This window comes from Paenibacillus rhizolycopersici (genome assembly GCF_014947195.2).
GTDB lineage: Bacteria > Bacillota > Bacilli > Paenibacillales > Paenibacillaceae > Fontibacillus > Fontibacillus rhizolycopersici.
The window spans coordinates 171366-286708 of record NZ_JADCNN020000004.1 but is presented as its reverse complement, the minus strand read 5'-3'; the positions used below and the strand labels follow the sequence as shown (position 1 = coordinate 286708).

The 115343-nt window shown below is 53.0% G+C and carries 100 protein-coding genes and 3 tRNA genes (2 of these 103 cut by a window edge); 79 read left to right on the top strand and 24 right to left on the bottom strand.

All coding sequences use genetic code 11. The features are described from left to right. Positions 1–529 carry the 3' portion of a pseudouridine synthase gene (locus IM700_RS06730; RefSeq protein ID WP_193415009.1) on the top strand. Its footprint begins 245 nt before the window's first position, so only the last 529 of its 774 coding nucleotides appear in the window; the start codon falls outside the window, past its left edge; the stop codon is at positions 527–529. A gap of 512 nt (positions 530–1041) precedes the next feature. Further along, the gene (locus tag IM700_RS06725; protein WP_155605062.1) at positions 1042–1857 is read left to right on the top strand and encodes a Cof-type HAD-IIB family hydrolase; all 816 of its coding nucleotides are present in this window, start codon (positions 1042–1044) and stop codon (positions 1855–1857) included. Here the strand turns inward: IM700_RS06725 and IM700_RS06720 are convergent. The 4 genes from IM700_RS06720 to IM700_RS06705 form a co-directional block, all read right to left on the bottom strand. Then, on the bottom strand, positions 1849–3132 hold the full coding sequence (locus tag IM700_RS06720) for an MFS transporter (RefSeq protein WP_193415010.1): 1284 nt from the start codon (positions 3130–3132) through the stop codon (positions 1849–1851). The two genes, IM700_RS06725 and IM700_RS06720, sit on opposite strands and share 9 nt — an antisense overlap. 142 nt (positions 3133–3274) lie before the next feature. Then, positions 3275–3859, bottom strand: a complete 585-nt coding sequence (locus IM700_RS06715; protein ID WP_155605064.1) for a DUF2087 domain-containing protein — start codon at positions 3857–3859, stop codon at positions 3275–3277. Positions 3860–4000: 141 nt separating this feature from the next. Continuing rightward, positions 4001–4096 (bottom strand): sporulation protein YjcZ, encoded by a 96-nt coding sequence (locus IM700_RS06710; protein ID WP_193415011.1) that lies wholly within the window; start codon positions 4094–4096, stop codon positions 4001–4003. 119 nt (positions 4097–4215) lie between these two features. Then, positions 4216–5649, bottom strand: a complete 1434-nt coding sequence (locus IM700_RS06705) for an RsmB/NOP family class I SAM-dependent RNA methyltransferase (RefSeq protein ID WP_193415012.1) — start codon at positions 5647–5649, stop codon at positions 4216–4218. A 166-nt stretch (positions 5650–5815) separates the two neighbouring features. On the opposite strand from IM700_RS06705, the gene IM700_RS06700 reads away from it, so the two are divergent. Genes IM700_RS06700 through IM700_RS06690 form a run of 3 tightly spaced genes read left to right on the top strand, consistent with a single transcriptional unit; the run spans position 5816 to position 11500 of the window. Continuing rightward, on the top strand, positions 5816–6937 hold the full coding sequence (locus tag IM700_RS06700; protein WP_155605066.1) for a glycosyltransferase family 4 protein: 1122 nt from the start codon (positions 5816–5818) through the stop codon (positions 6935–6937). A gap of 19 nt (positions 6938–6956) precedes the next feature. Then, positions 6957–8306: a metallophosphoesterase family protein gene (locus IM700_RS06695; protein WP_193415013.1), complete on the top strand. Its 1350-nt coding sequence runs from the start codon at positions 6957–6959 to the stop codon at positions 8304–8306. Then, complete coding sequence (locus IM700_RS06690; protein ID WP_193415014.1) at positions 8303–11500, top strand: AAA family ATPase; 3198 nt, start codon at positions 8303–8305, stop codon at positions 11498–11500. Before IM700_RS06695 ends, IM700_RS06690 begins: the two co-directional genes overlap by 4 nt. Positions 11501–11544: 44 nt before the next feature. Here IM700_RS06690 and IM700_RS06685 read toward each other — a convergent pair whose 3' ends face one another. Continuing rightward, on the bottom strand, positions 11545–12591 hold the full coding sequence (locus IM700_RS06685) for a YkvI family membrane protein (RefSeq protein ID WP_193415015.1): 1047 nt from the start codon (positions 12589–12591) through the stop codon (positions 11545–11547). Positions 12592–13924: 1333 nt separating this feature from the next. On the opposite strand from IM700_RS06685, the gene xpt reads away from it, so the two are divergent. The 4 genes from xpt to IM700_RS06665 all read left to right on the top strand — a co-directional run bounded on the left by xpt (position 13925) and on the right by IM700_RS06665 (position 15747). After that, on the top strand, positions 13925–14497 hold the full coding sequence (gene xpt, locus IM700_RS06680; RefSeq protein WP_155605070.1) for a xanthine phosphoribosyltransferase: 573 nt from the start codon (positions 13925–13927) through the stop codon (positions 14495–14497). A gap of 101 nt (positions 14498–14598) precedes the next feature. Beyond that, a complete protein-coding gene (locus IM700_RS06675) occupies positions 14599–14931 on the top strand; it encodes a hypothetical protein (RefSeq protein WP_009222820.1) in 333 nt (110 codons plus the stop codon). A 189-nt stretch (positions 14932–15120) separates the two neighbouring features. Beyond that, entirely contained in the window at positions 15121–15336 is a 216-nt protein-coding gene (locus IM700_RS06670) for a hypothetical protein (protein ID WP_193415016.1), read from the top strand. Positions 15337–15402: 66 nt separating this feature from the next. After that, positions 15403–15747: a carboxymuconolactone decarboxylase family protein gene (locus tag IM700_RS06665; protein WP_155605073.1), complete on the top strand. Its 345-nt coding sequence runs from the start codon at positions 15403–15405 to the stop codon at positions 15745–15747. 21 nt (positions 15748–15768) lie between these two features. Here the strand turns inward: IM700_RS06665 and IM700_RS06660 are convergent, their stop codons facing one another. Beyond that, on the bottom strand, positions 15769–16197 hold the full coding sequence (locus IM700_RS06660) for a YhjD family protein (protein ID WP_155605074.1): 429 nt from the start codon (positions 16195–16197) through the stop codon (positions 15769–15771). A 162-nt stretch (positions 16198–16359) separates the two neighbouring features. Between IM700_RS06660 and IM700_RS06655 the strand changes: the two genes are divergently transcribed. The 4 genes from IM700_RS06655 to IM700_RS06640 all read left to right on the top strand — a co-directional run bounded on the left by IM700_RS06655 (position 16360) and on the right by IM700_RS06640 (position 20050). After that, positions 16360–16444 (top strand) — tRNA-Leu (locus tag IM700_RS06655). Between the two features lie 161 nt (positions 16445–16605). Then, positions 16606–17943, top strand: a complete 1338-nt coding sequence (locus tag IM700_RS06650) for an alpha/beta hydrolase (RefSeq protein WP_193415017.1) — start codon at positions 16606–16608, stop codon at positions 17941–17943. Then, a complete protein-coding gene (locus IM700_RS06645) occupies positions 17940–18899 on the top strand; it encodes a LacI family DNA-binding transcriptional regulator (RefSeq protein ID WP_193415018.1) in 960 nt (319 codons plus the stop codon). The genes IM700_RS06650 and IM700_RS06645 overlap by 4 nt, the downstream gene beginning before the upstream one ends. 116 nt (positions 18900–19015) lie before the next feature. Beyond that, positions 19016–20050, top strand: coding sequence for a zinc-binding alcohol dehydrogenase family protein (locus IM700_RS06640; RefSeq protein ID WP_193415019.1), 1035 nt, complete (start codon positions 19016–19018; stop codon positions 20048–20050). 124 nt (positions 20051–20174) lie between these two features. Here IM700_RS06640 and IM700_RS06635 read toward each other — a convergent pair whose 3' ends face one another. Further along, the gene (locus tag IM700_RS06635) at positions 20175–22517 is read right to left on the bottom strand and encodes a helix-turn-helix domain-containing protein (RefSeq protein WP_193415020.1); all 2343 of its coding nucleotides are present in this window, start codon (positions 22515–22517) and stop codon (positions 20175–20177) included. A 134-nt stretch (positions 22518–22651) separates the two neighbouring features. On the opposite strand from IM700_RS06635, the gene IM700_RS06630 reads away from it, so the two are divergent. From IM700_RS06630 to IM700_RS06570, 13 genes are all read left to right on the top strand, one after another. Continuing rightward, entirely contained in the window at positions 22652–24160 is a 1509-nt protein-coding gene (locus IM700_RS06630; RefSeq protein WP_193415021.1) for an extracellular solute-binding protein, read from the top strand. A 118-nt stretch (positions 24161–24278) separates the two neighbouring features. Further along, positions 24279–25835 (top strand): extracellular solute-binding protein, encoded by a 1557-nt coding sequence (locus IM700_RS06625; RefSeq protein WP_193415022.1) that lies wholly within the window; start codon positions 24279–24281, stop codon positions 25833–25835. Positions 25836–26031: 196 nt separating this feature from the next. Further along, positions 26032–27000 (top strand): ABC transporter permease, encoded by a 969-nt coding sequence (locus IM700_RS06620; RefSeq protein ID WP_193415023.1) that lies wholly within the window; start codon positions 26032–26034, stop codon positions 26998–27000. Next, positions 27000–27875 (top strand): carbohydrate ABC transporter permease, encoded by an 876-nt coding sequence (locus tag IM700_RS06615; RefSeq protein ID WP_155605081.1) that lies wholly within the window; start codon positions 27000–27002, stop codon positions 27873–27875. The genes IM700_RS06620 and IM700_RS06615 overlap by 1 nt, the downstream gene beginning before the upstream one ends. Before the next feature lie 59 nt (positions 27876–27934). Next, positions 27935–29062 (top strand): glycoside hydrolase family 88/105 protein, encoded by a 1128-nt coding sequence (locus IM700_RS06610; protein WP_193415024.1) that lies wholly within the window; start codon positions 27935–27937, stop codon positions 29060–29062. Further along, positions 29049–30422, top strand: a complete 1374-nt coding sequence (locus IM700_RS06605) for a glycoside hydrolase family 28 protein (protein ID WP_193415025.1) — start codon at positions 29049–29051, stop codon at positions 30420–30422. The genes IM700_RS06610 and IM700_RS06605 overlap by 14 nt, the downstream gene beginning before the upstream one ends. A gap of 143 nt (positions 30423–30565) precedes the next feature. Beyond that, positions 30566–32182 carry a glycoside hydrolase family 5 protein gene (locus tag IM700_RS06600; RefSeq protein WP_193415026.1) on the top strand — a complete coding sequence of 539 codons (1617 nt, stop codon included), beginning with the start codon at positions 30566–30568 and terminating at the stop codon, positions 32180–32182. An 89-nt stretch (positions 32183–32271) separates the two neighbouring features. Next, positions 32272–32359 (top strand) — tRNA-Leu (locus IM700_RS06595). A gap of 353 nt (positions 32360–32712) precedes the next feature. Beyond that, positions 32713–34164 (top strand): MDR family MFS transporter, encoded by a 1452-nt coding sequence (locus IM700_RS06590; RefSeq protein ID WP_193415027.1) that lies wholly within the window; start codon positions 32713–32715, stop codon positions 34162–34164. A gap of 267 nt (positions 34165–34431) precedes the next feature. Continuing rightward, positions 34432–34695, top strand: coding sequence for a hypothetical protein (locus tag IM700_RS23485; protein ID WP_418888768.1), 264 nt, complete (start codon positions 34432–34434; stop codon positions 34693–34695). Between the two features lie 322 nt (positions 34696–35017). Beyond that, positions 35018–35761: a LytR/AlgR family response regulator transcription factor gene (locus IM700_RS06580; protein ID WP_193415028.1), complete on the top strand. Its 744-nt coding sequence runs from the start codon at positions 35018–35020 to the stop codon at positions 35759–35761. Then, positions 35758–37038, top strand: coding sequence for an ATP-binding protein (locus tag IM700_RS06575; protein WP_193415029.1), 1281 nt, complete (start codon positions 35758–35760; stop codon positions 37036–37038). The genes IM700_RS06580 and IM700_RS06575 overlap by 4 nt, the downstream gene beginning before the upstream one ends. 96 nt (positions 37039–37134) lie before the next feature. After that, complete coding sequence (locus tag IM700_RS06570; RefSeq protein WP_193415030.1) at positions 37135–39189, top strand: serine hydrolase domain-containing protein; 2055 nt, start codon at positions 37135–37137, stop codon at positions 39187–39189. Positions 39190–39253: 64 nt separating this feature from the next. Here IM700_RS06570 and IM700_RS06565 read toward each other — a convergent pair whose 3' ends face one another. After that, positions 39254–40039, bottom strand: a complete 786-nt coding sequence (locus IM700_RS06565; RefSeq protein WP_193415031.1) for a lipase family protein — start codon at positions 40037–40039, stop codon at positions 39254–39256. Between the two features lie 123 nt (positions 40040–40162). Between IM700_RS06565 and IM700_RS06560 the strand changes: the two genes are divergently transcribed. Beyond that, complete coding sequence (locus IM700_RS06560; RefSeq protein ID WP_155605089.1) at positions 40163–40360, top strand: hypothetical protein; 198 nt, start codon at positions 40163–40165, stop codon at positions 40358–40360. On the opposite strand, the gene IM700_RS06555 is transcribed toward IM700_RS06560, so the two are convergent. Next, positions 40343–40960 (bottom strand): amidohydrolase family protein, encoded by a 618-nt coding sequence (locus IM700_RS06555; protein WP_204801124.1) that lies wholly within the window; start codon positions 40958–40960, stop codon positions 40343–40345. The two genes, IM700_RS06560 and IM700_RS06555, sit on opposite strands and share 18 nt — an antisense overlap. A gap of 46 nt (positions 40961–41006) precedes the next feature. Then, a complete protein-coding gene (locus tag IM700_RS06550; protein ID WP_204801122.1) occupies positions 41007–41183 on the bottom strand; it encodes a hypothetical protein in 177 nt (58 codons plus the stop codon). Positions 41184–41263: 80 nt separating this feature from the next. Between IM700_RS06550 and IM700_RS23095 the strand changes: the two genes are divergently transcribed. The 7 genes from IM700_RS23095 to IM700_RS06520 all read left to right on the top strand — a co-directional run bounded on the left by IM700_RS23095 (position 41264) and on the right by IM700_RS06520 (position 48778). Beyond that, a complete protein-coding gene (locus IM700_RS23095) occupies positions 41264–42166 on the top strand; it encodes a GNAT family N-acetyltransferase (protein WP_193415033.1) in 903 nt (300 codons plus the stop codon). 90 nt (positions 42167–42256) lie between these two features. Then, complete coding sequence (locus IM700_RS06540) at positions 42257–43825, top strand: response regulator transcription factor (RefSeq protein WP_193415034.1); 1569 nt, start codon at positions 42257–42259, stop codon at positions 43823–43825. A 3-nt stretch (positions 43826–43828) separates the two neighbouring features. After that, the gene (locus tag IM700_RS23480) at positions 43829–44557 is read left to right on the top strand and encodes a hypothetical protein (protein ID WP_418888767.1); all 729 of its coding nucleotides are present in this window, start codon (positions 43829–43831) and stop codon (positions 44555–44557) included. Continuing rightward, positions 44493–45527, top strand: a complete 1035-nt coding sequence (locus tag IM700_RS23475) for a sensor histidine kinase (protein WP_418888766.1) — start codon at positions 44493–44495, stop codon at positions 45525–45527. Before IM700_RS23480 ends, IM700_RS23475 begins: the two co-directional genes overlap by 65 nt. 191 nt (positions 45528–45718) lie before the next feature. Then, positions 45719–47071 (top strand): ABC transporter substrate-binding protein, encoded by a 1353-nt coding sequence (locus tag IM700_RS06530; protein ID WP_155605094.1) that lies wholly within the window; start codon positions 45719–45721, stop codon positions 47069–47071. Then, on the top strand, positions 47071–47961 hold the full coding sequence (locus IM700_RS06525) for a carbohydrate ABC transporter permease (protein ID WP_193415370.1): 891 nt from the start codon (positions 47071–47073) through the stop codon (positions 47959–47961). Before IM700_RS06530 ends, IM700_RS06525 begins: the two co-directional genes overlap by 1 nt. After that, positions 47954–48778, top strand: coding sequence for a carbohydrate ABC transporter permease (locus IM700_RS06520; protein ID WP_193415371.1), 825 nt, complete (start codon positions 47954–47956; stop codon positions 48776–48778). Before IM700_RS06525 ends, IM700_RS06520 begins: the two co-directional genes overlap by 8 nt. A gap of 14 nt (positions 48779–48792) precedes the next feature. Here the strand turns inward: IM700_RS06520 and melA are convergent, their stop codons facing one another. Beyond that, positions 48793–50091, bottom strand: coding sequence for an alpha-glucosidase/alpha-galactosidase (gene melA, locus IM700_RS06515; RefSeq protein ID WP_193415035.1), 1299 nt, complete (start codon positions 50089–50091; stop codon positions 48793–48795). 154 nt (positions 50092–50245) lie between these two features. Here melA and IM700_RS06510 point away from each other — a divergent pair, with 154 nt between their 5' ends. Next, positions 50246–51106, top strand: a complete 861-nt coding sequence (locus IM700_RS06510; protein WP_193415036.1) for a helix-turn-helix transcriptional regulator — start codon at positions 50246–50248, stop codon at positions 51104–51106. 444 nt (positions 51107–51550) lie between these two features. Here the strand turns inward: IM700_RS06510 and IM700_RS06505 are convergent, their stop codons facing one another. Further along, positions 51551–52741: an ROK family protein gene (locus IM700_RS06505; RefSeq protein WP_193415037.1), complete on the bottom strand. Its 1191-nt coding sequence runs from the start codon at positions 52739–52741 to the stop codon at positions 51551–51553. Positions 52742–52896: 155 nt separating this feature from the next. On the opposite strand from IM700_RS06505, the gene IM700_RS06500 reads away from it, so the two are divergent. Continuing rightward, positions 52897–52981: transfer RNA gene (locus IM700_RS06500), tRNA-Leu, on the top strand. Positions 52982–53039: 58 nt separating this feature from the next. Here the strand turns inward: IM700_RS06500 and IM700_RS06495 are convergent. Then, positions 53040–53942: a D-isomer specific 2-hydroxyacid dehydrogenase family protein gene (locus IM700_RS06495; RefSeq protein WP_193415038.1), complete on the bottom strand. Its 903-nt coding sequence runs from the start codon at positions 53940–53942 to the stop codon at positions 53040–53042. A 299-nt stretch (positions 53943–54241) separates the two neighbouring features. On the opposite strand from IM700_RS06495, the gene IM700_RS06490 reads away from it, so the two are divergent. Next, a complete protein-coding gene (locus tag IM700_RS06490) occupies positions 54242–54772 on the top strand; it encodes a substrate-binding domain-containing protein (RefSeq protein ID WP_193415039.1) in 531 nt (176 codons plus the stop codon). Here IM700_RS06490 and IM700_RS06485 read toward each other — a convergent pair. Continuing rightward, the gene (locus IM700_RS06485; protein WP_193415040.1) at positions 54684–55322 is read right to left on the bottom strand and encodes an HD domain-containing protein; all 639 of its coding nucleotides are present in this window, start codon (positions 55320–55322) and stop codon (positions 54684–54686) included. The two genes, IM700_RS06490 and IM700_RS06485, sit on opposite strands and share 89 nt — an antisense overlap. Positions 55323–55466: 144 nt before the next feature. Here IM700_RS06485 and IM700_RS06480 point away from each other — a divergent pair, with 144 nt between their 5' ends. The 4 genes from IM700_RS06480 to IM700_RS06465 all read left to right on the top strand — a co-directional run bounded on the left by IM700_RS06480 (position 55467) and on the right by IM700_RS06465 (position 59297). Further along, positions 55467–56360 carry a LysR family transcriptional regulator gene (locus tag IM700_RS06480; protein ID WP_193415041.1) on the top strand — a complete coding sequence of 298 codons (894 nt, stop codon included), beginning with the start codon at positions 55467–55469 and terminating at the stop codon, positions 56358–56360. Between the two features lie 74 nt (positions 56361–56434). Further along, the gene (locus IM700_RS06475; RefSeq protein ID WP_193415042.1) at positions 56435–57412 is read left to right on the top strand and encodes an aldo/keto reductase; all 978 of its coding nucleotides are present in this window, start codon (positions 56435–56437) and stop codon (positions 57410–57412) included. Positions 57413–57852: 440 nt separating this feature from the next. Next, a complete protein-coding gene (locus tag IM700_RS06470) occupies positions 57853–58398 on the top strand; it encodes a putative ABC transporter permease (protein ID WP_193415043.1) in 546 nt (181 codons plus the stop codon). A 20-nt stretch (positions 58399–58418) separates the two neighbouring features. After that, positions 58419–59297, top strand: a complete 879-nt coding sequence (locus tag IM700_RS06465) for a divergent polysaccharide deacetylase family protein (protein ID WP_418888769.1) — start codon at positions 58419–58421, stop codon at positions 59295–59297. On the opposite strand, the gene IM700_RS06460 is transcribed toward IM700_RS06465, so the two are convergent. Continuing rightward, positions 59284–59985 carry an N-acetylmuramoyl-L-alanine amidase family protein gene (locus IM700_RS06460; RefSeq protein ID WP_193415044.1) on the bottom strand — a complete coding sequence of 234 codons (702 nt, stop codon included), beginning with the start codon at positions 59983–59985 and terminating at the stop codon, positions 59284–59286. The genes IM700_RS06465 and IM700_RS06460 overlap by 14 nt on opposite strands. A 169-nt stretch (positions 59986–60154) precedes the next feature. On the opposite strand from IM700_RS06460, the gene IM700_RS06455 reads away from it, so the two are divergent. Beyond that, the gene (locus IM700_RS06455) at positions 60155–60382 is read left to right on the top strand and encodes a YqzE family protein (RefSeq protein ID WP_155605102.1); all 228 of its coding nucleotides are present in this window, start codon (positions 60155–60157) and stop codon (positions 60380–60382) included. 112 nt (positions 60383–60494) lie between these two features. On the opposite strand, the gene IM700_RS06450 is transcribed toward IM700_RS06455, so the two are convergent. Beyond that, positions 60495–61937 carry an aminotransferase-like domain-containing protein gene (locus IM700_RS06450; RefSeq protein ID WP_193415045.1) on the bottom strand — a complete coding sequence of 481 codons (1443 nt, stop codon included), beginning with the start codon at positions 61935–61937 and terminating at the stop codon, positions 60495–60497. Between the two features lie 136 nt (positions 61938–62073). On the opposite strand from IM700_RS06450, the gene IM700_RS06445 reads away from it, so the two are divergent. Beyond that, entirely contained in the window at positions 62074–63030 is a 957-nt protein-coding gene (locus tag IM700_RS06445) for a DMT family transporter (protein ID WP_193415046.1), read from the top strand. A 66-nt stretch (positions 63031–63096) separates the two neighbouring features. Here IM700_RS06445 and IM700_RS06440 read toward each other — a convergent pair whose 3' ends face one another. The 3 genes from IM700_RS06440 to IM700_RS06430 form a co-directional block, all read right to left on the bottom strand. Then, positions 63097–64152: a hypothetical protein gene (locus IM700_RS06440; protein ID WP_193415047.1), complete on the bottom strand. Its 1056-nt coding sequence runs from the start codon at positions 64150–64152 to the stop codon at positions 63097–63099. Positions 64153–64317: 165 nt separating this feature from the next. Further along, entirely contained in the window at positions 64318–65280 is a 963-nt protein-coding gene (locus IM700_RS06435) for a YqhG family protein (protein ID WP_155605106.1), read from the bottom strand. Between the two features lie 9 nt (positions 65281–65289). Then, a complete protein-coding gene (locus IM700_RS06430; RefSeq protein ID WP_155605107.1) occupies positions 65290–67068 on the bottom strand; it encodes a DEAD/DEAH box helicase in 1779 nt (592 codons plus the stop codon). A gap of 677 nt (positions 67069–67745) precedes the next feature. Between IM700_RS06430 and IM700_RS06425 the strand changes: the two genes are divergently transcribed. From IM700_RS06425 to IM700_RS06380, 10 genes are all read left to right on the top strand, one after another. Next, entirely contained in the window at positions 67746–70337 is a 2592-nt protein-coding gene (locus IM700_RS06425; protein WP_193415048.1) for an adenosylcobalamin-dependent ribonucleoside-diphosphate reductase, read from the top strand. Between the two features lie 306 nt (positions 70338–70643). After that, a complete protein-coding gene (locus IM700_RS06420; protein ID WP_193415049.1) occupies positions 70644–71489 on the top strand; it encodes an alpha/beta fold hydrolase in 846 nt (281 codons plus the stop codon). A 14-nt stretch (positions 71490–71503) separates the two neighbouring features. Continuing rightward, positions 71504–72088 carry a TetR/AcrR family transcriptional regulator gene (locus IM700_RS06415; protein WP_193415050.1) on the top strand — a complete coding sequence of 195 codons (585 nt, stop codon included), beginning with the start codon at positions 71504–71506 and terminating at the stop codon, positions 72086–72088. Between the two features lie 359 nt (positions 72089–72447). Then, on the top strand, positions 72448–73356 hold the full coding sequence (locus IM700_RS06410) for an ABC transporter permease (protein WP_155605112.1): 909 nt from the start codon (positions 72448–72450) through the stop codon (positions 73354–73356). A gap of 31 nt (positions 73357–73387) precedes the next feature. Continuing rightward, positions 73388–74308, top strand: coding sequence for a carbohydrate ABC transporter permease (locus IM700_RS06405; RefSeq protein WP_193415051.1), 921 nt, complete (start codon positions 73388–73390; stop codon positions 74306–74308). 57 nt (positions 74309–74365) lie between these two features. Next, positions 74366–76075 carry an extracellular solute-binding protein gene (locus IM700_RS06400; protein ID WP_239483663.1) on the top strand — a complete coding sequence of 570 codons (1710 nt, stop codon included), beginning with the start codon at positions 74366–74368 and terminating at the stop codon, positions 76073–76075. A gap of 34 nt (positions 76076–76109) precedes the next feature. Beyond that, positions 76110–77093: a Gfo/Idh/MocA family protein gene (locus IM700_RS06395; protein WP_193415052.1), complete on the top strand. Its 984-nt coding sequence runs from the start codon at positions 76110–76112 to the stop codon at positions 77091–77093. 28 nt (positions 77094–77121) lie between these two features. Then, positions 77122–78204 (top strand): Gfo/Idh/MocA family protein, encoded by a 1083-nt coding sequence (locus IM700_RS06390; RefSeq protein ID WP_193415053.1) that lies wholly within the window; start codon positions 77122–77124, stop codon positions 78202–78204. 172 nt (positions 78205–78376) lie between these two features. Further along, positions 78377–79024, top strand: coding sequence for a GntR family transcriptional regulator (locus IM700_RS06385; RefSeq protein WP_155605117.1), 648 nt, complete (start codon positions 78377–78379; stop codon positions 79022–79024). A gap of 47 nt (positions 79025–79071) precedes the next feature. Next, positions 79072–80241, top strand: coding sequence for a helix-turn-helix domain-containing protein (locus tag IM700_RS06380; protein ID WP_193415054.1), 1170 nt, complete (start codon positions 79072–79074; stop codon positions 80239–80241). A 46-nt stretch (positions 80242–80287) separates the two neighbouring features. On the opposite strand, the gene IM700_RS06375 is transcribed toward IM700_RS06380, so the two are convergent. Then, a complete protein-coding gene (locus IM700_RS06375) occupies positions 80288–81193 on the bottom strand; it encodes an RraA family protein (protein WP_193415055.1) in 906 nt (301 codons plus the stop codon). 265 nt (positions 81194–81458) lie between these two features. On the opposite strand from IM700_RS06375, the gene IM700_RS06370 reads away from it, so the two are divergent. From IM700_RS06370 to IM700_RS06355, 4 genes are all read left to right on the top strand, one after another. Then, positions 81459–82415: a carbohydrate ABC transporter permease gene (locus IM700_RS06370; protein ID WP_155605120.1), complete on the top strand. Its 957-nt coding sequence runs from the start codon at positions 81459–81461 to the stop codon at positions 82413–82415. Beyond that, positions 82412–83239: a carbohydrate ABC transporter permease gene (locus IM700_RS06365; protein WP_155605121.1), complete on the top strand. Its 828-nt coding sequence runs from the start codon at positions 82412–82414 to the stop codon at positions 83237–83239. Before IM700_RS06370 ends, IM700_RS06365 begins: the two co-directional genes overlap by 4 nt. A gap of 66 nt (positions 83240–83305) precedes the next feature. Continuing rightward, positions 83306–84661 (top strand): ABC transporter substrate-binding protein, encoded by a 1356-nt coding sequence (locus tag IM700_RS06360; RefSeq protein WP_239483661.1) that lies wholly within the window; start codon positions 83306–83308, stop codon positions 84659–84661. Between the two features lie 25 nt (positions 84662–84686). Beyond that, positions 84687–85670, top strand: a complete 984-nt coding sequence (locus IM700_RS06355) for a mannonate dehydratase (protein ID WP_193415056.1) — start codon at positions 84687–84689, stop codon at positions 85668–85670. A 79-nt stretch (positions 85671–85749) separates the two neighbouring features. Here the strand turns inward: IM700_RS06355 and IM700_RS06350 are convergent, their stop codons facing one another. Genes IM700_RS06350 through IM700_RS06340 form a run of 3 tightly spaced genes read right to left on the bottom strand, consistent with a single transcriptional unit; the run spans position 85750 to position 88746 of the window. Next, positions 85750–87138 (bottom strand): mandelate racemase/muconate lactonizing enzyme family protein, encoded by a 1389-nt coding sequence (locus IM700_RS06350; protein ID WP_193415057.1) that lies wholly within the window; start codon positions 87136–87138, stop codon positions 85750–85752. A gap of 37 nt (positions 87139–87175) precedes the next feature. Then, positions 87176–87952: an SDR family NAD(P)-dependent oxidoreductase gene (locus tag IM700_RS06345; protein WP_193415058.1), complete on the bottom strand. Its 777-nt coding sequence runs from the start codon at positions 87950–87952 to the stop codon at positions 87176–87178. Then, entirely contained in the window at positions 87949–88746 is a 798-nt protein-coding gene (locus tag IM700_RS06340) for an SDR family NAD(P)-dependent oxidoreductase (RefSeq protein ID WP_193415059.1), read from the bottom strand. The genes IM700_RS06345 and IM700_RS06340 overlap by 4 nt, the downstream gene beginning before the upstream one ends. Before the next feature lie 172 nt (positions 88747–88918). Here IM700_RS06340 and IM700_RS06335 point away from each other — a divergent pair, with 172 nt between their 5' ends. The 17 genes from IM700_RS06335 to IM700_RS06255 all read left to right on the top strand — a co-directional run bounded on the left by IM700_RS06335 (position 88919) and on the right by IM700_RS06255 (position 111711). After that, complete coding sequence (locus tag IM700_RS06335) at positions 88919–89779, top strand: RCC1 domain-containing protein (RefSeq protein ID WP_193415060.1); 861 nt, start codon at positions 88919–88921, stop codon at positions 89777–89779. 88 nt (positions 89780–89867) lie between these two features. Beyond that, on the top strand, positions 89868–91133 hold the full coding sequence (locus IM700_RS06330; RefSeq protein WP_193415061.1) for an alkaline phosphatase: 1266 nt from the start codon (positions 89868–89870) through the stop codon (positions 91131–91133). A 167-nt stretch (positions 91134–91300) separates the two neighbouring features. Continuing rightward, positions 91301–92083: an alpha/beta hydrolase gene (locus IM700_RS06325; protein WP_239483660.1), complete on the top strand. Its 783-nt coding sequence runs from the start codon at positions 91301–91303 to the stop codon at positions 92081–92083. Beyond that, entirely contained in the window at positions 92080–93501 is a 1422-nt protein-coding gene (locus IM700_RS06320; protein WP_155605132.1) for a family 43 glycosylhydrolase, read from the top strand. The genes IM700_RS06325 and IM700_RS06320 overlap by 4 nt, the downstream gene beginning before the upstream one ends. A 140-nt stretch (positions 93502–93641) precedes the next feature. After that, positions 93642–95627, top strand: a complete 1986-nt coding sequence (locus tag IM700_RS06315) for a glycoside hydrolase 5 family protein (RefSeq protein WP_193415063.1) — start codon at positions 93642–93644, stop codon at positions 95625–95627. Between the two features lie 186 nt (positions 95628–95813). Continuing rightward, a complete protein-coding gene (locus IM700_RS06310) occupies positions 95814–96782 on the top strand; it encodes an ABC transporter permease (protein WP_155605135.1) in 969 nt (322 codons plus the stop codon). An 18-nt stretch (positions 96783–96800) separates the two neighbouring features. After that, positions 96801–97691 (top strand): carbohydrate ABC transporter permease, encoded by an 891-nt coding sequence (locus IM700_RS06305; RefSeq protein WP_193415064.1) that lies wholly within the window; start codon positions 96801–96803, stop codon positions 97689–97691. A 114-nt stretch (positions 97692–97805) separates the two neighbouring features. Further along, positions 97806–99491, top strand: coding sequence for an extracellular solute-binding protein (locus IM700_RS06300; protein WP_155605137.1), 1686 nt, complete (start codon positions 97806–97808; stop codon positions 99489–99491). Positions 99492–99563: 72 nt separating this feature from the next. Beyond that, a complete protein-coding gene (locus tag IM700_RS06295; protein WP_193415065.1) occupies positions 99564–101477 on the top strand; it encodes a cache domain-containing sensor histidine kinase in 1914 nt (637 codons plus the stop codon). Then, positions 101452–103068, top strand: a complete 1617-nt coding sequence (locus IM700_RS06290) for a response regulator (protein ID WP_193415066.1) — start codon at positions 101452–101454, stop codon at positions 103066–103068. The genes IM700_RS06295 and IM700_RS06290 overlap by 26 nt, the downstream gene beginning before the upstream one ends. Before the next feature lie 205 nt (positions 103069–103273). Beyond that, positions 103274–105547: a helix-turn-helix domain-containing protein gene (locus tag IM700_RS06285; protein WP_193415067.1), complete on the top strand. Its 2274-nt coding sequence runs from the start codon at positions 103274–103276 to the stop codon at positions 105545–105547. A 252-nt stretch (positions 105548–105799) separates the two neighbouring features. Beyond that, positions 105800–106762: an ABC transporter permease subunit gene (locus IM700_RS06280; protein ID WP_193415068.1), complete on the top strand. Its 963-nt coding sequence runs from the start codon at positions 105800–105802 to the stop codon at positions 106760–106762. A gap of 15 nt (positions 106763–106777) precedes the next feature. Then, on the top strand, positions 106778–107677 hold the full coding sequence (locus tag IM700_RS06275; protein ID WP_193415069.1) for a carbohydrate ABC transporter permease: 900 nt from the start codon (positions 106778–106780) through the stop codon (positions 107675–107677). 27 nt (positions 107678–107704) lie between these two features. Continuing rightward, a complete protein-coding gene (locus IM700_RS06270) occupies positions 107705–109345 on the top strand; it encodes an extracellular solute-binding protein (RefSeq protein ID WP_193415070.1) in 1641 nt (546 codons plus the stop codon). Positions 109346–109370: 25 nt separating this feature from the next. Continuing rightward, complete coding sequence (locus tag IM700_RS06265; protein WP_193415071.1) at positions 109371–110405, top strand: glycoside hydrolase family 88/105 protein; 1035 nt, start codon at positions 109371–109373, stop codon at positions 110403–110405. Positions 110406–110540: 135 nt separating this feature from the next. Continuing rightward, positions 110541–111053: a hypothetical protein gene (locus IM700_RS06260; RefSeq protein WP_193415072.1), complete on the top strand. Its 513-nt coding sequence runs from the start codon at positions 110541–110543 to the stop codon at positions 111051–111053. Position 111054: 1 nt separating this feature from the next. After that, positions 111055–111711, top strand: coding sequence for a PspA/IM30 family protein (locus tag IM700_RS06255; RefSeq protein WP_167521173.1), 657 nt, complete (start codon positions 111055–111057; stop codon positions 111709–111711). 76 nt (positions 111712–111787) lie between these two features. On the opposite strand, the gene IM700_RS06250 is transcribed toward IM700_RS06255, so the two are convergent. Continuing rightward, positions 111788–112396, bottom strand: a complete 609-nt coding sequence (locus tag IM700_RS06250; protein WP_193415073.1) for a TetR/AcrR family transcriptional regulator — start codon at positions 112394–112396, stop codon at positions 111788–111790. 174 nt (positions 112397–112570) lie between these two features. On the opposite strand from IM700_RS06250, the gene IM700_RS06245 reads away from it, so the two are divergent. From IM700_RS06245 to IM700_RS06225, 5 genes are all read left to right on the top strand, one after another. Beyond that, positions 112571–113329 (top strand): SDR family oxidoreductase, encoded by a 759-nt coding sequence (locus IM700_RS06245; protein ID WP_193415074.1) that lies wholly within the window; start codon positions 112571–112573, stop codon positions 113327–113329. 101 nt (positions 113330–113430) lie between these two features. After that, positions 113431–113601, top strand: coding sequence for a hypothetical protein (locus tag IM700_RS06240; protein ID WP_155605148.1), 171 nt, complete (start codon positions 113431–113433; stop codon positions 113599–113601). 194 nt (positions 113602–113795) lie between these two features. Next, positions 113796–114281 (top strand): nitroreductase family protein, encoded by a 486-nt coding sequence (locus IM700_RS06235; RefSeq protein ID WP_193415375.1) that lies wholly within the window; start codon positions 113796–113798, stop codon positions 114279–114281. Between the two features lie 114 nt (positions 114282–114395). Next, on the top strand, positions 114396–114980 hold the full coding sequence (locus tag IM700_RS06230; RefSeq protein ID WP_193415075.1) for a TetR/AcrR family transcriptional regulator: 585 nt from the start codon (positions 114396–114398) through the stop codon (positions 114978–114980). A 131-nt stretch (positions 114981–115111) separates the two neighbouring features. Next, a protein-coding gene (locus IM700_RS06225; RefSeq protein ID WP_193415076.1) for an NmrA family NAD(P)-binding protein crosses the window boundary here: on the top strand, positions 115112–115343 show its start. Its footprint extends 647 nt past the window's final position; only the first 232 of its 879 coding nucleotides appear in the window; the start codon lies at positions 115112–115114; its stop codon lies beyond the right edge, outside the window.

Here is a 115343-nt window from a genome sequence, read left to right as displayed (position 1 = left end):
TGAGGATCGGCGGGAGAAAACCGTACTCGATTTGCTCCCGATGGATTTTCAAGTATTCTCGCCTTTCCCCGTCGGGCGACTGGACAAAGATACAGAGGGCCTACTGCTGCTGACTAACGATGGTCAACTGGCCCATGACCTGTTATCCCCCCGCAAGCATGTACCCAAAACGTACGAGGCTGTCGTCCTCGGCCATGTGGGCGATGCGGAAGCCGCGAGCTTCCGGGAGGGCGTGGAGCTCGACGATGGCTACGTCACCTTACCCGCCGAGCTAGAGGTGCTGGAACACGGAGCCGAAGCGGACGGAACCCGCATCTCCCGCATCCAACTGACCATCTCGGAGGGGAAATTCCACCAGGTCAAGCGGATGTTCGAGTCCGTCGGTTCCCGGGTCACATACCTGAAGCGCCTGTCGATGGGGCCTCTCCTTCTCGATGAGTCTCTGCCGCTCGGCGCCTTCCGCGAGCTGACCGACTCCGAGCTGGAGTCGCTGCGCACGTACAAAGGCACCGGAGCTTCAAAAGGGTAACTAGCGATTCGCTCTACAGTGAGCGATTCCCGAAGGGAGAGCGCCGGGTTTGCTGGCATGAAGCCAAGCAGCACGCCGTAGCTCCAACTAACCAGCGGTTTGTGCAACAGTGAGCGATTCCCGAAGGGAGAGCGCCTTAACAGCACGAAGTTGAAGGATATAGGCTGAACGTTGCAGTCACCGCCATGCAGGCGCGCCCGAAGTAGAGCGTGCCCGTAGGGCGACAAGCGGCTTGTAGCACGTTTGCCTGCACAGGTGAGCCGACAGAAGTAGGGATGAGCAGCACGGTTTACCAGGTTGCGGGAACGCCTAAAGTAAGACGTACCCGAAGGGGGAAAAGCGTTCCACGAGCCAACTTAAGCGAATCCCCGCAGGGGAGAGCGTGCAGGAGCACCTCATGCACTCCCACGTTCCTCCCCTTTGCGGGAGACCAGAGGGCAGCAGGCCCTCGGGCCCCCTCCCTTACGGTAAGGGAGGGATGGGGAGGGTTGAGTCAAGAAAGGAGACCACACATGAAATACAAACTGATCGCATTAGATGTAGACGGCACGCTGCTCACCGACGACCACGTGTTGACCCCGGGAACGATCGAGACGATTCGAGCCATCGCGGGGCAAGGCACGGAGTTCGTGTTATGCACCGGCCGGGCTCCGCGGAGCTCGATTCCCTATATGCGCGAGCTTGGGTTGGAGGGCTATGTGATTAGCCATAACGGGGCAGCCACGGTGGATGTGCGGACCGAGGAGATCGTCCACGAATTCGCGTTGAATCCGCATGGACTTGAGCCGTATATGGAGTACTGCCGAAAGAATCACGTTCATTTTGACGTCAATACCACCTTTGCGCTGTATGTGGAAAATGCGGCAGGGCTCACGAAGGAAGCGCTGGACATGTACCACAAATTTCTGATGGAACCGGAAGATATGCCGGGTTGGGCCGATTTCAGCGAACCGATCGTGAAATTCACTGTCGCCGGCGAGATGGATCAGCTGGACCGCGTGTACTCGGATTGGAGCCAATGGACACAGGAATTCAATATGCTGCGCAGCGGCGACTTTTTCATCGATTTAATGCATAAAGAAGCTTCCAAAGGGGCAGCCCTGCAGAAGCTGGCAGAAAAGCGCGGAATCCCTGCCGAAAACGTCATGGCGATCGGCAATTATTATAATGACTTAACGATGCTCACCTATGCCGGGTTAGGCGTAGCTATGGACAATTCTCCGCTGGATGTGAAAGCGGCGGCCAATGCCGTGACCGCCTCGAACAACGAGGAAGGCGTGAGGCAAGCGCTGGTAAAGTATGTTCTAGGAGATGTCCCATCAGGGTGAGAGGGTGGTCTTCTTCTCGGTATCGGACAGGGAGTGCTCAAATGTTCTCGGACGGTGCAGCAGCCAGCCGAGGCTTACACTGAGACCGAGCAAAACGAGGAACAATCCTCCGACGAGCCCCAAAGTTCTAGGCGTTACCACTTCAAGCAAGAAACCGGCGGCGAGCATGGCGATACCCATCAAGGTATTTTGCAAGGTGGCCAATCCGCCGAAGAACCGTCCCTGCCATTCGGTTGGAATCAACTGCATCAGAACCGTTTCGTTGCAGGCGTTGCCCACGCTAGTGGTGACTGCCGATAAGGCTAACAGCAAAATGAGCAGGAGAAACGAAGGCGATTGGCTGATCATCACTTGGAAAACCCCTTCAATCAACACGGTCAGGACAGCGGCCGTCCGCATATAGCGGGCCATTCTGCCGGTGAGTCCGGAGCCGACCAGCATCCCGGCACCCAGCGCTCCATAGAGTAATCCGATGCCGATATCTCCCATATGGAAAACTTCGGCGGCATATACGCTAATCAGTACGTTAAATATCCCGTCCCCAATCGGCCAAACGGCGAACGCGATCAACATGATCCGCAAAAAGAAGGATTGAGTGAGCAACCGTCGAAGTACAGCAGTTTGGCGGGGCCCGAGCGTCGGCGCTGGCGTCGGCGTGTATATTAGCTCGCCGGAATTGATCTCTGCGGCTGCCGACCGCTTGGCGGGATCAAGGCGGAGGAGCAGCAAGCCGGAGATCAGGAAGGACAACGCGTTGAGTACGAAAGACACCTGTCCGCCCACTACGGCAGCAAGGATACCCCCCGTGACAGATCCACCGATGAGCACGAAACCGACCATAGCCTGTTCCAGGCTATTCACCGCCAGCAGGTGATCTTGGCGTACAAGCCGGGGGATCAGCGACATGCGGGCTGGGGCGTAAATGGCCTCCCCTGCGGACAAGGCAAACGCGCTGACATAGATGATCCAGATATCCCCAGGATTGCGGACCAGTAGCGGGGTCAGCGCAAAAAACAAACGAATGACATCGGTGAAGATCATGATCGTATTCTTGGAGAAACGGTCGGCGAGCAGTCCGCCGAGCGGTCCGAAGACGAGGTATGGAAACAGGCGGACCGCAAAGGTGATGCCGACGGCTAGGCCTGAGCCGGTCAGCGATAATAGCAAGCCGAGGACGGCCACTTGGCTGAACCGGTCGCCGATGCCGTTGACCAGTCCGGCTGCAAACAGACGGCGGTAAGAGGGTTCCTGGCGTAGGATTCGTAAGGAATTCATGGGATGAGATCACTCCTTTTCAGAGAAAACAACAGTAGTGTTATAACTATCTAATTAAATGATCATCTAATTTAGTGGGCAAAAAAAGGCAACGAGGCGATAAGCGATGCCTCATTGCTTGACCGGCACAATCCGCTTGCGATTAGGATGAGCTCTTACCCCAAAGCTCCGGCGGGTTCAACTCGTAAATGTCATTTTCGCGGTACATGAAATGGTTCATGATAAACTCGCGGCGGATCGTGGCGTAATCCTCGTGGTAATTCAGAATGTATTCGTTGATTTCTTTCTCTTTATACTTGCGGTGCGGTTCCAACCCCTTGACGAGGCGTTCAAGAACGATCAGCTTTTTCTTGCGTTGGGCCGGCAGATGCTTCAAAGTGCCGTTCTTGTTGAAGAAGTTGTCCAGCACCGCGGCTTTACGCGCCGCTTCTTCGTGTTTGTCCTCGGCCGCTGGGAGCGCCTTGCCGATATTCAGGATCGCTTGAGCCTGAAGGGCAAGGCTTTTTTCGTTCAGGTAAAAATAGATCGTATTCTTATCACGGCGCTCGTACACCAAGTCGGCTTCTCGCAGCTTGGTCATGTGATGCGTGATCGTCGGCGGCGTGACCCCAAGTTTCCCCGCTAGGGCCTGACCATGGAGGGGGCCGTTCTGTAGCAGTGCGATAATGCGGATACGAGTGACATCGCCCACCGCTTTGTGGAAATTGACCAACCGGTCCAGCTGCATTCTGATCCCTCACTAATTCGATATTTGTATAATTAGATGATCGTATTATTCCATGCACTGGTTTCCTTTGTCAAGGGAGGCAAAAAAAATAGCGGTGGAATCCATGCAGGATTCCAGCCGCTTTTCAGGCATGTCGTGGCATTAAACCAAAAGGGTACGGGAAACGATAACGAGCAAGATGAACAGCACCAAAATAGCTCCCGTTGAAGTGAAGCCTCCTCCGTAGATTTCACCCATTGTTATTCCTCCCTTACATCAGGATAGGTTTCCCGTTGATCACGAGATAGTGTATTGTATGCTGCCTGGGAGGGCGCGGTCTGGACTAATGTCCACATTGGATAGATTGGGCGGGGTGCCTAATGCCGAAGGCCTTTGGGCAGGTGGTTCTTCAGCTGTCCGCCGCTGGCTTTGCCCCAGCCCAGCGGGTATTGGCCCTCGCCGCAGGCGAGGGTCACGAGGTGCCAGCCGCGTAACGTTGCTGGCACCTCCAGCGTCTCGCCGCGCAGGAAGGCAGCGGCGAGGGGAGAATCCTCGCCGAGCGTCCATACTCGCGGGGCGGCTTCGGCGGCGTTAAGCGCCATAGCTAGCGCATGAGCGGGCTCGAACCGGCCTTTGCGGACATCGCCGAGGTGCAGCCCGGCGCGTGGGACCTTCAGGCCGGTCAGGTGTTCCGCCGTTAGCGCCAAGCCTTCGCTAGCCGGCAGGAGGTATAGCGCCTCGCCGAACAGAAGCGGGGTGCCTCCGACGGGAAGTGAGAAAGCCGGGAGCTCGTCCGCCGCCCAAGCGCGGAAGCCTTCTAAGGCAGCAGCGGCGCTACGTTCCGCTGGGCCGGAGCGACCCCCACGGGCGGCACGTCCACGATCGCGCACATTGCTGCGTCCGGTGTCTGCGCGTCCGGCACTGCCGGGGTCCATCGTGCCGTCCTTTTCCGCATTATCCCGCTCAATCAGGGCGACGTAATGGCCTTCGCCCTGCTCACGGTGCGGCCAGATTCGTTTCTCGGCGATCAGACGCAGGAAAGGATACGCCGCCAGCAGGCGAGCGATGGTATCCTCGTTCTCTCGGCGATTAAACGTACAGGTAGAGTAGGCAAGGCGGCCACCGGGTTTCAGCATCGCCACGGCGTCCTGCAGGATGTCCCACTGCCGTGCGGCGCATAACTCCACCGAATCCGGCGACCATTCGCGAATCACCTCGGGATCCTTGCGGAACATGCCCTCGCCCGAGCAAGGAGCGTCCAGCATAATGCGATCGAAGGCGAGCGGAAAGCGAGCCGACAGTGCCGGCGGCGCTGCCTGTGTCACGACGGCGTTCCGGATGCCGAGGCGCTCGACGTTCTCTGCCAGGATTCGCGCCCGCTGCGGATGGATCTCATTGCTGATCAGCAGGCCTTGTCCGGCCATTTTTGCAGCGATTTGGGTCGTTTTTCCCCCGGGGGCGGCGGCCAGATCCAGCACCGTTTGACCGGGCTGCGGATCCAGCAGCTCCACGGCGGACATCGCGGACGGCTCTTGAATATAATAGAGTCCAGCGGCATGGTAGGGATGTTTGCCCGGCCGGGTCGACTCTTCGTAATAATAGCCCGTCCCGCACCAAGGCACCGGACGCAAATCAAATAGCTCCGCGAGCTTGCTTGCTGCCGTAGAAGACGGGTTCATTTTCAGTGTATTCAGTCTCAGTCCGTAGGCGCGAGGGGCGGCATAGCTTGCGAGAAAGGCCTCCGCTTCGGCCGGGCCGAGCATGGCCGTCACCGCTTCCTGATAAGCGGCCGGCAGGGATGGAATGGTCATGATTGCTGCTCCTTCCGAATAAACGGATTATCCGTCACTTCAGCAGTTTATCATATCGCTTTTTATTCTCAAAAGGGGAATGGATGTTCCTTCTTGCCTATGGCATAATGGAAAAAGAAGCGGGTTTTATCGCACAATCGTAAACGACATGCAAAGGAGAACCTCAATGAAACTGCTGCAGGCTTTATTTTTCCCGCCGGAACAACCCGGGGGCGTATCGTCGATGATTCCGTACCTGCAAGACCGGTTTAATCCTCCCCATTGGGAGATGGAATTATTTTCACTGCCGAAACGGATCCGTTCGAAGGGGAGCGATCCCGTTATTTTTCATACCTTTGATTGGCAGCAGTACGGGGAGAGCCCGATCGTGCAAAAATACGTTCAAACCTATCGCGACTACTTGTGGTGGACGAAGCTTCGGTTGAAGCAGCCTTACGATGTGATCCATGCCCATCATCCGATCGCGGGACTAGCGATGAAGGAAGTGTTTCCGCAAACCCCGGTCATCCAAAGCATTCACTCTAGTTATGAAAAAGAACTCATCTTGAACGGTCGCATCCGGGAGAACGGGCCGGAGCACCGGTTTCTTACTTCGTTGTACCGCGAGCTGGAGCATCGCGCCGACCGGATGTATACCGTCTCGCAATCTTTTGCCGATTACTTGACGCCTTATGTGGACGATGCCGCAGCCATCGGCATTATTCCAAACGGGTTTGACGAGAAACGGTTTAAGCCGATCCCCCATGATAATGAAGTCGCCCAGTTGGTCACGGTCTGCCGCCTCGTGCCGGCCAAAGGGTTGGATACGTTGCTGCAGGCCTGCGCGGAGTTGAAAAGACGCGGACATAACTATGTGCTGCATATCATCGGCGACGGTCCGATCCGCCAAGAGCTGGAGCAACTGGCGCAGCGTCTGGGCATTTATGATGAGACGATATTTTACGGGTACACGCTGCATCCGGAGGAATTCATGCCATTCTTTGATATTTTTGTGCTGCCGTCGCGGGCGGAAGCCTTCGGTTCGGTGTTCGCCGAAGCGGCGCTCTGCAGCCTAGCGCTCGTCGGGACGGAGATCGGCGGGATTGCCGAGCAAATCGAGGACGGCGTGAACGGTCTCCTGGTCCCGCCTGAAGATTCGAAAGCTTTGGCCGTAGCGTTGGAGAAGGTCATCATGGATCCGGATTACCGCTATCAGCTGGCCCGCAGCGGGTCGGAGAAAGCCAAAGCCCAATACTCGTTAAACCGGGTTGTACATGAATTGAAGAAGCTGTACTTGCAATTCAAATAAGGAAAGAGTTGTTGCACGAATGAAAGCCTTTCGTTTTCTTCACGCGGCCGATTTGCATCTGGATACCCCCTTTTCGGGGATGTCCGGCGTGCCGGATCGGCTGCGCGGGTTATTGAGGGAATCCACTTTCGCCGCCTTTGACCGGTTGGTCCGGCTTGCGATTGAGGAAGCCGTCGACTTTGTCGTGATCAGCGGGGATATCTATGATGCTTCGGACTCCTCACTGCGTGCGCAGCTACGCTTGCGCGAAGGCTGGGACAAGCTGGGGGAGCATGGCATCCCGGTCTATATGATTCGGGGGAACCATGATCCCTTATCTGGTAGACGGCTAAGATTGGCGCTGCCTGGGCATGTTTATGAGTTTGGTCCCCGCGCGGAAAGCGTCACCGCAGTAAGGCGGCACGATGGGGAGCCGGTAGCGGTGCTGACCGGGACTTCTTATCCGACTCCGGCAGTACATGATAACCTGGCGTTGCAGTATCGGCGCGAGCCGGGTTCGGTGCTCTATCACATCGGGCTGCTGCATGGAAACGTGGACGGTCAAGAGGGGCATGACGCTTACGCGCCGTGCTCGCTCCGCGATCTAGAGGCCTCGGGTTACGACTATTGGGCGCTGGGTCATATCCATAAGCGGCAGATTCTTTGCGAGTCGCCGTGGGTGGTGTACCCTGGCAACATCCAAGGTCGCAGCCTCAAGGAGACCGGCCCGAAGGGCTGTTATCTTGTAGATGTGGCGGAGAACGGGGAAGCTCGGTTAACGTTTCGGAGACTTGATCAAGTGCTATGGATGGAAAGCCGACTTTCGATTGACGGGTTGACCACCGAAGAAGCTTGGAAGGGAAGCGTAGAAGAATGGCTGGACGAGCTGCGGGAAGCCGAGCCTGGACGAATCACGGTGGCTCGTCTCACGTTCACCGGACGGGGACCGCTGCATACGCTGCTGCAGTCCGGGCCGGAAGCAGCCGAGCTGCTGCAAGAATTGCGGCGCCAGGAAAGCGGACGGCTCGAGGAAGCCGGCTTCGCTGCGGCGGATGCGGGGGGCTTGATGCCAGGGGAAGGGATCGTTTGGCCGGCAGGCTTCAAGCTCGAGACCGGGGTGGAGCTGGATCGCGAGGGCCTAATGGCGGAGGACAGCTTCCTCGGCGAGCTATTTCGACTGGGTGAGCGAACGTCGGCGGAACCCGAATATGTGGATGAACTAGTTCGTGCTGCGCTGGCACCGCTCTCGGACAATCGTCAACTGCGGCGGCTGCTGCAGGAGCAGGATCCGGAGGCCAAGCAGGACCTGCTGCGACGGGCTGAAGAACTGGCGGCTGCCCTGCTGAACGAGGATACGCCGTTTCCGCGAGAAGGGAGAGGGGCTTCATGAAGCTGGAACGCATGCAGGTCAGCGGCTTTGGTCGCCTGAACGGACTGGACGTAGAGCTTCCCGGTCAAGTGACGGTGTTGTACGGTCCCAACGAGGCGGGAAAAAGCACGCTGCTCGGTTTCGTTCGAGCGTTGTTGTTTGGCATTCCTTCTCGGGCATTGGCCGCCGAGCGTTACGAGCCGCTTCGGGGCGGAGCGCACGGCGGAGCGTTGACGGTTCTTGGCGATGACGGGGCCCGTTGGCTGATCGAGCGTTACGCGCAGCCGCCGGAGGGTCGGAATTTACCCGGTACACGCGGGGATCGGCTGCGGATCACGCGCAGCGATGCGAACGGGGAAGTGCGGGAAGCAACGCAGGAGGAGATGCAGCGAGAACTGCTCGGAGGCATGTCGAAAGCGATGTTCAAGCAGCTGTTTGCCGTGTCGTTGACCGAGCTGCAGGAAGTGGGAGCTTTGCAGTCGGAGGAGCTCAGCCGATACCTATTTCACGCGGGTATCGGCGGTGGGGCTGCGGTGCTGCGCGGGGAGAAAAGACTAGTCCAGGACATGGACAAGCTCTATCGGCCGCGCGGACGGACGCAGGAAATCGCCCAGCTCCTTCAAACGGTAGAGCGATTGGAGCGCGAGGCAGAGGCGGCTAAAGCGTTGCTGCCGCGGTACAACGATGTGCTGGAGGAGCTGGAGCGGCTGGCGGCGCAGCTGGCGGAAGCCGAAGCGGCTCGCGCGGCGAGGGGCCGGGAAACCGCCCGCCTGCAGAAGGCGGCGGCCAGCCGGGCCGATTGGTTGCAGCGCGAGGCCATCCGCGCGGAGCTGGCGGCGCTGCCGCCGGTCGCCCGCTTCCCCGCGCAGGGGGCGGCGCGCTGGCAGGCGCTGCAAGCGGAGCGTGAGCGCCTGGCGCTGGAGCGCGGCGAATGGGCCCGGCGGCGGGAGGCGCTGCAGGCGGAGCTGGCGCGGCACCGCCCGGATGCGGCGGTGCTGGCGCAGGAGCCGGCGCTGCGGCAGCTGGCCGGCCGCCTGCCGGGCTACGAGGCACGGCAGGGCGAGTTTGCGGAGCTGGCGGCGGAAGCGCTCCAGCTCGAGCGGCGGCTGGCCGAGTGCCTGCGCAGCATTAATCCGGCATGGGGCGCGGAGGAGCTGCGCGCTTTTGCCGGAACGGTGGGCGAACGGGAGAGCGTTCGCCGGTTTGCGGCGCGGTTTGCCGCGTACGACAAGGAAATGGAGCTGCTGCGAAGCGAGCGTGCCAAGCTGGAACGGGCCGCGGCAACCGCGGAGAAGACCGGCGCGGCGGCGGTCGCCCGGGTTGAGGCCAGCGCCGCGGAGGGGCGGCGGCAGTTCGCCATGCTCGTCCCGCAGCAGCCGGACGAAATCCGCGCGCTCTGGAGCGAGCTGCGCGGCGAGATGGACCGCTGGCGGGAGGGCGCGGGCCGGCAGGCATCCGAGCAGCTGGCGGCGGACGCCAGGGCGCTGGCCGCGGCACAGATGCGGGCGCTGTACCGCAAGCTGCTCGCCGGGAGCGGCGTGCTGACGGTGGCGTTGCCCGTCATTCTGTGGCTCACGGCGGAGGCGCCGTGGGGCGCCGTGGCCGCGGCAGCCGCGCTGCTCGGCCTGGACGCCGCCCTGGCGCTGGCCGCCTTCCGCAGCGCGCCGCCTGCCGGCGAGCGGCGGCTGCGCCGCGGTTCGGCCGCGCTCGGCGCCGGAGACGACGCCGGCCCGGAAGCGCGCCTTAGCGCGCTGCTGTCCCGGCTCGTCCGCCATCCGCAAAGCGCCGCGGCCGCTTCCCGGTCGCGCAGCGGGGCCGCCCCTTCGTCCGGTCCGATGGACTGGGACGAAGAGGAGCGGCAGCTGCGCCGGCTGATGGAGGCGTGGCTGCTGTGGGATCAGCGCCACGCCGCGTTGGAGGGCCAGGCGGACGTCGCCCTCCAACAGGCATCCGCAGTCCAGGACGAGCTTGCGGCTACCCAGCGCGAGTTGTCCCGGCGCGAAGCGGACTTTGACGAGCTGGCGAGAGAGTGGGAGGCCTGGTTGGTCGAGCGGAGATTGTCCGCTGATCTATCCCCGGAGGCAGCGTCGGACGTGTTCCGCTTGGCGGAGCAAGGGCGGGACGGGTTAACCCGGTTCGATGGACTGACGGCCAAGATGGCGGCCTTGCGGCAGGAAAACGAGCAGTTTGAGCAGGAATGCTTGGCTTATGGAAGCGAAGGGAAACCTGATCAGGCAGTTACGGTTCTGCGGGAAGCATTGGCCCGGCTGAACGGCGCCATCGAAGAGAAAAGCCGACTGGACCAGCTATCCGCCAAGCTGCAACCGCTGGAGGAAGAGGGGCAGCGCTTGGACGATCGTTTGTACCAGGTGCTTGAATCGGAGCAAGCTCTGCTCGCCGAAGCCGGCGCTGGAGACGGCGAGGAACTGCTGCGCCTGGACGCGGCTCGGGAACGGCGAGATGCTTTGGAACGCGATCTGCGTCAATTGGAATTGATGTTGTTCGCTGGACTTGACGAAGCCAAGCAAGCCGAGCTGGAGCGGCTTTTGCAAACGATGGAGGAATTAGAGCTCCGGCAGCAGTTGGAGATGTCGGAGCAGGATTTGCAGCAAGCGGAAGTGTTGCTGGGGCAACTGCAGGAGAAGCGAGGACGTCTGCTGCAGGAGCAGGAAAATTTAGCAGCCCGCTGCCGGCGGGACGATCTCGTACAGCAGTTGGAGGAACAGCGGGCAGCCCTTAGCGACCGTCTCGATCAGTATGCGGTCATGGCCGTTTGCCATGAGCTGATCGGCCGTGCGCGCCGGGTATATGAAGAAGAGCGACAGCCAGCGGTGCTTCAGGCGGCTTCGGGGTACTTTGCGGAAATGACCGGCGGCACTTACCGGCGCATCGTCATGAAAATGGGCACCCAGGAGCTGATGGCCGAGCATACGGAACTTGGGCCGCTCGAGAGCACGCTCCTCAGCCGGGGAACGGCGGAACAACTGTACCTGGCGATGCGGCTGGCCTTGTCCGAAGCCGTGTCGGGGCAAGGCTCGCTGCCATTATTGCTGGACGATCTGTTCGTTAACTTTGACGAAGGCCGCCTTGAAGGGGCCTTGTCGGTACTGCGTAAGGTTGCCGATCGCCAGCAGATTATGATGATGACTTGCCACGAGCATGTTGTCCGGCGAGTTCAAACGCTGCTACCGGCTGCGAACATCGTGCGGATGTAGGAGATACACACAGGGAGCCGCGGTTGCCAGAAGACCCTCGGGGCTTAGCCTCTGGGGGTTTCTTTTTGCCGATATAAGCCCAGCATCAGCGCCCATAACAAACTGAACAAGCCAAACACAGGATACAGCACGGACAGTAGGGAACTAAAGCCGAACTGGCTGGTGATATAACAGATAAACAAAATCGTGACCGATATCAGCATGGGGGGCACCTTGATCCGCTGCTGCAGCTGGAGGGTCACGCCATAAACATCGGCGACGAAGGTACTGAAGATTTCCATGAAAATAAGCAGGACATAGATCAGCTGGATGGTTGTCCCGAGCTGCTGAGCGATGCTGCCCATCGGGATTTCATACTGTACGATCCCCGGCATGTAGGCCGACAAAGCAAAATGACCGGCCATTAACATAAAACCAACCCCCAGACCGCCGAGAACGCCGCCCAGAACAATGACGCGACGGCTTTCGGTGTGGCTGCCGATGGGCACGAGCACTGCTTGGGCCATCGACAGGTTGAACGCGGCATACATCAACGGCGCCGCCCAGGCGGCGATCAGCGCGGAGTCGGTCTCCATCGTCAGAAAACGGGTTGCTCCCGGGGTACCGGCGGTATTTGATATGATCGCAAGTGACAGGATTAACATCATCGGCACAACGATGGAGTTCAACTGCAGCACCCCGTTTATCCCTCGTCCCAACAGTAAATAGGTGAAAATCAGGGTGATCCATAGGCCTGTCTGATAATGAAGCCCCAAATGCTCCATAAAGACGGAGCCGGCACCCGCGAGCATCACGCTGTTAACGCCGATCAACACGATCAAAGTGAATAAACTCAACGCCCGGCCAATCCTTTCGCCGAAGAGACGGCGGTTCAGGTCCTCGTAGGAAGCGGCTTTGATGTCGCGGGCGAGCAGCATCATTTTAGTTCCGAGCCATACGAACAGCATTGTCGACAATAGGATCGTCAAGACGCCCCATTTGCCGTACCGGGTGAAAAACTGGAGAATTTCCTGTCCCGTCGCAAAACCGGCGCCAACGACGGTGCCGATATAGGTAAAAGCGATCTGCAGAACTTTTACGGCATTTTTCATGGTTTTCCCCCCGGTTCTTGTGCTATATATAGTACAGGGTATGTTGTCCAACAACGGGACATGACTTAAACCTAATAATGAGGTCGTCCAAAAAGTCGTCTTTCGATCACGAAGTGGAATCATGGAGCTAATTCGACGTCGAATCTTGAATTCAGCCGGGCCTTCCGTTGCTCACGTAGGTCTGCCTACGCTCCGCTACTCAGTCCCTAGCTTCATCCAACCTTCTCGATGCTCGAAAGCCGCCTTTTTGGACCTTTATTGAACCGGTCGTCCCAAAAGTCGTCTTTCGATCACGAAGTGGAATCATGGAGCTAACTCGACGTCGAATCTTGAATTCAGCCGGGCCTTCCGTTGCTCACGTAGGTCTGCCTACGCTCCGCTACTCGGTCCCTAGCTTCATCCAACCTTCTCGATGCTCGAAAACCGCCTTTTTGGACCTTTATTGAACCGGTCGTCCCAAAAGTCGTCTTTCGATCACGAAGTGGAATCATGGAGCTAACTCGGCGTCGAATCTTGAATTCAGCCGGGCCTTCCGTTGCTCACGTAGGTCTGCCTACGCTCTGCTACTCGGTCCCTAGCTTCATCCAACCTTCTCGATGCTCGAAAGCCACCTTTTTGGACCTTTATTGAACCGGTCGTCCCAAAAGTCGTCTTTCGATCACGAAGTGGAATCATGGAGCTAACTCGGCGTCGAATCTTGAATTCAGCCGGGCCTTCCGATGCTCACGTAGGTCTGCCTACGCTCTGCTACTCAGTCCCTAGCTACATCCAACCTTCTCGATGCTCGAAAGCCACCTTTTTGGACCTTTATTGAACCGGTCGTCCCAAAAGTCGTCTTTCGATCACGAAGTGGAATCATGGAGCTAATTCGACGTCGAATCTTGAATTCAGCCGGGCCTTCCGTTGCTCACGTAGGTCTGCCTACGCTCCGCTACTCAGTCCCTGGCTTCATCCAACCTTCTCGATGCTCGAAAGCCGCCTTTTTGGACCTCTATTGAACCGGTCGTCCAAAAAGTCGTCTTTCGATACGAAGTGGAATCATGGAGTTCGTCAACCTAACGGAACCCAGAGACGTTATTGACCGGAGAATAGGCGGATTCACATTCTAACGGAACGAGGAGATCCTATTTGGGGGATTTCTTGCTCGTTGACCGTTAAAATGGCCTAATAAGGTCTCTGTGTTCCGTTACAGCGGGAAATATCCGGGAAATGTGCAAATAAGGGCGTTACGTTCCGTTACGCTCCGCTCCGGCGCATGTTTACCCAAACCTCAGGAACACTTGAAACAGACTTTTGAACGGAAATATTGATCTTGATCTGTGGAGGAAATCACATGGAGTTATTAAAACAAAAGATCGTAGAGCAAGGGGTTATCGTCTCAGACCAAGTGCTGAAGCTTGACGGATTGCTTAACCATCAGGTCGATCCGCAACTGACGATGCAGATGGGCAAGGAATTCGCCAAACGGTTTGGCGATCAAGGGGTTACCCGCGTCATCACCGTCGAGTCGTCGGGGATCGCCGTGGCGTTCGCCACCGCTTATGAGCTGGGTGTGCCGCTCGTGTTCGCGCGGCGGAAGAAGACGCTGCTTGCGGAGCCGGACATGCTTTGCGAGCGGGTGCCTTCGTTTACGAAAGGCATCGTCACGGATATTCTGGTATCGCGTGATTTCCTTGGGGAGAAGGATCGAGTGCTGTTTATCGACGATATTATCGCCAACGGTGACGCCGCTCGGGGATTGATCCGAATCATCGCCCGATCCGGCGCGGAACTGGTGGGAGCGGGAATCGTCATCGAGAAATGCTTTCAACCCGGCGCTCAAGCGATTCGCGAGCAAGGCATTCGGCTTGAAACGCTGGCGCGTATCGCATCTCTGGAAGGCGGCCGGATTACGTTCGTTGACTAGGACAAACGAATGAAGAAAAACCAGCCAAATTTCGGTTAATCCTTTGCAGGCCCCCTTTTTTTCGCTATAATGAGGATTACTAGGGAGAGGAGGCTTAAAGAATGGGGAAAGAACTGGCAGTAGACGCGGAGTTTTTTCTTTCGAAATTGTCCGAAGCGAAGGTTACTTTTGAACGTGCCCTGGATTGCAAACATACCGAGTTTGATGACCTTTATCCCTATATGCTTGAACATCCTCAGTTTTTCTGGTACAAACGCTATGTAGCATGGTCGCAATTGTTGACGATAGCCGGGCTGTGCCAAGAGCTTGATGTGCCCTGGAAGGAACAGTTCAGTCCGCAACAGGTAGGGTATTTGGAACAGAGAGTCATGTCGGCGAAAGTGCTTGATTTCTGGTTCGAAACGAATGACAGCCGAGAACATGCTTCTCGATAAGAGGGAACTGTACGGTTTCCGTATGCGGCCAGATCTAGATCCGGTACCGCACCGGTTGCTTTAGGCATCCATAAGTCATCACGAAGTCCCGCTGGTTCGCCGGCGGGGCTTTTTTTGCACGGAGCAGGCTCATCATGGACCTAACCCCCAACTATTGTATAATGAAATCCAGGAGGTGGACGTATTCGTATGATTTCAGACGAAACATTGGACCAATACCGGCTGTCCGGAGAAAAGGTTCGCGTCGTACGCGACGGTATTCCGGAGAACGACGTGCGGGGGATTGTAGTGGCTTGGGACGACACGCATGTGTTGGTCCGCAAACCGAACCGCAACGTGGTCAAGCTCGATCGTAATTACATTTACCAGCCTGCGAAGGAGCCACGGATTTCGCCGGTGGATTAAGCATATTTTTGACCGGGCGGGACATCGTATAAGTGCGGGTACAATAGCTAGGAAAGGATGTTTCGCATGTCGCAGGTCAGCGAGAAAATACGAGCTTACAAGGACGAAATTAACCGATTCGGGGAAGCCCTGCCGAAGGTAACCGAAGCGTACCATACGTTTACCGGCGAAAGCCTCTCGAGTGGTACACTGGATGCCAAGACGAAGCAGTTGATTGCCCTTGGGGTCGCGCTTTCGACGAACAACGAAATTTGCACGTTCTACCATGCCGAGGAGGCGAAGTCCAAGGGGGCGACCGATGCGGAGATTCTCGAGACGGTCGCCGTCGCTTCGGCTGCCTTGGCCGGGAATGCGTTATCCCAAGGCGTCACTCGGGTGCAGGAAGCGTTGAGCGTCCCGCCAGTTCAATAGATTTATCCGGAGAAGGGAACCTTAAGGAAGCGGATGCGCCTTGAGGTTCCTTTTGTCTGTTCGCTCCCGGGGTGAGCTAGGCGCTGGGGTACTGCCAGTCAAATATGCGCGCATCCGGGAGGACACCTCCCTTTGTAGGCCAGCCCACAATATCCGCATCTTCCCGTGATACCCTCGGCAGCGGTATTCGGCCTGAATCCCGTTCTCATCCTGGTGGATCCGCTCGATTTCGATGTTCCGCTCGCGGAATTTACCGTGTATTTCCGATAGAACAAGCGCAACGCGACGTTCGCCGCCGCGGATGAGGTCGACGTAAGCTTCGGGGCTCTTCAGCAGCCCGCTTTGTTCGAGAATTCGGGCATCGCGTTGAAACACTTTTTGCAAAAAACCAAGCAGTAACGCGCTCTTAATGAGGGATAGTTCCTCTTCCTTAATGCCGGGAACGGCCATAGGTCAACACCTCTTTATGCGAACTTATGTTCTTATCATACCCCAGGCTCGTGTTTTTAATCAAGGGTGTATCTTGAAAGTTTTACATTGACTTCTCTATGCAGCGCATGGTATGATCTATCTTGTCGCTGCAAAATATGATTTTTGCACGATAACCATTTTGCGGTCGTGGCGGAATTGGCAGACGCGCACGGTTCAGGTCCGTGTGGGCTAACCCCCCGTGGAGGTTCGAGTCCTCTCGACCGCATCGATTTATCCATAGAAAGCTCTTGATTCGCCTACGGCGAATGAAGAGCTTTTTTGTTTTTTGTACGTAGCGGATCTCGTTGACAAAAGTTGAAGGCTGAACTAATATCAACTTAACTTAAACGATTAAGTGGTATTGACCCATAGGAGGATGGTTATCGAATGAGCGCCGAAATCATCACACTTTCCAACGTTTACTCCAAGCTGTTGAACAACAAACGGGATATTTACGTCTATTTGCCTCCTTCTTATGAAGAAGCAATGAATCGCCGGTATCCGGTGCTTTATGCACAGGACGGACAGCATATGTTTGCATCGGATGGGATGGGAGGCTCGTGGGAGATGCATCTGACGGCAGATCGGCTAAGCAGGAAAGGCCAAATGAGAGAAGTGATTATCGTAGCCGTCTCCTCGATTTCGGATCAACGGGCATCCGAATATTTTCACAAGCATCCGAGCGTAAGCGAAGCGTTCCACGCATCCTGCAAGGGTGAGCTGTACGAACGGTTTCTCATTGAGGAATTGAAACCGATGATCGACGGCAGATTTCTCACTTTGAAGGATCGGGAGCATACCGCATTAATCGGTTCGTCCGCGGGCGGAATTGTCTCGTATCATATCGCGTTTCGCAGACCGGATGTCTTTGGTCAGGTGGCGATCATGTCGCCATTCCTGGTGCATACAGTAGTGAATGAACAAGGAGGCGATACGAACAAACAGGAACCGCTTCGTGAGCAAAAACTATATCACTCCTTCCCGGTTAAGCCGGCGGAGCTGCGGGTTTGGGTCGATGTCGGCGGAGCGGAAGGGCTAATCATGCCCCGACATGTACGGGCATTCGTCGACGAACTGATTGAGGTCGGCTTTAAGCCAGGGGAAGATCTGATGTTCTTGCTCGATGAGACGGCCGGCCATTCCCAGGCGGATTGGGCGGGGCGGTTGCATTGCCCGTTGTTGTATCTGTTCGGCGAGATTGGACGTCCTCATAACCTGCAATTGGCTGCTAGAGGGACAATCGGGCTGCAGGGCCTCCAAGGGCAGTTGAATCCGAAGGTGACTTACGACACCGGCTTCCAAATGAATTTGCTGGCAGCCGACTATACGGTGGATCGTCCGGAGGTTTTAACGGTTGACTCTAACGGCAGGGTCACTCCGCGAATCGAAGGGAAGGCCAAGGTGGCGGTACGTTATCGTGACCTTACCGGATCGACGAGCTTCGAGATCGTCCCGGAATTGCCAGATGACGTGCGGGTTGAAATCAGCGTGACCGTTCCGCCGACAACTCCGACAGACGCTCGAATCCATGCAGGATTCGAAATTCCGAAAGTTCGGGACGGCTTTTATCAGGGATGTTTTTTGCTGCCAAGAGATTTGGCATTTGATGTGAAAGTATCAAGGGGCTTTGGTTTTCATGAACGAAGAGATACGAATAGACGGTTTAATACCTCGACGCCGGTTCGCCTTCAGTTCATCGTAGAGGAGTGGGAGGACTTACTGTGAAAAAAACGACGATGAAAGACATCGCCCGTGAAGCGAAGGTATCGGTGGCGACGGTCAGCTATATTCTGAATAAGGTGGACAATCAGAAGATCACGGACGAGACGCGTTGCCGGGTGCTCGAAGCCGCTGACAAGCTGAATTATATCCCAAGTCTAACGGCACGTTCGCTTGTCCGCGGTAAGTCCGGTATGGTGGCCTTGCTCTTCAGCCGCAGCGAGCAAGACGGGTTATGGAAGAAGCTATATTACGGCATGCTGGCCGAACGAATGGACGAGCTCTGCAAACAGGCAGGCTATCACCTGCTCGTCCTGGGGATGGACGCTGAGAAGCCAACTCCGGAAATCATCCGTCAACGGGAAGTAGACGGGGTGCTGTTGGCCGGCGTGAAGAAGGAAACGTTCCGGGATATCTCGATCCACTTCAGCATCGGGGTACCGATCGTGCTGCTGGATAGCCATATCGATGATCCTTTGTTTCACAAGGTCGTGATAGATTATCGACAAGCGTTCGAGTTATGGAGAGAGCAAACGGCCGATCGAGGTGGACGGCCCTTTCTTGTGTTGGATACACTTGCTAACAAGGGTACGGTGAAGGCCATTGTTGACGCGGCTCAGCTCAACGAAGAATCGGTTTTCGTACTGACGGCAGACAATGCGGACCGCTTGCCGGATTTTTTGGCGAGGCATCAAGGCGGTTGCGGAGTGGTACTGAATGAATTCGTTGGTGCTTTCGTGGCTCACGTTTCCCGAGGGCTGGATCTGGAGTTGACCGCCTTTTGTACGAGTGGCTGTGCGGAACTGCTGCCTCCGGGTGTACGTATGTTCACTTCGGAAGAGAACCGGGGACAGCTCGAAGCTGCTTTTGAGATCATGCAGTTTTATATCGAATCGAAAGATAAGGACCCCGAACAGGTGAGATCGGAATACAGCGAGTATATTTCTATTCCTTTAAAGTAATCTTTATAAGTATAAAAAAGGATACTATATAACACGAATGTGCGTACTTACGGAAAGGTTTCCATAACGATATACTTACGGACATAAGATCCACGAATTCCAAAGGAGGAAATCGAATGTCTGGAAACAAGATGAAAGCAGTCGGTTTAACCAAGTATTTACCCATCAATGATCCTGATAGCCTACTGGATGTGGAGATCGAGAAGCCTACGCCAACTGGCCAAGACTTGCTAGTCCGGGTTCATGCGATCTCCGTCAATCCGGTAGATGTGAAGGTACGGGGGCCAAAGAACCGGACGGAAAGCAAGCCAAGAGTGCTCGGTTGGGACGTGGCCGGCGTTGTTGAGCAGACGGGACCGGATTGCACGCTTTTTAAACCAGGAGATGAAGTGTATTATGCCGGGAGCATCACGCGGCCGGGCGGAAATAGTGAATTCCATCTCGTTGACGAGCGGATCGTCGGCCTGAAGCCGAGCACGCTGGACTTTGCGCAGGCAGCAGCGTTGCCCTTGACTTCGATCACCGCTTGGGAAGGATTGTTCCACCGTCTGGGCCTTTCTTCCGTCGAAGACGCTAACTCCGGGAAAACGATTCTGATCATCGGGGCCGCTGGCGGCGTTGGCTCGATCGCGACCCAATTGGCCAAATATGCGGGGCTTACGGTGATCGGCACCGCCTCCCGTCCGGAATCGGCAGCATGGGCAAAGGAACTTGGCGCCGATCATATCCTCAACCATTACGAAGAATTCGTTCCTCAGTTGAAGGCACTTGGCTTTGCGAATGTAGATTATATCTTCTGCCTGAACAGTACCGAGAAGCACTGGAAGAACATGGCGGACGCGATTGCGCCGCAGGGGAAAATCTGCTCGATCGTCGAGACGGACGAACGACTTGATCTGACAATGCTGAAAGACAAAAGCGTCACTTTCGTATGGGAGCTGATGTTTACCCGTCCGATGTTCGGAACGGCTGATATGATCGAGCAGCATAAGCTTCTGAACGAGCTGGCAGGCTTGGTGGACCGGGGGATTATCCGCACGACGGTGGCCGAAAAGCTAACTCCGATTGATGCGGCTAATCTGCGAAAAGCCCATGCGATGCTGGAAACGGGACGTTCGGTGGGTAAAGTGGTGCTGCAAGATTTCGAATAAATATACCAAACCAGGGGCAGAGAATCTATCACCTGAGCATACGGGATAATCATGGAAAACGCCGCCTAGCAGGACTAGTCGCGGCGTTTTGTGTTCGAGTAGCGCAAGAAGCGTTGTCAGAGACCTAGATCGTTTCCCGAACCTTACCCGGCAAATGTGTTGCGGCGGTCTCCCTGAACTGCCCCGGCGTCATTCCCTCCACTTTGCGGAAGGAGCGGATGAAATTCTGCGAGTTGTTGTAGCGGAGCTTGGCCGCGATTTCCTTGACGGGCATTTCCGTTTCGCGCAGCCAAAGTTTAGCCATCTTGAACCGGTACATCGTGAGGTATTCGCTGAACGAGTACCCCGTTTCTTTCCGGAAGATACTGCTGATATAATTCGCATTGTAATGAAGGCGGGCAGCACAGGCCTCTAAGGTCAGATCGGCGTCGTATTCGTGTTGGATCAAATCGATGATTTTCTCCGAGATGTTCTGGTACTGGGCATTTTGCCGGTTGTTGAAGATACGGATCATCGGGTGGATGACCGTCGTCCAGTACCAATCTTCGATTTCGGCTTTGGTATGTAACCCCAGCATCTCTTCAAACAATGAACCGCCCGTAGGCTGGATTTGATGCAACGCAATTCCCGCTTCCTGCATCGTCACCAGTAGATTGTTCAGCAGGCGGGTTAAGGGGATTTGATATTCTTGCGGCGACAGCTCTTGACCGAATAAGGAATGGAATAGCCGTCCAGTGAGTTCTTTCGCTTTCTCCACCTCCGCCAGCTTAATCGCGTCCAATAAGTCATTTTCTTTATGGGTCGGGTAATTTACGTTCAGCACATGCTTTCCGGAGTTGATGTTCTCGTATTGAATAATGACCCCGGTGCCTAGCTTAATCCGGTATTTCAGCGCCTCAATCCCTTCGCGGTAAGCGATGGACAGCTTATGGATCGCCTGGAAAGGCAAGCTTAAGCCAATGCTGGCTTGCAGCTTCAGGCACTGATGGATTTCATGTTGCAGCTTCTCGGTCCAGGCATACACGGTTTGGTGAAACGAATCGGGCTCCCCGTCTGGACTTCCGATCAACGTCACAATCGTTTGATCCATGATCACCGGGGCGAACCGGCTTTGGGGATCAAGCAACTCTTCAATGATATTTTGCGCGGCGAACAGGAGCAGGTTGAGGTCCTTTTTTCCGTAAGCCGAATCATCCGTAAAATCAAGGGCCAACGTGAACACCGTCATCATTTGCCAGGCATCGATTTGCTCATTGTAGCCGTATTGTTCAAGTTTCTCGAGCAATTGGCGTTTGGTGTAATGCCCTTGATACGCTTCGATCAAGGAAAAGGTACGCACCTGTCTAATATGTTGGTGTACCTCTGTTTCAAGCTGAGATTTGGACTGAAAGAGACGGTGATATTCTTCGCCGATTAACTCAAATTCATTGGCATGACGCCGTCGGATATCGGTCTTCCGCCGGCCGATCAGATGCAGAAGACGCTCGATCGGCGAGTACATTCGACGCGAACCGAACCAGGCCAAACCAATCGACAACATCAGCATCAACAGGCAAACATAGAAGGTATAAAGCCCGATTTTCCCCGCCTCCCGGGTAAGGCTGCCGATGGAGGTCACCGAGAAATATACCCATCCGTTCAACTGCGAACGCAAATAGGTGGCGGAATATTCCTGCTTGCCGATGAACGTCTGAAATTGTCCGGCAGGCTGCGCTTCGTCTGCGATCAGGGACGTATCTCCCCATCCGGATTCCTTCAACTGCCGGCCGATGAGCGATGGATCCGGGTGCATCAGGACTTGCTGGCGTTCGTTCACGATGATTACGCTGTCTGGACGCTCGCTGTCGGTCGCCACGACATCCTGCAGGCTGCAAGCCGGAATGTTCGCTAGCGCCAATCCGTACTTGTGCAAACCAGCGACCGGCAGCTTCTTGATCAGGCTGATGCTGTAGCTGCACGGCGCGGAATTGGCGTTCTCCTCGCTGTAAAACCAGGAGGACGGGGTTAAAATCCAGGAGGTATCGTCAGGCGTGTTCATCAACCGTTCGAGCCCTTCGCGGTCCTTATACTCACTCATCCGGTACAAGCCCGAATTCTTTACCATCCAGTCCTGCTGCAGGTTGATCAATACGACATCCTCCAGTTTCGTATCGAAGGACTGCATGTTCCGGATTTCGTTTCGCAGATCGTTGTATAGTTTGAAATCGCTTTCACTTAACGGGTTTTGAAGAGCCTTTTTCAGTACGGTCGAGTTGACCACTTGATTTAAGGTTTGGTTGACAGTCGTTAATTTACGCTCTACATTGGAGTTGATTTGAGAGATCAGCTCCATTTTGCTTTGGTTGACATTTTTTTGGATCTCCCGGGTTGAGGTCAAATACGAAAAGGAACCGATGAACAGGACGGGCAGTGTACTCACGGCGATCGTAAAAATCATCAGTTTGCTTAAGAAGCTTAAGGGTTTCACCAAAATCAGCACCTGACCTTATCGATGAGAAGTCGTTATGTTCAAGTGTAAAGCGTCTGTCAAATAATAGCAATAATCATCTCGTGTGGCAATAATCATTTTGTATTATTCTTCGATGTGGGGGGCTATAACGAATGTTCAGTACAAAAAGCGGGAAGCGCGGCTTCTCCGCGCTTATCCTTCTCCTGATTGTCGTTTGCTTGCTTGGCGGTTGCATGAACCGGGAAACGAAGCTCAAGGCGACAAGCGTGGACCGGCCTTTTTTATCCATATTGGCGCCGCTGCATTTTCCGCAGCCGCCATCCAAGGAGATTGTGGCGGAGATCGAGGAGAAGACCGAGGTTCGGCTGGATCTCAGGTGGGTGCCTGAGGGCGTCTATACCGACAAAATGATGACTGGGCTGACGACCAACTCCTTAGCTAAGGTCAGCTTCGTGAAATTTTCCGATTACCATCTGGTCAAGAACGCCATCCGCTCGGATGTTTTCTGGGAAATCGGACCTTACCTGGCAGAGTTTCCGAACTTAAGCAAGCTGGATCCGGAAATTTTGGATCAGGCTGCGGTTGACGGAAAGATCTACGGATTGTACACCGAGCGTCCGTCCTCGCGGCAAGGCCTCATTTTGCGCAAGGATTGGCTGGACCGTCTCGGCTTAGAAGAACCTCAGACGCTTGAAGAGCTCTATGAGGTGTTGAGACAATTTACATACGGTGATCCGGACGGCAACGGGAAGCAGGATACACTAGGTATCGTGGACCGGAACGATCTGGTTTACGGCATCTTCAAGACGTTAAGCTCCTATTTCGGCACGCCAAACAATTGGAAAGTCGAGGACGGCCGGGTCATTCCGGAATTTATGACGGACGAATATATGGATACGATGAATTATGTGAAAAAGCTGTACGACGAGAAGCTGATCAATCTGGATTTCCCGCTCACGAGCAAAGAAGTGCAGCGCGACCGGTTCATTCGCGGTGAGGCGGGCGTATTGATCGGAAGCATGACCGATGTACAACGCCTCTCCATTGAGGCACGGGCGATGAACCCAAACGCTGATTTCACCCTGGTCAACCGGATTAATGGTCCGTACGGTTACAAGGTATGGTCGATTCCTAATTTCAATGGACTTTATTTGTTTTCCAAGAAAATGATCCCAACGGAGCAGGATCTAAAGGTCGCGCTGGGCTTTTTCGACCGGACGATGGATAAGGATGTCGCCAATTTGATGATGTACGGCTTGGAAGGAAGGCACTACAAGATAGAAAACGGGAAGGTCATCTTGCCGGAGGAGACCTCGCAGCTGCGAGTGAATGAGGTAAACCCGCTCTATTCGCTGATGATTGCGGATATCGGCAACCCCAATCTGATGGATGTCGCGCAAAAAGAGCATTTGACTCAAATCGCCGAACAGCTCAGTAAAGACAACGAAGCGTTCCTGGTTGACGATCCAACGGTCCGGCTCAGCTCGCCGACGTACGACGAGAAGAGCGCAGAGCTGTCAACGATCATTAGCGATGCCACGTACCATTACATCCTGGGGCGCATCGATGCCGAAGGTTTTCGGCAAGAGATAGTACGGTGGAAGCAAAGCGGCGGCCAAGCGGTCATCCGCGAGTTCGAGGATGCGCTATCACACCCATAATCATTTGTTCAGGTCCGCCGCTTGGCGTAGCCGTTATGAGGAAATGATTGTTTCCGTTATGCCTTTGGAAGGTTACCGTGGAAGGGTAAGCAATCCAAACCATGGGAGGTCCAAAGGTATGAAGAAACAATCATTCATCCTCATCCTGACCGCACTGTTATCACTTAGCGTTGTGCTGGCTGGTTGTGGAAGCGCTAACAATAGGGGGAGCGGCAGCCCGGCGGCAACAGAACCTGCTGCGTCCACCACGGACAACGGCGGGAACGCGCCTGTAGAGGCGGAGAAACCGACAGAAATCACGATTATGTTACCGCTAAATACGTCGGAAACACCCCCCGATACGATCAAAACCGAGCTGGAGAAGCTGACGAACACGAAGCTGACCTATCAGTTTTTTCCGGCGGACACGTATGAAGAAAAGCTGAACACCTCGTTTGCCACAGGCTCCTTACCCCAAGTGACCTACCTCAAAAACCAGACCACGTTTATTCAAATGAAAGATGCGATCAAGGACGGGCAGTTTTGGGAAATTGGCCCTTACTTGACCGAATTCCCGAACCTTAACAAATTGAAACCGGAAATCCTTAACAATACGAAGGTGGAGGGGAAGCTGTACTCCCTCTATATCGGCAGACCGCTGGCGCGTCAAGGGATTATTTACCGCAAGGATTGGGCGGATAAGCTGGGGCTTTCCGCACCGGCCAATGTCGATGACTTGTTTGAAATGGCCAAGGCCTTCACGGAGAAAGACCCGGACGGCAATGGCCAAAAAGATACGACCGGCCTCGCGGACCGAAACGAACTGGTTTACGGCGCATTCAAGACAGTATCCGCCTGGTTCGGCACGCCTAATAACTGGGGCGAGCAGGACGGTCAGCTTCAGCCGGAATTTATGTTCCCGCAGTACATCGATACGATGGATTTCTTCAAGAAGCTGCGGGATAACGGCTACATGAACCAAGACTTTGCGGCGACAAGCAAAACCGATGCCGTCAATATGTTTACAAGCGGGAAGGCTGGTCTCTACATCGGCGGGTCCATGCAGGATATCGATTCGCTGAATAAGGATTTGATTAAGAACGTGCCAGATGCCGTACTCGATACGCACAGCATGGTTGCCGGACCAGACGGTGGATTCGCTCAATGGATGATTCCGGGGTACAACAATATCATTCTGTTCCCGAAATCGGCGGTCAAGGATGAAGCGGAGCTCAAGAAGATCCTTGCGTTCTTCGACAAGATGATGACGCCGGAAGTGGCTAATTTGATGTACTGGGGCATTGAAGGCACACATTATACCGTAGTGGAAGGCAAAGCCAAGGTTGCGGACGATAAGGAATTGATCGAACGCGAAGTGAAGCCGTTCAAGGACAGCGTCATCGGTGAAGCCGAAACGAATGGCATGTATGAGAGCTATAATACGCTGCCGGGCCGAATTCATGCTGAAGAGCTGATCAAGGAAAACGTGAAGGTAGGCGTTCCGGATCCGACTGCGGCGCTGGATTCGCAAACCTTTACGGATAAAGGCGTAGAACTGCAGCAATTGATTACGGACGCCACCTATCAATATATCTACGGCCAGATCGACAAGGCCGGCTTCGAGAAAGCGGTTGAGCAATGGAAGAGTCGGGGCGGTTCGAAGATTATCGAGGAATATAACGCGGCCATTAATTAAAATTCAAAAAGTCAGGTTTTCAGGATCAAGAAGGTTGGATGAAGCTAGGGCCTGAGTAGCGGAGCGTACTTTAGAGTACGTGAGCAACGGAGGGCCCGGCTGAATTCAAGATTCGACGCCGAATCTACGTCTTGAACTCCTTCGTCATGGAAAGATGAACTTTTTGAAGGACCTCATTGGAGAGAGGAAGATACGTATGAGTGAAGCGACCGCTCCATCCTCCGTCACGCCGAAGACTCCGCCCGGGAGACGCACGAAGACCGGACTTCTCCGAAAGCGACTATGGAGAAATAAATGGCTGTACCTGATGCTACTGCCCGGCGTGCTGTATTTCATCATCATCAAATATTTCCCGATGTACGGGTTGATCATTTCCTTTCAGGATTATAAGCCGTATGACGGCATCCGAGGCAGCGAATGGGTCGGTTTGGAGCATTTCAGACGGCTGTTTACCGAGCCGGATTTCATGATCATTTTGAAAAACACGGTGATCTTGTTTGCGCTGAACCTGTTTATCTACTTTCCGGTACCGATCATTCTGGCATTGATGTTGAATGAGCTCAGGGGCCACTTCTTTAAGAGGTTGTTCCAGACGTTCGTCTACTTGCCGCACTTTATGTCCTGGGTCATCATCGTATCGATTACCTACGTGATGGTGACGATGGACGGCGGGATCATCAACGAGCTGCTGGTGTACTTTGGTCTTGAGAAAATCAATTTCCTGTTGAATCCCGAGTGGTTTCGGCCTATGTACATCCTCCAGGTCATTTGGAGGGAGGCCGGCTGGGGAACGATCATTTATCTGGCAGGCATGGCGGCTATCGATCCGGGATTGTATGAAGCGGCGCGGATGGATGGAGCCGGCCGGATGCGCCAGGTGTGGCATATTACGTTACCGTCGATCCGGGGCGTTATTATTACGCTGTTTATTTTGAAAATCGGGCATGTGCTGGATCTGGGCTTTGAGCATGTCTATCTGCTGCTCAACTCCATGAACCGACAAGTCGCCGAGATCATCGATACGTATGTGTATACCGCGGGGCTAAGGCAGGGCCAATATAGCTACAGCACGGCAATCGGTTTCTTCAAATCCGTTATCGGGCTGATTCTAGTGATGCTGGTGAATAAACTATCCAAGAAAATCGGGGAGGAGGGCGTTTACTGATGGTGGAGGACCGATCTGTCAGCGGCAGGATTTACGCTGCCCTCAATTTTACGCTGCTGGCCATCATTGCGTTGATTACGGTGTTGCCTTTCGTTCATGTCGTGGCCGGTTCGTTTACGACGAACGCCGAGCTCGCGGCCAATAAATTCGTGCTGATTCCTAAAGTGTGGAGCCTGGAAGCTTATCGATTTATTTTCTCGACCAATACGATCTTTAAGGCGATGGGCGTTTCGATTGGTGTGACGCTGATCGGCACGGTGTTCAGCATGTTGCTGACGGCGCTGATGGCTTACGGACTGGCGCGCAAGGATCTCGATGGCCGGAGAACGATCAACTTCTTGGTCGTCTTCACGATGTTGTTCAACGGCGGGCTGATTCCCACATTTCTGGTCGTCAAGGAACTGGGGATGATCGATACGTTCGCCTCCCTGATTATTCCGTCCTCGATCAGCGCGTTTAACATGATTATCCTCAAGAACTTCTTCCAGAACATTCCGGAGGGCTTGGAGGAGTCCGCCCGCATTGACGGCTGCAATGATTTTGGTATCCTGTTCAAAATCGTCTTGCCGCTCTCGATGCCTGCAATCGCTACGATCTCGCTGTTTTATGCGGTAACGTACTGGAACACGTACATGTCGGCCATTTTGTATCTTAACGACAGCGCGAAATGGCCGATCCAAGTGTTGCTGCGGCAAATCGTCGTGTTGGCGAGCGGACTGGACCACAGTGCCGAGCTGGACGGGACTGTTCCGCCGCCGGACCAGACGATCAAGATGGCGGTAATTGTAGTTGCAACCCTGCCGATCTTGCTCGTGTATCCGTATCTGCAGAAGCATTTTGCCAAAGGGGCATTGTTGGGATCGATGAAGGGGTAAACGGGGCAAAGGGGATTCAATCGATGGGAATCCAATTCTGAGACGGAAGGAGCTTGGGAATGACGATGCATGGTCCGAACACACCGCTCGAATGGGCGAGGAAGGCTTGCGATTCGTTGATGGACACCTACGCCGACGCGGGAAGCTTGCCTCCTGCGCATCGTTGGCATTACCATCAAGGTGTCTTCCTGTGCGGCATGGAGCAGTTGTGGGAGGTCGCTCAGGAAGAGAAGTACATCAGGTACATTCAACAATATGTCGATGATCTGGTGGATGAACGGGGCAACCTGTACTTCGCCCGCGATGAGCTGGATGCCGTGCAGGCCGGATTGCTCCTGTTCACGTTAGACGAACGAACCGGGGCAGCCAAATATCGGATTGCGGCCGACAAGCTGAGAAACCAGCTGCTGACGTTAAATCGCACGTCCGAGGGCGGTTATTGGCATAAGGATAAATATCCGTATCAAATGTGGCTAGACGGGTTGTATATGGCGGGTGTATTTTCCCTGAAATATGCGAATGCATTCGGAGAAACGGGGCTCCGGGCGGAGGTGCTCCGACAGGAGAAGCTGATGCGGAAATACATGCGGGACGAAAAATCCGGCTTGCTGTACCATGCCTGGGACGAGAGCCGGCAGATGCCGTGGGCTGATCCGGAGACCGGCTGTTCTCCGGAATTTTGGAGCCGCTCCCTTGGCTGGTATGGCTTGGCCGTATCTCAATTTCTCGATTTGCTCCCGGCAGAGGAGCCTGGGAGAGAGGAGCTTGCGGGTGCGCTGTCCGGTTTCGTGGACGCGCTAATCCGTTATCAACACAAGGAGAGCGGGCTGTGGTATCAGGTCGTCGATAAAGGCGAACGGCCGGATAACTGGCTGGAAACATCGGGCTCTTGCCTGTTTGTTTATACTCTGGCAAAAGCGGTACAGCTGGGCATTGTAGGCGAGGAAGCAGCGCAAGCCGCAATGCGGGGGTATGAAGGGCTTACCCGGGTCGTGGAATGGGATGAACTAGGCCGTCTGGTGGTGCCGGACATCTGTATTGGCACGTCTGCCGGCGACTATGACCATTACGCCGCCCGCCCTAAGGTGAAAAACGATCTGCACGGCGTCGGCGCGTTCGTGATGGCCTGCACGCAAATGGAAACGTTAATCAGCCGAATGGAGAATCAAGCCGATGTGCATGTATAATATCGCCGATTATGGTGCGGTGAAGGACAGCGGAGCTCCGGCAACCGCGGCCATCGCCGCTGCAATCGCGGCCGCAAGCGAAGCCGGGGGCGGCACGGTGGTCGTGCCGGCCGGGACGTTCTTGACGGGGGCGATCATCCTGAAGAGCCATGTCGAGCTTAGGCTAAGTCCCGGGGCGGTGTTATCCTTCAGCACCAATCCGGACGATTATCCGATGGTGAAATCCAGGTGGGAAGGAGTTCAAAGAGAGGTTCATGCCTCCTGTATTTACGGGGAGGATCTCGAGAATGTATCCGTAACGGGGAGCGGCTGCCTGCAGGGGAACGGACAGCCTTGGTGGGAGAAGCACCGAAACCGCCCGGAGGAGCTTCAGTATCCGCGTCCCAAGCTGATTAGCTTCGACCGCTGCAGGAGGGTGACGATCAAGGACGTATCGATGGTCGATTCCCCCAGTTGGACGGTAAATCCGATTCGTTGCCGCGATGTGACCATCGACAACGTATCGATTCTGAATCCGGCGGATTCGCCCAATACGGATGGGATTAATCCCGAATCCTGCTCGAACGTGCGAATCAGTAATTGCCATATCGATGTCGGAGACGATTGCATCGCCATTAAGGCAGGTACCGAGGAGACGGCGGAGCGGGTTTCCTGCGAGAACATTACGATTACGAATTGCACGATGATCCATGGGCATGGTGGCGTTGTCATTGGGAGCGAGATGAGCGGGAATATCCGCAACGTGACGATTTCGAATTGCGTCTTCCAACAAACGGACCGTGGCATCCGGCTCAAGTCCCGACGCGGTCGCGGCGGTATCGTCGAAGACATCCGGATCAACAACATCGTCATGGAAAACGTGATTTGTCCATTTATTATGAATCTCTATTACTTCTGTGGACCACGCGGCAAGGAAAAATACGTGTGGGACAAAAATCCTTATCCGGTCACGGATGAGACGCCGCATTTTCGACGGATTCATTTCTCCGACATCACCGCTCGTGAGGTTCATGCCTCCGCTGGGTTTCTATACGGCTTAGCAGAGCGGTATATTTCGGAAGTTACCTTCGATCACATCGAAATCTCGATGGCGAAGGACGCGATTCCCGGCCGCCCCGCAATGATGGCCGGGATTGAGGATATGGCGCGGCGAGGATTCTACTTGGGGAATGTGCAGGACGTGAGGTTTAACCAGGTGGCGATCGAAAATCATGAAGGTCCCGCCTTTTATATCGAGAACGGGGAGGACATCGAATTGACGGCTTGCCGCTCGAAGGGGACCGCCAAGCCGGAGAAGCTGGTGGAACGAGTGACAATCCCGTCGAATAAAGCAAGCTTCCCCGGGGAGTTGCCAGAATAACCGAAACAATGGAGAGGTGCACGTTTTTCGGGTCGTGGTCACAAATATCGGGACGGCGATTGCTCGAGGGAATCGGATGCTATAATGGTTCCGATTCATTGATCTAATCGAGATTACCGATAAGCAGCGGGAGGAGACTAACGATGCACGAAAAAACGGATCGCTCGCGGGTGAAAGGCTTTCTCCGCGCAGAGGGAACAAGGATCGTGAACGGCGAGGGAGAGGAGATCCTGCTCACAGGCTGGGGGCTGGGAAATTGGCTGCTATGCGAAGGGTACATGTGGTTGTCCCATAACCCCCGGTTTGACCGCCCACGGCGAATCGAAGCGGTCATTCGGGAAGTTGCCGGCAGTTCCTATGCCGAACAGTTCTGGAAGCGTTTCCGAGAAAACTATGTGACTCGCGAGGATATTCGGCTGATGGCGGAGCAGGGCTACAATTCGGTTCGCATTCCTTTCGGATGGCGGATTCTGATGGAGGACGAGCCGGGGATTCGTTGGAAAGAGGATGGTTTTGCACTGATCGACCGTTGCCTGGATTGGTGCGAGGAATTTGGCCTTTATGCCTTCTTGGACTTACACGGTGCGCCCGGCGGGCAGACCGGAGCCAACATCGACGACTCGGTTGATGATTTCCCTCGCTTATTCACCGATGAAGACAGTTGGAACAAAGGGATCGAGCTGTGGAAGGAGCTCGCCCGACGGTACTGCGATCGCTGGATCGTAGGTGGTTACGACCTGCTGAACGAGCCGGTTCGACCAGGGTTGATGGAGGGAAAACACGAGGATTACCTCGTTCGACGGTTGGCGGCTTTTTATGAGGAAGCGATCGCCGCCATTCGGGAAATCGATAACCGGCATCTGCTATCGGTGGAGGGGCATCATTGGGCGACGAATACGGCCATATTTTATAAACGTTATGACCCCAACATGGTTATTCATTTCCATCGGTATGCCTGCAAGCCCGGCAAAGAGGCGTACGAGGAGTTCCTGGCGCTTTCCGAGGCGCTGGATCTGCCCTTATGGCTGGGCGAGACCGGGGAGAACGACCTGGAGTGGTTTGCTGCGATGTATCCGCTCGCTTTGTCGCTGGGAATCGGCTACAATTTATGGCCATGGAAGAAGATGGAGCGCGCGACCTCGCCTTATACCGTGAACAAGCCCGAGAGATGGGACGAGTTTCTTGCTTATACAGAAGGGGGAGCACGGCCAAGTTATGAACGCGTGCAGCAAATTCTTGATGCCTATCTGGAGAATATCAAGGTAGAGAACTGCACCCTGCGGCCGGAGGTGACGGCGGCGGTGTTCCGTACTCCGGGCTGCCGGGTTCGCGGCACGGATTACGACGAACTGCCGGGGAGAGGTGTCTCCTACAGCGGAACCCGTACGGAAGGGAACATCTATAAGTACCGGGCCCGAACGGGGATGAAAATCGTCCCGATTGTAGACGAGCCCCAAACGAAGAAGTTTGGGTTCGACAGCGGCTGGCAGAACCTCGCTTTGGAGTTAACAGACGGCGAGTTTGCAGCCTACTCCTTCCGCGGCATCGATGCAGGTCATACAGCGACGCTGGAGCTAATTTGCAAGGAGGCTGCGCTCGTAACCGTCATGCAGGATGGGGTGGAGAGAGCATGCATAACGCTCTCCCCGGGCAGTGATCTGCGCCGCGTTAGCGCCGAGTTGACTTCGGCTGCCGCATCCACGCTGGTTGTGAGCGTGCAAGGTGGACGTATCGACTTGCATTCCATCGCGGTGGAGTAAAAAGGGTTGACTCTTTTCGCGGCGCATGATATTTTATATCTTGTCGCCGCGAAAAACGGGTTATGGATTTCGCGGATTTTAGACACCAAGCGGTCGTGGCGGAATTGGCAGACGCGCACGGTTCAGGTCCGTGTGGGCTAACCCCCCGTGGAGGTTCGAGTCCTCTCGACCGCACCACCTTAAGAATGAACAAGCTCTTGAACCTGTCCTTGTGACGGTTCAGGAGCTTTTTGTTTGATTGGGATTTGCAAAGCGAATCGAAATCTGCGCAGTTCACGTCATTAGTAGAGAAGTTCATCTAAAGAAAGTTATTGCAAAAAGGAATGTAATCCTTTATTATGGACACCGTAGATCTATAATTGTAATGTTATTGAGGGAGGGGGAGAAACAGGGATAAGGCGTTCAAGCAATCATTTCATATATTCTAATTGTGGATATTGAAGATCTGTGGAGGATATATTTATTATGGAAAAACAACTTTTTGATGTGTGGCACGGTTACCTTAATATAGAGGCTTGGGGGAAAAAAGGATGATCGACTTAAATAAAATAAAGCGCGGCCCAATCCTGTTTGCTCTGATTATCGGCATGTTCGTCGCCGGTTTGAATGAGACTTTAATGGGCAATGCCCTTCCTGAATTTATGAAATCGTTTGGCGTGTCTGCTGCAACGGGGCAGTGGCTTTCCACCGCCTATATGCTCGTTGTTGGCGTGCTTGTTCCGGTAACGGCAATCGTGCAGCAGTGGTTTACGACCCGGCAAATATTTCTGTCGGCGATGAGTTTGTTCCTTGTCGGCACGGTCACCTCGGCGGTGTCGCCAGATTTCAGTGTGCTGTTGGTCGGGCGGATTATTCAGGCGATGGGAACCGGCATGCTGATGCCGCTTGTAATGAACGTTATCATGACCATTTATCCGCCGGAAAAGCGCGGAGGTGCAATGGGCATTTTTGGGCTCGTCGTCATGTTCGCCCCGGCAATTGGCCCAACTATCTCAGGATTAATCATTGACGGATTATCATGGCGCTGGCTATTTTACCTTGTAATACCGTTTGCGCTGCTCTCCATTATCATAGGAGCCGTTGTGTTGAAGAATGTGTCGAAAGTTACCAAACCGCGAGTGGACCTCCTATCCATTGTGTTGTCAACGATCGGATTTGGCGGAATCGTTTATGGGTTCAGTAATGCCGGCGAACACGGTTGGTCGGAACCGGCAGTCGTCTGGACGATCGCTGCAGGCGTTATTTCCTTATTGCTGTTCGTGTGGAGGCAGTTATTGTTAAAGGAACCTGTTATGGATTTACGTGCTTTCCGGTATCCGACATTTACGCTTATCGTGGCGCTTATGCTTGTGCTAATGATGACATTTTTCTCCTCGGCGATTATGCTTCCAATATTTATGCAAGGTGTACTCATGGTAACGGCATTTAAATCAGGCTTGATTCTGCTTCCTGGAGGGTTTGCGAACGGGCTCATGGCTCCGATTTCAGGCAAGCTGTTTGATAAGTTTGGACCTCGCATAACGATCATCCCAGGCCTGGCCCTTGTTGCCATCTCATTATGGCAATTTACCCGATTCGATGAAACGACGAGCACGGGGTTCCTCGTCGCCGTTCACGTCGCACTGATGATTGGTTCCGCGCTTGTCATGATGCCCGCACAAACAGCGGGGCTCAACCAACTGCCAAACCATCTGCACCCGCACGGGACAGCGATCTTGAATACGCTGCAGCAGGTGTCCGGCGCAATTGGCACTGCTCTGTACATCAGTATTATGTCGGGCGGACAGAAGCATTATTTGAGCGGGGTGAGCGATCCGCAGGCTCCGGCGGAAATTGCCAACGGGCTCGCAGCTGGCATCAACAATGCGTTTGTTTTCGGCGGCATCATCGCCCTTGTTGCGTTTGTACTTGGTCTCTTTCTCCGTAAAGGGAAGTCGCCGGGACTAGAACAGGAAGCAGAAATAGGGGAGTCCCTAAGCTAAAAGGAAAGAGCGAGGGATGATCATGAACGATTTTTACAATGCATCCGTTTGGGAAAAAGCATGGAAAGACGATTCCGATACCATCGTAAACAAGATGAGAAGAGCCGGGATCGATCCTGCCAGATCCTTTGAACGTAAGGCCAAGACTTTCAACGAACAATCATGCCGATAATTCCTGCAGAGCATAGCCTTGTGAACGAAGTTTGGCCTCTCCTCACGGGTCAGCCTTTTCATACGAAACCTACGGAAAGGGGATACTTGCTGCATTTGTTGTATCTTAAAGGTTATGCTTATGAATCGCTAATCACATGGGAAAAGAAAACAAAGGAGGTCACCAGAGAAACGGCAATGCAGGAAACGATGTCTTGGCTTGGCCATCACCGTCTGCCAGTAGATGAGCGGAATCGGAATATCATTGCTGACTATTTGGATCAAGCATATCCGTCCGGCAAAGTAGTCATTCAGGAGGGCGGACGTTTTGGCAAAGTACTGATTCGATTACAGAATCAGAACATGAATAGTTCCCAGTAACTGCTCGCTATATTAGTTAGTATGCTCGGAAATAGCGGTGTAGCGCGCATCCGTTAGCTCAATACGCGTACTTGTTCGCTCTTTGCACGATTATCCCGTTGGATCAGATGCTAGTAAGTGAATCATGGCGCATGATTAACGTCCGTTCTATGATCTCCACCTCGATCTCCACCCAGCTCAAGCCCAACTCTGCCCCAACCCTCAACTCTACTCTGCTCCCTGAGTGAAGGGGATAATCGTGCAAAGAAGCGAGCAAGAGGAGGGAAACCCTGCGTTGCGTTATAATGGAACAATGAGAAGAAAGCAACGGAGGTGAGGCAGGATGTTTCGAGTAGCGGTTTGCGATGATGATGAGCAGCAACGAGACCAACTGCGGCAGATATTGCTGGCTTTATCGTTTAAAGCCAATATCGAATTTGAAATCGAATTGTTCCCCTCCGGCGAACAGTTAGTGTCCCATTATGAACAGGAGAAATCGCCGTTCCATATTCTCATATTGGATGTGGAGATGAGCGGGATAAACGGGATTTCCGTAGCCCGGAGAATCAGGGAGCTTCAGCATCTGGATGAGCAAATCATCTTTTTGACGAGTTATCCTGAATATATGGTGGAGAGATTTGATGTGTTTATTTTTCAATACTTGATCAAGCCTGTCGCGCCGTCGGTACTGGAGGAGAAGGTCATTCGGTTGTGCCGTTATTTTCAAGCGCAGGAGAAGAAGTTCTTGATCGTTCAATCCGGCTATGAAGATGTGGTGCTCAAGCATGATGAAATTATCGCGATTGAATCCGCCAAGAGCCTAACAGTGAAGAACAAGTTGAAGTTCATAACCGTATCTCAAGTTGTTGAAAGTAAAGGACTGATCTCGAAGTATGCGGAGTCTCTAAAAGACAGTCAGTTCTTGCAGATTCATCGCTCAATCATCATTAATATGAACCATGTGAACAAATTTGCTGGGAGTGTCGTACAGATGTCAAACGGATTGGAAATGCCGATCGGACGATCGAAAATCAAAGAAGTGAAAGATTTCTATACGAAATTCAAGGTAATGAAGGACAACTTATGATTCCATTTCATCTTCCGATTCTGATCAGCATCGTATTCGTGCTAGGTTACCAGCTTCTCCTATATTTTGACTCGGTGTTTGGGCGGTCGGCTCGTAAACCGCATCGGATCGTGCATTTTATCGTATTCGTATTGGTGAGCACGGTCTATTTGACTGTCGACATGGGGTGGGGCGCCGCCTCCGGTGTAGCCTTATTGCTGATTTACAGTTTAGCGGACTCCTACCAGGTTGAACTCAAAAACAAGTTGATGTATACGGTCTTGTACGCGGTGTTGATGTCCATCGTCAATTCGCTCTCTTTGTTTGTTTTCTACACCCTCAATTCGGACGAATTTCGGAATTTTGAACCTTCGAGCTTTTCGGCGTCCGCCAAAACTCTGTTGCTCTCCTGCACGTTTATGTTTGTTGTAGTTCAGCTGATCCGACTCATGGCCAAACGTCGAACGTATCCGTTAAAGCCTTCATACTACCTTCTATTTCTGTTCGTCCCCGTGTTCAGCATTTATCAGGTAAATAGGTTGGCTGCGTTTAGCGAAAAAAACCTGCATTTCTTTATTTGGGTCATCGGACTGTTGTTACTCAATGTGTTGGTGATCTATATGTTCGACACGATGATGGAGAAGTTTCAATTCCAACAGGAGAATTTTCAATTGCAGCGACAGATGGACTACCAAGACGCGAACTATGAAAAAACGGTGCATAGCTTCAAATCCATCAAACGCATCATCCACGATACGAACCAACAATTTCTGTATGTTGAGGAGTGCATCAAGCGGGGGGACCCGGCTGCGGCATTAGAACATATAAGAGTCACGCTAAATAAAGTCGAAGACGCTTATCATCGAGTGAATACGGGCCATCTTGTAATCGATGCCCTTGTCACAAACGCACTGAATATCGGCGAGGCGAATGGGATTCGAATCGACACACAGCTGAGTCTCTACTCGCAGGATCTGAACATCGATCGTTACGACCTTTGCGTCGTGCTCGGCAATATGCTGGATAACGCTTTGGAAGCTTCCAAGAAAGTCAAGATCGCAGAAGATCGCTATATCCTGATTCGCATCCGCTCGGACGAGTCTGCTCTGTCCATTCAGATTAAGAACCAAACCGAGCACGAGGTGATTCGTTTACAAAGCCAGAAGCCAAACCGGGAGTTTCACGGGATCGGCCTCACCAATATCTCCAGAATATGCGAGAAATACGGAGGCAACATGACCATCGAGACGGGCAGTAAGTCCTTTAATAATATGGTGCTCCTGCCGTTCGGGGATTGATATTTGCGTTTCAGAACGAGTAGCCTTCATCCGCTTCTTCCTTCATGTACGATAAGACCTGTATCCAATAGATAAAGATACAGGGAGGAATCGGAAATGAACAAATGGATGATTGGTTTCCTTACGTTGTTGCTGGTGCTCATCATGCCGGCGGGTCAAGGAAACGTTCAGGCAAGTGCAAACCCGGTAAAGGATAAAGCGCAAACGCTGGCTCATACCGTCATCTCGGATTATGGCGTAACCAGCCTGCAATACGCCATTAGGGATCATGGAGCGATCACGTTATCTGACGGCGCCGGAGCATCTAATCAGGAAACGGGTGCGCCCGTCACCCGGGAGACGATGTACGGAATAGGCTCGGTCAGCAAAATGGTTGTCGCCGCAGCAACCATGCAATTGGTCGATGCGAAGCTCGTGGACTTGGATCAACCGCTCACGACGTATGTCAAGGACTTTCAAATGGCGGACAAAAGGTATCGCCAAATTACGCCGCGGATGTTGTTAAACCATTCATCGGGTTTGTATGGTTCCCACTACGAGAACAGCATGTTATTTGATGATAACGACACGCAAAACCATGACGAATTGCTGAGCAAGCTGCGGTCCGAGCACCTGAAATCTGACCCCGGCGCGTATTCCGTCTATTGCAATGATGGCTTTACGCTGCTGGAGATTCTGGTGGAACGCGTAAGTGGAGTCAGCTATTCAGATTACCTGGATCAACATTTCAGCAAGCCTTTGGGACTCGGAAGCACCAAAACGCCACTCGATACGTTTGACCGAGAGAAGCTGGCCAAAACTTATTTTCCAGGAATAGATCATGTTTTACCTGTGGAAAATGCCAATGTGCTTGGTGCGGGCGGCATCTATTCTACTGCTGAAGAATTAACGAAATTTGCCGAAGTCCTGATGGGAGACCGGCCGGAGTTGCTTTCCAAGGCTGCGTCGAAATTGATGCAAGCCCACGAATATCGCAACGGAATTTGGGTGGAGGAAGAAACGAATATTTTTAACTACGGATTGGGCTGGGATGCTGTAGAGCTGGCTCCGTTTGGAGAATACGGCATCACCGCTTTATCGAAAGGCGGCGATACGATCGTGTATCACGCCGGAATGATCGTCTTGCCGGAGCAGCATATCTCGATCGCCGTGCTTTCTTCGGGAGGAAGCTCGTTCTATAACAGTGCCTTCGCCGCCGGGGTATTGCTGGAGTATTTGGACGAAAAAGGCCTGATTGACGAGATTCAACCGACTCCGACCTTCGAGGCTCCCGTTAAGATGGAAATGCCTAAGGAGCTGCAAGCTTATTCCGGATTATACGGAATGGTCGGCGAAACAATGAAGGTTGTCATTCAACAAGGGCAAATGGAATTGGCAGCCCAAATGGGCGGTTTAATTCCGGCACAAACGTATGTATATACGGGCAACGGCCGGTTTACGAGCAGCGATGGCACGGCCAACGTTAGCTTTGTGAAGGAGACCAACGGCAAGACCTATTTGAAGCTGGATGCATATTTGAACTTCCCGGGGCTTAGCCAAATGCATATGGTATCCTACGAATATCAGAAGCTGGAAGCTCAACCGCTGAGTCAAGCGATGAAAGAAAAGTGGAAAACCAGAGATGGAAAAATGTATTATGCTTTGGATGAGAAAATCAATTCCCTGTTCTTCCTGGCCACGTCGGTTCTCAATAAAACGATCTCACTTGATCTTGAATACGGTTATGCCAACGGCGCTAAAATCGTGGATGCCAATCAGGCGGTGAACATTATGGAAATTCCGAATATGAACAGCCGGGACGCTTTTGATTTCAAATTCTCGGAGTTGAGTGGCGCGGAGATTTTGGATGTAAATGGTCAAACCTTTATCCGTGAGGATGGAATTCCTAACCTCTACGCCGGAGCGCAATCGAAGATCACCATTCTACCAAGCGGCCAGGCAAGATGGTTTAACATACAGCCGTCCTTGGCAGAGCGGACGATGACCGTGAAAACGGAAGGAAGCGGCGGCTTCATCGTATATGACGAACAAGGGTTGCTGGTTCACTCGTCGATTATTAGTAAGCAGCCTTCCTTTAAACTGCCGGCCGGCGGGAAGATCGTGTTCGGCGGGCAACCCGGAGACGTGTTCCGTATTCATCTGAGCCAATAATTTCTCTTAGAGAAAACCGCTAGCCGTGCATTGACGGCTAGCGGTTCTTCGGTTCTCAACGATGTTAGCCCGGATTCGGGCAAAACGAAGTGCTCAAGGAGGATAAATAATCGGTGTATGCCGAATCAAGCTTAGCCAACTCTGCGAAATAGCTGTCGATGACATGATTGGAGGATAACGAGGTGTCGGCGAAATACAGCGGGTAGGAAACGGAGACATGGCGGTAATAGTAGGTTTTATCTAGTTTTGGCAGCTTGAAAATCGTAGGGGGGATATGCGTCACGGCGTCGAATTCATTGTGAATCCGATAACTGTTTGGGACGTACTGGGTAAATGCGTTAACAAAATTCGGATCCCCGACACGAGGAGATCCGAACGTAAACAGGATGGGCACGCGAGGCGTGTTAGCGGCGATGTCCATGGCACACAACGTTGCCAGGGCGGCTCCGAGGCTATGGCCCGTTAGATATAGCGTCTTATCCTCCGGTAGCCGGCGCAGCGCCGAGTGAATTTGGCGGCGGGCCGATGCATAAATGCCGGTGAATCCCCGGTGCGTGGCGCCGGCATCCTTGGCCCATTTGAACTTCTGCTGCGTGGCGATGGCATCGGCAATCCAGTTGGACGTTGAGCTAGTGCCCCGGAAGGCGATCACGATCTCGTCCGCCGAATGCCATATAAACCCGAAGCGTTCCCACTGGCCGATCAGGGATTTTGCTTCGAGGGTCTCATACAGTGAATAAGGCGGCGGGAGGACAAACGTACCGTCCGAATTCGTGAATTGCGCGTAGGTCTGGCCGCAAACCGCCGCCAAGAACAACGCGCGCTGGACTTGAGCCTGGTTTAATTCCATGATCCATCCCCCTTCGCCTTCCTGATTCCAATATATTAAGAGCGAAGAAAGAAGATGCTATAGTGCGCGATTGGCCCAGGCTGATTATAATAGGGACAACGACTTCTTTAGGAAGGTGATTGTATGGCATGGTTAATCCTAGTCATCATTTTGATTTTGGCGTTTGCTTTGATCGCGACGATAAGAATCGGGCAATCGCAAAGCAACCGGGAAGAAAATCCGCGTTACACCCAACAAACTGGCCGGAATTGGCTACGTCTAGGCGTGATGTATGCCGTTGGTGTTCTTGCGGTTGTGTTGATCTTAATGATGTTTATGTAGTGAGCCGACATAACTTAACCCGGTCACCCTGATGAAATCGAGTTCCTCCGCGGTCATGAGCCCAGATTGATACAAGTTCAGGTATTCTTGTGAGACGCTTTGGTTGAAGATCAACAGATCATCCGTGTTTATGGTAACGGGAACCCCGTAATCGTAAAGTTTGCGCAGGGGATGTCTCGCGTAGCTGTCCGCTACCCGTAGCAGGATGTTGCTCGTTGGACAGACATTTAACCGGATGTGATGATCAGCCAGCCAATTCATTACGGAGACGGATCGTGCCGCCGCAATGCCGTGGTGAACCTCATCCAGTTCCAACTCCTCCACAGCTTCTCGAACATCGTCCGGTGAGCCGAACTCCCCGACATGCGCTCTAAGCCTTAGCCCCGCTACCTTGGCAATCCGGTAGACCGGCTTGAAATGGCGGATCGGCTGGGCGAATTCATCATTGCAAATGTCGATGGAAGCAAACCAACGATATGCCAATACCTCATCAATCTCTTTTAAAATATCTTCGATCCGGCTTTCCCTGCCTAATGACAGCTCAGGGAAAAACGACGTGCCGGGAGTCAAACATCTGTGCAATTCTTCTATGATCCCCATAAACGTCTTCATCCCGCCCAAGGTGGAGATTTCATCGAGGCCGAAACTAAGTGCCAATACCTCGATTCGGTCGGCCGGGGGGCTCGATTTTAGTACCGGACCAGGCTTCAATGTAGGAGATGTTGCCGCCGCGCCCGGCATGACTATGCAAATCGCTTTTCGGTATGCGTTTCAATTCATCCAGCGCGTTAAGGTGTAAAGCCTCTGTAAAGGAAAGGCTCATCCACACCACCTCCATCCTAATTAACGATATCCTAGCATAGCGCATCATTAATTTCTATTGATCTAAAAGGGGGAGCAAACATGGACATTCGAATTTTGCCCTTAAGTCCGGAGCGGATGGAGGACTTTAAGACATACTGTCGCAAGCATCGCCAAGAGGTGGACGACTCCTTCTTGTATGAAGAGGATTTGGCTGAGTTCCAAATTCATGAGGAGCATCCCACTTACATAGCCGTCAATGAGAAGGGGGAACTGATCGGCGCGGCTTCGATCATCGCCGATGCTTACCAGCGAAAGGGACAGCAGGCGCGTTTTCGCATTTTGCACAGCGAAACCGGGGATGAGGCCGTTTACCATCGCTTACTTGCTGAAATCGTGAAGCATGGCGAGGGCTTGGCGAAGATGTTCATCTTTGTGCCGTCGGTTAATCCCGGACTGATGGAGATCGTTTCACAGCTTGGTTTCCAGGTGGAAAGATATTCTTTCCTGCTGGTGAACGAACCGCTGAACCCCGCGCCGTATGACCTTCCGGAAGGCTATAACTTCCGTGCGTTCCGCCCTGGGGAGGACGAGGAAGCTTGGTGCGTCGTGCGGAATGCTGGATTTTCTCAACTGAAGGGCAGCCAAACGCCAATTACGCCGGACATGGTGGCGAAGTATCCCGGAGAATCGGATTATCTGAACGGCGGTATGCTGTTCTTGGTCCATGAGGATCGGCCGATTGGCATTGTACGTTGCGCGGACGACGAATACGTGGATGCGCCGATCATGAACATCGGGCCTCTCGCGCTGCTCCCTGAATACCAAGGGAAGGGACTCGGCCGCTTGCTGCTTCGTCGGGCGATGGAGTTTGGCTGGGAAACCGGATATAGCCGGGTCATCCTGTGCGTTAATGCGGAAAATGAACGGGCCAAAGCGTTATATCTTCAGGAAGGGTTTAAAGAAGCGGAGTATGCGGTGAATTACCGATTGGATCTGCAGTGATGCGAAGCGGCGGGAGACCGCCGTTTTGCTCTTTTGTGTAAACGCTAACATTTCGAACGGAACTTGATTGGATCCTGGGGGGATAAAGACATGAGCGAGCTCTGCCGGATAATGATTGTTGATGATGAACTGTTGGTGCGTCAGGGGATCAAGCACCATCTGGATTGGGAGACGCATGGGTTCCGCATTGTCGGCGAGGCCGCAAACGGCAAGGAAGCGCTGGAGATGATGGAACCGTTGTCGCCTCATATCGTCATTACGGATATCGTCATGCCGGTGATGGACGGGGAGGAATTGACTCGCGTGCTGAAAGCCCGCTACCCGCAGGTGGAGGTGATCGTGCTGAGCAGCTTTGGGGAATTCGAGTATGTGCGTTCCACGTTCCAAAGCGGTGTCGCGGACTATATCCTCAAGCCAAAGCTGGAGACGGAGGAGCTCTTGCAGGTATTGCAAAGAACCGCTCGCAAAATTCCTGGGTTTTCACTCGGAGAAATCGAACGCGGGGACTTGCCACTGGAACGCCTGCTCGAGCGTCTAATCGACGGATACGAATCGGAGGAGGGGGATCAACGGGATCAACGGCTGTCCGAAGCTTTTCCGTATGATCGGTTTCTGCTGACCGGTACGGATGCCAGCCAAATAGCGGGGGAACCGGATGGGTATCTATCCGGTCTTGCGGCAGGATTGGAGAGCCGATTGTACGAGCTGACCGTTTCGATGCGGATTCAGCGCATCTATTCCGAAGGCAGGCAACTGTTAATGTTGCTGAATTTTCCCGGTCAGCACAGAGTTGAAGTGACTGACGCTGTGTACGGATACCCGCTGGCCAAAGCAGCGCTGATGCCGGATTTGACGTGGGTGATCGGCAGCGAATTTGCGGAGCTTCGCGATTTGGGGAACGCGTACCGGGAAGAGTGGCAGAAGCTGTTGCAATTTCGGTTTTATTTTCCTGGAAAGACCGTCCTGCAAACAGAAGAGCTACCCCCGGCTACCGCGCTTCCTACATTCGACATGAAGGAATTGATGTCTGGAATTAAGAAGGGGCAGGCGGAGGAAGCGTTCGGGAGATTGCGAGGACTCGCTGCCGAAGCGGCCGGGAGTTATCGGCAAACGCCCTTTGAGTTCAAATCGTTCTTGGGGAACGCCGTATTCCACGTGACGATTGCAGCCTTGGAGCTCCACCGCGAAGCGAAAGAGCTGGAAGCATCGAAGTTCACCTATTTTAAAGCCATTGATGAAGCGCAGGACGTAGCCGGTGCTTTACAGGCGTTCCACGCTTTCTTGAGTGAAGCGGAAGCGCTGATATCGGCCCGTGTCCCGCTGCCCGGCGACGGCAACATGAAGCTGCTGCTTGAGTATATCGGTGAACACTATGGAGAGCCGCTTTCTTTAAGCTCACTCAGCCGGCATTTTCACTTTAATCCGTCGTATTTGTCGAGCTACTTCTCTACTCACAACGATGAGGGGTTTAGCGAATATTTAAATCGGATCCGTATCGCCAAGGCGATGGAGCTACTCCGTACCGACGTGTTGCCCATTTCGGAGATCGGCAGCCAAGTGGGTTATTCGGATCCCAGTTATTTCACCAAAGTGTTCAAAAAGCAAACGGGGTTGTCGCCGCGGGAATATCGCCGGCAGCAGCTCGCCAAGAGGGGATAACGGATGAATTTAATCGAAAAGTTTCGCAGCAGCCATCTCATCTCCAAGCTCTTTGTCGTCATGACGGTAAGCATCGTCGCGGTGTGCCTTCTCACCTCGCTAATCACCATCCGCATGGCGGAGCGGTTGTTTGCCGAAACGTTCAGCATCACCAACGGGAAAGTTCTGAACCAGATCAATACCGGGATGGAGTCGTTTAACGATTCCGTCGTTAACGCGGTCACCTTTGCCTCGCAAAGCGGCTCGGTGAAGACGTATTTGACCGGCGGGGACACGGATTCGGTGGCGATGTCGAAGGTGTATTACCGCATGGCGGAGCAGATGGAGCAAATCGCGTCCAATCTGGGGGCTTACGATGTGGCGGTCACCATCATCGGTGTGAACGGGCGCAGTTACTCGACCGACTCGAACTACTGGCCGGTGTCTTCTCAGGAACTTGCTGACGATCCGTTAACCCGTTATACTGCTGCGGAGCCGCGACGGGTGTTGTATCAATATGACGAGCGGGACGGTAAAGCAGGCAAGGAGCGATTTATCGTCGCCTCCAAAGCGTTGGTGGATCGTACGGGCGGGCTCAGTTATGGGATGCTGTATATCGCGATTCGAGAAACGGAATTTCGCCGGTTCTTCGCCAACTTTACGAGTAGCGGAAACGATGTGCTCGTGCTTGACCCGGCCGGATTACTTGAAGGGGACGGCATTTGGCAAAGAAGCGATCATTCTGGCGAATGACCTGCCGCCCTATCGATTGTATCTCGTGAACCTGATCGATCGGCAGTACACCGCCGGGCAGATCATCAACATTCGCCAAGTCGCGTTGATCTGCCTGGTCATTATTGGAGCTGCGCTGCTCCTTGTGTTCGTGATTTCCCGCCGGTTAACGCTGTCGCTGACACGTCTGGTCCGGCTGATGTCGACCATCACGAAGAAGGATTTCCGCAACTACATCTCGGTCAGCGGCAGCTATGAAGTCAAAGAGCTGAGCAAAGCGTTTAACTACATGCTGGACGAGCTAAACGATTACGTTCACAAGCTGCTAGAAACGCAGAAGGAACAGCGGAACGCTGAGCTCGCCGCACTGCAGCGGCAGATCAATCCGCATTTCCTGTACAACACCTTAGCCTCGATCAAGCTGTTGGTCCAGAAGGGCAGCAAGGAAACCGCGGCCGAGACGATTAACGCGTTGATTTCCCTGCTGCAAAATACGATCAGCAATGCCAACGAAACAATCACGGTTGAGCAGGAGCTCGAGAACCTGAGAAACTACGTATTTATCAATCAAGTCCGTTACGGCGACCGGATCAAGGTGAGCTATTTCGTATCTCCAGACTGTATCCGGTGCGAGCTGCCCAAGCTGATTCTGCAGCCCTTTATCGAAAACGCCTTTTTTCATGCTTTTAACGTTAAAACCGAAGGAACGATTTACATCCTGATTTCGAAAACGGATCATTCCCTTGTTTGCGAAGTGGCGGATAACGGGGACGGTATGGAATTTGACCCGAACGACTGGGTTCCCGATCATCCGAAGAACCGCAGCCAGCTATTAACGGGGATTGGCATTCAAAATGTGAATCACCGGATTAAGCTGCTGCACGGGGAGTCCTACGGCGTCCGGATCACCAGCGTGAAGGGAGAAGGGACGCAAATTCGCATCGTACTTCCGCTGATTGAGGATTTGGAGGTAACCGGGGATGCGGTCTAAAGATTTTCCCATTTTCCAAAAAAAAGACCAGTGTCGTCTTGCGGTAAACTCGACATGGACAAGAAAATCACCAAACCGCACAAAGATATTCCTAACGGGCCGTTCCGCCGCAATGCTATCCTAAAAGCGATAAAAGGAAGCGCTTTCTTAATGAGGCGCTGCCCATCACGATAACAGGGGGATGAACCGAAATGAGAAAAAGCTTGATGCTATTGATGGTCAGTCTAGTGCTGACGCTGGTGGTGTCCGCTTGTTCCGGGAGTTCCGGAAACGCTGGCAATTCCGGCAACTCGGAGAGTACGGGGGACACTGCGGGGTCGACTGCAGGGAATGGCGGGGACGGCTCGAAAGGCGCCCAGGAGATCACCGTTTGGGCCTGGGATCCGAACTTTAATATCGCCGCATTAAATTTGGCCAAAGAAAGATATGAAGCGAAGCACACGGACATCAAGGTGAACATCGTAGAATACGCGCAGGACGACATCGTCCAGAAGTTGAACACCGGGCTGAACTCAGGAACGACTAAAGGGCTGCCAAACATCGTGCTGATCGAGGATTATCGGGCCCAAAATTTCTTGCAGGCTTATCCCGATTCGTTTCGCGACATGTCCGATCTCATCAAACCGGAGGATTTCGCAGAGTACAAAATCGGACCGACGAGCTATAACGGCAAACAATACGGCGTACCGTTCGATTCCGGGGCTACGGCGCTTTACGTGCGGACGGATTACCTGGAGCAAGCGGGATATACCGTGGAGGATGTAACCAATATCGATTGGAACAAGTACATCGAAATCGGCAAGAAAGTCAAGGAAGTTACGGGCAAAGACATGCTGACTCAGGATCCCAATGACATCGGGCTAATCCGCGTGATGGCGCAGTCGGCAGGAACGTGGTACTTGAAGGAAGACGGTAAAACGCCAAATCTGGCGGACAATCCGGTGATCAAGGAAGCCCTCGAAACCTATAAAGCGATGTTCGACGCCAATATCGTGAAATTAAATTCGGACTGGAGCCAATTCCTGGCGGCGTTTAACAACGGAGATGTTGCGTCTGTCCCAACCGGCAACTGGATTACGCCGTCTGTTAAAGCGGAGGCTTCCCAATCCGGTAAATGGGCGGTCGTGCCGACGCCGAAGCTGGCGAATAGCGCAGCATCGGTGAACGCCTCGAATCTAGGGGGGAGCTCCTGGTATGTGATGAATATGGACGGTCAGGACGCGGCTGCGAATTTCCTGGCGGAAACCTTTGGCTCCGATAGCGAATTATATTCCCTACTGCTGGAGAAAATCGGCGCGATCGGCTCGCTGAAGGCCGCATCCAGCGGAGCGGCTTACGATAAAGCCGACGAGTTCTTCGGCGGTCAGAAGATTTATGCCGATTTCGCCAAATGGACCGAAGAGGTGCCTAAGGTCAATTACGGCTTGCACACTTACGCAATCGATGACATTCTGGCCATTGAAATCCAGAACTACTTGAATGGCAAAGACGTGGACAGCGTCATCCGCGACGCCCAGGCTCAAGCCGAATCTCAATTGCAATGATGAGAGCAACTGGCTCTGTTTTGCGCTGGAAGGCTTCCGCAGTCGGTTGGTTGTTTGTGACAGCAGCCGTGGTGCTGATCGCACTGTTTTACTTCTATCCGATGATCCAGGCATTGCTTCTGTCGCTGCAAACCGGTACGGGCTCGAACTTGACCTTTAACGGGCTGGGCAATTATCAGCGATTGTTTACGGACTCGATGTTTCTGACGGCGGTCAAGAATACGTTCATATACCTGATCGTACAGGTTCCGATCATGGTACTGCTGGCGTTAATCTTGTCCGTGATGTTAAATGACCGGAATTTGAAATGGAAGGGATTTTTCCGCACGGCGATCTTCCTGCCCTGCATCACTTCGCTTGTCGCTTATTCCGTTATTTTTAAATACCTGTTTGCGGGCGACGGTCTGGTCAATATGCTGCTGCTGCAATTGCACCTTGTGTCGGAACCGATTCCGTGGATTACCGATCCGTTTTGGGCCAAAATTACGATCATTATTGCGATTACCTGGAGATGGACGGGGTACAACATGATCTTTTACCTTTCGGCCATCCAGAACATCGATCCTTCGGTTTACGAAGCAGCCAAAATTGACGGAGCGTCGGCGAGCAAACAGTTTTTCCAAATCACGATTCCGCTCTTGAAACCGATTATTTTGTTTACTTCGATCACCTCGACGATTGGCACGTTGCAGCTATTCGACGAAGTTATGAACATCACGCAGGGGGGTCCGGGTAACGCGAGCTCGACGATCTCGCAATACATTTATAATTTGTCCTTCAAGTACGCAGCGAATTTCGGGTATGCGGCGACGGTGTCTTATTCCATCGTGGTGATGATTGTCATCTTGTCCATTGTACAATTTAAAGTGGCAGGTGATCGTGATGCATAGGGTGAAACGACTGTCTATGTACCTGTTCCTCGCCATAGCGGCGTTTGTTTCGATCTTTCCGTTTCTATGGATGATCGTCAGCTCCACGAATCCATCGGTAGACGTGACCCGGGGCAAGCTGCTGCCAGGCTCCCACTTTATGGAGAACCTGCGCAGCTTGCTGGATTCCGTTGATATTTTGAATGCGCTCATAAATTCGCTGACCGTCTCCGTCTCCACGACGTTACTTGCTATGCTGGTCGCTTCGCTGGCCGGTTACGGTTTCGAGATCTACCGGAGCAAGGCGAAGGACATCGTATTTAACGTGCTATTGTTATCGATGATGCTGCCCTTTGCAGCCTTGATGGTGCCGCTTTACCGCATGTTCGGTCGAATCACCAACCTGGTTCCCTTGATTGGCATCGATACGCTGGCCGCGGTTGTGCTCCCAACCATGACGACGGCGTTTCTGATCTTCTTCTTCCGGCAAAGCACGAAGATGTTCCCGAAAGAGCTGCTTGAAGCAGGCCGGATCGACGGCTTATCCGAGCTGGAGATGTTCTTCCGCGTATACGTGCCTACGATGAAAACGACCTATGCCGCGGCGGCGATTATCACGTTCATGAGTAGCTGGAACAATTACATGTGGCCGCTGATCGTGCTGCAAACGCCGCAGAAGCAGACCGTACCGTTGCTGATTTCAACGCTGGGCTCCAGCTATTCTCCGGATTACGGATTGATTATGCTGGCCATCGTCATTTCGACGCTCCCGACGGCCATCGTCTTCTTCGTCATGCAGAAGCATTTCGTAGCCGGGATGATCGGATCGGTCAAATAGCAGAAGATTTCCGTTTAGCGATAGGTCGGCAGCCAATCCCCATGGGCTTCGATGAGGTCATCGCACATGGCGATCATGTCGTCGATAGACAACTCGGCCGAAGTGTGGGGGTCAAGCATGGCTGCATGGTAAATATGCTCTTTCTTACCGGTGATCGCCGCTTCAATCGTCAAGAGCTGGGTATTGATGTTCGTCCGGTTTAAGGCGGCGCATTGCGGCGGCAGATTACCAACATAGGTAGGAGTTACGCCGCTGGCATCCACCAGGCAGGGGACTTCCACGCAGGCTTCCGCCGGGAGGTTGGGAATCAGTCCCGAATTCATCACGTTGCCGCCGATTTTGAACGGAACGTCGGTCTCGATGGCCTCCATGATATACGAAGCATACTCGTGAGAGCGTTCGTGCTTGAGCTCCTGGTTGCCAACGAGCTCCTCCCGCATGCGCTCCCAGTTGGAAATTTGCTCGACGCAGCGGCGCGGGTATTCGTCCAGCGGAATTTGGAAACGGTCGATGAGTTCAGGATAGTTCCGCTTGATGAAATAAGGATGGTATTCGGCATTATGCTCCGACGACTCCGTGATGTAATATCCGAATTTCAGCATCATTTCGAAGCGCACCATATCATGATGTGGTTGCTGCTGCTTCTCGGCCGCGAGGCGTTTAATTTCCGGGTAGAGGTCGACTCCATCTCGGGTCACCTCCAGCAGCCAGGCCATATGGTTAATGCCAGCGATTTTGGCTTGAACTCCGGTTTTGTCCATCCCTAAGCTATCGAACAAGCCGGGAATGCAAGCCTGCACGCTGTGGCAGAGACCCACGGTACGGACTTGGCCATACGTATTCATCACGTTGGTTAATACAGCCATCGGGTTCGTGTAATTTAGGAATAAGGCGTCCGGGCACACTTCACGGATATCGGCTGCAAAATCCAACATCACGGGAATCGTCCGCAGATTGCGGAAAATCCCGCCAATCCCTACCGTATCGGCGATCGTCTGGCGCAGCCCGTATTTCTTCGGAATTTCGAAATCCGTTATGGTGCACGGATCGTACCCGCCGACCTGGATGGCGTTGATGACGTACTTCGCGCCTCTCAGCGCTTCCTTCCGGTCGGTGTAGGCTTTCACGATACAGGTACTGCCGCTGCTGAGCTTCAAGTTGTTCAGCATATTCTCCGAATCTTTTAACCGCTGGAGATCGATATCATATAAAGCGAGCTCGAAACCTTGCAAGGCGGGGGTTTGCATGCAATCGCCTAGTACATTCTTGGCGAACACGGTGCTGCCGGCCCCGATAAATGTAATTTTGGACATGTTAAATCGCCTCCCTTTTTCTTCCTCAATATAGCTCTCCGCCTGAAAAAAAGGTATGGAGAAATGAAAGGGAAGTATGGAGGAATGTTGTATTTTGGTCTGCCATCCCTTACGCTAGGGAGAGCAGACCAATACGCTTTTTTAGGGGGCCGTGATGATTCCTGAACATGACTTGTTTGAAGTCCATATGAACCCCGATGACCGGGAACGGGATGTGACCGTCTTGTTTAGCGGGCAAGGCCGCCCCCATCCGAATCACCGCATCGGGCCGTCCGTGCACGATCATTATTTGCTGCACACGGTATTTGAGGGGAAAGGAACGTATACCTGGGGCGGACGCGTTTATTCCTGCGGGCCGGGGGACACCTTCGTCATTTTTCCGAACGGCTTGTTCACTTATGAAGCGGATTCTCGGCATCCGTGGCATTACGCCTGGGTTGCGTTAAAAGGTCCAAGCGTCCATCGGCAATTCATGGACGTTGGCATTACGCCGGACAAACCCGTGGTAAGCTTCGGGGATCCCGAGCAATTGCGGGAGCTTTACGCTCGTCTCCGCTCCTCGTTCCGGCAGTCTGACCACCCGTACTTGGAGGGCCTTGAGGCGGCGGGCTGGATGACGCTTCTGTTTCATCATTTCGGACTGGCGAATCAGGACATCCTCCCTCATACCGCTGTGAAAGAGCCGGCGATGATTGACCGGCAGGTGGATCAGGCAATTCGCTGGTTTCAACTGCAATACCCGCAGCAGATCGGCATTGAGGAGTTGTCCCGAAATCTCGGTTACCACCGGGCCCATTTGTTTAACGCCTTTAAGGCACGGACCGGACTGTCGCCCAAACAGTATTTGACGAAGGTGAGGATCGATAAAGCAAAGGAGTTGCTTACCGGCTCGTTAACCGTCGATCAAATCGCTTCCTCCGTTGGCTTTAACGATGCGCTGTACTTCTCGCGGCAGTTCAAGAAATCCACCGGGATGTCCCCGAGCGAATACCGCAGCGGGATCGGGAAGGAATGAGAGCATGTCGGGTCTCAACAACTTCCGGCGGTGCATAAGCAAAGGGTTCGTCCGGAAGGTAAGTGGATCCGATCACGGAAATGTTGCATTTCGTGCAGGATTTGGGCGGGGAAACGGGCCTGTGAAGGTGAAATGTTGCATTTCCTGCAACAATTCCACCCCCAAACTGTCCTGCGGGGCCGGAATGTTGCATTTCGTGCAGGATTTTGGGGCGTATACGAAGGAATCGGCAAGAATGTTGCACTATCTGCAACATTCTTGCCGGTGACAGTACAGCGCACGTATGAATCAGAAATCAGGGGGCTTTCCCATGCCCAAAATCTTCTGAAAGTTGGGCAACTCTGCCAACAATGAAAATAATCGGCTAGGTGGGTTCATACCTGGCCGATTATTCTTTCAATCATGGAACTTTTCAAATGGACCACCATTGGGCCAATCTATTTCTTAATCGATTGGCCAATGCTGCAGCACCATCAGCGCCGCCCCCGTGGCTACGGCAGTATCGGTCAGCTGACCTTGGGTGAACAGCGGGTTGTATTCGGGATAATGGTATGCATTTTTCTTCGCGACTTCGACTGCAATATCGAAAACAAGCGGGTGTGCGCTGACAAGCGGACCGCCCAGAACAACATATTCAGGGTGTAAGGCATTGATCAGATTGGCTAGTCCGGTTCCGAGGCAGACGGCCGTTTTCGTGAATTGTTCCATTACCAGTGAATCGTTCTGAGACAAGGCGTCGACCAGGGCGGCGAAGTTCACACGGTCCGGGGCTTCGCCGGACAACACACTGATGCGCCCGGCTATGAGCTCTGCGCGAACCCGCTCTTCAAGTGCGGGAACCGAAACGAAAGCCTCCAACGCTCCGGAGTTGCCTTTATTACGGAGCTTTGGTCCGTCCATCTGAATGATCATTTGCCCGATTGCCCCTTCGGTATCGGCGGCTCCTCGAAGAATACGGCCCTCGGACATGGCGGCCGAGCGGATGTTTACGCCGGCATGCACGTATAAGGCGTGCCGAATGGTTTCGGATCGTAGCGCCCAGTGCTCACCGATGAGCGCGGTGTTGGCCCCGTTATCGAGCATGGCGGGAATCCCTAACCGCTCCTCGAGCATAGTGCAGATTGGAACGTGTCTCCAGGAGGGGGCGGGAAACCACTCGGGTTCGAGGATGATTCCGTTGCGATGATCCAGCGGGCCAACCGCACCGATGCCGATTCCCAGAATGTCGGCGGAAGTGATTCCGTGCTCCGTAAGAAACGCCTTCGCGGTATTGGCAACAGAGTCCGCCAGAACATCGGGTGTCATGCGATCGTCCATTTTCCAGCGGGCCTGTGACAAAGGGTTTAAATGCAGATCATATAGACCAAGTACGGAGTAGATCCGGGAGATTTCGAGCCCAAACACAAATCTGTGCTTCGGATTCGTCTGGAACAGGATCGGCTTTCGGCCGCCGGTCGAGCTCCCCAGCCCGGAGATGACGATTAGCCCCCGGGAGGTCATCTCCTCCAGTAAACGTGTCATGCTGCTGCTAGTAAGCGGAAACTCGCTCATCAGGTCGGCTTTGGAGACGGTGCCGAGGAACGAGATTCGATCATAGATTTGCTTCTTAATCAAAGGATTGGAATGAGTCAACATCGATAAGGCTCTCCATTTCCAAGTTAATTCGTCGGGATATCTTTTAAGTATAACGGGAAGGAGGGGGGATTTCCAGAGATTCATTTATTGACTCTTCGAAAAATAAATGATATTATATATTTCGTTGCTGCAAAACAATGCATCAACCGAGAAACGCGGTCGTGGCGGAATTGGCAGACGCGCACGGTTCAGGTCCGTGTGGGCTAACCCCCCGTGGAGGTTCGAGTCCTCTCGACCGCATCCTTAAGTAGAACAGCCTCGCAACTTGCTCTTCGGAGCGGTTGCGAGGCTGTTTTTTTCATTTACTCGTGCCCATATAACTCGTTAAATTATCCAATACCTTGCGAGATAATCTTCCTCTGGCTTCCCGGGTAAAACCTGACACTTTGGGAGTATGGATGATTTGGGGATAGCGGTGAAGCTCAGTTTTGAACTCCCCTGCACCGTCAGCGTCAAAGATCGCATAATTTCCGCTTGCTTGGATCCACTTCCGAAAGGCAGCGGCATCAAATGGCGCTCCGAGGGAGGTGTTCACCAGAATTTTGCCGTGGCCCAAAGCGGCGAAATCCTCAGGTCCGAGGAGATGGGTGTTTCTGGGCAAGTGCATGGAGATCATCTCCGAGGTATGCAGCAACTCGCGAAGCGGAGCATATTCAAACCCGGCTTGTTCGCAATCCGGTTTGCGGTTCCGGCTGAAATAACGGACTTGCATGCCGAAAGCGGAAGCCCGATGCGCCAAAATCTTGCCCGTCGCCCCCATCCCGATGATGCCCAGCTTGCGCTGCTGCAGCTCGACCGGTTCGCTTAGCCATTGGTGCGGGCCCAGACCTTTGAGCAAGCGGATGAGCTCGCTCATGACGAATTCGGCAACCCCTTCATCGCCATAATCACGAACTCCCCTTACCTCGATGCCATGCGCCCTCGCCGCGGCGATATCGACGTTGGCCGATCGCTCGTCATACAGGCTGCAGCACATGCCGATATATCGGAGCGCGGGGTGGCTTGCTATCACTTCGCTATCAATTTTCGTTCTCCAAGATACAAGTACACAGTCCGCATCTTGGATTCTTTCTATTAACTCGGCTCTACTTTGCGGATCTTGTTCAAACTGGGCGATCGGTTGCATCGAGTACTTCTGTAATTCTTCCAAGGCCCAAGCTTCGAGCCCGACGTTATCTACGCATACGATTTGGTTAAACATGATTTCAAGAAAACCCCCTTGATCAGACATCCCCGTCACGACTAGCATGTCCGGTGTTATTCTTAGACCTTATTCTTGTTCTACTATACCACGGAGAGCCCGGATCAAGAGCTTAGGGATCCTACCTACCCGCGGCCGATAAGAGGATACCGGCTAAACGGCAACCCTTCGAACGGGAGTTGGATGCGTTGATGATGTTGAAGCTGAAGCAGATCGACGGGCTGATCATCGGATACCGTGCATGCGACTGAAAATTGTCGAGGAATATGCGAAGTATGGGCCGATTACGGTGTTGGAGGATGGCGGGGCCAGAACGTGTCGTCCATTTTTTTCGATCGGAAGATCGGTATTGCCTGGCTCGAAAATCCAGTCCGAACAGCCTGAGGCGAACCGCTGCCTATCGGGATTTCCTTGCCGACAAACATCAGGCACATCGCCCGGATTACGCCTTTTATGACTGTGCCCTGCTGGAAGACGGAGAATGGATCATGGAGCGGATCAGGCGGATGGAGGATCCGCCGACCGCGTTGCTGGTGACCAGTGATCAGGTCGCCGCAGGCATTCTGGCTTATTGTACGGAGCGAGGTTTTCGGGGGCCGGACGAGCTGGCCCTCGTCGGATTCGATAACCAATCCATCGCCAAGATGCAAAATCTGACGTCGTTCGAGATTCCGCCGCCCGATCTGGAGGTTCCCCTCATTTCATCGAATGTTCGACGGTATAGGCCGCACGGATCGAGGTTCATTCCTTCCAAGGGGAGTGATGGATGCAGTCGCAAAAGTTCTTCCGTTGGAAGCCGGGGATCATGGCGGCGCACACATCGGCCTTAATATTCCCGAACGTGGTATCCGTTTTGTGCTTAAAGCCTTCAAAAAACGCAGGGATGATGCGGTTCTTGAAATCGTTGCGAGGAAAGGCGGCTACGATCTCTTGGCGGACCTCTTCCGAAATCCGTTCGAAATTCTCGCCCATCACGTCATAACCGACCCCGGAGTAGAGCAAGGCGACTTCGGGTTCTTTGTATTCGGCGACGCCGATGGTGGTATGCAGAGCGATCGCATCCCACACTAACCGGATGGATTCCTGCGGGACGCCGCGGCTTCTCAGAAATTCGCGGGCTGCATTGGCGCCGTCCACTTCAAATCGTTTGTCCGGACTGCTGTAATGCGGGGTGAGGCCCAAATCGTGGAACAGGGCGCTGATGTAAAGCAATTCGGCGTCATAGTTCACGTTCGCTTGGTTCCCCTGTAGGGCGGCGAATAAAAATACGCGGTTCGAGTGGTTCCACAGCAGCTCGTCTCCGTATTCGCGCAGCAATTCGGCGGCTTCAAAAGCAAGCTTGCTGTCGGGGATTTTGATTTCGGCAATCGAATTCGGCATCATGGGTTCCTCCTAAATTTTCAATTCAATTCGTTTTCAGGCTCATTGTATCGTTCAAAATTATCATTGATCAATACGATTGTTTCGATCATAATGATAGATATATTAAATCATTATCCGTAAACCGGGGAGGATGAAGTTCATATGGAACTAAGACAACTGGAATGCTTCAAAGCGGTCTGCCAGGAGCTACATTTTACGAAAGCGGCCGAACGCTTGAACATCTCGCAGCCGACCCTCAGTTATCAAATCAAGCTACTGGAGGACGAGTTAAGCGTCCCGTTGTTCAATCGGATCGGCAAAAAAATTACGATGACGCCGGCGGGTCATATTTTGCATAAATATAGCGCCGCTATTTTTAACTCATTGGCGGGGGTTCGCGAGGAAATTTCCGAGCTGCATCATCTGGAACGCGGCGAGTTGGCGGTGGCCGCGCTGATCGGGGAATTAAACGAACTCGTATCCGGGCTTCTTGGGGAATTCTACCCCCGGCATCCCCGCTTGCAGCTCAAATTGCTTGGGGTCGAAGACGTAATCGAGTACCTGGTGTCGGAGGAGGCCGATTTTGCGGTGACGATCCTGCCGCAGGAGGAGGACGAACGATTCGCTGCCATCCCCCTGTACAAGGAGGATTTCTATTTCGTCGCACCAGCTGCGCATCCTCTGGCCGGGCAAACCTCCATCGATTTCGAACGTATCGTGGAAGAGGCGGTGGTTATGTTTCCTCCGACGCATCGCTGCCGCCAATTGGTCGATGCGACTTGCGCAGTCAAAGGGTTTACGCTGCAACCCCAAATCGAAACGACCACTATCGACTCCTTGCTGCGACTCATCCGCTCCGGCGCAGGCGTAACCATCCTGTCCAAGACGCTGCTGGATATGTACGATTTGCGGGATTTGTGCCAACTCCCGTTGCGAAATCCCTGCCTGACCCGGGAGGTAGGGATCGTTCACCTGAAGGATAAATATCTTGGCGCGGCAGCACGGGAATTCATAGCGCTGATTCAAGAACGCGTTCGTACTTTGAAGGAAATTTAGGCGCAGGCGCCGGTTGCGTTATAATAAGAGAGTAGATAAAGATATTCAAATTGCGAGCGGAAGGGGAATGAAGCATGGAATATGTGAAGCTGGGACGAACCGGCCTTGAGGTATCGCGCATCTGCCTAGGTTGCATGAGCTACGGCGAACCGAACCGCGGGGCGCATCCTTGGTCGCTGAACGAGGAAGAAAGCCGTCCGTTTATCCGCAAGGCACTTGAGCTTGGCATTAATTTCTTCGATACGGCCAACGTGTACTCCGATGGGACCAGCGAAGAAATCGTCGGGCGAGCACTTAAAACGTTCGCCAACCGCGACGAGATCGTGATTGCCACCAAGGTCCATGGGCGAATGCGTCCCGGTCCGAACGGGGGAGGTTTGTCGCGCAAAGCGATCCTGGCGGAAATCGACCATAGCCTGAAACGTTTGGGGACGGACTACGTTGATCTGTATCAGATTCACCGCTGGGATCCCACGACGCCGATCGAAGAAACGATGGAGGCGCTCCATGATGTCGTCAAATCAGGCAAAGCCCGTTATATTGGGGCTTCCTCGATGTATGCCTGGCAATTTCTTAAAGCACTGCATACAGCTGAGCGGCACGGATGGACCCGATTTGTTTCTATGCAAAATTACCTGAACCTGTTGTATCGCGAGGAAGAACGTGAGATGCTGCCGTTGTGCGAAGCGGAAAACATCGGTGTCATTCCGTGGAGCCCGCTGGCTCGAGGCCGGTTGACACGCGATTGGGATGAACAAAGTGAGCGTTCGCAAAGCGACCTGTTCGGCCAACGTCTGTATGCGGCCACGGAGGGAGCTGACCGCAAGGTGGTCGAGCGCGTGGCTGAGGTCGCGGCTCAGCGCGGGGTGCCGCGCGCGCAAGTCGCCTTGGCCTGGGTGCTGCAGAAATCCCCGGTCACCGCGCCGATAGTGGGAGCGACCAAACCGCATCATCTCGAGGACGCGGTTGCCGCGGTGTCGCTTCGGTTAACCCCGGACGAAATTGCTCGACTGGAAGAACCGTATGTCCCCCATCCGGTGCTGGGAATGTAACGAGTTTTGGCCCATGGATGGCGAAGACAGACAACGGCATAACACAAGTAAAACCAGCCCTCACTGCTTGGTAGTGGGGGCTGGTTTTTGGTATGGGGCGGACACGGTAGCCCTGCTACGCCCGATGGGTAAGGCATGGACTTCGCCGGCCTCGGAAGAGATAACGGTAAAAAATCACCTTATTTTCGGTGATATGGCTCTTTTTGAACAAATAGCGGTAAAAAATGGCCTTATTTCGGTTCGATAGGGACAAAACCGCCCCATTTGGGGCTCCTGCGGAAAAATAAGGCCATCAAATACCGTTATTTTGTTCAAAAGGGCTTTTTCGCAGATATAAGGGTATTTTTTACCTTTATTTGTGAGCTCTGGTGCGCAGCGGACCGTTTGCGCATGTTTCCGGACAGGGACAGCATACTAGCAGAAAGGAGGATGGTGTTCATATGACGGCGGGAGAACTCGGTTTTTATTTTCTGCTGTATTCGCTCTTTGGCTGGCTGCTCGAAAATGTATACAGCCTGTTCACGCAGGGAGTGTTCAGGAAGGAGGGCTTCTTGAAGGGCCCGCTTAAGCCGATGTACGGCGTAACCCCGCTGCTTCTATTGATATTTTTGCAGGAGGGAGAAGGAGTACGTCCGCTGCTAGCGGGTCTATTATGTCTCATCATTCCAACCGTCGTTGAAGGGATCAGCGGATATTTGCTGTTCACGATGTTTGGGCGAAGATGGTGGGATTATTCTGGGCTACGGTTTCAGCTTGGCGGCCATGTCTGCCTGCGATTTTCACTGTACTGGGGACTTCTGTCGGCGTTGATGCTCAAGGTGGTGCACCCGCTGGTGGAACAAGCGTATCAAAGCATTTCCTTGGTGTGGTCCGTGGCTGGCCCGCTACTATTGCTGTTGCTTGCGGCCGATCTGGTGTGGACTTGCCTGACGCGGCGACGGGAATTTCGGGGAAGCTTGATTATAAATCCAAGTGGGGATGAGTAAAGGAGGAAGCGAATTTGACGATTTTCCGCAACCCGGTTCGATGGTTCCCGGTACTGACTGTCAGTTGTTTGATCGCGCTGTTGTTGATGACACCCGGAAGCGGACGAGCTGCGCCGGTCGGCGCTGGAGGAGAGAAGACAGATCCGGCACTGGATAGCAAACAACCCGCGTCTCCCCGCAAACTTGCAGTGATTATCGATGATTTTGGCAATCGGATGGACGGGACGGACGAAATGTTGGACTTGCCCGTGAAATTGACCGTTGCAGTCATGCCTTTCTTGGAAACCACTCAAGAGGATGCGCAACGGGCGCACGAGCACGGGCACGATGTGATCGTCCATTTGCCGATGGAGCCGAAGCAAGGAAGACCGGAGTGGCTGGGACCCGGGGCCATCCTCTCCAACATGACGGACGAGGAGATCCGTCGGCGGGTGGAAGCCGCGATTGAACAAGTGCCTTATGCCGTGGGCATGAACAACCATATGGGCTCGAAAGTAACCGGAGATGAGCGCGTGATGTCGGTGATCTTGGAGGTATGCCGAAAACGCGGTTTATTCTTCGTTGATAGCAAAACCAATTATTGGTCGGTCATTCCTCGCTTAAGCGAAGAGAAGGGACTGCCACGGCTTGAAAATGACATTTTCCTGGACGATGTGGGCAGCGTGGAGCACGTCTCGGGTCAACTGCGGCAAGTCCTTGCCTTGTTGAAGAAGGAGAACCGAGGCAGCTGTGTAACCATTGGACATGTGGGTGTGCAAGGCAAGAAAACGGCGGCTGCATTGAGAAAGAATATCCCGATGCTGCAAGCAGAAGGCATCCATTTCATCGGGATCAACGAATTGGCGCGGGAACAAATCAGTCCCGGCGTGAAGCCGGGACCGGGGTTTACATTACCGTAAAATATTCGGAGATGCCTCGATACAACGCTTCGGCAATCCTCTGCTGACCGCGCCCTTTCGTGAGAATGGCGCGGTCTTCGGCATTGCTGAGAAATCCCGTCTCCACAATGACGGCGGGGCAATCGATATGGTTTAGCAAATAAAACGGCTTCCCGTGTTCCGGAACTCGAGCTGCTTCCAACTGATAGAACCTTTCCAGTGACCGTTGGATCGAGTCTGCTAGTACCACGCTTCGTCCTTCGTTCTGATGGAGTACAAGCGGACCGCGTTTCGATTTATTCCGTCCCCAGTTGACATGCAGGCTGACGACGATCGAAGCGGGCAACTGCTCGCTAAGTTCCTTACGCTGGGCCAGGTCCCGCAGGTGCCGTGAGCGGCTGTGAAGCCAGCGATTATCGTCGCTTAGGGCATAATCCTCCGTCCGGTTGAGTATTGCGCGGTAGCCGTGGCTTCTCAGGACGACATAAAGCCGCCGCCCAATTTCGAGATTGATATCCTTCTCGAGAATCTGTTCGTAAGACGTTCCCCCGTCAATCCCTCCGTGACCGGCATCGATCAGAATCACCGGTTCGGGGAAGGCATGTCGAAGATCCTTACCTTCGTCAGCCGCTGCCGGGGCGATCCCCCAACCGAATGCTATGGGGATCGAACTCATTATGGCTAGCAGGCATCGTGTAATCTTTCCCATGTGTCTCACCTTTCGGGCTTTTCTACCTCTATAGAGTGAGCCTGCGGAAGGGAAATCATGCATTGGCGATTTACCGGTGCCATAGGGGTTCTACGGGTTTAAGGCGGTGCGATTCGGCACAAACTAGAGCTAACGAAGAACGACTAAGCTGGAAAGGAGTTAACTCCAAATGGCGAAAGGCGACGAGTTAGTCAAATACATCACGGAGCGGGTGGTGGATTACGTGGAAACACCGCGGGAAGTCCGCCGTGAACGCTCGAAGGTCAAGGAACCGTGGAGCCGGCGGTGGTTCGGGATGATCCCGTTCTCCATCTCCCTGTGGGCCGGGCAGATTCCCAAACCGAAGAAGAAGGAATCCCGGGGGAAAGAGCATCCCTCCCGTTCCCGCGGAGTGTGACTTGGCCGAGCCTCAAGCGAAATCAGCCGTCTTCCGTCCCGCAAGGGAGAAGGCGGCTGTTTTTTTAGGTTTGCCCGGGTATCGAATTCGTTCCCATCATTCATCGCGTGCTTCATTCGCTTTGCACTAGCTCCTCGGCCAAGCGGACCAGCAGGTGAACGCCTTCTTGAATCCGCGCTTCATTCATGAACGAATAGCTGAGCCGGATTTGGTCGTTCATTTCACCCATGGGATCGCAGATCGTTCCGGGGACGAACGTTAACCCACGGCGGATGCTTTCGGTCAGGAGCCGGTTGGCGTTTAGCCCGTCAGGGAGGTGGACCCACAGATTCAAGCCGCCTTGCGGACGGAACCACTGCCAGCCTGTACCTGAAGCGAGCGCTTGCTCCATCACGTCCCGGCGAATTTGTAGCGCCGTACGAAGCTTCTCCAGGTGCAGCTGCAGCCGTACCGATTCGAAGCAGTGCTGGAACAGCTTCTGGTTGACGAGCGGCGTCCCGTTGTCGGCGAGTGATTTGGCGGTCAACAGCGGGGCCATCGCGGCCGTTCGGGCGGCAACGGCGCAAATACGCAGCCCGGGAGCCAAATACTTGCTGAAGCTGCGCAGGTATACGACCCAGCCTTCCGTATCGTAAGCATAGAGCGGAGGGGGCGGCGGCTGGACAAAGTAGACGTCATGAACTGCGTCGTCCTCGACGATCAGGCAGCCGTAGCGCTCCGCCAGTTCAACCAGTTGCTTGCGTTGGACGGCCGGCACCGTGTATCCCGTCGGATTGTGAAAGGTCGGGTTCATATAAAACATCCGGGGTTTATGGCGTTTCAGGTAAGCTTCGACAACGTCCAGGTCATACCCGTCCCTGCGAATCTCCACGGGTAAGAGACGAGCGCCCCGCTGACGGAAGCAGTCAAGCGCCGAGCTGTAGGTTGGGCGTTCCACCAGGACATGGTCCATGGGACGAAGATAAACGCCAGCCAGCAGGTCGATCGCTTGCTGGCCGCCGGTCGTGATCAGCAGTTCGTCGGGGGAGACCTGAAGCTTATTTTTCCGCTGCAAATCTGCACTGAGGAGCTCCCGCAGCTCCTCGTCTCCTTGGACAGAGGAGTAAGTGCCAAGCAGCTTGGGATAGCGGTCGAATACCTGCTTCACGTGGTCTGAAAGGAACAGGTTCGGCAGCAGGTTCGGATCGATGAGCGCCTGGGAGAACGAATAGTCGGCCGGGATGCGGTGGACCTCGCTCAGGGCATTTTGCAGACGTCCGGCCTCGTGTCGGGGTGCGGCAGCAGACGCATATCCGCCTGCTCCAGCGGGTTCTTCATAGGGTGTGCCTTCGGAAACGTAATAACCGGATTTTTCCTTCACGTAAACGATCCCATGCTCCTTCAGCAACCTGTATGCTCGGAATACGGTTAACCGATGGAGCTGCAGTTCCCCGGCCAACGCACGCACGGAAGGCAGCTTGTCGTGCGCCTTCCAGTCCCCCCGGCGAATCCGGTCCAAGATATAATCATAAGCTTGCGTATAGAGGATCTTCCCGGGCTCTGCCCTTTTCGACATCGGGTACATCGCCTTCCCTTCTTGCAACACGAATCCATTTTACACGAGAAGCCAAAGCATCTGTTCTGCATCGGTAAATCTGTTCTGTCTCCTTTCTTGTATGATACAGTTCAATAGGCGAAAGGGGAAGATCTTGATGATTCTGATCAACTATTTGATCGTATGTCTCATATTCGGCACCACTTTTTTAGCGATAAAGATTGGGGTGGACCACGCGGTGCCTCCGTTTTTCTCGGCGGGGATCCGTTTCCTCGCGGCCGGGGCGATCCTCTTTCTGTGGATGGTTTGGAGAAAAAAGGCCGATTTTGCCTTGCTGCTGCGCAAGGAAATGCTGGTGACGGGAGGTTTGCTGACCTTCGGGACGTTTAGTTTTCTGTACTGGGCGGAGCAATACGTGACCTCCGGAATCGCCGCGGTATTATCGGCTACGGGACCGCTGATGATTCTGCTGATGCAGATGATCGTGCTGCGGCAAAAAGCGACGAGACGAGCCGTTCTGGGCATAATCATCGGATTTGCCGGCGTCATGCTGCTCGTTCTTCCCAACCTGACCTCGGTCCAGGACGAATCCCGCTGGGTCATCGGCTGCGCGGCGATTTTGACTGGGGAAGTGCTTTACTCGATTGGCGCGCTGTATACTAAACGGGTCACCCAGAGTTACGCCGAGGTGTCGCCGATTGCGCTGAACGCTGCGCAAATGATCTATGGGGGCTTGTTACTGCTCATCCTGTCGGGCTTCACCGAACGGGTAACGGCCGAGGATCTGCTGCAGCCGTCCGCCTTAGGTTCTCTGTTATATCTCACTGTGGTTGGTTCGATGGTGGGACACAGCCTGTTTTATTGGTTGGTAGCCAAGACCAACCCGGTGTTTCCGTCGACTTGGCTGTACGTATCGCCGCTCATTGCGATGACGATCGGCGTGCTGTTTTACGGGGAAACGGCCGGGTGGTTTGCGGTGTTGGGCGGGATAACGATCATCGCGGGCACGGTGTTGACCAATCTGGACAGCTTGCGCCAACTGTTTCGCAGATCGGCAAGGTTGACTTCAGGCGCTGCAGGCGGGCCGGGGGCGGTTGGCCAAAAGGTCCGGTAGAGTCAACGCAGCAAAGGCGAGTCTGATGGAAGTGTGCTTCCGGAGACTCGCCATTTGGTTAAAAAACTAGAAGGTGACGAATTTCCCACTCTCCATCAGAGCGTCCAGCGCGATTAGCCGAATGGCGGTATCGGTGCCAGTGACGACGTAAACGGCCTCGGCTTCGGCTTCAGCGGATGGCTCTGCCAAAGGGCTGTTGTTCGTCCAGGTTTGATATCCGTAGACCGGAAGAGGAAAGGAATAAGTGCGTTCAGGACCGGAAGCGGCATAGACAAGCTTCCGACTGGTTTTCAGCTTGCCGATGAAGGCATCCGACTTCAGCGCCAGCGGTTTGGCCGTCATCCATAACAGGTTGTCGTAGGGATCGAAGCGGGATGACGTGTAGACGATAGGGGCGGGCGATAATGGCGCGCGGCTGCTCGCAGCCAGCCGCGGCGGCGCGTAGCCGCCCGCCTGCTTGTCCCAGCTGCCCGTCGTTTCGGGCAGCCATTCGCCGTCGGCGGCATTGACGTATTGGGGTTCGCCGCCATCCGGCAGGCGAACCTTCCACGCGGCCAATGCCGGGCCGGCGTAGAGCGGGACGGCGGTCACCCGTCCCGCAGCGGCTGCGCCGAGGCCGCTCTGCCGGAGCGCGGCCTCGAGCAGCGCCGGGTCGAATACGGAATAGGTGCCCATTCCGTATTCGACCAGCTTGTAATCTCCGCTCTCGGTTGCGGAGATAATGAGGTAGCCGCGCGGGGCTGAAGCGCCCGGCGGCACCCCGGCTGCGCCGCCTTGGCCGCTGCCGGCGGCCGCCACCGTGACGAGCCAGCTGTGCGTGCCCGGCCCCAGCGGCTCAATGGCGGTGTCGGCGCCGGCCCAGGCCGTAAACGGCTCGGCCTGAGCCAGCTGGCCGACGGCCTCGGCGGCGAAGCGCCGCAGCGCCTCAGGCGCGGGTGCATCCGCTGCCGTCCTGAGCGTCGCCAACGCGGCCTGCCCGGTTCGCTCGCCGGCGGCCCCCGCCGTGCCCAAGCCGCCCGCCAGCGGTAGACCGGCGCCTGATGCGCTATATAAGATGCTTGCGCATAAGAGAATTTTGCAAGTGGTGGTTAATTTCTTTTGAGGTTTGCGTGCTTCCGGCATGGTATCGCCTCCCTAGCCATTCGTCAGGCCTCATCAGGCCTGGTTTCGATTGCTTGTCCATTGTACCGAAGCCGCCCCAAAAAGGATGTTGCAACCTGTCGCTTTGCATTGCGGCAAACGGCTTCTATTTTTGCGGTCTTTTAGCGAGATCAGTCTGATTTCTCGTCACCGCTGCGAACGCAGATGAAAGATGCCGCAGCCCAAGGCGGATACGACAATTCTCGGCTCATACTGCCAGCGGATTTCATCCCGTCTCGCTTCGTATTGCTCGCTGGCGCCTTGAGCCCGCTCGGGTTCGGGATCTTTCACGAGATCCTTGTAATAAGCGTCGATCAATGTTAATTCGTCGTTCAACCGTTCGCGGGCCTCCTGGGCCCAGCGGTCGTCATAAGCGGCAATCTGATCGGCAAGCCGCTGCTCAAGCACGGTGCGTCCGGCATCCAACGACAGCTTGGTAGGTTCGATATGGACGTTTTCGGGCAGGCGCGGAACCAGTTGTTTCGCCGCAATTCGGGTCTGAAACGACTCATCGACGGCGCCCGTCAGCAGGGAAACTCCGTAATAATGCAGCTCCTCGCGTTTCATATCGCAGCAGAATTCCACCTTGAAGCAGACGCCCAGCCAAGGCTCATAGGCGGCGGGCAGCAAGGCCATCCGTTGACGTTGCCCCGGCTCCTCGAACAAATACACATAACGGCCACCTCTACGCGCTGCTTCAAAAATCTGTTTTAGCCGCGGGCTGCCAAATGTGAGCTCCTCGCGCTGAATCCGTCCCGGACCAAGTACTGGGAGCGGTCGGACCGCACCAAAGTAGCGGCCGAGCAGCGTGTCCTCCTGTGCGGCTTCCATCTGCTGCTGCCCGGGTCCCGTTTGTTCCCGGGAGGCCTTCGCTTCTTCGGCCGCCCGGTGCGCCTCCGGATCAAAAACAAACGAAAACGACATCGTTTCCGGCTCCGCTCCGGTCCGTTCGATAAACCCCCAGTAATAGGGACGGTTCGTTAAGTCCCGGTCCGCGCGAGGAGAGAGTTTCACGGTGACGTGATGCGGCGATTTCTCAAGGAACTGACATTCAGTTGCTTCCAGATAGGTCAGAACATACTCGCGAATCTGTTCAGAGGTCATGGACATAACCGCAGATCAACCTCCCAACAGCTGCTGCAGGCCGCCTTCGCTTTCGGTTCCTTCGGCTTCTGCATCCAGCTCGGATTTTATGGTGTGGAATTCGCGTCCCAGCGAATCGACGCGGCTGGCTATCTCCTCGTCACTGCCGGATTCGAGGATGATTTGGTAAATGCTTTTTTCCAGTGAATGCTGTTTTTCGAACCGCTCCAAAATCACGTCAAGATGGCCTATGACCAACTCGAACATATTGATCTTCTCGTGCAGCAGGTGGAGGATATGCTCCTCGATCGTGCCTTTGGTAGACAGATTGTAAATATTGACGTCGTTGGTTTGACCCAGCCGGTGCACCCGGCCGATCCGCTGCTCCACTCGCATCGGGTTCCAGGGCAGGTCGAAGTTGATCATCTGATGGCAAAATTGCAGGTTGATACCTTCGCCGCCCGCTTCGGTCGCGATCATCACCTGGGCCCGGCCGCGGAACAGGTCCATCATCCAATCTTTTTTGCCTCGGTTCATCCCACCCCGGTACGGAACCGCGGTCATTCCCCGGTCACGGAAGTACTTCAGCAGATACTCCTGCGTAGCCCGATACTCGGTGAACACGATCACCTTGTCATTCATTTCACGGATCAGCTCCATCGCTTTCTCCGCTTTGCTATTCGCTTTGATCTGACGGATCAGGTCGACAAGATCCCAAATCCGATCACGGATCGGGGAATCAGGGGCAAGCTTCTTAGATAAATTAACCAATGTGACGAATACCGCATCCCGGCTGCTGCATACCTCGCGTTGCAGGGTGACCAGGGACAGCATGCTGTTGAGGTCGCCGCCAGCGGCGTTATATTGGTCTTTAATGAAGGAAGTAACCCCGTTGTACAGGTTCTTCTCTTCCTCGGACAGCTCTACGTCAATGTTGCGGACGATTCGCTTCGTGAATTCCAGCTCGCCGTCGCCGCGCCGGTTGCGGATCATCACCTTGGCCAACTCATCCTTGAGCTGATTCTCGTTCTTCGGCTGTCGTTTGTCGACGACGAAATTGGCGGCAAATTCGCTTTGCCCGCCCAGTTGCCCCGGCTTAAGCAGCGTGATCAGGTTGAACAGCTCGCCTAGATCGTTTTGCACCGGAGTGGCAGTCAGGAGAAGGCAATATTTTTTTCGCAGCTGCAGCATGAACTGGTAGTTGGTCGTTTTCTTGTTCTTCAGCTTGTGGGCTTCATCTACGATGACCAGATCGTATTCATTATTGAGCAGAATATTTTTGTGCGGGTCGCGTTTGGCCGTGTCCATGGAGGCGACAACGACGTCGTTGTGCCAGGAATGCTCTTTCTTCTGCGCTACGGCCGGTATGCCGAACTTCTGATTCAGTTCCCGAACCCACTGTAGCACCAGGGATGCAGGCACCAGAATCAATACCTTCTTCACTAATCCGCGCACAATGTATTCCTTTAAAATCAAACCGGCTTCGATCGTCTTCCCAAGACCCACCTCGTCGGCGAGGATCGCGCGCCCGCGCATTTCGAACAGGACCTTTCGAGCCGTTTCGGTTTGGTGCGGCAGAGGGGTGACGCCTTGCAGATGCTTCAAACATTGCATTTCTTCAAAGCTCGTGACAAGCGAAGCAGTTTCGGCCTCAAGGGCAAGGTTAAACAGCTTCCAATCGTCCCAGGGGCCGCCCTTTTGATGTCTCGATTCCAAGTCGCTGAACCAACTTCGGTCGAAGTCTACGGGGATCTGCAGATTCCATTCCGGCGGGACGACCGAATTGGGGGAAGGGCCGGGGGGATGAGGATTCATGATGTAAAACCTCCCATTTGATGCGTATTTGGCTAGCTCTATTGCGGCTACGAAAGGATCCGAATCAGTCCATACCGCGTGCTTCTTGCAGACGTAGGTGTAGTATGGACGAAAAAGAAGGAGTTCATAACTTTGGAGAGGGGAGCGGGAGCGAAACGGAGCATCAGCTAGTGATATTGCTTGGGTTGACCGTTTTACATGATGATCCCGTTTGCTCAGATCAAAGCGATTTAGATGAACCGTTCGACCTCGACCTTGCTCCCTTAACGAAAGGGATAATCGCATGATGAAGCCTCCAGAGGCAGCTCTTCCGTTTTATAGCTTGGGTTGGAAATGGTTACATGGCGGTTTCATAGATTCAAGACCGAAAAATTGAGAGAACCGGAGCAAACGAGTGTTTGGGCCAGCAGCATTCGGAAAAAAGCCTAAAATTTCAAGCTGTCCTGCTGTGACAACGAGATATTGTATAGTATAATGGTATTCGCACACAATATATTGTGATTCATACATATGATAATACGGTTTATAGGGTGTGCGTAGCGGCTTTCAGGCAGACGAATATCGGCTTGGGACAACGCTTTTTTCGTTTTTTTCGCCCGTTTTCGACTTCAAAATCCGGCGCGAATGACCGATATATTTACGAATCTTTGATCCAAACTTATAGGAGGGTGTTTTCTTTGAAAACTGTGCCAAAACAGCGCCTTGAGGGGCTAAGTGAAAAAATCTTCTTGGACCGGTACGCCTGGAAAGATGCGGACCCTAGTCACGCCAAAGTCGGCGACGTCGTCCTCGTTCTGACGAAGGATGATCCCAAATTCCCAACAAAGGAAGTTGGCGAAGTCGTTGCGCGTAAGGGGCGTAAGGTTACGGTGAAGACACGCCGGGGCGAGTTGGTCGAGTCCGACGTGGAGAAGCTGACCCTCAATATCGAGAAAACCCCTGAAGAAATGTGGGACCGCCTTGCTAAAGCGATGGCTTCCGTAGAGGAAACGCCGGAGCTGCAGAAGCAATGGGAAGAGAAGTTCCGCTATATCCTGGACGATTGGAAGCTGGTACCGGGCGGCCGGATTGCCGCAGGTGCCGGCGCCAGTGACGAGTTGACCTTGTTTAACTGTTACGTGATCCCATCGCCAAAAGACAGCCGCGGCGGCATCATGGAGACCTTGTCCGAAATGACCGAGATCATGGCACGCGGCGGCGGCGTGGGGATTAACCTCAGTTCCTTGCGTCCGCGCCGTGCGGTTGTTAAAGGCGTAAACGGCTCTTCGAGCGGCGCCGTATCTTGGGGAGGTTTGTTCAGCTACACCACCGGCTTGATCGAGCAGGGCGGCAGCCGTCGCGGCGCGCTGATGCTGATGATCAACGACTGGCATCCGGATGTCATGGACTTTATCACCGTCAAGCAGACGATGGGCCAGGTTACGAACGCGAACCTGTCGGTTTGCGTGAGCAACAGCTTTATGGAAGCGGTGAAGAAGGATCTCGACTGGGAGCTGGTATTCCCGGATACGACTTACGAGGACTACAACGAAGTGTGGGACGGCGATCTTGATAAGTGGAAAGCGGACGGTCGCAGAGTGATCCACTATCGCACCGTCAAAGCGCGTGAGATCTGGCACACGATCATCGAATCGGCTTGGAAATCTGCGGAGCCGGGTGTGGTGTTCATGGAATACTACAACCAAATGTCCAACAGCTGGTATTTTAACCCGATCATTTGTACGAATCCTTGCGGTGAGCAAGGTTTGCCGGGCTGGGGCGTCTGCAACCTGTCGGCGATGAACCTGTCCAAGTTCTACGACGAAGAGAAACACGATGTCGCTTGGGACGAACTCGCCACAACGACGCGTTATTCGGTTCGTTTCCTGGACAACGTCATCAACAAAACACCTTATCACTTCGAAGAAAACGAGAAAAACCAGAAGAAAGAGCGCCGCGTTGGCCTCGGGACGATGGGTCTGGCCGAGCTGATGATCAAGTTGAACATCCGTTACGGCAGCCCGGAATCGCTGGAATTCCTCGACAAATTATATGGCTTTATCGCCAAGGAGGCTTACCTGGCTTCCGCGGATATCGCGGAGGAGAAAGGTTCCTTCCCGGCTTTCGAAGCGGACAAATATTTACAAAGTGGATTCATGAAAGTGATGACGGAAGTGTATCCGGAAGTTGGCGAAGCGGTTCGCACGAAAGGGGTCCGCAACGTCACGATCATCACTCAGGCGCCAACCGGCAGCACAGGGACGATGGTTGGAACCTCGACCGGGATCGAACCCTATTTCGCCTTCAAATATTACCGTCAAAGTCGTCTTGGATTCGACGAGCAGTTCGTGCCGATCGCGCAAGAGTGGTTGGACGCACATCCAGGGGAAGAGCTGCCGGATTACTTCGTGACCGCGATGAATTTGTCGGCGGAGGATCATATCCGCGTGCAAGCCGCGATCCAGCGTTGGGTCGACAGCTCCATCTCCAAAACGGCAAACTGCCCATCCGACTTTACCGTGGAAGAAACGGAACGTTTGTATGAACTGGCCTTCGACCTTGGCTGCAAAGGCGTAACGATCTACCGCGACGGTAGCCGTGACGTACAAGTCCTGCAAACGGAGAAGAAGGAAGAGAAACAAGAAGAAGCGGCAGCTCCAGCAACGGTAGCCGTAACGGAACAGCCGGCAAGTGCTCCGATTCAAGCCAGCAGCCCGAAAACGGCGGAACAGTACAAGAGACGCCCACAAGTGCTGCATGGCGCAACTTATAAAATCAACACGCCGTTCGGTATGGCGTATATCACGATCAATGACCTGAACGGCATCCCGGGAGAAATCTTCCTGAACGTGGGTAAGGCCGGTTCCGACGTGTTCGCGATGGCGGAAGCCCTTGGCCGCGTTTGCTCGCTGTTCCTGCGTTATGGCGACCACGGCGAGAAGGTTGAGTTGCTGATCAAGCATCTCAAAGGGATCGGCGGCACAGGCGCTATCGGCTTTGGTCCAAACCGTGTGGAATCGATCGCGGACGCGGTTGCTAAAGCGCTAGAGACGCACGTGCAAAACGGCCCGTACGGCGACCACGACCCGGCGCCGGTGGCAGCAACGATCGCGCATCACGAGGAAGCCGCGCAAGATCATGGTACCGCGGACGGCTCGCACGGCGGCCACAGCCATGGCAGCGCGCCGGCCACCTCCCGTGACCTCTGCCCGTCCTGCGGCTCGGCCTCGCTGATCAACATCGAAGGCTGCAAGACTTGCAGCAACTGCGGATATAGTAAGTGCTCGTAAGAAAATTCCCCTAGGGGGGTTAATGTGTTATTTCGTTTAGCAAATGCGAAACAGGTCAGGCTATTTTTATGCCTGATCTGTTTTATTGTTGTACATTGTTATGCATAAACGCCTTTCTGACGGTCTATAGAACAGACTAAACCACATTCCATTCCAGGTATCTGCGAGACAGAAATGGTTCTCATTTATTATGACACCACACACGAATTGACTTTTTAAGAGCGCTTGGAAACTATTGACAGACAATGGTTTTTAGATTATTATTGATTGACTGATCAAGTCAATCAATAAGGGGCGTGAATTAAAATGGATATTTCCAATAAACACGGTTCATTTCAGCAACACGAGGTTTTTTCGAGCGACGGAACAAAGATCGGCTACAGATCGATTGGGGAGGGGCCTGAGATCATACTTGTTCATGGAGCATTAAGGGATTCGGAGGACTACACTCACTTAGCCATAGCGCTTTCTCGCACTTTTACTGTCCACCTCATGGATCGAAGAGGCCGGGGCTTGAGTGGTCCTCAGGGTCCAGAGTATGCTATGAATAAAGAATGCGAAGATGTTCAGGCCATCCGAGAAACGACGGGCGCCGATTATTTGATTGGTCACAGTTTTGGAGGACTTGTTTCGCTGGAAATGGCTAGGAATGACGCTTCAATCTCCAAAGTAGCTTTGTATGAACCTGGCGTACTGCTTTATCCGATGGACGAAGCTTGGATGCGCTCCTACGAGCAATCTATGCAAAGGAACGATGAACGCGGTGCCTTTGCGCATTTCGTGAAGGGGATGGGCCAAACCCCTTTAACGCAGCTTCCCTATTGGTATGCGAAACTTATCTTGAGGATCATGATACGAGGAGATCATTGGACTAAAACATCTCAATTGCTTCCTCAGAATTTACGCGAGCACCGCGAGGTTCAGCGACTTGCCTCATCTTATCGAAATTACAGAAGTACCCCAGCAGATGTGTTATTGATTCAAGGGGATAAAAGTTCAGATTCCACGAAAAAAATGATGGAGCAATTGCACCGGACGATTACGCGATCGACATTGGAAACCATGAACAAGCTAGATCATTTTGGACCAGAGAATAGCGGTGGGCCTGACCAGATCGCGGAACTGCTTACCGAATTTTTTTCACAATCGTAAAGGAGTTTGAATACATGCCCCGGTTAAAAGAAGAACAGCTTCAAATAATCTACGAAGAACGCAAACAACAAATCAAGTTAGCCGCAGTCAAAATTTTTGCCCGGCACGGTCTCCCAGGAACAAAAATCAGCATGATCACCTCAGAGGCGGGCGTTAGTCATGGACTTTTCTACCATTATTTTAAAACGAAAGACGAACTGTTTATCTCTTTAGTCCGCGAAGCAGTCGAAACGTCCATTCAAGAAATCGGAAATTTGAGCCAATTGGCGGCATCCCCGATCGAAAAGATTAGAATCTTAACGCAAAGCATGCTCGACGAGAGCGGAGTACCTTATTTTATGCTGCTCCATCGGGCGCGAAATTTTGAAGAGGTTCCTGATTTAGTCAGCCGGCTGATTCAAAATTACCCGATAGAAATCTACATCGAACGCTTGCTGCCCATTTTTGAGGAAGGACAACAACGAGGGGAAGTAGCGGACGGAAATTTGACTGAGATGATCGCAAATTACCTTACGGTCATTTCCGGCGTGATGGTCTTGGGAAATGGATATCCAACTCCCCGAATAGATTGGCTGATGAGATTCGTAGAAAAGAAATGATTGAACATAGATCATATTTCCATGGCTTTTGCAAAGGGGCCTAAGCGATCATTGCTTAGGCTCCTTTTTTGTGCTTCGTTAGGCTCATAAAGTATATATTAAACATACACATTATGGCTTATGGTTGATGGATTGTCTTTAGCGCCAAATTACCCTAATAAATCACGCGGGAGCTATTCTTTTGCAAAAGATAGTGGAATTTTTCCTATAGCATATTGAATATATTCATTTATATAGAATATCTATAAACATGGAAATGAAACCGCTTGCAAGAGAGGGGTGGGAACACTAGGCTACCGGTTTATGGATTGGCGGTTCTATAGAATCGACCTGATGATGATCTAGGAGGTGATCGGAGCATGGTACCCAATAGATTAAGGAAAGTATGGTATTTCAGGCATATCTATTTGTTTTTGCTTCCCGCTATCATCTGGTTTCTGGTTTTTGCTTACTATCCGATGTACGGCATTTTGATAGCGTTCAAAGATTTCAAATACAACCTGGGCATATTGGGGAGTCCGTGGGCAGGCTTTAAGTATTTCGAACAGTTCTTACACGATTCCAGTTTCTACGAAGTCCTCCGCAATACGTTGTCCATTAGTGCCCTGAAACTTGTATTTGGATTTCCAGCTCCATTGATCTTGGCTTTGATGTTAAATGCCGTTATGCACGAAAAAATCAAAAGAGTGTTTCAAACGATTTCCTATTTGCCGCACTTCGTTTCGTGGGTTGTCGTCGTAACTTTACTCCAAAAAATTCTGTCTCCGAACGTAGGGCTGATCAATGACATTCGCTATCAAATGGGTTTGGATCCGATCTTTTTTATGGGGAAGCCGGAGTTATTCTATCCTTTGGTTCTCATTTCCGACGTTTGGAAAGGGGTAGGATGGGGCTCCATCATCTATTTAGCCGCGTTAACGAATATCGACCCGCACTTGTATGAAGCTGCGGAAATCGACGGGGCGGGAAGATGGAGTAAATTATTCAAAATTACGCTGCCTTGCCTAACGCCGACGATCGCGATCCTGCTGATCTTTTCCCTCAGCGGAATCCTGAACGCGGGCTTTGACCAAATTTGGCTGATGCAAACTCCAGCTACCTTAGGCGTTTCCGAGATATTGGACACGTATGTGTTGAAAACAGGACTCCAACAAGGGCAACTCGCTTATTCCACGGCAATCGGCTTATTTAAATCCGCGATCTCGTTACTGCTTATTGTGGCTGTCAATCATATTTCAAGACGTGTGAGCGAGGTATCGCTATGGTAAGGGGCTTCGAGGAGCATAAGGAGGTGTGTGCATGGGTGCGAAAAGGCTGACGCCGACGGATCGAATATATATGCTGATTAATTATTCGGTGTTGTTAATCTTTTGTGCCACGGCGTTATATCCCTTTATTTATTTCTTAGCCCTTTCATTCAATGACGGCTACGATGCGATGAAGGGCGGAATCTATTTTTTTCCTAGAGTGTTCACCTTAGAGAACTATGCAAAGGCGTTTACCAACCCGCTTATCTTAAATTCATTTTACGTTTCGGTTACTCGAACCCTGGTGGTCACGATCGGATCTGTATTTTTGACGGCTTTGTTAGCCTATGCGCTTTCGCGGAAAGGCTTGCCGGGAAGAAAAGTTATCGTGTTCTTCTTTTTCTTTACTACCTTGTTCAGCGGGGGACTGATCCCGACCTTTATCCTGTTCCGGCAGTTGCACATTCTGAACACGTTTTGGATACTGGTTCTGCCCTCCCTGTATAGCTTCTTTAATGCGATTATCATGAAAACCTTCTTCGATGGGATTCCTGAGGCTCTATCGGAGTCGGCCCGAATCGACGGGGCCAGCGAGTTATCGGTGTTCGCCAGAATCATTTTGCCTCTTTCGATGCCGGTACTTGCTACCATTGCCTTGTTTGTCGGGGTGGGCGTGTGGAATGACTGGTTCACCGGACAATTTTTTATCCAGAACGAGAAATTACAGCCTGCAGCGACGTTCCTGAACAAAATGATCAGTGAAGCGTCTTTCCAATCGATGACGTCATCGTCGGGAAATAGCGGATCTGCGATTCAAAATATGACCGAATCTCAGATGGAGCTGCGCGGCGTCACTCCGGAAGCGTTGAGGATGACTTTCGTCATTATCATTACGACACCGATCATTTGTGTGTATCCGTTTCTGCAGAAGTATTTTGTGAAAGGCGTATTGGTAGGTTCCCTTAAAGAGTAGGTGATATAAGAGGCCAAGCCTTTTATATAAAAATGTTCAATGAGAGGGGAGTGTAGTATGAGAAAGAACGAGTTGAGGGGTGTCCTTGGCATTCCGCTGATCGCTTTGCTTCTATTTGCAACCTTGACGGCTTGTACGGGATCAGGCGGGAAGGAGGAAGCGGGAACGGGGAACACGGGTCCGAGTGAGCCAGGTACTGTGAAGGAATCGGGCACGGAGGAAATAAAGCCGGTCACCTTAACTTTCCTTAGTGCTTGGAACGGGGGCGGAGCCGGTTTCCCGCAGGATCAGGAGAATAACCCCGTAGCTAGTCAAATCCGGGAAAAAACCGGAGTGACCTTAAAACTGGAGTCCATCACGACAAGCGAGGTCGAAAAGCTGAATACCATCTTTGCCTCCGGTACGGTTCCGGATATTGTGAACGCCCCCTTCTGGTCGACCACAGGGGGAGAAGGGCAAGTCATCAAGAAGGCCGCGATGGAAGGGCAACTTCTGGATCTCACTCCTTATCTGGATAAGTACCCGAATGTGAAACGACTTGTGACCACCGGGATAGCGAAGGATTTCAACGAGTTCGATCTCAACAGCCCGGATTTTGAAGGGAAAACCTATCTCATCCCTACGGAAACCCCGGACGGAACCCCAGAGAGCATTCATAACTGGAATTACGGCCTTTTTGCTCGGGGAGATATTCTCAAGGCGTTAAATGTGAAAGCGGAAGATATTGATACGCAAGAGGAACTTTATGATTTATTGATCAAGATCAGAGACGGCGGGTTCAAGGATATTGCCGGAAAGCCGGTGATCCCTGCCGGAACGATGTGGAATGGATGGGATTATGGCCAATTCCTTGCGGGTTGGACGGATTACAACATTTCGGACTACCGTGAGGTTGACGGAAAGCTGATCCACTGGACGCAAACCAAGGATCATGAAGATAGACTGCTATATATGAGGAAGTTATTAACGGAAGGTTTGTTTGATCTCGAAGCTTTCAGCAATACGAGCACAACCGCAAACGAGAAGCTGACTACGGGCAAGCTCGCCGTATTCGGAGCTCAACCGATGTTGCCTGATTTATCCAAAACGCTGTATAAGACGAATCCGGATATGCAATATGAGCTGCTGGGACCCATGAAGAATAAGAGCGGACAAATTCGGACACAAGTGGAAAAACCCGGCCGTTCCGGTTTCCCGGTCCTTTTCTTAAGCGCGAACATCAAAGATCCCGATGCGGCCTTACGGTACATTGATTATGTCAACAGCGAGGAAGGCCGGTTGCTATCGTACTTCGGGATTGAAGGAACGCACTACACACTGGAGAATGGGATTCCTCAATGGATTCCGGATGTGAAGAAACAATTCGATGAGAATCCGGATTTGAAGAGAGATGCCGGGCTCAATTACCTTCCGGGAAGATTCATTGGTGCCTTCTCCGATACCGTCACTTGGCCTACGCCAGAGGATCAAAAAACGCAGTGGCAAAAGCTGGAGGAGAGCTTTTCGGCCAAATTGCCGATCAAAATCATCGACAAGGTCAGTGCCAGTTATCTTGCGAGAGAGTGGCCTAATTATCAGGAATTCATCGATAAAACCAGCAGCTTGAATTTTGATGAGGAATTTAAGAAGGCATTGTTTGCCGCGTCTGATGAAGAAGCTTTAAAAATGCTTCATGAGGTGCAAGACAAGTTTAAAGCTGCCGGTGTGGATGAGATGGCGGAGTTTGTGGCTCAAAAGGCGGCAGAACGAGATGATGTCGGGTTCTAACTCGACTCATCCTCAAGACGAAGGAGGACACGATATGTTGAACGTTGCAATGTTAAGTAAATGGCATGTGCATGCGGAGGATTACGCCAGAAAGCTGCAATCCCATGGGAAGGTGAAGATCACGGCCGTCTGGGATGAAGAACCCGAACGCGGAAGGGAATGGGCAACCCAATTGGGTGCGGATTTTGAGGCGGATTTGGATACTCTTCTCGGGCGCGAAAACATCGATGGCGTCGTGGTGGATGCCCCTACAAGTATGCATGCGGACGTCATGGTCGCTGCGGCTCAGGCCGGTAAACATATTTTTACCGAAAAAGCGATGGCGCTTACCACGGAGGAATGCAATCGGATTTCGGCAGCGGTGCGCCAAGCCGGCGTCAAGTTCGGCATTTCATTTCCTGCTCGCACGAGACCGCACGAATTGTTCGCGAAGCAGCTGATCGATGACCGAATCTTAGGAGACGTTACGCTTCTGCGCATACGTAACGGCCACGACGGGGCTTTGAACAATTGGCTCCCGGAGTACTGGTACGATAAGAAGCAAGCCGGGGGCGGGGCCATGATGGACTTAGGTTGTCATCCGATGTACCTCGCCAGTTGGTATTTGGGGAAGCCCAAACGAATCAACTCCATGTTCCATTATTTCACGAATCGTGCCGTGGAAGATAATGCGCAATGCTCTATCGAGTTCGCCAATAACGCGGTCGCCCTGGTCGAAACCAGCCTGGTTACGTTCCGAACGCCTTCTGCGCTTGAAATTTACGGTACCGAGGGCACTTTGATCATCTCGGATCATACCGTGAAAGTCACTTCGAAGAAGCTCGATCTACCCTTTGGCGGATGGATTTCACCTCAACAACTCCCAGCAGAGCAACCGCTTCCGATCCTCCAGTGGGTGGATGCCGTGCTTGACGATAAGCCAATGCCCTTCGGACTGGAAGAGGGGACGAAATTGACGGAGCTCTTGGAAGCAGCCTACATTGCCCATCAGGAAAACCGAACGGTAGAGTTCAAATGATTCAAATGACACAAGGGAGGGAAATTCGATGCGAACGGTCAAAATAGGAATCATCGGCTGCGGATTGATAGCGAATGACAAACATATGCCGAGTTTAGCGAAGTTGGAGAACGTGCAGATGGTGGCCTTCTGCGATTTGATCCCGGAAAGAGCCGAGCAAGCGACGAAAAAATACGGTACGCCGGAAGCCAAGGTGTTCACGGATTACAAGGATCTGCTAGCGATCGAAGAGATCGAAGTCGTCCATGTGCTAACCCCGAACCGTTCTCACGCCTCGATATCCATCGATGCGCTCGAAAGCGGCAAGCATGTCATGTGCGAGAAGCCGATGGCCGTCACCGGTGCGGAGGCGAAAGCGATGTACGAGACCCACTTGCGAACAGGCAAGAAGCTAACCGTCGGGTACCAGAGCCGGTCCAGCGCCAAAAGCCAACTGTTAAAAAAGATGATCGTAGGCGGGGAACTGGGTGAGATCTATTTCGCCAAAGCTGTCGCTACCCGAAGAAGAGGCGTACCGACCTGGGGTGTGTTTTTGGATAAAGAGAAGCAGGGCGGCGGTCCCATGATCGATATCGGAACCCATTCCCTCGACCTCATCCTGTGGTTGATGGATAACTATGAACCGGAAAGCGTCGTCGGCAGCGTCTTCCATAAACTGAAGGATACCGAAAATGCCGCAAACGAATGGGGATCTTGGGATCCTAATGAATTCGAGGTCGAAGATTCCGCGTTCGGATACGTGAAATTCAAGAATGGAGCTACCGTCATTATTGAAACTAGCTGGGCCCTGAACATTGCGGACGGCGGTGGCAATCTGCTCTGCGGAACGAAGGGGGGCGCGGATTTCAACCACAATAAATTGCGGATTAACGGCGAGCGGGACGGAAGCTTGTTCTTGAATCAGCTTGATGTGGATCCGAATGCAAGGGAACTTTTCCGTGGGGAGAAGATGTCCGATTTCGAGTATGAAGCCAAACAATGGATTCACAGCATCGTGAACGACATCGAACCCTTGGTTAAACCGAGGGAAGCGATGATTGTTTCTCAGATCCTGGAGGCGGTCTATCAATCCGCCGAGACGGGGAAGATTGTCTATTTTGATCAGGAGTAAGAATGTGAAATAAAGAATGTCCCATTCGGTCCGCGAAGCGAAAGCTTCGCGGATCTTTTTGCTAACGAATTATTGATTTCCGGTATCAGATGCGCGGGTGCCCTCATACAATAGAAAAAAATGGATTATCGATAATCGATAATCGATTATCGCGAATGGAGACGAAACAAGGATGCCAAGCAATGATATCGTCCCGCTGGTGAATTCCATTAGCGAGCAAATCTATTTAGCGCTCAAACGAAAAATACTCACGGGCGAGCTTTGCCCGGGAACCCGGCTCATCGTGCTGGATATCGCGGGACATTTCCAGGTTAGCCAGGCGCCTGTACGGGAAGCGCTGGAGCGGATGAAGCAGGAAGGATTGATCAACGGCATTCGAAATAAAGGGTCGGTCGTATCCAACATTACATCCAAGGAGATTCGGGATCTTTTTGTCCTCCGCGAAATCATAGAGGGGTTCGCAGTTCGCGCGTCTATGCCAACGCTGACAGAGGCGGATTACGCCGCGCTTGAGCGGATTATTCAAAGGATGGAGGAGGCGGTCGAGCAGAGCGACACGCTAAGCATTTTGGAAATGGATATGGACTTTCATGGTTTTTTCTACAAGCGCTGCGATAATCAAGCCATCCTGGAGCTATGGAACCATATGCGGACGAAGGTAATGCGCTTCATGGCCATCTCCAATCGGCATTCGACGACGGAAATGCTGGCCGATTGGCACCGGATGCTGATTGACGCCCTCCGGACGGGGGACGGCGACGTTGCGGAGGAAGCATTTATTGAGCACATGCATGCGTACAAGATCATTCATCTCGATTAAGGCCAGGATTTCAGTTGTCATTCTCTATCCAAAGGGGGAAAAGGAGTATGCTGAATGAACGTCTATTGTTGGACCACCAGGCGATCACGTCATGGATGAAAGACCGCCTTCTGCGATATCTTGTATCCGGGCCGGCAGATGCGAAGGCGGATTTAAAGGAGAGCTTGGCTAAGCTTCAATTGAATCCTTACTATACTTTCCCTACGATTGCGCTGCTGGAGCCAACTGCCCCCGCCGATCATGAACACGACAAGCTGTCTTATCTGGAGAGCATGCGAGAAAGCCTTCAGCAACGGATGCCGGCAAACGGTATCGCCTTTCTTGACGGGGACGGACGGATTGGGCTGCTGTTCTCGTGGGTATCCAAGGAGGTGCTTGAACGGCTGCGGGCTGTACTTCGGGAGCAATTCGCTCATCCCGTGAATATCGGCGTTGGGAAGCCTTGCAGCCATTTGGGCGATATCCACTTATCCTATCGGCAGGCTTCATGGGCGTTACAGAACAAGTTCTACAGCGGAACCGGCCAAATAATCCATTTCGGCGAGCTTCGCCATCTGGAGTCGATAGACCGTTACCCGGTAGAAAGGGAAAAACAGTTGGTTGAGAGTTTCCGCTCAGCGGCTTCGGAACAGGAAATCTTAGAGGCGGTAGAGTCGTTTTATTCTGCGGTACTGGAGCAGGGGCTGGTCGACGTTAAAAGCATGTATGAGCTGACGATCCGACTGCTGGTCGGTGTGGAAAGAAGGGTCCTTGCCGATGAAGAAAATGTAGGCGCTTACAAACCGTTTGAAGCGACATCGCTTGTAAGGTTAAGCACGCTGGAAGAGCTGAAGCACTACGTCTGCCTTTTTCTAACCGGGATGTGGAAGGTCGTCTCGCCTGGCCAGAAAGAGAACCATCGCAGCATCATTAAGAGGACGATCCTTTACATGGAGCAGGATTGCCAATGCGCATCGCTGCAGAGCGTTGCTCAGAAAGTGTATATGACACCAACCTATTTGAGCATGCTCTTCAGGACGAATACCGGCAAGACGTTTATTGAGCATCTGACCGATATTCGGATCGACAAGGCGAAGGAACTGCTTCGGACGACCCATTTGAAAAATTATGAAGTCGCTGAGAAAGTCGGTTACCAGGATCCCCGTTACTTCAGCCAAATCTTTAAGAAGAAGGTTGGGGTATCGCCGAGCGAGTATCGGGAGTCGATTTGCAAATAAAACAGGAAGCGGCGCAGCGTCCGCTTCCTGTTTCTTGGTTCTGCCCTTATAAGCGTACGTCGGAACTGTGTCCGTCCTGCTCGTTCCGGCGCGCCTCCTCAAGTTCCTTCTCCCAGGATAAATGGCGGTATTCGGCAGCCGCCTCGTCGTTCTGGAACCACTGAATGAAGTCTTCCCACAGCGCGGTGGGCCAGGATGCGTCGATCTGCGCGGTGGAATAGACACCTTCCTTCAACCGAATGAAGCCAAACACGTCGCGGACCTGTGATTTCTCCGCCTGCTCCGCTGTCAGCTCGGCAAGATGGGGAGGGATGAAAATCACACCCGCCGGGGTTCCGAGAACCACATCGCCAGGAAGGCAAATCGCCTTGCCGATCCGGGTCGGCACGTTCATCCCCACCATCGTGACATCGCCGATGGCCGTCGGGTCGCTACCGCGGTAGTATACGTTAATGTTCTTGATCTCGGATACTTGCTGATTGTCGCGGATGCCGCCCCAGATCACGGCGCCGCCCCGCTTTGTTCGGGTCGAGATGGCCGTAGACAGGTTTCCGCCCACATAGGTGCCGAGATGGATCTTGTCGAACATATCGACGACAACGACGTCATCCTCGACTAGGGAGTCGATGACCCACTGGTTGAAGAAGCCCCTTCGCCCTTCCTGCTCATGCCCGTAATTCAGCAGCGTCTCGTGCAGATCGGGCCGCTTGGGCACCATAACGGCCGTTACGGCCCGTCCCACCATCACCTGATCGGGATGGACGATCTTAAAGTCGCCTTCGAACTGAAACGTATAGCCACGGTGCCATAGTGGCCCCCATGCTTCCTCCAACGTAATTTTTCGTATTCTTCGCAGGACATCTTCCGGCACCTTAGGTCGCCCGTTCTCGAACCGTTCACCCTTCCACAGCGGAGTCAATTGAATGAGATCTTCCGGGTTATCGAATTTCATTGAAGCGCCTCCTCTTTGTTCAACATGACTCTATTGTTAGGGAGGGCCGCCGTTTTGTCGATGCGACTTTCTTAAGGCATTTCCCCGCCCCATCATAATTTTTTCCACCGCTGTCGTCGGCGCTTCCCGTGGGACCCACGGATTCTAAAAAATCAAACAATATCATAATTTCGTCACCTTTAATCGTGAAACCGCCTTCGAATACAGTAGTACTACTACAACATTTATCACAAGGTGTATCGCAAGAGGGGAGGAATCGAAAAGGATGGCTGCACAAACCAATACGATTAACGAAGCTGGAAAAGCTGGACGCGCCGTCCGAAAGCGCGCGAAGACCGGCGCAAACCATCTAGCCGGTTATATTTTTATTTCCCCGTGGCTCATCGGCTTTCTATTGCTGACGTTATGGCCGATCGCCCAATCGTTGTACCTGTCTTTCACCGATTATTCGCTCCTGGAGGATCCGGTTTGGACGGGAACGAGCAATTACGTCAACATTTTCACGAATGATTCAACCTTTACGAAATCTCTCACCGTAACCTTTACGTTCGTCCTATTCTCCGTGCCGCTCAAGCTGCTTTTTTCGCTTCTCGTCGCTATGGCGCTTAATCAGAAATTGAAAGGGATGAATCTGTACCGAACGGCCATTTATTTCCCTTCGCTGATTGGCGGAAGCATTGCGGTTGCGGCTTTATGGCGCAATATGTTCGGACTAGACGGCTACATCAATCAGGTGCTCGCCTGGTTTGGCATCCAGGGCATGGGGTGGATCACCAATCCGGACACCTCGCTCGGAACCCTCATTCTGCTGAATACTTGGCAGTTCGGCTCGACGATGGTTATTTTCCTGGCCGGTCTCAAACAGATCCCTCAGGAGTTATATGAATCTGCGGCAGTGGACGGCGCAAACAAGTTCCGCCGATTCTTCAGCATCACGCTGCCGATGTTGTCTCCTGTCATGTTCTTTAACTTAATTCTCGGCGTGATCGGCTCCTTCCAAACCTTCACCTCCGCTTTCATCATCACCAAAGGGGGACCGGTCAATTCCACGTACGTGTACGCCTTGTTCTTGTACGAAAAGGCGTTCAAGCATTACCAGATGGGGTATGCCTCGGCACTTGCCTGGATCTTGCTTGCGATCGTGGGTCTGCTGACCGTCATTAACTTTGCCGCATCTCGCTATTGGGTGTTCTACGAATCGGAAGGGGGAGGGGCGAAATGAAGCTTAGGTCTAAGTTGACGAATCATCTGCTTCTGACCCTATTCTCGCTCCTCATGCTTTATCCGGTCATCTGGTGGGTTGGCGCTTCGCTGAAGAAGACGGAGGAGCTGAGCTTGCCGACGCTCTGGCCGAAGACACCGCTATGGGAGAACTACAGCAACGGGTGGCAGTACTCCAGCGATTATACATTTGCCCATTTCTTCGGCAATACGCTTCTGATGGAGGTTGGGAACGTATTTGGCGGTGTGTTGACTGCCGCGGTCGTAGCCTATGGCTTCGGCCGACTGAACTTCAAACTGCGGGGCTTCTGGTTCTCGGTCCTTCTGCTGACGATGATGCTGCCCGGCCAAGTTACGGTCGTTCCGCAGTATATCCTGTTTAACTCCTTTGGCTTCGTGGACAGCTACGTGCCGCTTGTTCTGCCGCATTTCTTCGGCGGAGGCGCGTTCTTCATCTTCCTTCTCGTCCAGTTCATTCGAGGCATCCCTCGCGATTTGGACATGGCGGCCAAGATCGATGGCGCTTCCGTATACGGCATCTTCGTATGGATCATCTTCCCGCTCATCAAGCCGGCACTCGTGACGGTTGCGATCTTCACCTTCATCTGGAGCTGGGATGATTTCTTCTCGCAGGTGCTGTACCTTAGCTCGGTTGATAAATTTACGGTAGGCCTGGCGCTCCGGGGATTCATCGACCAGTTCGAGATTCAGTGGGGGCAGTTGCTCGCGATGTCGCTGTTGTCCGTCTTTCCTTCCGCACTGATCTTCCTGTTCGCACAGAAGCATTTCGTGGAAGGAATCGCAACGACGGGGCTGAAGGGTTAGGTTTGGTGTCACCAACCCATAGAAGTCATAAGGTTAATCCAAAGAAAAGGAAAGGGGAAATTGACAATGAGCAAATCGAGATGGATGAGTGCAGCCGCACTCCTGCTGGCCCTGTTTCTTGTAATGACGGCTTGCGGCGGCGGAGGCGGAGGCAATGCCGGAGGAAATGCAGGTGGAAATTCCGGTGGGAATTCTGGAGGAAACGGCGGCGGGAGCGGTGGAAATGGAGACTCCGGCGGAGAGAAGACCCTCAGCATCATGTGGTGGGGGACGGACGCACGCCACGAAGCGACGCAGAAAGCCTTGGATCTTTATACGCAGCAAAACCCCGGCGTTAAATTCAAACCCGAGCATATGGCATGGGACGCTTATTGGCAGAAGCTGCCGACGTTAGCGGCGTCGAAAACGATGACGGATGTCTTGCAGATGGATGCGGCTTACTTGCAAGAATACGTAAGTCGGGGACAGCTGGAGGACCTGTCGGATATCGACCTGACCGGAATCGTCGATCCTGGCGTTATCGAGAACCTGAAGATCGACGGCAAGCTGTACGGTATCCCGTTAAGCCAGAATGCGCAGGGAACTGCCTTCAACAAGGCGGATCTCGAGCAATATGGCATCCCTTTACCGCATAAGGATTGGACGTACGATGAGTATTTCCAATGGGCGAAGGACGCCCGCGCCAAGCTGCCGGAGGGCAAGTACCCGATCGGCGACACGACAACTTGGGATTTCTTCAACTATTACCAGACGGCGATGGGGAAACCGCCGATCATGTCTGACGGCGGGAAGACGTTTACGCTCGATAGGGACCTGTTCATGAAGTTCTATCAAACCTATGAACAATTCCGCAAGGATAAAATCGTTCCTCCGGCGGAGCAGTCTGCCGCCTTCCTCGAGAACGATCCGCAGGCCGACCCGATGGCAAGCGGGGTCGTGATGACGAGGGGCGCAACAACCGGCTCGGTCAGCGCGCTCGAGCAGCTCATGCCGGGCAAGGTGGGCGTCGTGAATATGCCGACCGGACCTGCGGGCGGAGGCTGGGCGCAATCGACGATCTTCCTTAGCGTCAGCACCAATTCGAAGAACAAGGAAGAAGCCAAGAAATTCGTCAAATGGTTTATTACCGATGAAGCCGCAGGGGATGCGCTTGGTTTGACCCGCGGGATTCCGATCAATCCGGATATCTACAAGAAGCTAGAACCGAATCTGGAGGCGAAGGATAAGCTCGGTAAAGAAATTTATGATCTGTCCGTTGACAAGGCGTTGCCGTTCTATTCGCCGGCACCGGGATTTACGGAATGGGTGGATGCCTATAAGAAGGAGATGGACGCGGTGACGTTCGGTCAGCAGTCCATTGAAGAAGCTTTCAACAAAATCGATAAGCTCGGTAAGGAGCTGGCCGCCAAGGCAGGCAACTAAACGATAGAAAGAGGCGGATAACGACATGCAGCTTGCGGAATTTCTTCCATCCCAGCCAAGCCGGCTGTGGCATTTGGCAAAACAGATGAACGTCAATTACGCGGTCAGCGGGCTGCCGTGGGAAGAGAAAACGGAGAAACCTTGGGATTTGATGCCGCTGATCCGAATGAAGCAGCGTTATGCCGACTTTGGTCTAACGTTGTCCGTGATCGAATCGATGCCGCCAAGCAACAAGATTAAGCTGGGAGCGCCCGGCCGTGATGAGGAAATCGAGATTTTTCAGCAATTCCTGGTCAATATGGGGGCTGCCGGCATTCCCGTGCTCTGCTATAACTTTATGGCTCAATTCAACTGGTTCCGCACCTCAACGACAACCCGGACACGCGGGGGAGCGCTCGTCTCCAGCTACGATCACAGCCTGATGGCGGAAGTGCCGCCCACGGAAGCCGGAATTGTGACGGAGGAACAACTGTGGGAGAACCTCCATTATTTCCTGGAAAAAATCGTTCCCGTCGCGGAATCCGCCCGGGTGAAGCTTGCGCTTCATCCGGACGATCCGCCGATTACGCCGATCCGCGGCGTCTCGCGGATCTTGCGGAACGCATCGGCGCTGCAGCGGGCCATCGATCTGGTGCCGAGCGCTTATAGCGGCATCACGTTGTGCCAGGGGACCCTGGCGACAGCCGGTGAGGATATCCCGGGAGTCATTCGGCATTTCGCTGACCAGCAGAAGCTATTCTTCGTCCACTTCCGTGACGTGAAGGGCACGCCGGAAAAATTCGAGGAGACGTTCCATGACGATGGCCAGACGGATATGCTCGAAGCGATGAAGACGTATTACGAGGTTGGCTTTAGCGGCCCGGCCCGGCCGGACCACGTGCCGACGATGGAAGGCGAAGACAATGAGAACCCGGGGTATGAGCTGCTTGGCCGTTTGTTTGGCGTAGGATATATTACCGGCTTAATGGAGGCGGCGGCCAAGATGAACCGCGTTTCCGCCACCCTGTAAGAGGAATGAAAAGGATCGTCTTGATCGGCTTGCGCCGTCAGGACGATCCTTTTATTGTGAAAGAAAAAGCAGAGGAGCCTCAGCTCCACTGCCGGTCGTTAGAATAATGATGATTCCATGGATCCGTTGACTCCCAGAGACCGCCGATTTCGGGATGAAGATGCTCAGCCAATACTTCGTCGTTCAGATCGTCGATCCCGAGTCCGGGAGCGTCCGTCAAGGTGATGAAGCCGTTCTGGACTAGCTTATCCGGGAGTCGGCTGCCGATGATGATGTCGTCCCACCAATCCACTTCACAGGAATGGTATTCGAGCGCTAGGAAGTTCTCCGTCGCCGCGGCGACGTGAGCGGCGGCCAGACAGGCGATGGGGCTCTCCGCCATATGGATCGCCATCGCGACGCCGTAATCCTGCGCCATGTCCCCGATTTTTTTCGTCTCGAGGATGCCTCCGGTCGTCAGCACGTCCGGATGGATGACAGACACCCCGCCGGCTTCGAGGAGAGGCTTGAAGTTCTCCTTCAAATAAATGTCTTCACCCGTACAGATCGGTGTCGTCACGGCGCGAGAGAGACGGGCATATTGATCCGTATACTGCCACGGAATCATATCCTCCATCCAGGCCAGATTGAACTTGTCGATACGTTTGCCTAGCTTGATGCAGTCCTCAAGTCCGATATGGCCGAAGTGATCGATGGCGAGCGGCACTTCGCTGCCGATAACCGACCGGACGTCCGCGACATATTGCTCCAGCATGTCGAGGCCTTTTTCCGTCACATGAATGCCGGTGAAGGGATGAGGGATGTTGTAAATATCGTAGTGACGGTTCTTGATTTCACGAAGCTCCTGTTCGGTGAGATTACCTTTGTCGCGGCTGTAGCGGCGTTTCGCGATCTCCCGCATCTCTTCCAGGAAACCAAGCGGCGCGCTAAGCGTCCCCGGTTCGTTGATGAGCTGGCCGATGCCAAGATCCATCTTGAGGAAGGTGAAGCCGGCTTCCATCCGCTTCTTGAGCGCTTCGCCCATCGCTTTGCCGGTGTCCTTGCCGACAACATCCGTGTCGCAATACATGCGAACCCGATCGCGGAACTTGCCGCCGAGCATCTGGTAGATCGGCACGCCATACGCTTTGCCGGCCAGATCCCAGAGCGCAAGCTCGATTCCGCTGACGCCGCCGCCTTGACGCGCATGCCCGCCAAACTGCTTGATCCGGCGGAACAGCTTGTCGATATTGCACGGGTTCTCTCCGAGTAGCCGGCTCTTCAGCATGAGGGCGTAGACCTTGTCTGCGCCGTCGCGGACTTCCCCGAAACCGACCAACCCTTGATTCGTGAATACCTTGATCAAGCTGCTGTGAAACGGACCGCCGACGATATCCGTGAAGCGGATATCGGTGATACGCAGCTCCGAAGGGCTGGAGGAAGTACGAACATGGGCCAGCGTTTGTTCGTACGTTTCTTTGTTTACCATGAAATCACTCCTAATCGGTTGGTGTGCTGTAGCCTCGTTACAGCAGCATGCTTCCGCCGTCAAGCCGGATAGCGGAGCCTGTCATATACTCGCTTTCGTCCGAGGCGATAAAGCAGGCGAGCTGAGCGACATCAAGCGGGAGTCCCACGCGCCCCAGCGGGAATTTCTCCAACTGGTGCTTGCGCCGCGCCTCCCGTTTCTTCTCTGCATCCGGATCGTCCGGTGAGATGAGGTTGTATTTGCCCACATCGATGGCTCCCGGCTCGATCGTGTTCACCGTAATGCCGTACGGTGCCAGCTCGATCGCGCTTTCCCGCCCGAGCATGCGGATCGCGCCTTTGGTCATGGCATAAATCGGATCGAAATCCGTCGGCCGCTTGGCATGTACCGAGGAGATCAGGATGATTCGGCCGGTTCCCTTCCGCTTCATGCCGGGAATAACGGCTTGGATACACTGCCAGTAGCCCTTTACGTTCGTATCGAACATGAGGTCGAACGTTTCGCCATCCTGTTTGAAAAGGTCGTAGTTCAGTTGTACAGCGGCATTGTTGACCAGAATATCGATATCGCCAGCGCGGGTTTCGATGTGGCGAACCATCGCGGCGATCTCCTTCTGGTTCGAGACATCCGCCCGGACAATGAAGCTGCTTCCTCCCGCTCCGTCAATTCGTCTCTTCGTCTCGAGAACGCCGGCCTCGCTCCGGTTATAGTGGAGTGCCATTCTTGCGCCTCTGTTTGCCATCTCGATGGCGATGCCCTGGCCGATGCCGGTACCGGCTCCTGTTACGAGTGCGACCTTGCCCGATAGACTCATGGCGAATCACCGCTCCTTGGCCGTTTCATTTTGTGATCCATATAATGCAGGAGGAACCCTCCGTCCAGCCGGATATCCGCGCCGTTCACGTATCCCGCCTCCCTTGAAGCCAAGAAGTGGGCGACGTTTGCGATATCCTCCGCAGTGCCTAGCCGAGCGCTCGGAACTTTGAGTTCGTGACAGCGGTAGAGCGTTGTCAGCGAGCTGCGGAACCGTTCACCGTCGCCTTCGATCAGACCGGCCTCAATCGTATTCACGCGGATGCCGTGCCGCCCGAGCTCCAGGGCCGCTTCTTTGGCCAGCATCTTGACGGCGCCCTTGGATGCGCTGTAGACGAAGGAGGAGCCGGTCGGCTTCTCGGCATGAATGGACGAGACGAAGATAATGCTGCCCGACTCCCGTACCGCCATGGCCTTTCCGGCCGCTTGCGCGCATAAAAAGGCCGACTTTGCGTTGGTGTTCATTACCTCGCGAAACGATGCTTCGGAGCCGTCTTCGACGGAAATAGAGACGAGCCGATCGTTATTATGGATCAGGACGGTAAGCGCACCGAGCTCCCGCTCGGCCAGCAGAACAAGTTCACTTGCGTTCGCGCCGGCGCTCAGGTCGACATTCTTCACGATCACTTTGGATCCAGACGCTTTAGCCATGTCGATCTCGGCGGCAATTTGCGTGCCATCAGACAAACTGTTCAACAGGAAATAGGCGCCATCCTCGGCGAAGCGGCGGATCATTGCTTTGCCTGCAGGATGGTCGGCGTCCGTAATCAGAACGACTTGCGCAGGTTGATTCATACATCACCCCCGGGTTGCCCACTTTGTAAGGGCGGCTACTAGGTCACACTCTCATCATAAGTTTCAGCCGCCCTCGGGTTCGAGACGTTAATCTTATGATTTTGTTTGATTTCTTTCAGAAGCTTTTCGTATGATGAATTCAATCGGAATCCATGACACAAGGAGGTAAGACATGGACCCTACATTATATAAAGCAACCCTCGCGGCAGGCCCACGGCATTCCGTCGGTCTTCGCTCGGACGGCACGGTTATCGCTGTCGGCGATCCTAAACATGGACAATGCAAGGTTGAGGACTGGCGTAATATCGTGGCGGTGGCGGCAGGGAATGTACATATGGCGACGAACACGGGGAATTCGCATACCGTTGGGCTTAAAGCGGACGGTACGGTGGTGGCGGTAGGTTGGAACCAGCATCACCAGTGCGAGGTGAGCGGTTGGAGCGAGATCGTGGCGGTCACCGCGGGATGGCGCCGGACCCTCGGCCTTCAATCAGATGGTACGGTGGTGGCTGTGGGGAGGAATGCGGAAGGGCAATGCGAAGTAAGCGACTGGAAGGGAATCGTAGCGATAACCGCAGGGGATTGGCATACCGCCGGACTTCGATCTGACGGTACGGTGATAATGGCGGGAAATAATCGTTATGGCCAATGTAATGTAAGCAACTGGCGTGAGATCGTGGCGGTTGCGGCGGGGTATCTTCATACCGTCGGTCTTCAATCGGATGGCACCGTGGTGGCTGTGGGGTTGAACAAACATCATCAATGCGAAGTGGAAGCATGGCGCGATATTGTGGCGGTTGCCGCTGGCAGCTACCATACCCTCGGACTTCAAGCAGACGGTACCGTAGTGGCGGCGGGATCGAATCAACATGGCCAAGGTGAGGTGAGCAGCTGGCGAGATATTGTGGCGGTAGCTGCGGGTTGTGCTCATACCCTTGGCTTAAAGTCGGACGGAACGGTGGTCGCTACCGGGGATAACAGATACGGCCAATGCGAATTAAGTGGCTGGCGCAGCGTGCAGCTTTCCATTTAACATTATTTTACACACGCCATACATCTCCTTAATATATGGTATTTATCATAGAGTACGAAACTCAAAACATTTAGGAGGTTCGTACTTTATGAAACTTGCAAAAAGCTTGCGTTTAAGAACAGCGTTTGTGGTGACTGCTGCGGCAGCGGTAGCGGTGACCGGCATTCTGACCGCACAGACCCCGAGTCCGGCAGTGGCAGCCTCCTCAAAGACGAAGAACGTGATCCTGTTCGTGGGGGACGGAATGGGGAATGCAGCACGCAACGCCATTCGATTGGCTACGGTAGGAGAGAAAGGCAAACTGGCTATGGACGACATGCCTTATGCCGGTCTGGTACATACGAGCTCGACGTCGGCCGTAACCGACTCGGCAGCTTCCGCTACGGCGTATGCCAGCGGGGTCAAAACGTATAATGGCGCAATCGGAATGGATGCCAACAAGAAACCGGTCAAAACGATTATGGAATACGCGAAACAAGCGGGATTGTCCACGGGAGTCGTTACGACGAGCCAGGTGACGGACGCGACCGGAGCGGCTTTTGGTGCCCATGTGGAGAATCGTTCTGCGCAAAGCGATATCGCGCTCCAACTTTTGACGAAGAGCAAAGTGGATGTGCTGTTGGGCGGTGGCGAGGATTTCTGGTTCCCGGCCGGTAACCCGGGCGCGTTCCAAGACGAGCCGGCAGAGGATCCTTCCGAGAAGAGCAAGGGGACCCAAGGCAACCTGGTCGACAAAGCCAAACAACTGGGTTACACCTACGTCAACAATAAAGCGGATCTGCAAAAAGCAAAAAGCGGCAAGCTTCTCGGTTTGTTCGCGAATGAAGAGATGTTCCAGCAAAGAGAAGAAGGCGACGGCGATATTTATAACCCGGTCGTTTCTCTTCCGGATATGACTAAGAAAGCGATCGACACGTTGTCCCAAAACAAAAAGGGTTTCTTCCTCATGGTTGAGGAGGAGGCGACCGATGAGATGGCGCATGAGAACAACGCCGCATTGACCATTAAAGCCGGTCAACAGCTGGATAAAGCCGTGCAAGTCGCCAAGGATTTCGCCAAGAAAAACCCGGATACGCTCGTATTGGTCCTGGCCGACCATGAAACCGGCGGCCTTTCGATCGAGTCGGTTGATGCGGAGGATGAATCCGGAGATGCGATCTCCAAGGAAGACGGACCGTTTGCGATCGCGGGTTCCAAGGAGCAATTCATTGTTGACTGGACGACGTCCGGCCATACGGCGGTCGATATTCCGGTTACGGCGATGGGCAAGAACGCGAATCTGTTCACCGGAGCCTTCGAAAATACGGAAATCTTCACAAAGATGATGAAAGCACTAGGCTTTACCGCAAAATAAGCACGTTGTTCTATGCCAAAAAGGCGATCATTCAGTTGGGCAACTAACTGGATCGATCGCTTCTTTTGTTTAAAGAAATACGGATGAGTTCTTTATTTTCAGCCTAGCGAGCGTTTTTTTGGAAGCGCTATAATTCAATTATCTAAATGACGGAGAGGATGAAGATCATGGATCGGCAAGTTTCGGAAGCATCCAGCCATTTGCACCACGGAAGCATCGAGGTCGTGGAATATCGCTCCACAACCGTAGGAACCCAGCGCAAAACAAGGATATATACCCCTCCCGGATTTTCCCGGAATCAAACGTATCCGGTACTCTATTTATTGCATGGCATTGGCGGAGATGAACACGAGTGGTTTGAGCATGGCGAGCCGCATCTCATTTTGGATCGGCTTTATGCGGATGGGAAGCTCGCACCCATGATTGTGGTCATGCCCAATGGCCGCGCTATGCCGGAAGATCGGGCCGAGGGCGACCTTTTTGCCCCTGAGAAGCTTGAGGCGTTCGAGCGTTTCGAATGGGACTTACTCCATGACCTGATCCCTTTTGTAGAAGCTACCTATCCGGTCAGTACCGGGCGGGAGAGCCGCGCCATCGCCGGCTTGTCCATGGGAGGCGGGCAGTCCTTAAACATCGGATTAAGCCATTTGGATCAATTCGCCTGGATCGGCGCATTTTCCCCGGCCCCCAATACGAAGACTCCCGAACAGCTCGCCCCGAATCCGCAGGAGGCGGCGACGCGAATGAGTCTGTTATGGCTCTCTTGCGGTGATGAGGACAATTTGAAATACGTCAGCGACCGGACACATGCTTACTTCGCTGAGCAGGGGGTCCCCCACATTTGGGTGGAGGAGCAGGGAGGCCACGACTGGCCTGTATGGAGAAACGGCCTTAGCGAGTTTTCTCAGCGGATTTTCAGAAATGAACCGGGAGAGGGGAGCCGCCGATGAAAAAGCAAGGATTCAATCCATATCTGCCGTCTTGGGAGTATGTTCCTGACGGGGAGCCGCATGTCTGGGGCGATAGGGTTTACGTATACGGGTCGCATGACCGGTTTAACGGCCATGTATTTTGCTTAAACGACTATGTGTGCTGGTCGGCTCCGGTAGAGGATTTGGGGGACTGGCGATACGAAGGCGTCATCTACAAGAAAACCGATGACCCGCTGAATCCGGACGGCAGGATGTGTCTCTATGCCCCGGACGTTACCGTCGGACCGGATGGGCGGTATTATCTGTATTATGTGCTCGACAAGGTTCCGATCGTTTCTGTCGCCGTCTGCGAGACTCCGGCTGGGGAGTTTGAATTCTACGGGTACGTTCAGTATGCCGACGGCACGCGTTTGGGAGAAAAAGCCGGCGACGAACCTCAGTTTGACCCCGGGGTGTTAACGGAGGGCGAGCGGACTTACTTATATACCGGATTCTGTGCGGCCGGAGATCGATCCAGACACGGCGCGATGGTTACGGTGCTGGGCCCGGATATGCTCACGATCGTGGAGGAACCGGTTTTTGTCGCGCCAAGCGAGCCTTATAGCAAGGGGAGCGGGTTTGAAGGACATGCGTTTTTTGAAGCTCCTTCGATCCGTAAGAAAGACGATACTTATTACTTGATCTACTCCTCGATCGTCATGCATGAGTTGTGTTACGCAACCAGTCCATTTCCGACTCATGGCTTCGTCTATCAAGGAGTCCTCATCAGCAACAACGATCTTCATATCGATTCCTACAAACCGGCGGACAAGCCGATGTACTACGGCGGAAATAACCATGGCAGCATCGAACGAATCAATGGGAAATGGTATGTCTTCTATCACCGGCATACCAACGGTACAGCGTTCTGCCGGCAGGGCTGCATCGAGCGGATTCACTTCCGCGAGGACGGAACGATCGCTCAAGCCGAGATGACCTCCAGCGGCCCGAATGGCGGTCCGCTTGTAGGGCACGGAGAATATCCCGCCTATCTGGCGTGCCATCTGTTTTGCAAAGACGAGGCGACGTATACCGGCGGCTTCGGCTCCGGAGCCTGGATGGACAGCCGGTTTCCAAAAATCACTCAAGACGGGAAAGACGGAGACGAGGAGATCGGATATATCGCTAACATGACGGATTCTGCCACGGCCGGGTTCAAGTATTTCGATTGTCATGGCATCAAAAAAGTTAAGATCAAAGTACGCGGGTATTGCCAAGGTGCTTTCGAGATCCAAACGGCTTGGGAGGGGCCGGCGCTCGGAACCATCCCGGTTGACTTCACGAACGTTTGGACGGAATACACCGCAGACATTGCCATTCCGGACGGCATACAGGCCTTATATTTCAAGTATACCGGGAACGGATGCGCGGACTTGGCTTCGTTTGCCTTGGAATAAGCGCGTTCTGTCTATTCGACGGTTTCGGAAGGGTCACACAATTTCGGGCTTGGTCACACAATTTCGGAAAACGGAAGGAAGCTCTTCGAAATATCGTATAATTTTTACGAATTGACCAATCCGAAGGAGCGACTGAACTAATGAGACCAACAGAGATGAACGTAAGCGGCAGCATTGAAATGAAACCGCTTCCGGACGGCGGGCGTTTGATCGAAATTTCCCCAGAGGGGGGGAGGCTCCATATCGCCGGCTTGGAGTTTAAGAAAGGCCAGCATCTTGTGCTGGAGCTAACCGTTCAATCGATCACGGAGTTTCAGATGGCGCTTGGTTTTTCGAAGCGAACTCCAAGTTCGGTGCAGAGCATACCGGACTTGTATTGCATGACGGGATTCCTGCCTCAGATTCGGGTTCGAACGTTTTTTGACCTTGAGCATTTAGATGCCCAGCATATCTTTCTGGAGCGTACGCCGGGCAAACTGAAGTCATTTTTGCAAGGAACCGCCATGGAACCGGAGCAAGTCAAGCATTTCGAAATGATTTTTTTGCCGTTCTATACGCATCGTTCCTTTATCCTGCACGATTTGTACCTAGCGGACGAGAAGCCCGATTGCAGCCTGGGACAGGAGGTAGAGCCGATCGTTGATGAGCTGGGACAATTGAAAATCAAGGATTGGGGCGGCAAAACCGAATCGGCAGAGGAGCTTGTCCGTTATTTGCAGAAAGAGGCAGAAGACGGCGCGATCGCGCATTTTGGACCGGAATACAGTACCTATGGGGGATATAAATCCATTCCTTTTGAACCTACAGGATACTTTCATGTCGCGCAGCAGGGGGACCGATTCTGGCTGGTGGATCCGGAGGGATACGCTTTCTACAGTAAGGGGCTGGATGTGGTTTCCTCCGGGGAAGCGGGACGGATCGACGGCATTGAACCTTGTCTGGAGTGGATCCCGGAAGAGGAAGGACCTTTCCGACCTGCTTTCCAGACAGGAGAGACGTTGAACGGTCATCGTTATTATAATTATGCCGTAAGCAATCTGATTCGAGCCTTCGGCGAGAATTATCATGAGACTTGGAGCCAAATGACTCGTTCTCGGTTGATCGATTGGGGATTTAATACGATCGGGAACTGGTCGGATCTGAACTTTGCCCAAGAAGCGAAGCTGCCTTATGTCATGCCGTTGGCCGGATTTCCTACAACCCAAGAGACCGTGTATCGGGATTTTCCTGACGTATTCAGCCAGGAGTATCGAGAGGCCTCGGAGCGGTATGCCGCGCAATTTGAGCCGTTTAAAGAGGACCGCTATCTCATCGGATACTTTATGACGAACGAACCGCATTGGGCGTTTGGGGATCGCGTGAATCTGGCGCGGGAAATGTTCCGCAGCGGATATTCCTTGGCAAGTAAGGAAGAGCTGATTCGCTATCTGGAGGATCGATATGAAGGCCGGCCGGATGCCCTAAGTGCGGCGTGGGGGATGGAAGTGATGGATTTCGGCGCGATCCGTGAACTGGGGTATGAGGAATTTTCCGATGCCGCGGATGCGGATTTATTGGATTTTTCCCGCCGGATGGCCCATGAGTATGTCCGCATCCCGGCTCAAGCGTTGAAGAAGATCGATCCCCATCACTTAAATCTCGGAATGCGTTATGCGTTTATTTCTTCGGAACTGGTTCTGGAGGGAAGTGAGTACTATGATGTCTTCACTTATAACTGTTATAAGTTTAGACCGGATGAAGTCGACCTCCGCGCGATCTACGAACACACCGGTAAACCGATCCTGATCGGCGAATTCCATTTTGGAGCTCCGGATGTAGGGTTGCTAAGCCCGGGGTTGAAAGGCGTATACACGCAGGCCGACCGTGGCAAAGCCTACCGCTATTACACGGAATTTGCAGCGAGTCAGAAGTACCTGGTGGGGACGCATTATTTTATACTGAATGATCAAGCCACGCTAGGCCGTTTCGACGGGGAGAACTACCAGATCGGGATCGTCGATGTCTGCCATCGGCCTTATGAGGACTTTGTGCAGGAAATCAAGGCCACCCACGCGGAAATGCTGGACGTCATTCAAGGGACGAGGGCACCATACGGTGTTCAACAAACCGAATTGATCATGAAGTAGGCGTTATTGCCCGTATCTTCCCGGTACGGGTTTTTGTTTTCTAAAAATCGTGATCGCCAGCCGAAAAACGAATACATCGATACGAAATCTGGAGCATATCCCTATGCTTCGATCCCAAGTACAATAGATACAGATAGGTGAAAGTGCTTACATTAATAGACTAGAACAGCTTGGAGGTCAGAGGGGATGGAAATGCAGCCGTCAACGCAACCCGCAGCCATGCAAGAGATAGAAACGCCGCCCTCATCGAGGCGGAAATGGCTGAAGAAACTGTACACGCAAAGACATATTCAAATTATGGCCTTACTCGGCATCGCTTGGATGATCATCTTCAACTACATTCCGATGTATGGTGTCATCATCGCTTTTAAGGATTACGACATTATTCGAACGATTTCAGAAGCCCCATGGGCTGGGCTCACGCATTTCAAGGAATTTTTGCAGGACGAGAACTTCGTCAATGTCATGAAAAATACGCTTGGGATCAGTTTGCTGAAGCTGCTTATGTTCCCTTTACCGATCGTATTCGCCTTATTCCTAAATGAGATTCGTTCGCTTCGGTACAAGAAAGCGATCCAAACGATTTCTTATTTGCCTCACTTCCTGTCCTGGGTTGTGCTGGGGGGGATCCTGGCAACTTGGCTGTCGGACGTGGGTATCGTCAATGATATTTTTATGGCGCTCCACATTATTGATAAACCGATTTCCTTCCTGGCTGAGCCGAAATATTTCTGGACGATCGTGATCACTTCGGATATTTGGAAGGAGCTCGGATGGTCCGCGATCATTTACTTGGCGGCGATTACGAGCATTTCGCCCGAAATGTATGAAGCGGCCACCATTGACGGAGCCGGAAGGTTCCAGCAAATGTGGTACGTTACGCTTCCGGCAATCAAAGCTACGATCAGTATTTTGTTCATCCTGGCGGTCAGCGGTGTGCTGAACTCTAACTTCGACCAGATTTTGGTGTTGCGTAACTCCTTGAACGATAGTGCAAGTAATGTTATAGATTACTATGTTTACTATACAGGGATTTCTTCGGGCCGGTACTCGTTCTCTACGGCGATCGGATTGTTCAAGTCCGTCATAGCGCTCATCCTGCTGCTGATTGCCAACCAAGTATCCAAAAAACTCAACGACACTTCGTTGTTTTAGGCCAAGGGGGACCTGCACATGTTTTCATTAAGCCGCAGAACGAAAGGCGAAGTCGTCTTCGATACACTGAATAATTTGGGAATGCTGCTGATCTGCTTCGTCACGCTGTATCCGATTTGGTACGTCCTGATCAATGCGTTTAACGACGGGAAGGACGCCATGCTCGGGGGGATTTACTGGTGGCCTCGGATTTTCAGCCTCGAGAATTTCAAGGCGGTATTTGATAATCCGGGCATTATGACCGCGATGGGACTTACGGTAGCCAAGACCGTCATTGGCGTTGTCGCGCACGTGTTCTTTACCTCGATGGTCGCCTACGCCTTCTCCCGCAGAGAGCTGATCGGAGGGAAGCTGTACATCCTATTGGGAACAATCACGATGATTTTCTCAGGGGGGCTGATTCCAACCTTCCTGCTCATCCGGGATTTGCATATGCTTGATAATTTCATGGTTTACATTATTCCGGTGCTGTTCAGCTTTTTTGACCTCATTATCTTCATGACCTTCTTCCGGGAAATTCCCGATGGATTGGAGGAAGCGGCCCGGATCGACGGAGCGAACGATTGGGTTGTATTCTTGAGAGTCGTGCTCCCGGTCTCAATGCCGGTATTGGCAACGATCGCCTTGTTCCACGGGGTCTATCAATGGAACGATTATTTTACGGGGATTATTTACGTCAACAACGAGAACCTGCAGCCGATCCAGACGTTTCTATACCGGGTTGTGGCCCAGTCCAGTTCCAACATCATGACGACGGCCGTACAGGGCAGTGCGGTGACTAAGACAGTCACTTCCCAATCGATCAAACTGGCAACGATGGTCGTAACGACCCTGCCGATCGTGTTCGCTTATCCGTTCCTGCAACGCTATTTCGTTAAAGGGATGATGATCGGCTCGATCAAAGGCTAAGAAGCGATTTAGGCCGACTCACCACGTTCGTGGTAACTCCTCCAAGCCGCTTCTCGGCGGCTTTGGAGTTGCACATAAAAGGAATCACACCAAATGAGAAAAGGGGTAAAAAGCATGGGCATGAAAAGCAAGTCCAAAAAAATGATGATGCTGCTGATGGCGGCCATCATGGTCCTGTCTCTGGCTGCTTGCGGCGGTAATGGCAATGCGAGTAAGGAAAGCGCTAACAACAAGCCTGCCAACACCAATTCGCAAGAATCGACCGAGCCGGCCGCAACACCATCGGCTGATGAACCAGGTTGGAAATCCGATACGTCTCCAATCACTTTCGACTGGTACCTGAACTTTGCCTGGTTCCCGAATAAATGGGGGGTTGACCCGACTTCCCAATATGTAACGAAGAAAACGGGCGTAAACATCAACTTCATCGTTCCTGCCGGGAATGAAAACGAAAAGCTGAACACGCTAATCGCATCCGGCAAGCTGCCTGATTTCATTACGCTGGGCTGGTATGAAGACGGCGTGAAGAAAATGATCGAAGGTGGACTTGTTGAGCCGCTGAACAAATTGGCGGAACAATATGATCCTTACTTCTTCAAAATCGCTGACCCAGACAAACTGGGCTGGTACACGCAGCCAGACGGGAATGTATACGGTTATCCGAACTCTTCCTCGTCCCCTAAAGACTATGAGCAATACGGCGATACGTATGTATCCAACCAAACCTTCGTCGTACGTAAAGATATTTATGAAGCCATCGGCAGCCCTGATATGCGTACACCGGAAGGCTTCGTGGCTGCTCTGAAAGCAGCTCAAGAGAAATTCCCTGAAATCAACGGTCAACCGCTGATTCCGTTGGGTCTGCATGAATTTACAGCTGTCGGTAATGACTCCTTGGAACAATATCTGCAGAACTTCCTGGCAATTCCGAGACAAAAAGACGGCAAGCTGTACAACCGTGAAACCGATCCGGAATATGTAACGTGGTTGAAAACGCTGCGCAAAGCCAACGAAGATGGCTTGCTGGCGAAGGATATCTTCATCGACAAACGCGCTCAAATGGAAGAGAAGATCGCGCAAGGACGTTACTTCGCGATGCTGTACCAACGCACCGACTTTGCAGCGCAATTGGGTACTCTGTACCAACAAGATCCAAACAAGATTTACATCGCGGTTGACGGTCCGGCGAACTCCAAACTGGATCCGCCTACTTTGAACGGTCCTTCGATTTCCGGTTGGACGGTAACATTGATCTCTAAAGATGTGAAGGATAAAGCTCGTGCCATTAAATTCCTGAGCTACCTGATGAGTGAAGAAGGTCAAAAAGACCTTTACCTCGGTGAAAAAGGCGTCAGCTATGACACGATTGACGGCAAAGACCAATTCAAACCGGAAGCCTTTGATCTTATGAATAAAGACCGGGCTGCATTCGACAAACAATACGGCTCCTCCTTTACCTTCTGGATGATGCAGAACACCAACATCACCCAGCAATGGCAGCCTGAATCGGTTGAACCGTACAAACAATTGGAAGACTGGACTCGCGGTAAAACCGTCAGTGTCTCCGAATTTGACTTGATCGATCCATTGGCCAACTCGGATGAAGGCATTATCCTGAGCAAGATTAAGGATCTGCGCAGCAAGACGCTTCCGAAGTTGCTGATGGCACCGTCTGATGCCGAATTCGATAAGATCTGGTCCGATTACATCAAGAAACAAGAAGATCTGGGACTTGCCAAAGTGCAGGCGTTCCAGCAAACTAAGTATGAAGAGAACAAGAAGAAACTTGGCATGGAATAATCCTCGTTCTGCCCAAAAAATGCCCGCGAATCGCGGGCTTTTGGGCGTTTATAAAAAGGAGTCGCGCGGCATATGGAGAGAAGGAAGCCCTGGGCAGCATGGTGGGATTCGTTTAAATATTGGTTTGGGCGCCGCTCACTTCAGAGCCGCCTGATTGCTTCTTATATTTTCATTATTTTAGGACCCAGTTCGTTGGTGTCCTTTTATTCGTATCAAGCCATCAATAACATGTATGTCCGTGATGCCGAGGACAAGAATACCTCGTTGCTGGAGATGGAAATCCAGCATATCGATACCCAGATTGAGTCGATGGCGCGGGCAGCGCAAGTCTCCTACGACGATCTGGAAGTACAGGATTATCTAGCGAATGCGAGCGAGACAGGTGCTCGTGAACTCGTCAATTTCAGCTACTATACGTTTAAAAGCTTAACGCGAATCCAGTACTTAAACCCGAATGTGGAGCATCTGCGGCTCTTCTCAAGCAGTAACATCACCGAAATTTGGCCGATTTTCTTCCGGGAAACCCGTGTAGCGAGTGAGCCGTGGTTTCAAAAAGCGAAGGAAATGAAAGGAACGGAATCCTGGTCTTTTCAATACAATGATCCCGATTTGATGCAACGCTACAAAGGGCAAACCCCAGCGGCAACGCCAAAGGTGTCCTTGCTTCGAGAAATGAGCATTCCGACAAACCATCACGTCGGGATGGTTCAGGTCGACATGTTGCTGGAAAAATTCAGCCCAAGAACCTATTCCACCTTCCAGAACGGCGAATCGCAAATGCTGCTTGTGGATAGTGAAGCCCAGATTTTTACCCGCGACCCAAGCTCGTATCTTCGTACGAATCCGGAATTGGAGCAAGCGATCCGGGAGCGATTGATGCGTTATAAAGAAACCGGGGTTTGGGATATTTATTACAAAGAGAACGGAAAATCATTTCTGCTGCTGCACAAGCCCATTGAGCGGATCAATGCGGATCTGTTGAATATCGTGTCCATGGACGGCGTGCTTAAGGAAATTTCACATATGCGCAATATTTTGATCGGAGCCAATATTGGGTTTATTACGTTGGTTACTGTCATTGCTTATATTCTTAATGCGTTTATTCTGAAGAATCTTCGTGTGCTTACGGAAGAAATGAAGAAGGTGCGGCGTGGGGAGACCTACAGCGGTATCACGATCCACGGTGGGGGCGAGGTCGGAGAACTGGCGCATCATTTCTCCAAGCTGATGAACACGATCAATACGCTGGTGGCCCAGGCCGTTTACAAGGAAGCGCTCACGAAGGAAGCGGAGCTGCGAACCCTTCATAACCAAATTGATGCTCACTTTTTGTATAATACGTTAGAGAACATCAAAATGCTGGCTGAAATCGAAAACCAACGGCAAATTTCCGATGCGCTGACTTCCCTCGGGGGAATGATGCGGTATAACTTCAAATGGTCCGGGGAATACGTGAAACTGCGCGATGAAATCCGCCATATCGAAAACTATATCGAAGTGATGAATATTCGCTTTGATGAACCGATTGAGCTGAAGTTGGATATCTCAAATGATCTTCTGGATATGGAGATGCTCAAGATGTCGCTTCAACCGATCATCGAAAACGCAGTGAAGCATGCTTGGACCGGGGATGAAACGGGAGCGCGAAACATCTCGATTCAGGTTCTGGAATTGCCGCAAAGCGATATCCGAATCGTAGTAACGGACAACGGAAGAGGGGTCGATGAAACCTCGCTGCTTGAATTGAACCAGGAATTAGACCGAGTTGGTTTGACAGATAAGATTCCAGGAAATTTTGCACCGTCGAATCATTACGGTATTGGCCTTCGAAATGTTCAAGAGCGCATACGTTTATATTACGGAAAACAGTACGGTCTGAAGCTTTTCAGCGAGCAAGGACAGTACACCCAAGTTGTGATGATCATGCCGAAGGTGCTGTTAACAGGGAGGGTTGGCACAGATGACAAAACTATTGATCGTGGATGACGAGAAGAATATTCGGTTTGGTCTGAAGACTATGATTGAACGTGAATTCCCGGGCCAATACGATCTCACTACGGCAGCTCATGGGGCGGAAGCCCTCGAGCTATACCGGACCCAAGGTGCAGACATCATCATAACGGATATCCGGATGCCCATCATGGATGGAATCGCTTTGATTGAGAATGTGTCGGAAGGTCCGCAGCCGGAAGGGCAGGCCGGTCGGCCGCAAATTATTATTCTAAGCGGTTATGAAGACTTCAGGTATGCCAAAGCAGCCATCCGGTATCAGGCCGTCGACTATCTCTTGAAGCCGATCCGCCGGGATGAACTGTTCGCGGCGCTGCGAAAGTGTCAGGATAATCTGGCGAAACGCTCGCACATGGTTGAGCAATTAGCCGCTACGGAGAGCTATCGGTTGCAGGTTCAATCGGTGCGTCTGCAGGAGCTCCTGCAGACGCAGCAGGAGCTGGCCGGGGCGGACCTTAGCATCTGGAGTTCCGAAATCGGTTTCGATCAATATGCATTCCCCTTTACGATCGCGGCTTTGACCTACAAAAACGTGGATGGGAGCCGCATGAAGAAAGAGGATTTAAAGTCACTTGTTCTGCATATGTTCGAAAGTGTGGACGGCGTACTCAACGCTTCCTTGTTGGATCGCGAGGGGCGAATGATTTTAGTCGGGGGTCCACGCAGCAAGTTTGAGGAACTTTCGCTGCTGGCGGCGGAACGGGATCTTGACGGGATGTTGATCGGCGTGAGCGAAGAAGGAAGCCGGCTCACGGATCTGGCCCTATGCTATCGCCAGGCTTGTGAGTCGTTGAAATATACTTTTATTTATCCGAAGACTCGATTGATCTGGTATGAGGAATTGCAGATGAAGCGGTTGTCTTATCCTGTTCCGAGGGAGACCATCCGCAAGCTTGGGAATATCCTAGGTACGAATCGGGAAAAAGAAATCGGCTCGCTCCTGCATGAGATCTTCCGGGTTGACCAACTGCCGGAGTTGGATATGTCGTACCTGGAGGCGGTCAGCCGGCATATGAACGAACAGGTGCTGGATGAAGTGTTTCGCGTATATGGCGAAGCTTCCGTCGACGTGCTGAAGCTCTACCGCAAAGTGGGGGATATGTCGAACTTCTGCCATTTTCACGACTATTTTCGATCGCTGGAACAGCTGCTCTCAGACCTCGACGAATATATCAAGGAAGTTCGATCCGCCCATAGTGAGCACGGAGATATGAAAGAAGCGGTGGCGTATATCGAAAACCATTACCACCGTCAACTGAATATGGCAATCGTCAGCAACCATGTATCGCTGAATTACTCCTATTTCAGCGAAGCGTTTAAGGCGTATACCGGCGAAAGCTTTGTGACCTATCTGAAAAAAGTAAGAATCCGAAAAGCGAAGGAATTGGTCGGAAAGGGTTCGCTTAAGCTGTCGGAAATCAGCAATGCCGTCGGATTCGAGAATACCCGTCATTTCTCCCGTGTTTTCAAAGAGCTGGAGGGCGTGTCTCCTCAGGAGTATCGCGATAAGCTGGTGGCCGGCAGCGCCTGGACCGCTGGAGCGAACACCCGCATGGACGAGGAGTGAAGCCCGGAGTTCGGAGTTGCTAAGCCCGTACCTATTAGGTTCGGGCTTTTTTGCGTTTATCGAATTGTGAAAATTTAAAATGATAGAAATAGACCCTGACTTGGCACTGATGTATAATTTATCCAAGTGTGCTATGTAAGCGCTTTAGATCAGTCACCCAGAAATCTGCTGCGGAAAGCCCATTTCGGAGGGGATGAAAGGGAAGATGAAACGGATTCCAATGATGCTTCAATTGGCAGTCATCCTGTTCTGCGTCATGGCGGTTCCCGCGATTATTCTGACGTTGTTCAGCGGTACGCAAATCTTGCGGTACTCCGAGAAGGCGATTGCGGAATCTTCCTTGGCGGGATTAGACGCGAACCGAAGGTTGAACGAAAATGCGCTGAATAACCTGGCTCAGGATACAGTAAGGCTCACGGCAAGCAGGGTCTTTGACCGCATCCGTCCATTTGAGAATTACCGAGAGCTGCAAGAGGATTACAATCATGTGAGCCAGGCATTGACGGTGCTTCGGGAACTGGTGAACTTGAACAACCGGGTGAACGGGGTGTACTCCTCTTTCTTTTACTTAAGCGGTGCGGATTATGTGATTTCGACCGACAAAGGCATTACGACTACGGACCGGTATGAACCGATCGGTTGGATGGAGAAGGTTCTGGAGGGACGACGAGGGATTAGCGGCGTGTGGGTACCTCGGAGGTTGAGCTCGGGAGAAACCGTGATCTCCTACGTGTTGCCCCTGAACCGGTTATCAACGACGACACGCGGGACGATCGTGGTCAACCTGCGGGAAAGCCAAATCGGAGAATATTTGCGATCCGCCGAGCCGGCCGACCACGGCTATCTGCTTATGCAAGCGGATGGGTTGATCATTTCGCACAATGACAAGGCGGTGCTGTTTACCGACGGAACCAAGCAACCGAACATGCAAGAGATCTTAGAAAGCCAGGCGCGGGAAGGTTATTCCTTTCATGAGCTTCATGGCGAGCGGCTTTTGTACACCTGGTCCCGTTCAGATTTATTCGGATGGTGGAACGTAAACGTTTATTCCATGGATGCGTTGATGGCCAAAACGAACAAGCTGCAGCATAATATCGTTTGGCTGACGGCTGCCGTGATCTTTGCCGGATCCGTATTGACGGTGTTTCTCGCGACCTGGCTATCCAAGCCGTTGCGAAGGCTGGTCCGGACCGTTAGGTCCAGTGGCAGCCGAGGAGTAGCGGACAAAAATGAATTGACCTTCCTCGATGCCGTATTTAAACGAATGCAGGAGGAAGAGGAGCAGCTCTATAAGCTGCTTCAGGAACGGGAGCAGGATGTCCGCAGTTTGGCGGTTCACCGTTTGCTGCGAGGGGAAGAGGTCCAGCCGGCGACGGAGCTGTTTCCTGAACCCTATAGTTTGGTTGGCGTCCTTTCGATCGACCGTTACCGAAGTTACGCGGACATGACGAACCCGGAAACCCGAAGCTACCACCGATATCTAATCGTGACGCATGGCGAGACCTTATTCCCTCCCGGAGTTGTTGCGAGATGCGTTTATCAAGGTGAGGGCTGCTTTGCCGTCGTGATCAACTTCGGGCAGGAGGAGGTAGATCGCGATTACGAAGGAATTAAGTCAGCGCTTGAGGCGTTGAGTCAATATGCGGGGGATTTGCTTGGCCATACGGTAACCGTTGGGGTCAGCAGCCGGACGGAGAAAAACGCCGGTCTTCAAGATCGCGCGGCGGAGGCCATGGAGGTCATTAAGCAGCGGATGGTTGACGGAGGCGGCGGGATCTCCTTCTGGAGCGAGGAAGAGGAACGCGGCAAGCCTTATCTTTATCCTGTAGATAGCGAGAGGCGAATTCTGAATTTCCTACAGGCGGGGAACCTTGAGCGCCTCTTAGAGGAATTGACTGTGATCCGCGTAGAAATCCAATCCGCACCCTCTATTTCCTACGACAATATCATGTTTATTTATCACCAGTTGGTTGGTGTCACGATCAAGGAACTGCGGGAAAATCAGATGAATCCTACGCGGATATTCGCCGGTCGGGGCAACATTTATTCCGCTATCGCCTCCATCGACACATTGGATGAGTTGGATCACTATATGCGTGAGTTCTACCGCGATATTCTCCAGTACCTTGCGCGTAGACCCGAGAGTGAACCCGGGCACGGGGAACGAATCCTCCGTTATCTGGATGCGCATTACTGCGAAGAAATCGTCTTTGAGGACATGGCTAAGGAAATTGGGATCAGTTACTCTTACATGCGCAAAATCGTGTTCGAAATGACAGGAACCAGTTTGATCGATTATATGAACCTGCGGCGGATCGAGAAAGCCAAGGGGCTGCTTCTGGAATCCGGGATGACGGTGAAACAGATTGCAGCGGAGGTCGGTTACGTGAACATTCAGAGTTTCAATCGGTTTTTTCGAAAGTATGAAGGGATGCCGCCGAGTAGTTACAAGGCTAGCAAGCTGCGGAGCTCGGGTTAAATTTCGTGGGAGCTGCTTTGCTTCGGGTTAGCCGAAGGAGGCGGCTCCATTTTTGCTTCAACCCTTCAGATTTGATCATAAAGTCCGGCAATCGCCATTACTGCAAGGGGAACGATCAAAAGTGATAAGGAAGATCAAAACTCATGATTTACGGCGGATTAAACGTGGGGGTATGATGTGACACAAACTCGTCATCGCTGAAACAACCGTGATGGAACCGAGACAGGCCAGACTGTGGAGGAGGTGAATGTTGTGAAAGTTGAAAGCGCTTCAAAATCGAAGCCCAAATTCAGAAATGACCCGGCGTTAGGTCGGGGGGCTGCATTCCATTTCCGGCGGGACTGGGAACTTTATCTCCTGTTATTGATCCCTTTGTCCTTTGTATTGGTGTTCAAATACGCGCCGATGTCAGGACTCGTGCTTGCCTTTAAGGATTACAAAATCGCCCGCGGGTTCTGGGGCAGCGAATGGGTGGGGTTCGAGGTGTTTGCCGAGATTTTCGCCAAACATGATTTCGGCCGCGCCGTCCGCAATACGCTTTTGCTGAATAGTCTCGACCTGGTCTTTAGCTTCACGATTCCCGTCCTGCTCGCCATCCTGCTCAATGAGATCAAGAACGTCAAGTTCAAACGGATCAACCAGACCCTGCTCTATTTGCCGCACTTCCTCTCCTGGATCATTATAGGAGCGATCGCTTATCAGCTGTTGAGCGAAAGCAATGGAGTCATCAACAACTTGATCGCAATGATGGGCGGCACGCGGATCCCGTTCTTGCAAGAGGACAACAACTGGTTGGTCAGTTATCTTGCGATCGGCATCTGGCAAAGCATGGGCTGGGGAACGATCATCTACCTGGCTTCCATGAGCGGCATTAACCCGGAGTTGTACGAGGCGGCGACCGTGGACGGGGCCGGAAGGTGGCGGAAGGTGTGGAACGTGACGCTGCCTTCGATTCGCGCGACGATCGTGACGCTGCTCATCATGAATTTAGGCCGGGTGATGGAAGGCTCGTTCGAACGGATTTTTGCCCTGCAAAATAAAGCGACCACCGAATTCACGACGACGATTCCCGTTCTGGTGTACCGCTGGGGGATCGAGAGCGGGAACTTTAGCCGTGCTACGGCGTTAGGGCTCTTCCAGTCCGTGATCGGGCTGGTACTCGTCCTGCTGGCCGACCGGGTGGCTAAGAAACTAGGCGAAGACGGGCTGCTCTAAGAAAGGAGGCGAACCATGAAAGCATCCGTAAACACGCTGCGACTCCGCCGCAAACATCGCTACGACGTCTGGGACGTCCTGATTCATCTCGCGCTGATCCTCGCCTCGCTCGTATGCTTGCTGCCGTTTCTTCACGTCATCGCCAAATCGTTAAGCGATGATGCGTTTGTCATTGCGAACAAGGTGTTTCTGTGGCCGGAAGGGTTTACATTGGGGGCGTACAGCAAAATTTTCGCCGATGCCAGTATTCTGCGCTCTTTGTACGTGTCGGTGGTGGTCACGATTCTGTTCACCGTACTCGGCATGATCATCACGATCTGTGCGGCATATCCGCTGTCTCGCAAGCAATTGAAGGGCCGAACCACGCTGACGTTCCTCTTTATGTTTACTTTGTATTTCACCGGCGGGATCATTCCCGAGTACATGTTGATCAGCAATCTCGGTATGCTGGATACATGGTCGGCGCTTATTCTGCCGCAGGCGTTCAGCGCGTTCAACCTGCTGATCATGAAGACGGCGATCTCCAGCAGCATCCCGGTTAGTCTCGAGGAATCGGCGCGGATCGACGGTGCGGGGCATTTCCGGATCTTGTGGAGCATCGTACTCCCGCTCTCCAAGCCGATTCTGGCGACGTTGTCGCTGTTTTATGCGGTCGGACGCTGGAATGCGTATCAAGATGCGTTATTTTACATTAAGCAAAGAGTGGACTTACGGCCGCTCCAACTGAAATTGTATTATCTGGTCATTCAGGCGAGCGAAAGCTTTCAACTGGAAGCCACGCAGGTTTCGCTAAGCAATCCCGAGGTGTTGAAGGCCTCGTGCGTTGTATTTGCCACTCTGCCTATTCTGTGCGTGTATCCATTTATCCAGAAGTATTTCGTTCAGGGGGTCATGCTTGGGGCCGTCAAGGAGTAGTTATTATCGATTAGGGGGAATCGAGAAATGGGCAAAAAGTTTACCTGGATCCTGGTTTCGATGATCATTGTAGGTTTATTGTCAGGTTGTACGGGCGGAAGCGGCAAGAACGCCAATTCGAACAAGGGCTCGGACGAGTCGAGCCCTTCCGCGAATCAGAGCGCGGACGGTAAGTACGTTGACTATTCGGCCGGTTTTCCTGAGAAGGTCACGCTTGAGCTTCCTGTTTATGAAAGGGCTTTCGAGGGCTGGAATGTCACCGATAACTACTACACGCGCTGGATTCAGCAGGAATTTGGCGACAAGCATAACGTCACCGTGAAGTTCATCCCGATCACCCGCAGCAATGAGGTGACGGATTATGAACAACTGTTGGCATCGCATAAGGCACCGGATATTATTTACCATTATGATATGCCTCAGGCTTTGGCCTACTATGGGGAAGGCGTGATGCAGGAGCTGGATTTGGACGAAATTGCCCATTACGCACCGACCTATTGGAAAACGATGGGGGACACCATTAAACAGTATGGGGCGGTCGACAAGAAAAACGTGTTTTTCTTCGGCGAGCGTCCAAGCCTGGACAGCTTCACGACGCTGATCCGCAAGGATTGGGTGGAGAAGGTGGGCATGAAGATGGAGGATCTCACCTCCCTGGAGAAATATAACGAGCTGCTGGCCAAGTGGAAGGAAGCGGGATTGGGTGCCGGCGGCGAAACGTTAAAAAAGAACAACTACACATTTAATTATGCGTTCCGCGACTGGCCGATCGACGAGAAATACCGCGCGTTGTATTCCGACTTAGGCGTGGCGGATCTGACTACCGCTGATACCGAGCGTTACCTGCGTAACCTGAACTATCAATATAACAACGGCTTGATCGATAAGGAATTTTATCTGCGCGATGATGAGAACAAGGCCAAGGCAGAATTTGTGGCAGGCAAAACCGGGACCTTTAGCTTCTATCTCTCCAGCAATACCGACGTGATCACCTCGACGCTGAAGAACAATCCGGATGCGGAATTTGCTGTGCTGGATGCTCAAGCCGGCGTGCCGGAGGGGCGGAAGCCGCAGGGACGCGCTTACTGGCCCTTCGGGATGATCATGGGCATCAATTATGAGTCCAGCGAGATGGAACGCGCTGCCGTGTGGATGTACCTGGAATGGATGAGTCAGCCGGAGAATCTGTTCTTCCTGCAAAACGGGGTTGAGGGCGAGAACTATACGCTGGATGCCGATGGCATCGCCGTGAAAAACGCGGATTTTAAAGGAGATTCCGTCCTCTCTCAGAACAACAACAAGGACTACTGGTGCCTCGTTGTCGAAACCGTGAAATACGATGATCCGAAGAAAATGCGGGAAGCCTATTTGCGCAGCATGTCGCCACCGGGATATGAGAATTTGGCTAAAGACTCCTTGGCTTTCTACGACAAGTATGCGGAATTCCGTACGCCGGATGCCCTGTACAGTGTGGTGCTCGAGAAAGTGAATGAATATAAGGCCGATCTGAATTCGCTGTTCCAGGAGTTGTATGTCAAGATCGCGATTGCGTCGGAGAGCGAGTTCGACGCTACGTACGAAGCGGCCAAGAAAACGTATCTAGATGCGGGGTATCAGGAAGTTCTCGACGAGAAGCAAGAAGCAATCGATGCCGGGAACTACAAATAGAGTCCAGGGCGAGGAGGATGGAGAGATGTTGAAGCTGAACACGGCCCCTTCCGAACTGAAGCCGATTATCGAACGCGTTGCGGAGTATACTTTCGGGATGGATCTGACCTGGGATTGGCCATGCGGCGTGGCTTATTACGGGATCAGCCGGGCGTTTGAAGCGACCGGGGAACCGGCCTATGTGGAGCGGATGGTTCAATGGTGCGAGGAGTACATCGAGGCTGGGCTCCCGGTCTGGACGGTAAATGCTTGCGCGATGGGACATATGTTGCTCACGCTGTATGAACAAACGAAGGAGCAGAAATATCTCGACCTGATCCTGAGCAAAATCGATTATCTGCAGAACCAGGCCCCGCGGTTCGGGGACCGGGTTCTGCAGCATACGGTGTCGGCGGGGAATGATTTTCCCGAGCAATGCTGGGCGGATACGTTGTTTATGGCGGCGTATTTCATGCTCCGCACCGGGGTGATGTTAGGCGAGAAGCCTTGGATCGACGATGCGCTCCATCAGTTCTACTGGCATATCAACTATTTGCAGAGCGAAGACACGGGCCTGTGGTATCACGGGTACAATCACCTCAACCAAGATCATATGTCCGGCATTTACTGGGGGCGTGCCAACGCCTGGGCGGCTTACACGATGGCCCGCGCGGCCAAGGGATTGCCGGAGGCCTATTTGTATCCGCCGATGATGCATCTTTGGAGCTCCTTGCGCGACCAGTTAGCCGCGATGAAGAAGCTGCAGCATGAAGACGGCTTGTGGGGCACCGTGCTCGATTACCCGAACGCTTACGGCGAAGTGTCCGCTACGGCGGGGATCGCGGCGGCGATGATCACCCAAGGCAATCCGCTGCACGCCAAATATGTACAGAGGGCGTTGGACGGGGTTTTGGCGAACATCGCCGATAACGGGCGGGTTCTGAACGTATCCGGCGGGACCGCCGTGATGAAGGATATCGAAGGTTATCTTCACATCGATCGAAAATGGGCGCAGGGTTGGGGGCAGGGATTAACTCTCGCTTTGCTGGCCGCCGTGATCGAAAACGGGGAACAGGCTTAAAGAGGGGCTCAAGCGAAACCACGTGGTGGTTTCGCTTTTTTTTTGTGCTTATGCTTTTTGTTAAGTTTCATTAAAGGTTCGCGCGTTAAGCTCATCTCATCAAGACAAAGACATCCGAGGAAGGAGGTGAGTGTCGTGAAACGATCTTCCATCACGGCTGGGATAGCCGTTATGGCGGTTGTCCTTTTTACGGCCATCATTTGCACCCAACTGTTCGGCGTGACGACGGCCAGTGCCCACATGGGTCACCATCAAGCGTGGCAGGATTCCTTTCGCTACGAACAACATGGGATGCCGATGATGATGCAATCGGACAGCCGGACGGAGGCGAGCGCCAAGCCGTTATGGCTGAGTCTGTTACAATTGGCTGCATGGATCGGCGGTACCGCGTTGTTTGTTAAAGCAAGCGGGATGCTGAAATGGGCGGGTGCTGGGTTCGCCGTCATTAGCGCAATGAGCTTGCTAACCCCATTGTGGGGTTTGATCGTTGTCATCTTGGGTTACTTCTTGTACCGAAAATGGACAAACCATCAACAGAATGCAATTCCGCAAGAGTCTATGGTGATTCCGTATCCGATCGATATCGGTCATCACCGAGGCCGATTCCTGGATGAATGGGAACGCAATCAATATAAGGAGGAAGAATAATATGGGGATTTTCGGAAGAATGAAAGACATGGCGGCGGCGGATACGCACCATCTGCTGGATCGTATGGAGGATCCGGTCAGCATGGCTAAATATTATATCCGGCAGCTAGAGGATCAGATCGATCATGCCCGCCTAGCTTTAAGAAACCAGCTTGCTGCCGAGCAGCATTATGATCTGCTGGTTGCCCAAACCGGACAAGTGATTGAGAAACGCACCCGTCAAGCCGGATTGGCGGTCGATCGCGATCAGGATGACATTGCGAAGCTGGCGATTCAGGAAAAGCTGCATCAGGAGAAGCTGCAGCAGACGTACCTGGAGCAACGCGAGGTCATTCGGAAACAAACGGCAGCCCTGCAGGGCGAAATTGGCCGATTGGTAGAGCTGCATAAGGACCTCAGTAACAAGCTAACGTTCCTCCTTGCACGCAAAAATGCCATGACTGCGCTGCGGGCAACGAACGCAAGTATAACGGCAGGAGACACCGGGAAAATTATTCGCGGATTTGATCGCATGGAGCAAAAAGTAATGCGGTTAGAGGCTGAGGTATCGGCTGTACGATCGGTGGATCAAGACGGGCTTCGCTTGGCCGATTGGTCGGAACAGGATGAAGTGCAGGCCGAATTGGCCAAACTGAAAGCGGCCAAGCTAAGCTCATAAGAGGTTGCTGTTTTAGTCATCAGTCATCAGCCACGATAGCGCAAGAGAGCCTGCCGACAATCCGGCAGGCTCTTGTTTAATGCTTGCTCTTAACCTCCAGTTTTACGCCGGATTGCTGGTGAAGAATCCGTACCAGTTGCTCCTGCATGTACAATGGGGAGTGGACAAATCCACTTTCGATCCAATGAAAAATCAACCCGAGCAACGCATGCAGCGAATAGATGACCATCAGTTCCGTGTCGATCACTTTAGTCTCGCAGCTTTCGCATCGCAGGTCCTCCATGATGATTTGCTTTAGAGACACCAAGATTTTCTCGCGGAGTGCCGGAAGAACCTCGCTGTGGGTCAGCACGGTATAAAAATCGGCGTTCCGGGCAACGTGATCGAAAATCATCACGGAATGCGCATGGAGCTCATGCGGATAAAATACATCGATCTTCTCATACGGCGCCCGGAAGGCAAGAAGCAGATCCTGGATTTTATCTTCGATCATATCGTTTAATAATTCCTCTTTTGTCCCATAATTCGCATAGAACGTCCCGCGGTTATAACCGGCTTGCCTAACGATATCCGTAATCGTGATCGCGTGAAACGGTTGCTGCGCCATCAACTGAAGCAAGGCGGTGCGCAGCGCTGATTTGCTTCGCAGGATTCTCGGGTCCATTTTTGACGTGGTCCGGGGCATCGTTACACCCTCTTTCCTAAGTTTCGTAAACAAAAAGGTCAAGCTTGTCCATTAATCAACAAAGCAGCGTAATTTGCTGATTGCAAGCGTTTACTGTGATTTTTATACTTGAATTACAGATGATTATTAATCAACATATGTACATTTTATCATAAAAGCGGAGGGATAAATGATATGAAGTTAAATGGGAAAGTAGCGGTTGTCACCGGGGCAGCTTCGGGGATGGGGAAAGCGATCGCCGAGTTGTTTGCGGCTGAAGGCGCCCAAGTGGTTGTTTCTGACCTCAACCTGGAGCATGCCAGCAAAGTGGTGGAGGGAATTGAGAGCAAAGGCGGAGTAGCAATCGCGATCGCGGCCAACGTTGCCTCAGAAGAAGACGTACAGCGTTTGATCGACAGTACCGTGAGCCGCTTTGGTACGGTGGACATCCTGGTTAACAACGCGGGCATTATGGATAACTTCGTTCCTGCCGCCGATATCACGGATGCCTTGTGGGACAAGGTCTTCGCCGTGAATACGACAGGTCCGATGCGGACGATTCGCAAGACACTTCCGATTTTTACAGAGAAAAAAGCAGGGGTTATCGTGAACATCGCTTCAGCCGGCGGTTTGTTCGGCTCCCGGGCAGGAGCGGCTTATACCGCCTCTAAACACGCGGTTGTTGGATTGACGAAGAACGTTGGCTTCCAGTACGCCACGCTCGGGATTCGCTGCAATGCAATTGCCCCGGGGGCGGTGGAAACGAATATCGGTGCGACGCTCACGGCGGTCAATCCGTTTGGCATGGAACGGGCTCAAGTGGGGATGGGCATCAACCCAGGCCTTGGAAAACCTGAGGATATCGCGAAAGTAGCGTTGTTCTTGGCCTCCGACGATTCAAGCTTTATCAACGGTACCACGATTACCGCGGACGCCGGCTGGACAGCTTATTAATCCTAACGACTGGCAGTTCTGCATAAAAAGCGGAACCGAGCCGCACTCTAACGTCTAGGCATGCCCTATTTTTACGCAAGTAAAGGAGAGTGCTCTAGGCGATGGAGAAGGATTCGAAACAAATGGACAATCAACGGGAGAAAGCCCCGAAAGCGAAACAAACGGCCAAATCAAAACCGACTCAGGATACGGAGTTTGCCGAGGAGTTGACGAAAAGCGATATCCAATCGGCATTCCAGAACCCGGTTACCGGCGAAGAGCGGTTGTATTAGTACCTGACTGTTTGGCCAATTTGAAAAAGGCAGATCTCTCTATGAGGGGCTGTCTTTTTTTTGCACCGGGATGGATAAACTTGACTTTGAAATACCTATTCTATACATTGGTAAACGACGCTTGAAGGCGGTTGACGAAATCATTCAAGAAGTTATCCATAGGTTTGAATTAAGGGAGGTAGCTACAGATGAGCATGAGCATAATTGATTTAATCAAAAGCCGGAGAAACATCAAGGCATTCAAACCGGACCCGATCGATGAAGAAGCGCTGTTGGGCTGGCTGGAAGCAGCAAGCTTCGCACCGAATCATCGTTGCAACGAACCGTGGGAGTTGCTTCGCATCGGACCGGAAACGCGGGCGAAACTGAAGCATAAGAGCGATTTCTGGGGTGCCCCTGTCGTTATCGCGTTGGTATCCAAACCCGGAGCCACGGGGATCGAGCGGGATGAGAATGTCATGGCGGCCGCTTGCTTCGCGCAAAATTTCCAGTTGGCTGCCCACGAGGCCGGCGTCGGCACATTCTGGTCGTCGATCGGCGGCTTGCCTCATAACCGCGAGCTTCTCGGCGTGGCGGAGGGGTACGAGGTAATAGGGGTATTCGGCATCGGGTATCCGGCAGAGGTACCGATTGCGAAGCCGAGAATGCCGATTTCGGCCAAAACCAAGGTTTTGCCTTAAGCATTTTCTCGCGCCTCGCGCTTAGAGGATGAAGCACTCTTATCGTCAAACAGGGATCCTTTCGGTTATAATGAAGGTATTATCCTAGCCATTTCATAGTAAGAGGTGCTTCTATTGGCAGAAGAAGTCTTGTCCAAAGAACGGATTCTCGATACGACCGAGGCGATCCTGCGTAAGTTCGGCCCGGCCAAAACGAATATGTCCGATATCGCTCGGGCGCTTGGCGTGACTCACGCGGCGTTATACCGGTTGTATGATAATAAAGCGGCTTTGAAGGAGGCGGTTGTTGAGCGTTGGTTAGAGCGTTCCCTCCCTCCCTTGCAGGCCGTCGTCGAGGAGGCGGCACCTGCCGCCGATAAGTTGTATCGTTGGTTAGATACACTCCGTAGATTTAAACGGAGTCGCGCCAGCCAGGACCCTGAATTGTTCGAAATGTACTCGTCACTCGTAACAGAAGCGCCTGAAGCTATTCAAGTACATCGCAATCATTTACTGGATCAGTTGGCTACGATGATCAAGGATGGCATAAAGGAAGGGGCCATTGCTAAGCAAGAAGCAAGGACGACCGCGATGGCCGTGTTCATGGCCACGACTCCCTTTCACCATGTCGCTCACTCCGCAGAATGGGAATTGCCCGATGGGGATCAAAGGTTCGATGCCGTCTGGCATCTGATCTCCAACGGTTTGCTTACGAGGTAATAATGAAACTCCTTTGGGTCAGATCAAAGGAGTTTTTCTTTTGTTTCAAGTTACAAAAAAATAAATTTGTATATTGTAAGTTGTAATCCTCTGTGATAGGATATACACATCCAATAGAGGAGGCGATAATCATGTACGTGATCATGGGAGCAACGGGACAAGTAGGAGGAGCCACTGCGAAGGCGTTGCTAGAGCAAGGCGAGCAGGTTAGGGTGGTTGTTCGAAGCAAAGAGAAAGCGGAGATCTGGAGAGAGAACGGTGCTGAGCCGGTGTTCGCCGATTATCGCGATGCGGAGGCTTTACAAGCTGCCTTTACTGACGCGGAGGGCGTATTTGTGATGAACCCGGCTGTTTTCTATCCAT

Excerpts from the sequence above, each read along its gene's own strand:
- IM700_RS06475 (WP_193415042.1), top strand. The coding sequence starts at position 56,435 with ATGGAATATGTGAAGCTGGGACGAACCGGCCTTGAGGTATCGCGCATC.
- IM700_RS06250 (WP_193415073.1), bottom strand. The coding sequence starts at position 112,396 with ATGCCCCGGACCACGTCAAAAATGGACCCGAGAATCCTGCGAAGCAAA.
- IM700_RS06580 (WP_193415028.1), top strand. The coding sequence starts at position 35,018 with ATGTTTCGAGTAGCGGTTTGCGATGATGATGAGCAGCAACGAGACCAA.
- IM700_RS06520 (WP_193415371.1), top strand. The coding sequence starts at position 47,954 with ATGCATAGGGTGAAACGACTGTCTATGTACCTGTTCCTCGCCATAGCG.
- IM700_RS06445 (WP_193415046.1), top strand. The coding sequence starts at position 62,074 with ATGATTCTGATCAACTATTTGATCGTATGTCTCATATTCGGCACCACT.
- IM700_RS06300 (WP_155605137.1), top strand. The coding sequence starts at position 97,806 with ATGGGCATGAAAAGCAAGTCCAAAAAAATGATGATGCTGCTGATGGCG.
- IM700_RS06695 (WP_193415013.1), top strand. The coding sequence starts at position 6,957 with ATGAAAGCCTTTCGTTTTCTTCACGCGGCCGATTTGCATCTGGATACC.
- IM700_RS06675 (WP_009222820.1), top strand. The coding sequence starts at position 14,599 with ATGGGGAAAGAACTGGCAGTAGACGCGGAGTTTTTTCTTTCGAAATTG.
- IM700_RS06305 (WP_193415064.1), top strand. The coding sequence starts at position 96,801 with ATGTTTTCATTAAGCCGCAGAACGAAAGGCGAAGTCGTCTTCGATACA.
- IM700_RS06330 (WP_193415061.1), top strand. The coding sequence starts at position 89,868 with ATGAAACTTGCAAAAAGCTTGCGTTTAAGAACAGCGTTTGTGGTGACT.
- IM700_RS06725 (WP_155605062.1), top strand. The coding sequence starts at position 1,042 with ATGAAATACAAACTGATCGCATTAGATGTAGACGGCACGCTGCTCACC.
- IM700_RS06450 (WP_193415045.1), bottom strand. The coding sequence starts at position 61,937 with ATGTCGAAAAGGGCAGAGCCCGGGAAGATCCTCTATACGCAAGCTTAT.
- IM700_RS06550 (WP_204801122.1), bottom strand. The coding sequence starts at position 41,183 with ATGAGCCTTTCCTTTACAGAGGCTTTACACCTTAACGCGCTGGATGAA.
- IM700_RS06270 (WP_193415070.1), top strand. The coding sequence starts at position 107,705 with ATGGGCAAAAAGTTTACCTGGATCCTGGTTTCGATGATCATTGTAGGT.
- IM700_RS06265 (WP_193415071.1), top strand. The coding sequence starts at position 109,371 with ATGTTGAAGCTGAACACGGCCCCTTCCGAACTGAAGCCGATTATCGAA.
- IM700_RS06385 (WP_155605117.1), top strand. The coding sequence starts at position 78,377 with ATGCCAAGCAATGATATCGTCCCGCTGGTGAATTCCATTAGCGAGCAA.
- IM700_RS06625 (WP_193415022.1), top strand. The coding sequence starts at position 24,279 with ATGAAGAAACAATCATTCATCCTCATCCTGACCGCACTGTTATCACTT.
- IM700_RS06335 (WP_193415060.1), top strand. The coding sequence starts at position 88,919 with ATGGACCCTACATTATATAAAGCAACCCTCGCGGCAGGCCCACGGCAT.
- IM700_RS06275 (WP_193415069.1), top strand. The coding sequence starts at position 106,778 with ATGAAAGCATCCGTAAACACGCTGCGACTCCGCCGCAAACATCGCTAC.
- IM700_RS06490 (WP_193415039.1), top strand. The coding sequence starts at position 54,242 with ATGGCGGGGCCAGAACGTGTCGTCCATTTTTTTCGATCGGAAGATCGG.
- IM700_RS06555 (WP_204801124.1), bottom strand. The coding sequence starts at position 40,960 with ATGGGGATCATAGAAGAATTGCACAGATGTTTGACTCCCGGCACGTCG.
- IM700_RS06240 (WP_155605148.1), top strand. The coding sequence starts at position 113,431 with ATGGAGAAGGATTCGAAACAAATGGACAATCAACGGGAGAAAGCCCCG.
- IM700_RS06700 (WP_155605066.1), top strand. The coding sequence starts at position 5,816 with ATGAAACTGCTGCAGGCTTTATTTTTCCCGCCGGAACAACCCGGGGGC.
- IM700_RS06355 (WP_193415056.1), top strand. The coding sequence starts at position 84,687 with ATGCAGCTTGCGGAATTTCTTCCATCCCAGCCAAGCCGGCTGTGGCAT.
- IM700_RS06370 (WP_155605120.1), top strand. The coding sequence starts at position 81,459 with ATGGCTGCACAAACCAATACGATTAACGAAGCTGGAAAAGCTGGACGC.
- IM700_RS06660 (WP_155605074.1), bottom strand. The coding sequence starts at position 16,197 with ATGGCCGTTCCCGGCATTAAGGAAGAGGAACTATCCCTCATTAAGAGC.
- IM700_RS06320 (WP_155605132.1), top strand. The coding sequence starts at position 92,080 with ATGAAAAAGCAAGGATTCAATCCATATCTGCCGTCTTGGGAGTATGTT.
- IM700_RS06395 (WP_193415052.1), top strand. The coding sequence starts at position 76,110 with ATGTTGAACGTTGCAATGTTAAGTAAATGGCATGTGCATGCGGAGGAT.
- IM700_RS06600 (WP_193415026.1), top strand. The coding sequence starts at position 30,566 with ATGCACGAAAAAACGGATCGCTCGCGGGTGAAAGGCTTTCTCCGCGCA.
- IM700_RS06560 (WP_155605089.1), top strand. The coding sequence starts at position 40,163 with ATGGCATGGTTAATCCTAGTCATCATTTTGATTTTGGCGTTTGCTTTG.
- IM700_RS06290 (WP_193415066.1), top strand. The coding sequence starts at position 101,452 with ATGACAAAACTATTGATCGTGGATGACGAGAAGAATATTCGGTTTGGT.
- IM700_RS06430 (WP_155605107.1), bottom strand. The coding sequence starts at position 67,068 with ATGAATCCTCATCCCCCCGGCCCTTCCCCCAATTCGGTCGTCCCGCCG.
- IM700_RS06390 (WP_193415053.1), top strand. The coding sequence starts at position 77,122 with ATGCGAACGGTCAAAATAGGAATCATCGGCTGCGGATTGATAGCGAAT.
- IM700_RS06235 (WP_193415375.1), top strand. The coding sequence starts at position 113,796 with ATGAGCATAATTGATTTAATCAAAAGCCGGAGAAACATCAAGGCATTC.
- IM700_RS06565 (WP_193415031.1), bottom strand. The coding sequence starts at position 40,039 with ATGGAATTAAACCAGGCTCAAGTCCAGCGCGCGTTGTTCTTGGCGGCG.
- IM700_RS06630 (WP_193415021.1), top strand. The coding sequence starts at position 22,652 with ATGTTCAGTACAAAAAGCGGGAAGCGCGGCTTCTCCGCGCTTATCCTT.
- IM700_RS06285 (WP_193415067.1), top strand. The coding sequence starts at position 103,274 with ATGAAACGGATTCCAATGATGCTTCAATTGGCAGTCATCCTGTTCTGC.
- IM700_RS06650 (WP_193415017.1), top strand. The coding sequence starts at position 16,606 with ATGAGCGCCGAAATCATCACACTTTCCAACGTTTACTCCAAGCTGTTG.
- IM700_RS06365 (WP_155605121.1), top strand. The coding sequence starts at position 82,412 with ATGAAGCTTAGGTCTAAGTTGACGAATCATCTGCTTCTGACCCTATTC.
- IM700_RS06720 (WP_193415010.1), bottom strand. The coding sequence starts at position 3,132 with ATGAATTCCTTACGAATCCTACGCCAGGAACCCTCTTACCGCCGTCTG.
- IM700_RS06295 (WP_193415065.1), top strand. The coding sequence starts at position 99,564 with ATGGAGAGAAGGAAGCCCTGGGCAGCATGGTGGGATTCGTTTAAATAT.
- IM700_RS06360 (WP_239483661.1), top strand. The coding sequence starts at position 83,306 with ATGAGCAAATCGAGATGGATGAGTGCAGCCGCACTCCTGCTGGCCCTG.
- IM700_RS06415 (WP_193415050.1), top strand. The coding sequence starts at position 71,504 with ATGCCCCGGTTAAAAGAAGAACAGCTTCAAATAATCTACGAAGAACGC.
- IM700_RS06440 (WP_193415047.1), bottom strand. The coding sequence starts at position 64,152 with ATGCCGGAAGCACGCAAACCTCAAAAGAAATTAACCACCACTTGCAAA.
- IM700_RS06315 (WP_193415063.1), top strand. The coding sequence starts at position 93,642 with ATGAGACCAACAGAGATGAACGTAAGCGGCAGCATTGAAATGAAACCG.
- IM700_RS06505 (WP_193415037.1), bottom strand. The coding sequence starts at position 52,741 with ATGTTGACTCATTCCAATCCTTTGATTAAGAAGCAAATCTATGATCGA.
- IM700_RS06525 (WP_193415370.1), top strand. The coding sequence starts at position 47,071 with ATGAGAGCAACTGGCTCTGTTTTGCGCTGGAAGGCTTCCGCAGTCGGT.
- IM700_RS06685 (WP_193415015.1), bottom strand. The coding sequence starts at position 12,591 with ATGAAAAATGCCGTAAAAGTTCTGCAGATCGCTTTTACCTATATCGGC.
- IM700_RS06605 (WP_193415025.1), top strand. The coding sequence starts at position 29,049 with ATGTGCATGTATAATATCGCCGATTATGGTGCGGTGAAGGACAGCGGA.
- IM700_RS06350 (WP_193415057.1), bottom strand. The coding sequence starts at position 87,138 with ATGGTAAACAAAGAAACGTACGAACAAACGCTGGCCCATGTTCGTACT.
- IM700_RS06510 (WP_193415036.1), top strand. The coding sequence starts at position 50,246 with ATGATTCCTGAACATGACTTGTTTGAAGTCCATATGAACCCCGATGAC.
- IM700_RS06640 (WP_193415019.1), top strand. The coding sequence starts at position 19,016 with ATGTCTGGAAACAAGATGAAAGCAGTCGGTTTAACCAAGTATTTACCC.
- IM700_RS06435 (WP_155605106.1), bottom strand. The coding sequence starts at position 65,280 with ATGTCCATGACCTCTGAACAGATTCGCGAGTATGTTCTGACCTATCTG.
- IM700_RS06620 (WP_193415023.1), top strand. The coding sequence starts at position 26,032 with ATGAGTGAAGCGACCGCTCCATCCTCCGTCACGCCGAAGACTCCGCCC.
- IM700_RS06480 (WP_193415041.1), top strand. The coding sequence starts at position 55,467 with ATGGAACTAAGACAACTGGAATGCTTCAAAGCGGTCTGCCAGGAGCTA.
- IM700_RS06570 (WP_193415030.1), top strand. The coding sequence starts at position 37,135 with ATGAACAAATGGATGATTGGTTTCCTTACGTTGTTGCTGGTGCTCATC.
- IM700_RS06610 (WP_193415024.1), top strand. The coding sequence starts at position 27,935 with ATGACGATGCATGGTCCGAACACACCGCTCGAATGGGCGAGGAAGGCT.
- IM700_RS06345 (WP_193415058.1), bottom strand. The coding sequence starts at position 87,952 with ATGAGTCTATCGGGCAAGGTCGCACTCGTAACAGGAGCCGGTACCGGC.
- xpt (WP_155605070.1), top strand. The coding sequence starts at position 13,925 with ATGGAGTTATTAAAACAAAAGATCGTAGAGCAAGGGGTTATCGTCTCA.
- IM700_RS06460 (WP_193415044.1), bottom strand. The coding sequence starts at position 59,985 with ATGGGAAAGATTACACGATGCCTGCTAGCCATAATGAGTTCGATCCCC.
- IM700_RS06310 (WP_155605135.1), top strand. The coding sequence starts at position 95,814 with ATGGAAATGCAGCCGTCAACGCAACCCGCAGCCATGCAAGAGATAGAA.
- IM700_RS06670 (WP_193415016.1), top strand. The coding sequence starts at position 15,121 with ATGATTTCAGACGAAACATTGGACCAATACCGGCTGTCCGGAGAAAAG.
- IM700_RS06665 (WP_155605073.1), top strand. The coding sequence starts at position 15,403 with ATGTCGCAGGTCAGCGAGAAAATACGAGCTTACAAGGACGAAATTAAC.
- IM700_RS06455 (WP_155605102.1), top strand. The coding sequence starts at position 60,155 with ATGGCGAAAGGCGACGAGTTAGTCAAATACATCACGGAGCGGGTGGTG.
- IM700_RS06420 (WP_193415049.1), top strand. The coding sequence starts at position 70,644 with ATGGATATTTCCAATAAACACGGTTCATTTCAGCAACACGAGGTTTTT.
- IM700_RS06255 (WP_167521173.1), top strand. The coding sequence starts at position 111,055 with ATGGGGATTTTCGGAAGAATGAAAGACATGGCGGCGGCGGATACGCAC.
- IM700_RS06590 (WP_193415027.1), top strand. The coding sequence starts at position 32,713 with ATGATCGACTTAAATAAAATAAAGCGCGGCCCAATCCTGTTTGCTCTG.
- IM700_RS06405 (WP_193415051.1), top strand. The coding sequence starts at position 73,388 with ATGGGTGCGAAAAGGCTGACGCCGACGGATCGAATATATATGCTGATT.
- IM700_RS23480 (WP_418888767.1), top strand. The coding sequence starts at position 43,829 with ATGAATTTAATCGAAAAGTTTCGCAGCAGCCATCTCATCTCCAAGCTC.
- IM700_RS06400 (WP_239483663.1), top strand. The coding sequence starts at position 74,366 with ATGAGAAAGAACGAGTTGAGGGGTGTCCTTGGCATTCCGCTGATCGCT.
- IM700_RS06575 (WP_193415029.1), top strand. The coding sequence starts at position 35,758 with ATGATTCCATTTCATCTTCCGATTCTGATCAGCATCGTATTCGTGCTA.
- IM700_RS06245 (WP_193415074.1), top strand. The coding sequence starts at position 112,571 with ATGAAGTTAAATGGGAAAGTAGCGGTTGTCACCGGGGCAGCTTCGGGG.
- IM700_RS06715 (WP_155605064.1), bottom strand. The coding sequence starts at position 3,859 with ATGCAGCTGGACCGGTTGGTCAATTTCCACAAAGCGGTGGGCGATGTC.
- IM700_RS23095 (WP_193415033.1), top strand. The coding sequence starts at position 41,264 with ATGGACATTCGAATTTTGCCCTTAAGTCCGGAGCGGATGGAGGACTTT.
- IM700_RS06470 (WP_193415043.1), top strand. The coding sequence starts at position 57,853 with ATGACGGCGGGAGAACTCGGTTTTTATTTTCTGCTGTATTCGCTCTTT.
- IM700_RS06690 (WP_193415014.1), top strand. The coding sequence starts at position 8,303 with ATGAAGCTGGAACGCATGCAGGTCAGCGGCTTTGGTCGCCTGAACGGA.
- IM700_RS06710 (WP_193415011.1), bottom strand. The coding sequence starts at position 4,096 with ATGGGTGAAATCTACGGAGGAGGCTTCACTTCAACGGGAGCTATTTTG.
- melA (WP_193415035.1), bottom strand. The coding sequence starts at position 50,091 with ATGTCCAAAATTACATTTATCGGGGCCGGCAGCACCGTGTTCGCCAAG.
- IM700_RS06495 (WP_193415038.1), bottom strand. The coding sequence starts at position 53,942 with ATGTTTAACCAAATCGTATGCGTAGATAACGTCGGGCTCGAAGCTTGG.
- IM700_RS06540 (WP_193415034.1), top strand. The coding sequence starts at position 42,257 with ATGAGCGAGCTCTGCCGGATAATGATTGTTGATGATGAACTGTTGGTG.
- IM700_RS06410 (WP_155605112.1), top strand. The coding sequence starts at position 72,448 with ATGGTACCCAATAGATTAAGGAAAGTATGGTATTTCAGGCATATCTAT.
- IM700_RS06530 (WP_155605094.1), top strand. The coding sequence starts at position 45,719 with ATGAGAAAAAGCTTGATGCTATTGATGGTCAGTCTAGTGCTGACGCTG.
- IM700_RS06325 (WP_239483660.1), top strand. The coding sequence starts at position 91,301 with ATGGATCGGCAAGTTTCGGAAGCATCCAGCCATTTGCACCACGGAAGC.
- IM700_RS06485 (WP_193415040.1), bottom strand. The coding sequence starts at position 55,322 with ATGCCGAATTCGATTGCCGAAATCAAAATCCCCGACAGCAAGCTTGCT.
- IM700_RS06380 (WP_193415054.1), top strand. The coding sequence starts at position 79,072 with ATGCTGAATGAACGTCTATTGTTGGACCACCAGGCGATCACGTCATGG.
- IM700_RS06340 (WP_193415059.1), bottom strand. The coding sequence starts at position 88,746 with ATGAATCAACCTGCGCAAGTCGTTCTGATTACGGACGCCGACCATCCT.
- IM700_RS06615 (WP_155605081.1), top strand. The coding sequence starts at position 27,000 with ATGGTGGAGGACCGATCTGTCAGCGGCAGGATTTACGCTGCCCTCAAT.
- IM700_RS06705 (WP_193415012.1), bottom strand. The coding sequence starts at position 5,649 with ATGACCATTCCATCCCTGCCGGCCGCTTATCAGGAAGCGGTGACGGCC.
- IM700_RS06375 (WP_193415055.1), bottom strand. The coding sequence starts at position 81,193 with ATGAAATTCGATAACCCGGAAGATCTCATTCAATTGACTCCGCTGTGG.